Here is a 115,343-nt window from a genome sequence, read left to right as displayed (position 1 = left end):
CTTTAATGCAAACTTTGAGAGAATCTGTTTATCTAACTATCTTCATCGTTATTACCCAGGAAAAATTACCACAAAGTATCTAAATCCAAAGAGCTGGCGCTGCTCCATGATCTGGTCGGCTTATCTTGGTCTTCCATTATCTTTAAAGGGAGCTGGCGCAGCCTTAGGATTAGAAGAACAAAAACTGACAGAAGGAAAAAACTTAATTCGCTATTTCTGCATGCCCTGCACGCCGACAAAGACAAACAGAGGTAGGACAAGGAACCTCCCTTCTGACGCACTTGACAAGTGGGATCTCTTTAAAGCATATAACAAACGGGATGTAGAAGTGGAAATGTCCATCCAAAAGAAACTCTCTAACTACCCTGTCCCAGATTTCGTCTGGGAAGAATACTGCTTAGATCAGAAAATCAACGACCGCGGGATCAGAATTGACCAGACGCTCGTTCAGTACGCCATTGCAATCGATGAAAAGTCAAAAGAGCAGCTGACAAGAAAGCTCAAGGACCTGACTGGGCTGGAAAACCCAAACAGCGTGATGCAGATGAAAAGCTGGCTAAGAAAACGTGGGATTACGACAGATACCCTTGGAAAGAAAGCGGTAGCAGAGCTGATCAAAACTGCGCCACCAGACATTCAGGAAGTCCTGAAGCTCCGGCAAAGGCTCGCGAAATCCTCTGTGCGAAAATACCAGGCCATGGAAAACGCAGCCTGCACAGATCAGAGAGCTCGCGGGATGTTTCAGTTCTACGGAGCCAACCGGAGCGGAAGATTTTCCGGGCGCCTCATTCAGCTTCAGAACCTTCCAAGAAACACAATGCCAGATTTAAAAGAAGCAAGAGATATGGTGAAAACCTGTGATTACGAAAGTCTTAAGTTACTCTATGACGACATCCCAGATACCTTAAGCCAGCTGATCCGCACTGCTTTTATCCCTCGCGACGGCTACAAGTTCATCGTTTCGGACTTTTCCTCCATTGAAGCTAGAGTCCTCGCCTGGCTGGCAAAAGAAACCCACACAATGGATGCCTTTGCTAAGGGTGAAGATATCTACTGCTCCACCGCTTCTGCCATGTTTGGAGTTCCCGTGGTGAAGCACGGCATCAACGGAGAGCTTCGGCAGAAAGGAAAAATCGCGGTTCTCGCCTGCATTGCAGAAGGAGAAAAAGTCCTTACAAACCATGGCTTAAGACCAATAGAAAAAGTAACCAAGGATGACCTTCTATGGGATGGAATATCCTGGGTAAAGCATGACGGCGTTATCTACAGAGGAAGAAGAGAGGTGATTACCTATGAAGGACTTACCGCAACACCAGACCATCTCGTATTCATCGAAGGGAAACCTCGGCCAGTATACCTTGCAGAAGCCGCCAGAAGCGGCGCACATCTCATCAAAACCGGAAATAGTGGGCAGGCAATATGGCTGGGTGAAAATCATCAGTCCTCAAAAGAGATGGAACCAAACATGGAATCACTGCTACGTATTAACCCAGTGCACTGGCTGCGGAAGAATTCAGTGGACGGATCTTGGAAATCTGAGAAACGGAAAATCCAAGGGCTGTCAGCATTGCTCTCAACCAAGGAAAATACCGAAATGGCTGGACAGACGGCTTACCGCTGCAAGGCAGAGATGCACAAATCCAAAGGACAGAAATTTTCAAAACTACGGAGGCCGCGGAATAAAATTCGAATTCGAGTCAGTAACAGAAGCAGGACTTTATCTTATTCGTACTTTCGGACTTCCAAGCCGGGAAATGGAAATCGACCGGATCAACAACAATGGAAATTATGCACCCGGAAATATCCGGTTCGTAACTCACAGGCAGAACCAGGCAAACAGAAGAAATACTGTATTAAGCGAATTCCAACAGAAATACTGGCCCTACGCCAGAAGTGTTGTGGTCAAAAAGCTGAGTCAGGGATTGGACCGAGCCGGAATTATAGAAAGTGCAGAGCAGGCAGTCAAGGAAAAGAGGAAAAACTGGCGGCTCATCGAGGCAAGGTTAGAGTTTATGACATACGAAATGCCGGACCGAATCATCGTTTTACCGTATCGGGGAAATTAGTTCATAACTGCGGTTACGGAGGATCTGTAGGAGCGCTAAAGGCTATGGGCGCTTTAGAGATGGGCCTTACCGAAGACGAACTTCCTGGCATTGTTTCATCATGGCGAAAAGCCAATCCTAATATCGTAAAACTCTGGTGGGATGTGGACCGAGCGGTCAAGACGGCAGTGAAAAACAAGGCAGTGACGAAAACCCATAGCCTGACGATCAAATGCCAAAGCCAGATGCTCTTTATCACCCTGCCATCAGGCCGGAGACTTTCCTATGTGAAGCCTCAGATTGGTGAGAACCGGTTTGGAGAAGAATCTGTCACCTACATGGGAGTTGGGCAAGCGAAAAAGTGGGAGCGGATTGAGTCTTACGGGCCAAAGTTCGTGGAGAACATCATCCAGGCTATTGCAAGAGACATCCTCTGCTATGCCATGCGCACCCTCTCAGACTGCTCTATTGTCGCCCACGTTCACGATGAGCTGATTATTGAGTGCCCGATGGAAACTGAGGTGAAAGAGATCTGTGACCTGATGGGAAGGACGCCTCCCTGGGCGCCCGGGCTTCTCCTTCGGGCAGACGGATACGAATGCGTGTTCTACAAAAAAGACTAGATTTTCAGAAGTCCCGAGTACGGACTTCTGATTTTCTTTTGACGGAAGACCTGTAAGGAGGCTTCCGAAAATGAGTGAAACATACTATACGAAAGAAAAACTGCAGGACGAACTAAACTACCAGAGAGCGCAGAAAATCGCAGAGCTTCTCTTGGATTCTGGTCTGATCAGCATTGAAGAGTTCAATCGGTTATCCGACATCAATTTTAAGACCTTTCCTCCCCTGCTTGCGGAAATCTATCCAGATAAAGCTTGATAAATTCCCGATTCAGAGTGATGAATAGACAAAAGCAAGGAGGTAACCATATTGAAGAAAGTAACAAAAATAGAAGAAACAAGAGCAAAGAAAAGACTTAGGACGGCTGCCTACTGCCGCGTGTCCACCGATATGGACGCGCAGCTGGAAAGCCTAGAAACGCAGAAACAGCACTACGAAAGCTACATCGCAGCAAGACCAGATCTATTGTTTGCAGGGCTTTACTTTGACGAAGGCATCACCGGGACAAAGAAAGACAAGCGCCCGGAGCTAATGCGTTTAATGAAAGACTGCAAGGAAGGAAAAATCGACTTCGTGATCACTAAGTCGATCAGCCGCTTCTCAAGGAACACGGCAGACTGTCTTCAGCTGGTACGTGAACTTTTGTCGCTTCACATTCCGATCTGGTTTGAAAAAGAAAACATCGACACCGGAACCATGGAAAGCGAGCTGCTGCTTTCCCTCCTCTCGAGTATGGCTCAGGATGAATCATCGTCTATTTCTCAGAACAGCAAATGGTCCATTCAAAAACGGTTTGAAAGCGGCACCTTTAAAGCAGGAAGCGTGCCCTACGGCTACGACTGGAAAGATGGAAAGATGTCTGTGAATCCATCTCAGGCAGAAATTGTAAAAGGGATCTTCACTTCCCTTCTTTCAGGAAAAGGAATGACCGCCATCGCAAAGGATCTGAATGAAAAGAAAATCCCAAGTAAACGCGGCGGCAGATGGTCAGAAAGCACGCTTCGGGGAATGGTCACAAACGAAAAGTACACGGGAGACTGCCTGTTTCAAAAGACCTGGACCGATTCTGAGTTTAACCGGCACCACAATCATGGAGAACAGACGATGTACCTCTGCCATAACCACCACGAGGCGATCATCAGCCACGAAGAGTTCGATGCTGCGCAGAAACTGATTCATCAGCATGCAGAAGAAAAAGGAATCCAAAGCCAATGCCGTAAATACCAGAAGCGCTACCCTTTTTCCGGAAAAATTATCTGCAGCGAGTGCGGCGGCGTGTTTCGAAGAAGAATCTGCTCCAGCAGTCTCAACCGCTACGCGGTCTGGAGCTGCCAGACCCATATCACCGACAAAGAAAAATGCAGCATGAAGTTTATCCGGGACGATGCGATTCAATACGCCTTTGTCACCATGATCAACAAGCTCGTTTTCTCTAGAAGAACGGTCCTCCGCCCTTATGCGGAGGCGCTCCGAAATTCCTCAAGAGACGACGCTCTCCGAAGAATCCAGCAGATCGAAACCGATCTTGCGCAGAACACCGAGAAGCGGCAAACCCTGACAAAACTATTGGCAGACGGCATCATCAGCCAGGCAATCTGCTTTAAGGAAACAAACGCCCTTAGAAAGGAAGCTGGAGCGCTCCGGAAGGAAAAAGAAACACTTTCCCATTCGGCCTCAAGTGAAGCTGCTATAGCTTCCGCTGCCTTTTCACTCCTGCGGTTCACCGAAAAAGGCGTCATGCTGGATGATTTCGACAAAGAGCTCTTTGAACAGTTCGTAAGCAGAATCACAGTACAAACCAGAAATGAACTTATCTTCAACCTGAAATGCGGACTCGATTTAACGGAAAGGATTTGAACATGTACGGATATGAAATAAAAAACGGTGCCGCTGTGATCGATCAAAAAGCGGCAGAGAAAATCAGGATGCTTTACCAAAACTACCTCTCCGGCATGACCCTGTCGAAAGCCGCCAAAGAGGCTGGGATCGATGCCTGGCATGGGTCTGTCAGTCGGATCCTTGAGAACCGGCATTACCTGGGAGACGATTTCTACCCTGCTCTTATCGATCCCTCTACCTTTAAGCAGGCCGCGGAAGAACGGATGCGGAGAGCCAGAAAGATGGGGCGGACAAAAGGAAAAAGCAAGGAAAAGCCAGAGCGCATCCCTCCGACACGCTTTCACCGTCTCCCAGCGGATCGGTCCTTTGAAAACCCAGAGCAGCAGGCCGAGTATTTATACAGCCTGATTGAAAGCGAGGTGAATTAAATGGCAAACGTAACCATTATCCCCGCCAGAAAACAGGTCGGAAACAGCGTTAAGAAATCGGAAAAGCCAAAGCTGCGTGTAGCCGCATACTGCCGTGTAAGCACCGACTCTGACGAACAGGAAACCAGCTACGAAACGCAGGTCTCCCACTACACGGAGTACATCAAAAGCCACTCGGAATGGGAACTCGCCGGAATCTTCGCCGACGACGGAATCAGCGGCACCAACACAAAGAAGCGTGATGAATTCAACCGCATGATCGACGAATGCATGTCCGGAAACATCGACATGATCATCACCAAGAGCATCAGCCGATTCGCCCGCAACACGCTCGACTGCCTCAAGGACAAGAACATCGCGGTCTGGTTCGAGAAGGAATCCATCAACACGATGGACTCCAAGGGCGAGGTTCTGATCACCATCATGGCAAGCCTCGCGCAGCAGGAATCCCAGTCCCTTTCCCAGAACGTGAAGCTCGGACTACAGTACCGCTACCAGCAGGGAAAGGTACAGGTCAACCACAATCACTTCCTCGGATATACCAAGGACGGCGACGGGCACCTCGTCATCGACCCGGAACAGGCGGAGGTCGTCAAGCGGATCTACCGCGAGTACCTCGAAGGTCTCTCCATGAAGAAGATCGCCGAGGGACTGGAGCAGGACGGCATCCTCACCGGCGCGGGCAAGACAAAATGGTATGACTCGACCATCAACAAGATCCTGCGAAACGAGAAATACATGGGCGACGCCCTGCTTCAGAAAACCGTAACCACGGACTTCCTCACCAAGAAACGCGTACGCAACACCGGAGCCCTGCCGCAATACTATGTGGAAGATGACCATGAAGCCATCATTCCGAAGGAAATCTTCATGCAGGTGCAGGCGGAGCTTGTGCGACGCAGGAAGGTTCACACTGGGCCGAACGGTCAGAAGCGCATCTACTCCGGCAACAACTGCTTCTCCCAGATGGTCGTCTGCGGAGAATGCGGCGAGCTCTACCGGCGCGTCCACTGGAATAACCACGGCTGCAAAAGCATCGTCTGGCGATGCATCAGCCGCCTTGAACCCAGCCGCGCCGCCATGAACTGCACCAGCCGGACCGTCAAGGAAGAACTCCTGCAGAAAGTCACAACCAAGGCGTTCAACCAAATACTCAACGGCAAGGACGGCTTCATCCGGCAGATGCAGGAGAACATCGCAAAAGCGATAATGGACGCCGACACAATGAGCCCGGACGGTATCCAGGCCAGGCTCGATAAGCTGCAGAAGGAGCTCATCCGAAAGGCCAACAGCAAGCAGGACTACGATGCCATCGCCGATGAAATCTTTACGCTGCGCGAGCAGAAATCACAGGCCGAGGCAGACACCCGCAGCCGCGAGGAGACTCGGAAGCGCATCGCCGAGCTGCAGAACTTCATCGGAGGTCAGCAATCCGAAATCACCGAATTCGACGAAAGCCTCGTCCGAAAGCTGATCCAGCAGATCACCGTTTACGATGACCACTTCTCTGTGGAATTCAAATCCGGCATCACAATCGATATCGAAGCATAAAACAAGGCTCCCTCGCTACCGCTGATGGCAGTGTAGGAGCCTTTGTCACGTTATCTACAGAAAGAATTATTCATCTTTTAAGTGTAGCAGAAATGCTGCATTTACTACCACAAATACTGATCCACAGTTATGCCATAAAGCCCCGGTAACGGGAGTAAGAATGCCGATTGCAGAGAGTACTACCGCTGCCAGATTGATGACGAGAGAAGCAATGATATTTACATGAACCTTCCGCATGACCTTCTGCATCAGGTTGAACAGGTACGGAAGACGTTTAATATCATCGCTGACAAGAACAGCATCAGCCGATTCCACCGCGATATCCGAACCAATACCGCCCATCGCAATTCCCGCGTCAGCACTTGTTAAGGCGAGTGCATCATTTACGCCATCACCGATCATGCAGATCGGATCTGCTCCTACGGAATAGCTCTTGATAATATTCATTTTTTCTTCTGGTAAGAGATTAGCGCGAACATCGTTGATTCCTACATTGCCGGCAATCGCTGACGCGGCTTGTTCGTTATCACCCGTCAGCAGCATTGGCGTTATACCAATGGATTTTAGTTTCTCAATCGTTGCTTTTGCGTCTTCACGCACTGTGTCACGAAGAGCTATGAAGCCGATAAGAGTTTTGTCGGTTGCTATATAGACTGCGGTCGCACCCTTGTCAAGTTCAGGTTTGCAAGCGTCTGAACAGGCGCTGATATCTACGCCCTGTTCTTTCATGAAGCCCTCTTTTCCGGCACGGACTGTCTTTCCATCAACTACCGCTGAAATTCCCTGACCAGCAATAACACGAAAATCAGAAATAGCCTCATTCTTCCCGCCACTCTTCTCATATGCGTCCCAGATTGCCTTTCCAAGAGGATGCTCAGATTTTTGCTCCGCCAATGCCGCGATTCTGAGGATCCCATTATCAGAATATGCCTTATCAACAGATACAAAAGCTGTTACCTGTGGTTTTCCGTATGTAATAGTACCGGTTTTGTCAAATGCAACTCTTTTAATTGTTGACAGCCGCTCCACTGCATCACCGGATCGAACAACGATTCCGTACTTTGCAGCATTTCCGATACCGGCAAGGACCGCAGTAGGCGTCGCCAGAATAAAGGCACAAGGGCAAAAAATGACCAGAACTGTAACAGCTCTCATGAATTGTCCGGTAACGATCCATGTGATAATGGCACATGACAGTGCGATCACAACAAGCCATGTTGCCCAACGATCTGCTGCCGTAACAATAGGTGCTTTGTTTTCTTCTGCTTCCTCCGCAAGACGAACCATTCTCTGTAAAGAGCTGTTCTCACTGATCGAATCGGCGCGCATTATAAAAGTTCCAAACTGATTGATCGTTCCGCTGGAAACCGTATCGCCTGCTGCCTTATCCACCGGAATGCTTTCTCCGGTCATAACTGACTGGTCAATTGAAGTTTCACCCTCCAGAATCGTACCGTCTACAGGCACCGTCTCTCCAGCGATAACACTTATAACATCCCCGACCTTGACTTGCTCCACCGGGATTTCTGTTGCAATTTCATCACGCAGCACACGAGCCGTCTGAGGCCTGATGTTAATGAGCTTCTCTATACCTTCTCTCGCTTTTCCGGAAGTATAGTCTTCCAGAAGGGAACCGATCTGCATAATCAGCGCAACTTCACCTGCAGCGAAAAATTCTTTTGTCGCTACAGAAGCTATTAGTGCCAGCGAAACAAGGAGATCCGCTTTAATATCATGTTCACAAATAACTCCTTTGAAAGCTCCCACAAGAATCGGTATCCCGCAAAGAATAATGGCCATCCAGGCAATATCAAAGGGCAATAAATTCATTAATGCGCCGGTAATGCTAAGTACAAGAGAAATTACCGAGATCACCGCGCATACTAAAGTCTCTTTCGGTTCATTTTCAAGCCAATGATTTAGCATATGTCCCTCCTTGACACATGGTGTTCTCTTTCGTACAATATATTTGTTACAGAACAGTATGTTCTTTTTCATTATATTTACTTGCACCATTTAAACAATAATCAAAACCATTGGTTTGTTCGTTACAGAACAAAAGAATAAAACTGGCTCTGTAAAGTAAACATGAAAGAATAGCGCTGAGGAACAAGGAATTTCATCAAGCGACAAGCAAAAGCCTGTATTTGCTTTTGGGTGGAAGTTGAAGGCCGGCAACCTGGGCCGGGGTAAGGCCGTCGAGTGCGGAATGGGGACGGACGAAATTGTAGAAGAAAAGGAAAAGCGAGATGAGGTTGTTGGCGGAATCGAAAGAAGCGAACCCTTGTTTAGTTTTGTACCAGGCTTTGAACTGCTTGTTAAAGCATTCGATCAGATTGTTGGTAATGTCGTCGCGGAAACTCTGAACCCGGATATGTCTGACGCCCAGGACGGCTTTCACCGGGACTTTGTAGGCGCTGTAACGGTCGGTGACAACGGCCCCGGGCTTGCCGAGATGCTTGACGGAATTCAGTAAGGAAAAAGCCTGAGGGCTGTCCCTGTGCCGGGACAGGTGAAATCCAAGGACGAAACGGGTCTCGCTGTCCACGATCAGCCAGAGGTAATACTTGACGCCGCGGATTTTCACGACGGTTTCATCCGCGTGCCACTCGTCGGAGTTAAAATTGAGCGTCGGGATCAGCTGGAGCGAAATGTTTTGAAACAAAGGTGCGAACTTCGTACACCAGTTGCTGATGGTAGTGTGAGAAACCCGGATATTCATAACGACCCGCAGAATCAAGGCGATATTCCGGAAAGAGTTCTTTCCCATATAGAACATCGACAGCGCCGTCAGAATGACATGCACAGGATAGCGCATTCGCTTGAAATCGGTTTTTCCCGACAACTTGGACATGGAAGGCGCTGAAATGGCTGCCGGCTTCGGGACGAAAATGGAATGGCCGCATTTCTTGTCGCAGCACTGGTAATTTGAGTAATACTTGTGGTCGTGGTGGAGGAACATGGCCTTTCCGCAGACAGGGCAGGTCGGATAAGAACGAATATGCGGTCTGCCGAGCTTGCCGGTCGCAGGGTTATCCGGCGCAAATTGATACCCGCATACGCGGCAAAGATATTTCTGATTCCCATATTTATCTTTGCCATAACGATAAAAGTTTTGATGGTTGTTGCATTTCGGGCAGCAAATCTGGTATGATTTTGCCATGAGGACTCGTCTCCTTTCGGGAGTACAGTGTTTTGTGACAAAACCATTGTACCAGAAGGGCTGACGGGTCCTCAACTTTCATTTAACTTTACAATACGATAAAACTGTACGGGAGTGATGAGTATGGATCGCAGACAAAAGAAAACAAGAGAAGCTATTTTTCGAGCATTTACTGAATTGCTGAAGCATGAAGCATATACCAAAATTTCTGTGCAGGAGATTACTGACTTAGCTGATATAGGCAGAACTACTTTCTATGCGCACTTTGAAACGAAAGACGATCTTTTGAGGAGTCTCTGTTCAGAAATCTTTGAACACGTTTTTTCAGAAGATCTTGGCAAGGAAAAAAATCATGATTTTTCAGAAAGCCATGATACAAAAGCTAAAATTACACACATCCTATATCATCTACAGGACCATATGGACTATCTTCCCGGCATTCTGTCCGGAGAAAGTGGCGAGATCTTTATGAGTTATTTTAAGATATACCTGAAAGAACTTTTTTCCAGGTCCGGTGAATCCGCAAGCGGAATCGCTCCACGTGATTACATTATGAATCACATGGTTTGTGATTTCGCTGAGACGGTGAGATGGTGGACGAGAAACAAGAACTATTCACCTGAAGAAATCAGCTCTTTTTTCATAGAAACAACACCGCTAATGGAGTAGATCGTTTTGTTTGAGAACAAATACAACGAAGCTCTCCGCCGCCGATGATGGCAGTACGGGAGCCTTTTTCCGACATCTATCTCACAGCCACAGCTCCCCAACATCTAACTCGGCAACTCAACATAGTGACATCTATCGTGGCAACTCAACTCTCACACTTTTTGAGCTGATTTGCCCTTTGATGAGTTACCGAGAAGCGTTCGTACTGCCCGACGCCGAATTTGCCCGATTACCCGAAAACCGCAGTATTACTGGGCTTTCGCGGCTATTTTCCTTCGACCCTTGACATCAATACTACCGTCTCAACGTGGCCCGAGAGGACAGAATGAATGTCATTTGAGTTTGCCCGTTCTCGGAAACATATCCACAGTGTTTTTGGTGCTATCGGTAGACGGGAACATATCCATTATTTTAGTCTAGTTAAATTAAATGTTCTCTCAGCTTTAAAATAGAATATGTTAGTTACTTGTATTCACTCGGAACAGGAATATCAAATCTCTCGCACAATAGTTTTACATCATGCATATCATTTTCATCATGCTCATAGCCTAGATGAAATAATACTTGATTTTCAGCGTCAATACATCTGACCTTTTTATCGCCTATTTTCCCAATACCACTAAACACTTTTGGAGGATATGCTTCACCTTCAAAAACAATGTATCCTTGTTCGTTGAATTTAAATATATGAAGATCAATTATCCTACCTTTAGTATCCTTCCAAACTGTGTGAGATGTGGTGGTATATGCTTCTGTAACTTCCGCAAAGCCTTTTTCTTTTATTATTTCAATAAACTTTTTACTATTACTTTCTTCCACAAATAAATCAATATCGTTGTGTTCTCTTGTTTCTTCTTCTAATAATGCATCTACTCCCCAACCACCATCAATCCATACGTTAATTCCACTTTCTTCAGCGTATGTTATTATCTCAATAGCATCAGTTTTACTTACCATGTAATCCCTCCGTTCAAATTAATATTTTTCGTATAAATATTATTACAAAAGGCATCATCATGCTCTACAAACAATAGTGTAGGGCAATATTCCAAAATCATTTTTTCAATTTGAATACGTGAAAAAATATCAATATAGTTCAAAGGCTCATCCCATATATACAAATGTGCGCTATCACAAAGGCTTTTAGCAATTAGTACTTTCTTTTTCTGTCCAGCACTAAAATCCTCCATGTTCTTATCAAACTGTTCTCTATTAAAATCCAATTTACGAAGAATCGTTTTAAATAGCGTTTCATCGATTTTATTATTATAGGCAAACTCAGATAGATTACCTATTAAATATGAAGTATCTTGCGAAATATAAGAAATTTTTAGTCCACTTGCTAACATTAAATTTCCGGTAAATTTAATATCATCTCCATTAATCAATTTTAGGATACTAGACTTACCACTCCCATTTTTCCCGATAATGGCAACTCTATCACCCATATTGACTCTGAAATTAAGATCACTGCATACTTCTTTATCCCCATAAAACAATGATAAATCATTTGCTTCTATAAGACACTCCTTGTGAAAATCAAGTGGCGAAATTTTCAAGTCGTCATATTGTTCAATGTTGTGGAGCAGTTCGGATTTTTGCGAAATAGCTTCCTGCTGTCTTGACTCAATATTTTTGGCACGTTTCATCGCTTTTGCAGCCTTATGTCCGACATAACCCTTATCCAGTTTTGAACCAGAGTTTGTTGTTCCATGTTTACTTTTTTCTACTTTATCTGACCAGTTTGAACTGCGTTTTGCTGCATTAGACAACCTTCCTATTTCTTTAAGGAGTTTCTTGTTTTCTGTCAGTTCAAAATTATCTTGTAACGTTTTGTTTTCCCACCAAGAAGTAAAATTTCCTTTTTGGATTTCAATACTCGTTTTATTGATGGATAGTATATGGTCAACGCATTGATCAAGTAAGCTTCTATCATGAGATACCAAAATGAATCCCTTCTTACGTTTCAAGTAGTTTTGCACCACATTACGCGCATCAATGTCAAGATGGTTTGTAGGTTCATCAATAAGCAGGAAACAACTCGATGTAAGGAATAAAGCTGCAAGAAGGACTTTTGTTTGCTCACCATTTGACAGTGTATTAAACGGACGATATAAAGCATCTTCTTGAACATCAAGCAATGATATTTCACGAAAAATCTCCCAATCCATACATTCCGTACAAATACTCTTCATTACTTCAATTGTATATAGACTCTTATCTTTCACACCATAAGGAAAATATTCAAATTTAACTGTAGACCTTATATTGCCGGAATACGCATATTTACCAAGCAGTAGATTTAAGAAAGTAGTTTTACCACGTCCGTTTCTTCCAATAAAACCGAGTTTCCAATCTGTATCTATCTGAAAACTTACATTTTCAAAAATATTATCATAACTTCCTTCATATGAAAAAGTTAGATTTGAAACATTTATTAAAGACATATATTTCTTCCTCCTTTACATTATAAAAATCTTATAAGCAAAGTCGGTTTTCGGCATTAAATACTCTATAATATTATCCAACTTTGCATGGATTTTGTCATGAATGACATAGTATCGCTATCTATCACTTTTATCATCCTTTCTTTTACAAATATTAAAAGCCGCAAGAAAGTAAATTCTTACGGCTCAAAAACAAATACTATTATTACCTTTTGTTATATATCAGGCTACTGTAATGTATTATTGAGTGTAGAATACTTAACTTTCTTTCAATTTGCATAACAAAACAAACGATTCTATCGCCGTTTCTTTTAATATCTTATTATGCATCAAATAATTAGCAAGAAAAGTTATACATTCTTCCACCTCCAATTTGTTTTATTATATCATATTGTCTTCAAAAATCCAATACAATCAATACAATTCTTCTGTTCTCTTTCTAATTCTAAATATTTATTACCCTTCTATATCTATCTCGATCCCAGACTTGAATTCAACAATTAGCTTATCATCGTAGACCGTAACCTTTTCAATAAGCCGCCTTACTAACTGCTCATCATATTCCTCCAACTCGCAGGGTTGTTCATTCAAGAAATCAGTCATTTCATCGATTCGTTGCCTTTTTCCTTCTCGCTCTGCATTTTCAACCAGTGCATTTTGCTTCAGCTCCCGAAGGCGGTAAATTTCGTCAGCCACATCTTCATAGTCATTCTTGGACTTTGCTTGTATAAGAAGCTGTTGCTGTAATTCTTTCAATTTGCTATCAATATCATTGGTGGCATTATCATTTTCTTCATTAAGTACAGTAGCTATGTTTTTCTGCAAGGTTGAGAGGAAGGGTTCTTTGTTAGCCAAAAGCTCGTTAATAGCCTTGACCACTGCTGTCTGCAATGTTTCCTCGTTTATGGTAGGGGCCGTGCATTCAGACCCTTTTTCATCCAATCGACTGACGCATCTCCAAACAATAGACTTGTAACCTCGGTTATTCCAATGTACCCGTCGGTAAATATCGCCGCAATGACCGCAGTACACAATACTCGATAAAGCATACTTGCTGCTATAGACTCTTTTTTTACCGCCTTTGCCGCCACGCAGGTTGGCTCTTCGAACCATCTCTTCTTGAACCTGCATAAACAGCTCGCGTGGAATGATAGGCTCGTGGCTGTTTTCTACATAATACTGCGGAACGATGCCGTTATTCTTCACTCTCTTTTTGGTAAGAACGTCCACGGTATATGTCTTCTGTAAAAGGGCATCACCAATATATTTTTCGTTTTTCAGGATTTTCTTGACCGATTCAGGACGCCACTTTGCCTTTCCGGCGGCTGTTAAAATTCCATCATCCATCAAGCCATCTCCGATTTGCTTTAGGCTTGCGCCCTGTAGGTATTCACGGTAAATTCGTTTGACGATTTCTGCCTCGGCAGGCTCTATGATGAGGTGTCCATCTTCGTCTTTGGTGTATCCCATAAAGCGATTATTCGTAAATGTATCGGCATGATAAGCACCAAGGTCTGCATTAAGGCCACGAATCGTAAGATTCATGATGGCCATCTTCCAAGTGTCCGGATTGGCCTCTTGACCATAAATTGAAATCGAGCCACGATTGCCGGAATGTGCTTGAATAAACTTCGCACTTTGTACAAACATACCGCCACTGCCACAGCAGCAATCTATTAAGACCTTATCTTTGATACAATGCCCGTATGTGCTTTTAGCCCGGAAACCGCACTGTTTCTGGGCTTTTCTTCGTTTCAGGGCATAGAGCGGGAGCTCACTTCCGGTCCTGTATTCATATGCTGCTGTGGTTGTTGTGGTCAAAAGCGACACCCCCAATCTGCAATCGTTAAAAAGTATGGCTATCGTTGAAAGGTTTAATCAGCTAAACTGCGTCAGGAAGCATCACCATGAAATGATCTTCTACAATCTTATTCAGCTGCCCAGCAATCTCCGGAAACTCCTGATTCAGATCCAGAGTCTTCACCGAGATCTGATTCCCGCTCATCTGGTACACATTGTCTGGGACAAGGTCTTCATCAGTCTTGGCGTACAGAAGCATCCCCGACACTTGATGCCCGGTGCCTTCAAGTTCCGCTTCCTTGTTTTTCACATAGGTGAAGATCTGATACATGTTGCCCGAATGCAGTGTCTGCACATCGAAGTTCGTCTGCAGCGTCCGCTCATAATATTTTGCATCGATGATGAGCGTCTGATTCCCGTATGTCAGCGTGATGTCCGTCTGCATCACCGGAAGCAGAGCATCGTAACCGTCGTCAAGCTGCCACGGGATCTGCAACGCCCTCGAAGAGAATCCCTTCAGTCGCTGCCCGAACTCCTGCGCATAGTATTCCAGAATGAACTTCTCATACAACCTGCTCATCCGCTGCTCATCCACAAAGCTCGCCAGTCGGTATTCGCCGCTTTCAGTTGTAAGTAGCGAGCCTTCTATCAGCAGCTGGCAGATTACAAGAAGCAGCTGGTACGTCCGATTATTTCTCTGAAAGCGGATATCCGACCAGCGAATGTGCTGTAGCTCGATCTGATCCACTTCCGAGAAAAAGAGCATCTCCTTTTTCAGTTCCGCCTTGTATTTCTCGTCTACATCCCTCTGTCGAAGCAGCAGGAAGACCGTGGATTTAAGAATCTGGTTCAGCAGGTTATTCTCGGAAAGCTCGTCGTAATCACAGGTTACAACCTGTCTGCGTCCCAGCCGGTTTCGGATTGTACCCGGCATATCAATTTTGCCGCGGACAACAGGAAGTGTCTCCACCCGATTGATGTATTCCCGATAAAGTCCCTGCTTCAGCTGAAGGCCTATACCTTTTGCCAGAATCGCCGCAAACAGGTTATGGATGTTCTCGAATGACTCTTTCTGAATATCGTCGTAGACGGACTCTTTGAGCGTAGTAAACGCATAGGACAGCATATAGTAGATGTTTTTTATGAATATGCTTTTATCCTTTGTCATTGAAATACTCCGTGCAGGATGTTATCCCACCGCTGCACCTTGCTGTCGTCGTCAAACCAGTACTCCTGAAGCATCGGGAGAATGTCATAATCCACAACTGACTGCATCCATTCGTCGGTGCAGGTTTTCTTCGTTCTGCCGCAGAAATAGCTGTGCCCGATACAGAAACCTTTGCCAAGAGATTTATCCCGGCTGATTTCCTCATTCAATTCGATGACTTTCTTGATCAGCTCATCAAATGTATCGTTCTCCAGTGTCCGCTGATAGTCACTAAAGCCTTTTGATTCAAAACCCGGTTCAATCTCAAAGAAGCTGAACCTCCGACGAAGAGCATAGTCGATCATCGCAAGGCTGCGGTCTGCCGTGTTCATCATGCCGATGATGTACAGATTTTCCGGCACAGTAAAAGGCATGCCATTATAGGCAAGCGTAGCCTTTGTGCCGCGATAATCCTTCTCGATCAGCATCAGAAGTTCGCCAAAAATCTTACTGAGATTTCCGCGGTTGATTTCGTCAATAATGAAGAAGTACTTCTTATCCGGCTGATTCTCGGCCTTCTTGCAGAAACGATAGAACACGCCATACTTCAGCTCGAAGCTGTCGCCGGACGGTTTATAGCCCATCATGAAATCCTCATAGGAATAATTCTGATGAAACTGCACGAATTCAATCCGGCTGTCATCCTTTTCACCCATCAGTGAGTAGGCGAGGCGCTTTGCAGCGAATGTCTTACCGACACCTGGAGCACCCTGCAGGATGATGTTCATCTTGTTCAGGAGCACACCAGCCAGCCGATCATATTTCTCCTCGGTCATGTAAACCTCAGATAGGAAGTCCTCCTTCGTATAAGGTGGAATCTTTACCTCAGTATTCAGCGGATTCTCATCACGGATCATGTCCATGATGAATTCATATTCGCCTTTTGTCAGCTTGAAGAAGCTGCCATTCGGATTCTGGAAGAACTCCATCTTCTCCAGTTCAGGGCATTCCTTCAGCGTCTGGTAGTCAATCGGGTTTGCAAGCGACTCTGTCTTTTCAAAATAAATCTTCTGGCCGTCGTTCGCCGCACTGACCTTCACAAGAGCTACAACCTGCTTGACCGGATTCGATTCATAGCCAATGACGAGATCGCCTGCCTTGGCGTCAATAAAGTTCTGGAACACACGGCGCTTGTTGCCATTCTCGTTGAAGAGCGTGTAGTCCTGCACTTCGCCGACCTGCAGATCTGAAAAGCTCCAGATCTTCGGATTCGCATTCAGCCACCAGTAGCCATGTTCTTCTTCGCCGTCATCAGATTTTGCATAGAGGTCCACGTCCTTCAAATCGACCTGATCCAAGGCATCGGAGAGTTCGCTCCGAAGTCTCCAAATGTACCCGCCGTCTTCGTCTTTTGTAGCATGCCTGCCAACATAGAGGACAGGCCACCATCTGGAATTATCAGAATCTCTCGGCATAACCGGGCATCCGGTCTTCTCGACGACTCGTTTTGCCAATCCTACAGAACCGGCGTTATAAAAGTTCTTGCTCTCGCCGTATTTGACAGCAAGCTGTGTGCAGGTGGCTGCGCCGCCGTAGTCCTTGAAGCGCTTCATAATTTCAAGGCTGCTCTGTGTAAAGACACTTTTATCATTCAGCAGTGCCACCCATTCCTGAACAGTGATGCCGGGCGCATATTCTTCCTGTGACGGGAACCACACATTATTATCGGGATCGCCGCTATCTTTCTTAGAATATTCCCGCGAGATGTAGAACCCTACATCGAAGGTCAGCGTTTTCAGTTCCGGATCTGGATAGCAGTCGCTTGTAAGTTGACTTCGGAACAGGTTTACCAGCTCTGTATCCTGTTTCAGTTCCTCACAGATTTCATCATAGAATTTATAGAAATTCCGGATATTATCCGCGTATGCGCCTTTCTTGAAGCGGTAGTCGCTTTCGAGGACATCGGACGCTGCCTTTACCTCACCGAACTTATAGATGTAGTACTTGTCCGGATATCGCAGCCACAGGTATGTCGTGATGGCATTCTCATACTGATAATGTTGTCCGGCTCCGTTTCCGTACTTTTCGAGCAGAATAGATGACTGCATTTTGAATGCGTTGATCCGCTCGTAGACTTCCTTGGTCTCGTCAAAAAGGTCAATATACATCGCCCGGACTTCCTCCGGCGCAGTCTTGGCGAAACCGGTAATCATTCGTGCCGGGAAATTATTCATCGAGGCAAGAAGGTTATAGGTTTTGGAGAGAGACCGGCTGAGCATATCAGCAAAGTCCTCCGCTTTCACATCCCAGTTGTCCTGAAAGCATTTAACCGCTTCCCACTTATATTTTTCGTCTTTCCAGTGCTTCGGAAGGAAATCCTTCTTGTACTGGACGAGCACCTCTTTCAAACGAAATTTGTCAAACATTCATGCATCCTCCGCAATACTTTATTGTCTGAGCAGAAATTCCTACCATTCCTTAACCGTTAAGAATCCCTTCTCAATGGCATCCGGGAACAAGAACGTCTTATTCGCCACATCAAAGGAAACCATGACCTTGCCCGATTTGATTCCCGTCACTTTGCCCTCACCGTACTTCTTGTGTGTGACGATAGTACCAACACGGAATTTCGACAGGTCGACCTCTTTGAATTTTGGCTTAGCGTCGTATGGAGCAGGTTTTTCTGCGACATAGGAACCGCGCTCCAAGCCAGGTACAGAGTAACCCTGATTAATCGGCACGACCTTCGGTTTGGCTGGTGCGGGTTTCGGCTGCTGAATTGGCTGCTCGATGATGACAGTCTTCTTGAATGGGTTCTCCTGCATGGAAGCCGTCTGCGCGGAGGCCATATCCTTGTACTCATCCTTGGAAATGACCGTACTGAACAGACCGACATCTTCATCCTCGGCATGTTTGCTGATGCCTGTATATTCAAGAGACGCGTCTTCATAGCGTTTGAAGTTGTAGACAGCGCTGTTCATGAGCGAGTCATTGAAGATTCCAAGGGAGACGAGCAGCTCGAAATCCTCCACAGTTAGACCAGTAACTTTCTTGAAAAGTCCCGGCTCGAATTGGGTGATGACATCCTTCAAGCTGTATTCGCGAAAATCCGTCAGATACATGAAAATCGGGATTCTTGTTGCAAACTTGATGAGCTTCTCCTGTATTTCTTTACGTTTGCTCTTGTATTCCTTTTCCTCCTGCGACAGCTCCTTCTTTTCCTTCGGAGTCATGTCGTCGCCTTTTTCAGCCTTAGCTTTCTTAACGGCGTTCGATTTATTGATAATCGTCTCAATGTCCTTATTGAGGCTACGGAAGCCTTCAATGTTCATAATGGCTTTCATGGCTTCGTCGCTGTCAAGCAGCCGCTGCAACGTCTCATTGTCCACGTTGACAAGCAGAGCGGATTCCCAGCGGCGTGCGAGAAGTGTTGCAGACGTACCGGCCATCGTAATATCCAGAATGTCGGACGCAGAAACGGCTGTCATCGTGCTTCCATCAAAAGCCAGTACCGGCAGGAAATGAATGAAGTCTCCCACCTTCTTTTCTGGATTTGATTCTGAGATGTTCAAGCGGCAGCTGTAATCGGAAATTTGTCTCAATGCACGGTCAAGGGCAAAGTCAAAGATGTAGCAATTCTCTTTGAGGATTTCCTCTGTACCATCTTCCTTCTTAACTGTCCAAGGAGACTGCACGCGGAATGCAGCCTGGAAATATGTCTCCGGAGAGGACAGGTTCCGCAGCATGAAAATACCCGTCCACGGCTTGATCGTCACGCCGGTCGTCAGCTTGCCGCAAGAGAGCGTGATGGTTTTTGTCTCGAGCGGCGGGTCCATAGACTCACGCACCGGTTCAAGCGCAGCGAGTCCTACGCCTGCTGCTGTTCCGGCGCAGACATTGACGGTGTAGTCATGGTAGAAAACGTTCTGCTTCTCGGCGAGCAGGTTCGCCATAGCGTAGCAGGAGGCCACGTTCGGCAGGAACCACAGCGTATGGTTCAACACCGACAGCATTCGAGCATCAGAGTATGGCATAACTGGCTTGGCATTCTGGCCAAGCTTCAGATCGTCGACAGTTGAGGGCATATAAGCGCCACGGATAAGAGAAAGCCACTTCTGGACATAGTCCTTGTAGACGAACTGCGCCGTCTCTGGGTGTCCTTCGACTTCCGGTTTCGCGGCAAAGAACACGTTCAGGTCAAACTCGTTAAAATCCTCGTTGTAGGCGATACGACGGATTTCGTCCGGAATCCGATAAGTCATCATGACCATTTCCGGCATAGACGCATACGGATTCGGGCCGTCATTGTCGTCCCAGTTTTCTTTCGCTTTCTGCTCATCGGAATATGTCCATGAGAAGATCTGATCCTCCATGAACTCGCCGGTGTTCAGAGCCCGGAAAGGCGTACCGGACAGGAAGAGATAGTACTTTGTCGTGATCGGCAGGAAGTCCTCGTTGACAGCATTATCGGCCTCATCTTTTTGTACTTATCGATATCCAGATCGTCGTAGCTGTCCTCGTCCTCTTTCTCAAACAGGTGCTTAGCGTTCTCACGCCATGCGCCAAAGTGGTACTCATCGAAGATGACCAGATCCCAGTTCGTCGTATGCACCCATTCGTTCTTGGCCTTGATGCCACCAGCGGCATTCGTGCCGAGGAAGTCTTGGAATGAGCCAAAGCAGACAATCGGCTTCGACTGATCCAGATCCTGTGGTCGAATTCCTGTTTCCTGAGAGACCTCACGGGAATAGAACTGCCAGCCCTCGAAATCCATGTGTGAGAGCAGATCGGTTTCCCACGATTCCTCAACAGCGGGTTTAAAGGTCAGAATCAGCACCCGCTTCATGTCCATCGCCTTGGCAAGTTCATAGGACGTGAACGTCTTACCAAAACGCATCTTCGCGTTCCAAAGGAACTTCGCCGTATGATTCGGATTCCGCTTTGTCTCGGATTCAAAGTAAGCCTTTGTCATCCGGACAGCGCGGGCCTGTTCCGGGCGCATACGAAAATTCTGCGTGCGGTTCTCAAGGTTGAGAGATGATGTCTTGACGGCAAGGATAGCGGCTTTCACATCATCAACCGAGCACTTGTACCATTCGCTCTTTTTGCCGTCCGGCGATTTCTGAGCGTGAAAGCCGTGCGCCTCAAGCATCCGATGCACATCGTGATCCATGAAGATCGCGCCGTCAGCATTAAGTGCGGATTCGACGTACTCGACCTTGTAAGACTGGCCCGGCGTCAACGTCGGATAGTGCTCATGCATGCGTACTTCGATAGGTCGATCTGTATAACCGACTTTCAGGCATCCCGGAAATCGGGTGTCGGAATAGGCGTAGATGATCGGCTTAACTTCTGTTTTCGGGTGAACATATTGATCGAAAATATCAGCCATCAGTCTTCACCTCTTTCCAAAAAAGATCTTAGCCTCCGTGACGCCCTCGCTGGGATCTGCACTTGGCCTAAATCATTTTCTTTCAGTAATTCATATGTATATCGGCCTTCGTCAAAAGTTTGGTCGAGCTCCAACTCAACATAGTGTAACTTCCCATCAGCATTTTTAGGAATAGCATATGAGTTTTCCTGAACCACATCTTCAGGGACTTCATCTGCAATAACATGGCATTTAAATCTTATTTCCTTATAAGGAGCACCAATGTAAATGTAAACCTCATCGCCAGTATGTACAGAACCCCTTTTCTTCCATACTACCGTGTTACTTTTCGCAAAATGTTCAAATATATCAAAGAAACGAACATTACAAGGGAATACCCAAGTCTCTTGGTATGCAGCCATAATCATTCACCTCCAACAGCGCTAATGCGGGCATCTATCATTTCCCATTCATCCTCAGCGATATTCCATTTCTTACAGAGCATTTGATCGTTGTAGACGCCCTGATAATGTCCGAGATCTGGAATGAAGCAAAAATTCTTCTTAGTAACGTCCTTAGAGACAACAGTCTGGAGAAGGAGAAACCTGACGGTTTTAGTGTAAATATATGTCCTATAAGCCAAAACCTCATCTTCTGAATCAAAAGCGCCCAATATTATGAATGATTCAGTACAGCATTCTCCTGGTGCCGCGATTCTGGTGTTTCCGTCATAATAAAACCCTACAGGCTTTGAGAAATCTGTTTGCCCAGCAATTGGAGCCTTAGGTGCTAAAAGCTTCCATTTGCTTAAGTATCCTTTTGAATCATCAATATCTTTCGGATCAGCATATTTTTTTCCAATTCGCTGAATGAAATAGCAAGGAACACCGTTATCCTTTGGCTCATAATTTGTTGGCAATCCGAATGGCTTTCTGGCTGATACGACATCCGACAAAACGCGATTATGTTTATTCCATGATAAAACCTTTCTAACAACTGAAAGTGCCTTATTCTGGCGAATAAACACATCGTATTCGTCAAGATCTCTGATCATTCGTCCTTGCACAGTATCGGTCATATTAGTAACTTCGCATGATCCTGTATTATCTCGATCCCATAAGAAATAACAAGCTCCTCCTGCTAAGTCCACGCCCGGAAATACGTCCTTAAAGTTCTCGTAGTCAACGAGCTTCCGAATTCTTTTGTCATGCAGCATGGTTTTCCTGAAATCATCAAGCCCTTTGCCTCCGGTGAACCACCGAGAAGGGATAATCATCGTTAGATAACGAGGGTTAAGTTTCTTAGCCTGTTCAACAAATAGCTGGTATATAGGTTTTGCGCTTTTTCCATTGCCACCATCATTTAATTGGTACGGCGGATTTGAAATTATCACATCAAACTTCATCTTAAAAATATCCTCCGGATGTAATGTATGTATAAACTCATAGGCATGAGACTCCATTCCTTCACGGGCGATGTCATTCAGATCACCGTTCTCAGCCGTGCCACAATAAATACACTTCTTGTTCTGCCACGTGTGCTTGATCTTGTGAAAGATAATATTCCCCTGCACGTTATCGAATTGCGTAATCGAAAACGGACTGTTCGGATACTTCGAGCAGTAAACCGAACGGCGGGACAGAAGGGAAGTCAACTCCGTGATGGCAATGCCGTAGAGCTGGTTCTTGAAAATCCAGTCGCAGCGTTCCTGCAGGTTTGGAATTTTGTCCGCAAGACCAGCAATAAGCCGCTTCGCAATTTCGCGGAGGAACACTCCGGATTTGCATGCCGGATCGAGGAACTTCGTCTCCGGATCGCGGAAAAGCTCCTGCGGCAGCATGTCGAGCATTCTGTTCGCGACGTCCGGCGGTGTGAAGACCTCGTCGTTCGACAGGTCTGCAAGGCAAGACAGGACGTCCGGTTTGTATACGCTTGTAAATAAATCAGGATTCAGTGACATATTGAACCTCCCAGTAATCTACGGACGGAAACTCTCTGATCGGTGCCGGAGTCCATCCGTGTGTCTCGGCGTCGTAATCCCATCCCTGTTTCTTTTTCTCGGCCAGAACATCCATAAAATTCATCTGGCCAGTATCTTCAACCTTTTCCGGTTCCTCATCACGCATCAGTGCATCGAGCGTGAAGTCCCTCCGCCGCATCCGGTAACCAACTGTGAAGTCCCATTGAGAAAAGATGATCGGCGTACCGTCATTTTGCATGAGCGTGAGCGCATCACCGCACAGGATGTTCTTCTGCAGAATGTACCTTGCTGCACCGCGTATTTCGTCGCTGGCTTCCTTCTTGACCTGCTTTGTATAGGCTTCGTCCCAGATCTTGAATAGCCGTTCGCGGCATTCCTTGACATTGTCTTCCTGTATATCAATTCCGTAGATACTCGTAAGCGCCAGAAAAGCGTTCTTCGTGTATTCGGAATTATTCTTCTTATATTGTCGCTTCACCCGTGCAAGCTTCCGGCGGAGAATCTCCGCAAGGAAGTTTCCATCGCCACATGCTGGCTCCAAAAACCGGCTCTCAATCCGGTCGGTCTCGCTTTTCACGAGATCGAGCATGGCATTGACTTCACGCTCATTCGTGAAAACCTCGCCGTGTTCCGCGACTCGTTCCTTTGATTTTATTTGTTTTGGCATTGATTCAGTTTCCCACCTTATTCATTATGTTTCTTGACCGCAGCTGTCATCATGTCATAGTGTTGGTTCTGATGCATGACGTAAAAGATCTCCTTGAATACTCGTTTGTACATGTCCACATCGTCATAATCCTCGACCACAAGATTCAAGCCGTCTGTGATGCCGTTCGGATTGTTGATATAAGCAAGCATAGTCGAAGCAAGCTCGTAGTCGGTCATATCTGGCTGGCCACCTGGAACTTCCTTAATAAAGTTCTTTCTGTTCTCTGGATCTTCGAGCAGCTGCTCCCGAAGACTGGTACCTTCGTATCCGCAAAGCTGCAGGAAATACGACTCGAGAATCCTGCGCATCACGTTGAGCGCCGGAATTACAGAATCTGCATCACGTAGTTCCTCCCACAGAGCCGCATAAGAGCTCTGCACCGGATTGTAGTTTTCATACTCGGTCTTGGCTTTGTCCTTTGGCCTTTCGCAAATATGTACACGCGAGATATTGGCGGTCTTCCGAATCATATAAAACGTGGTGCAATCATAATAGCCGACCTGCTGATAGGTTATCTCTCTATGGAAGTACACGTTGTGCGTCAGGATGAAAATCTGCTTGATATAGTTCCCCGGAACCTTTGGATTTTCCCAATGGGTATTATTCCGGCAGACGTTGATCATCTCGCGCACGATTGCACTAACAAGAAAGAGTGCCGTGCTGTCCATACTGGAAACCGGATCGTCGATGACGACAATCTTGTCCTTTTTCTCTTCACTGCTTTGGCTTCCGCGAACAAGCTGATAGAAATACAGGAAAGCGATAAAGTTTCGTTCACCTTCACTCAGATTTTCTGCAACTTCTCCGGTGTCACGGATGACCTCGTAATGATTCTTGTTGTTCTCACATTCGCGGATGTGGAATCCCTGAAATCCGGAATCCTTCAAGATCTTGTTGATTCCATCAACCGCAGCTTGGGTATTTACAACCTGCAAATTCAGTGCGGATATTTCACTTGTCAAGGTATTGATGGCTTTCTTGAGGTTCCGGCCCTCGTCTTCGAGCTTCTTAAGGGCGTCTTCCTGTGCCTTCTTTTCATCAAGGTAGCTCTTGATTTCGTCCTTCAGCAGGAAAGCAAAATACTCGATAACCTCTTTTTTGCACTTTGCCTTGCTGGTTCTCTTAGCGTTTACCACATCGTTGTTTGCCTTGATCTTCTTGTTGATGGCATCGATGAGGTCGCCGATTTCGAGCAGCAAAGAATCTGTATCCTCCAGCGATACGATTTTTGATGGCTCCTTGACTTTTTCGGCAAGGCGGCCCGAATTCAAATCTATCTTGCTCTTCAGTAGCGCAAGTTTCGATTTGTATTCGTCGAGCTCGTCATCCAGTCCAGGCATCGTATCACTCAGATTTGCTTCCAGCTTTCTAACAATGGCCTGTGTTTCACGATCATACGTACTCTGGAATTCTCCGAGCTGAGAAACATTCTCCTGATACTGTGCATCGAAGCATTTCTGAATGTCCTCTTCAAATGTACTTGGCAGCTTCTGCTGGCAGAAAGGACATTTTCCCTCAGAGCCGGGAACGAAATGTGTATGGCCTTGACGCACCCAGTCGGTGGCTTTTATTTTTCTTACGAATTTGGCAAAGTCGGTGTTTGCGCTACTGACAACAACCGTAGCCAGCAAATCTTTACCTGGCAATTTTCCATATGTAACAGAGCTGTCTGCTCGCTGAAATTCCGAATAACTTCTGGAATTCGCATCAAACGCCACATCACAAAGCCTCTTTAATTCATCCGGATTGTGATCGGTCGGATTTGTTTCAGCAAGAATAGCCTCTATGAATCCCTTTTTCTGTTTCTTACCTTCGAGGGCTTTATCAAAAGCGGCCCGCTCTCTTGTCGTCCTTTTAAAGCAGTCATCCTGAAAGGTAGTCAGTAACGTGCCAAAGCCACTTTTCTTAGTGCTCCAGTCATCCTGTGCCTTCGTGAAGTCGCCGTTTAATCTATCCTTCTCCGCATATTTCTCGTCGATCTGACTTTGCACGCCCTTGTTGATTTTATTGAAGATGAACACACCTGGAAGGTCTCCATAGCTTGAAAAATTATCCTCAACGAAATCCCGGTTGTATATCAGAAGATCATAGTCGCTCGGGACCCGTCCATCAGCCCATTCAACACTGTCGTTATCACCATTGTTCTCACTGATGGCATACGCTATGGACGACTTCCCAGCACCATTATTTCCGTAAAAAAAATTAATAAAGGAAAGCTTCTCTATCGGCTCATTATGGAAGGTCGCTCTGTTGACCGTGATTTTCGTTATCAGTGAAGGATATTTTTTACTCATATGAAGTCCTCCTGTCGTTACTCCTTTATCTTGCCTTCCCGAACCCATTCATCAACTTCGGAAATTTTAAATTTATAGCGTTTGCCAGCCCTGTAATAAGGCAGTTTGCCTTCTTTAATCCAGGTCCTTACTGTGTCTTGGCTGACACTCAGATGGTCCGCGATGTCTTCCAAGTTCACCCATTTTTCGACGTTCATTTCTTCATATTCTCGGCTCATGTTTTACCTCCGTAGTATTGCGTTCCATGAGTTGAATCTAAAGCAGCCGTATCGTACAGCCGTTATTATTTAGTGCTTCTACTACATCAACTTTCTTTATAGCCCAGTGTGTTTCATCGAGTTCGTTTTTGAAATCAGTACCGCCGATGCCAAACACTTCCTTCTGTTCATTCAGAATTTGCTGGGCGAATTTCCTATATTTGAAAAAGTAGATCCAGATGCCATCTTCCTTCACCTGCACGTCTCGCACTATTCCGAAAAAAGCTCTATGGCGATCATCTGTCCGTGCGAACTGATGGTTTGTGCTCGCGAATATCGCCGGAAAAGTCTTCACGATGTTGATGCATTCTTCTGTGAGATAGGCAAGCTCCCATAGATCATTGGGTGTACATTTGTCGACTGCGATAGCGTGGTCCTTAGGAACTACGAAGTATTTTCCCTTGAACATCTCATCGGCGATCACGAATAGGTTGTAGCAACTCAAATCAAGGTCAACCTGATCTGGCGTATTATCGTCAGCCTCATCCATATCAGAAGGAAGGTAGATTGCAACCTTCTTATGGTCCTCATAATGCTCAACAAAACCGTATTGTTTACCTTTTCCGCCAGACTGCTCCATATGAACTTCAATCGGACGTGGCGTTTCGTTTGAAGGAAGCTGAGGCTGCACCTTTTGAATCTCATTTTTCTCCACAGGCACTAATCCTCCTCGTCCTTTTCGTAATAATTCTCTATATATCCGATCTGCTTACCAGCACCGCCTGATTGCTCAAATTTAAAATTAAAGACTTTCGGCTGGTTGATGGTCTGCTCCATTTTCTGGTTCGCAGATTGTTCATCAGGCTCCGGTATTGCGTCTATAACTTCCGACTCCGGATTGCCTGATCCGTCTGATGCTTTGCCAACTTCATCATTTTCAAAATCAGTCGAATAGCAATATGTAAGCTCGACTTCCCGCGAACTTTTTTCGCCAATAGCAGCTTCATACGGTCGCCCATTATTGCTCTCAGTAGGCGGGCACCATTCAGCATAGGTTTCTTGGCCTATGCTGTTTTTCTTTATGTGGACAATGCAGTAGTGCCAAAGGCCGAGAAGGAATGATTCAAGACATAACGAAGGGGAAGATAAGACTTCCGCTTTTGTAATAGTCGTACCATCCTTATTGGCATATAGCTCAGTACCACTTGGAATTGTTTTATCGGCATCCAACAGTTCAAGGAGTGCTTTTACAAGGTATTCGTCCTTCCTAGTCGCCGAACGCAGTTCCAGATATTTATTTGTAAATGCCGTCATTGCAGCAAGGCATTCTGCGTAATTGTTCTTAATCCTATCGTCAAAAGATTTTTTTGCAGACGCGTCTTTAAAGCGGAAATGTCCCCATCCCCAGTTTTCGCATGATTTGAAAGCGAGAGTCCCATCGCGAAATGATCTTTCATCCAATCTTGATGGATCTGAAATGCTCGGTGTTGCGACTCGCGCTAAAGCGAGAAGTGTTTCCGGCTCAGTGATGCCGCTTTGCTTACCCATGTACATCTCTGCGTGCGAAGGCATCGGATTGCGGGCATCGGATATCAATATGAAGAAGGTCCCGCCGCACAACCTCCAAGTATCTCTGTTTGCCATAGATTGTCCCTCATTTTCAAAAACTCCGACAAAAGCGACAAACCCGACTACGTGAACATCGACAAACCCTACTCCTCAATGGCTCTTGTGGAAATCACAGGAGCCATTTTCAGTCGGTAAAGGCACTTCCGTCGCTGGGGAAATTCTGGTTAACAACCCATAACAAACCCCACTAAAACATTATACCACGGAATAATACGAATCTCAATGAGATCGTATGAACCAGCAATGAACTGACTGTGAATTGTTCCCCTGTGATTGCCCACAAAAAGCCAATCACAGGAGGAAAAATTCATGACAAAAGAATTCAAACGCATCTATGACAAGACCACCCGCACCTGGTACGAGGTCCCGGAGGATCAGTACCGGGATTACGACCGCTGGCGCACCGCACTCAGGAAGCGGATGCAGTACAGAGGCGAATGCTTCTGCCCGCGCAGCAAATGGTGGCTGTGCGACGGCAACTGCCTCGACTGCGAGTTCCACAACAACACAACCATCTCCCTTGACGATCCGCTGCCTGACGGCGAAGGCACTCTCGGCGACTACGTGCCGGACGACGCTCCGCTCATCGAGGAGGTCCTCGCCGATGAGATGATGCTCGCCCAGCTTCTTCATCGTCTGGACGAGCTCATGCCTGAAGCACGCCGCATCGGTGAGCTCCGCGAGGAAGGTCTCTCCGACGAGGCCATCGCCAAGAAGATCGGCATCAAGCGGACGACATTCCTGTCCCGCCTGAAGAAGGCCAAGCAGAAGCTCTGCGAGGAGTTCCCGGACGAAATGCATGAGCAGTTCCCTGACTGGTTCTAAACACACGGCTCCGGCTGCCAGAAATGGCGGTCGGAGCTTTTTTCAGAATTTCTTCCCTCCGTCTTCGTCAAAACGCGTGCCCTGCCTCCAGTGGGAAGTGTAAGGAGCACGGAAAGCTGCTCCAGAAAGGAGGCAGACGCCATGAACAAGACACGCAACAGAAGCCCTGCGGATATGGAGACCATCGCTGTTCTTATCGCGATAAGCCATGTATCCGCAAGACTGGCAAGAAACCTCAGTCTTCTTGCCGCAGATTGTCAACCATTGGAAGGAGGTAAAGAGAATGTCAAAAATGGCAGAAATGGATCAGACCATCAGGGAGCTCCGCGATGCAGCCGCTGCTATTAACTCGGCAGCCGACTGGCTCTACCAGCAGTTCTCCGGCATCACAGAGGAAGCGGAACCCGCTCCCGAGCCAGAAGCACCGCAGGCCGAGCCTGAGAAGAAGGAGCTGAAGCTGGAGGATGTGCGGGCGGTTCTCGCCGAACGGTCGCGTGCCGGGTATACGGCGCAGATCCGTGAGCTGCTCCACAAGTATGGTGCGAGCAAGCTGTCGGCGGTCGATCCGAAGGACTACGAGGCCCTGCTCTACGATGTGGAGGGACTCAATGAATTCTGAAAGACAGCACGCAGTCCTCTCCGCATCAAGCTCCGACAGGTGGATTCACTGCCCGCCGTCCGTCAGGCTCAGCGAGGGCTTCAAGGATGAAGGCAGCAGCTACGCTCTTGAAGGAACCTGCGCCCACGCGCTCGCCGAATACAAGCTCCGCAAGGCGCTCGGCTACCCGGCAGAGGACCCGACCGGGGACCTCGACTACTACAACGAGGAGATGGAGGAAGCCACGGAAGGCTATGTCGCCTACGTGCTGGAGCAGGTCGAGGACGCGAAGCAGACATGCGCCGATCCGGTTGTTCTGGTCGAGCAGCGCGTGGACTTCTCCCGCTGGGTGAAACAGGGCTTCGGCACTGCCGACGCTTTGATCATTGCGGACGGCACGCTCCGGATCATCGATCTGAAGTACGGCTTGGGCGTTGAAGTCTCGGCAGAGCGGAATCCTCAGATGGCCTGCTACAGTCTCGGAGCCTTGGAGCTGTTCGACGACATCTACGACATCGACACGGTCAGTATGACCATCTACCAGCCGAGGCGGCAGAACATCAGCCAGTGGCAGACGCTGAAAGCCGACCTGCTCCACTGGGCCGACGAAACCTTGAAGCCCGCTGCAGAGCAGGCGTGGGACGGCAAGGGAGAATTCTCCTGCGGCCAGTGGTGCCGGTTCTGCAAGGCCAAGACCATCTGCAGGAAACGGGCGGAGGAGAACCTGAAGCTCGCGCAGCACGACTTCAAGCTGCCGCCGGAGCTCACGGACGCGGAGATCGAGGTCATCCTCGGCAAGGTGGACGAGCTGGTCGCGTGGGCGTCGGACATCAAGGAGTACGCGCTCCAGCAGGCGCTCTCCGGCAAGGAGTGGCACGGCTTCAAGCTCGTCGAAGGCCGCTCCATCCGCAAGTACACCGACGAAACCGCCGTCGCCAAGACGGTCGAAGACGCCGGATTCGATCCATTCGAGAGGAAGCTGCTCGGCATCACCGCCATGCAGAAGCTCCTCGGAAAGAACCGATTCAATGAACTCCTGTCAGGCCTCGTCGAGAAGCCGCAGGGCAAACCAACACTCGTCCCGGACTCGGATAAGCGTCCGGCGATGAATACAGCAAAAAACGATTTTATGGAGGTCAAAAATTATGAGTAAGACAACTATGCACAATCCGATGAAGGTTATCACTGGTCCGAACACCCGCTGGTCCTATGCCAACGTGTGGGAGCCGAAGTCCATCAACGGCGGAACTCCCAAGTACAGCGTGAGCCTCATCATCCCGAAGTCCGACACCGTGACGGTCGCCAAGATCAAGGCCGCCATCGATGCCGCCTACAAGGAGGGCGAAGCCAAGCTCAAGGGCAATAGCCGCAGCGTTCCTGCACTCTCCGCGATCAAGACGCCGCTTCGTGACGGCGATGCGGAGCGCCCGGACGACGAGGCCTACCGTAACGCATACTTCGTGAATGCGAACGCTACGACCGCTCCGGGCATTGTGGATGCGGATCTGAATCCGATCATGAGCCGCAGCGAGGTGTACTCCGGCGTGTACGGCAGGGCCAGCATCACCTTCTACGCGTTCAATTCTTCTGGCAACCGCGGCATCGCCTGCGGGCTCAACAACCTGCAGAAGATCCGTGACGGCGAGCCGCTCGGCAGCAAGGCCAGCGCTGAATCCGACTTCGCTGACTTCGCAACCGACGACGACAGCGATTTTCTGAACTAAGGAGGCGGCACCATGAAGGACATTATGGAGATCATCCTCTACATCATCATGGCAGTCGGCGGCATCGCCGGAATCATTCTCCTGCTCTCCATGACGATTCTCGCGATCCGCTCCGGCAAGGAGGAGCAGGCGCGTGAGGCTCGGCAGGAGGAGCGCGACAAGGAGTACCACGAGCGCCGCATGAAGGAGCTCGAAGCGCACCGCGACTGACCGGCAAAACCATCCAGCTATTGGCGGGCGGCAGGGACTTATCTCTCTGCCGCTTTATTCGTGAATTGAGGTGAATACATTTTGGAAGAAGTATGGAAAGACATACCGGGATATGAAGGCCGATATCAGGCCAGCACGGAAGGTCGAATCCGCAGTCTTGATAGAAATGCTCGCGGCGTATGCCATTTTACCGGAGAGCCATTCTGTCGGACTGTTAGAGGAAGGATTCTCAGACCCGGTAAATACTGCAAGGCAGGACATCTGTCTGTGGTTCTCGGTCATGGCACTGCGGGAAAGCCAGTGCATCAACTTATCATGCTTACCTTCGTTGGCCCTCCTCCCGAAGGCATGGAAGTACTGCATCGAAACGGTGATCCTACAGATAACCGATTGGAGAATCTACATTATGGAACGCGAACTGAAAACATCCTTGACGTTTATCGACAAGGCAGCAAATGGAGAAAGCTCTCGGTTGATGACGTTCAAGCTATACGATTCGGTTTCTACTGTGGAATCAAAGGAGTTGAACTCGCGGCAATGTACAACGTAACGCCGTCAATCATCAGCGCAATAAAGACAGGGAGGATTTTTGCATGGCTAAAATGAACAGCTTGTCCTTGGATCTGGAGACGTTCAGCGACGTCGATCTTGGCAAATGCGGCGTCTACAAGTACTCCGAATCGCCCGCCTTCGAGATTCTCCTGTTCGGCTACAGCGTGGACGGAGGTCCGGTGAAAGTCGTCGACCTTGCCTGCGGTGAAAAGATCCCGGAGGACATCCTCGACGCGCTGACCGATGACACGGTTCTCAAATGGGCATTTAACGCAAACTTCGAACGCGTCTGCCTGTCACGCTACCTGCGGGACATGGGGCGGAGCCTTGACCCGTTCCATGACAATCATCCTCTGTCGACGGAGCCCGCGCGGTTCCTGAATCCGGAGGGCTGGCGCTGCTCGATGGTCTGGGCGGCGACAATGGGACTCCCGCTCAGCCTGAAGGGCGTCGGCGCTGTCCTGAACCTCGCTGATCAGAAGATGGACGAGGGCAAGGCGCTCATCCGATACTTCTCCGTTCCCTGCGCACCCACGAAGGCGAACGGCGGCAGGACCCGGAACCTGCCATCTGACGATCCTGTCAAATGGGCGACGTTCAAGAAGTACAACCAGCGCGACGTCGAGGTCGAAATGTCCATCCAGCGGAAGCTCCGGAACTTCCCGGTGCCGGACTTCGTGTGGGACGAGTACCACATCGACCAGGAAATCAACGACCGCGGCGTCCGCATTGACATGGATCTCGTGGAGAAGGCCATCGACATGGACACCCGCTCTCGCGGCGAACTTACCGAGAAGATGCAGGCGCTCACGAATCTGGAGAATCCGAACAGCGTCCAGCAGATGAAGCAATGGCTCTCCGACAACGGCATGGAGGTCGACAGCCTCGGCAAAAAGGCAGTCGCCGCACTCCTCAAAACCGCACCACCTGAGCTGGCGGAGGTGCTGGAGCTCCGGCAGCAGCTCGCGAAATCCAGTGTGAAGAAATACCAGACGATGCAGCGGGCAGTATGCGACGACAGCCGTGCAAGAGGCATGTTCATGTTCTACGGCGCGAACCGCACCGGGCGCTGGGCCGGTCGTCTCATCCAGCTGCAGAATCTGCCGCAGAACCATCTGCCTGACCTGGATGCCGCGCGGGCGCTCGTGAAGTCCGGCGACTACGAGGCCGTGAAGATGATCTACGAGGATGTCCCCGACACGCTCTCCCAGCTTATCCGCACCGCCTTCATCCCGAAGGACGGCTGCCGGTTCTACGTGGCGGACTTCTCCGCCATCGAAGCCCGCGTCATCGCATGGTACGCAGGCGAACAATGGAAATCCGACGCATTCTCAAACGGCGAGGACATCTACTGCAGCACAGCAAGCCGCATGTTCCACAAGCCGGTCGTTAAACACGGCATAAACGGCGAGCTTCGCGCCAAAGGCAAGATCGCGGAGCTGGCGTGCGGCTACGGCGGCTCTACCGGCGCTTTGAAGGCGATGGGCGCACTCGAAATGGGTCTCAAGGAGGATGAGCTTCCGGATATCGTCTCCTCGTGGCGGGACGCGAACCAGCAGATCGTGAAGTTCTGGTGGGACGTCGACAAGGCCGTCATGCAGGCGGTGAAGAACCATAAGACGACTCATCTTGGCAAGCTTACCTTCTTCTGGCAGGCGGGCATGCTGTTCATCACCCTGCCCTCCGGACGGAATCTCGCGTATGTGAAGCCGAAGGTCGGCATGAACCGTTTCGGCGGCGAGTGCATCACCTACGAGGGCGTGGGCGGCACGAAGAAATGGGAGCGGCTCGAATCGTACGGCCCGAAGTTCGTTGAGAACATCGTGCAGGCAACCTCCCGCGACATTCTCTGCAATTCGATGAAGACGCTCCGCTGTTGCGCTATCTGCATGCATATCCATGACGAGCTTGTCATCGAAGCCGATCCGCGTGTTTCGCTTGCCGCCTTGTGCGAGCAGATGGGCCGCGTCCCTGCGTGGGCGGATGGTCTGGTGCTCCGCGCGGACGGGTACGTCTGCGATTTCTATAAGAAAGACTGAACGGGTTTCGTCAAAAGCGGTCTGTCTCCTCCAGTGGGAAGTAGAGGCAGGCCGCTTTTCCTATTGCCTGCTGGAAAGGAGGATACCGGTTTGGATTACAGGAATTTTGAGGGCTATCCGGACCCGACATGCTACGAGGCGCTGAGCCTCATCGAACTCGAGGAGAAGAAGGCGCTCCGCGCTTTCCGTCCCATCATCTACGTCTGCTCGCCGTATGCGGGAGACATTCAGAGGAACGTTGCGAACGCGCGGCGCTACTGCCGGTTTGCAGTCGAACAGGGATACATCCCGATCGCGCCGCATCTGCTGTTCCCGCAGTTCCTTGACGACAGCGACGAACGGGAGCGCGAGCTCGGACTCTTCTTCGGAAACGCGCTCATGAGCAAGTGCGCCGAGGTCTGGGTGTTCGGAGACAGGATCTCGAACGGCATGGCAGCGGAAATACGAAGAGCCCGCTGGAAGGGCTACCGGCTGCGCTATTTCACAGAGGATTTGAAGGAGGTCTAACACTTATGCATGCAATCGAAGAAAACCAGCGGACACTCTACGACGGAACCAGAATCACCACATACAGCCGAACGATCGACAGTGCGAACGTGCTTGAGGCCGAGGCCGGGACAACCGGATACATGGGCGGCGACACCGGTCACGGCGGACGCACCTATTTCCGCGTCACGGATCTCGGAGGCACGGACATCCGCGTGAACCCGATCCAGGACCGCTACGGGAACGGCGGCTTCGAGGTTACCCTCGGCGGCGACTGCGAGCTCTCCACCATGATCACGGCGCTCAAGTTCATCACGCAGGTGCTGGAGGAGGAATCGAAGGAGGTGTACGACTGATGTTCACCATCTACACGTCCGACGCCTACCAGCAGGAATCCAACTGCGTCTACCCGCACCCGGTCCAGGTCACCGACGAGGCGAGCTTCAAGAGAGCCGTCTCGTACGACCACGTGTGCGCCAAATACAGGAACAACTACCGCGGCAACCAGAACTTCATCTCCTCGGACTGCCTTCCCGTCGACTGTGACAACGACCACTCGGACGACCCGGCTGACTGGAAGACGCCCGCGGACATCCGGAAGGCGCTGCCCGGCGTCTTCTTCGCCGTCCACTACAGCCGCCACAACAATCGTCCCAAGGACGGGAAGTCGGCAAGACCGCGGTTCCACCTGTTCTTCCAGATCGACTCGATGACAGACTACGAGGCTTACGCCGCATTGAAGCAGCTCCTGCACGAGATCTTCCCGTACCTGGATGCGAACGCGCTCGACGCGGCGCGCTTCCTCTATGGGACCCGCGACCCCAAGGTCGAGTTCCATCCGGGCGGCAAGACGCTCACGGACTTCCTCTACGGGGACGAGTTCGACAAGGATATGCCGGGAGGCTACGAAAGCCAAACGACCATTCCGGAGGGCAGCCGCAACACGACCATGTTCCGGTGGGCAGTACGCTCCATGAAACGCTATGGGGATACAGAAGAATCCAAGAACGCGTATTTCATGCAGGCGGAGAAATGCCAACCGCCGCTCTCCACGGACGAGCTGAACCACATCTGGAAAAGCGCACAGAAATACTATGCGAAGATCGCAAGCCAGCCCGGCTACGTGAGCCCGCAGGAGTACAACAATCCGAATCCCGGCTGGGACGAGCCGCTGCCGTTCTCACGGTACACGATGGCACCCTTCCCGGTCGACGCGCTTCCGGAGCCCATCGCCGACTATGTGAAGGCCGTCGCGGAAAGCACGCAGACCAGCGTCGACATGGCAGGCTCGATTGCAATCAGTGTCCTGTCGACCTGTCTTCAAAAGAAGTACCGGATTCAGGGCAAGTCCGACTGGGTGGAGCCGCTCAACACCTACGTGATCGTCATCGCACCGCCATCTGAAAGGAAGTCGTCTGTATTGCATCTGATGCTGCAGCCGGTCAACGACTACGAGGTCGAATACAACAAGACCAACGCCGCTGCAGTCGAAGCGGGACGCATGCAGAAGCGCGTCCTGGAACGCAGGCAGAAGGCCCTCGAGGAGAAGGTCGCCAAAGGCAACGCCGACCCGGAGGAGCTGGAGCGCATCGCACAGGAGGTCGCCGACTTCGAGGAGGTGAATCCGCTGCAACTCTATGTGGATGACATTACGACCGAGAAGCTCGTTTCCGTCATCGCCAGCAACCACGGACACGCCTCGCTGATCTCCAGCGAGGGCGGCATCTTCGACACGCTCTCCGGCATCTACACGCGGAACGTGAACATCGACGTCATGCTCAAGGGCTACTCCGGCGACACGATCCGCGTCGACCGTATCGGCAGGGACAGTGAAAGCATCATGGACCCGGCGCTCACCATCCTCCTGATGGCGCAGCCGAACGTCGTCTCCGCGGTCCTCAGCAACACAACCTTCCGCGGACGAGGTCTCACCGCGAGGTTCCTCTACAGCATGCCTGTTTCCAGTGTGGGAAGCAGGCGCTACCGGAGCGAGGCCGTGACCGACGGCATCTACCGCGCCTATGAGCGTCTGGTGGTGAACCTGCTGGACGACGAATACCCGGAGAGACCGCAGACCATCACGCTCAGCCCGGAAGCCGACCGCGAGCTTGAAGCCTTCGCCAACTGGCTGGAGCCCAAGCTCACGACCGACTATGCGGAGATGGCCGACTGGGCTGGAAAGCTCGTCGGCAACGTGCTGCGCATCGCCGGGCTCCTCTGCCGGGCAGCCACCTACCAGAGCCACGACTTCCTCGATGTCCACAGCGCACTTACCGTATCGGGCGAGACCATGCAGAACGCGATCCGGCTTGGCAGGTACTTCCTGAACCACGCGCAGGCCGCCTACTCCGTTCTCCCCGAGGACGCGATGTACAAGAACGCCGACATGATCCTCCAGAAGCTCAGGGAGCGGAGCATCGACCACTTCGACCGGCGTGATGCCATGCGCATGTGCCGGACGTTCAAGACCGTGGAGAGCATCCAGCCGGTGCTGGACTTCCTTGAGGACTACGGGTACATCGCGCAGAAGCCTCAGAAGTATTCAGGCACGGGCAGACCGCCGCTTCCGAAGTACGCCGTCAATCCGAAGTTCTATGAGAAGTAGGACTTTTGTCATTCCGTCCTATGCCTGTCCTGCCCTTCAGGACAGTTCTTGGGACAGGAAAACATCAGGAAATACAAGGGTTTCAGGGTTCTGTCCCTTTTGTCCGAACCCCTATAAAAAGCCAAAAAGAATTATTTATTTATTCTCAATTCTTCTACTAAACCATTTTTGTTTACGGATTAAGGGACAAAAGCGACAGAAGGGACAAAACCTTAGAAACGTTGAAAACACGGAGGTTTCAGCACCATGAAAGACAGAGAACAAAACTTAGGCCATGACGGACAGCCGGACAAAAGCTATCTCGCCCGCTGCCAGAAAACACTGCGCAGCTGGAACGCACCGCTCTCCGGATGGCAATGCCACGAAATCTACGATGTCCGCGAGGACGACTGGGACGCGCCTCTCCACGTCTGCGAGCTGTGCGGCTGCACCAAGGTCCGCTACGTGCATGTCATGACGCACCCGGACTACTTTGAGGACGTATCCGTCGGCTGCATATGCACCGGAGTCATGGAAGGCGACATCCTCGCCGCCAAGGAACGCGAACGCCAGATGCGCAACCGCTCCAAGCGGAAACGCAGCTTCCCGAAACGCAAATGGACACAGACTCCAAACGGCTGGAGCATCACCTACCACGGCGAGCAGATCCTCATCGGACACAGCCGCCACAACCCGGAGCGCCTCGGCGTGAAATGCCGCGGACAATGCGTCTGGACCTACAAGGGCAAGCCGATCACGAACTTCCTCTCCGCAGCCTACGCCGCATTCAACCTGGTCGACCCGGTACCGGAGGTCGCCCGAGTCCGAGACAGGATGCTGTCTGAGGACGAGGGTGTGCCGACACAGGATTTGAGGAGGTGAAGCCATGAAAAGCGAAAAGCAGATCGAAGCAGCCCTCGCCAGTGAGGTGAAGCGGCATGGCGGCATCGCACCGAAGTTCGTCTCACCCGGCTTCGACGGGATGCCGGACCGGATCATCCTGCTGCCCGGCGCACGCATCGCCTTCGCAGAGCTCAAGGCACCCGGAAAGAAGCCAAGAAGACTGCAATATGCACGGCACCGACTCCTGCGGAAACTCGGATTCCGCGTCTATGTCATCGACAATCCAGAACAGATCGGAGGTGTGATAGATGAAATTGAAAATAGTCTGTGATTGGTGCGGACGTGAATTCTTCCGAGATTCAGCCCAGCTTAAAGGCAAGAAGCACCACTTCTGCAGCAGACAATGCCTCGCGGATTTCAGCAGCAAAGCGAAGAACCCAGACGGCTATGCCAGCCTCAAGGACTTCACTAACATAAGCCAGCACATAACAAAGCTAAACGAGGAACTCAACCCGGATCGTATGACGCCTGAGACCAAGGAGAAACTCAGAGAATCCCGCCTCGGAAAAGGCAGATGCGACGGTTATTCCAAAATCCATGGACTCGCCGCACATCGCGTCGTAGCTGAACAGATGCTTGGAAGGTCATTGATGCCCGGAGAAGTCGTACACCATCGTGACGGAAACCGATACAACAATTCTCCCGAGAATCTGGTCGTTTTTCCGTCGCAAAGTGCACACGCTCACCACCACAGCGAATTGAGATGGTTCATCAAGCAGATAAAAGAAATGGAGGCCGAAGAAAATGCAAAAACTAAGTGACCTTCATTCCTACCAGAAATACTGCGTCTCCTATATCGAGACTCACAACACAGCTGCCATCTTCCTTGATTGCGGTCTTGGGAAAACCATCATCACGCTGACTGCTGCCGTCGACCTTCTGTTTGACAGCTTCGAGGTCAGCCGGATTCTCGTAGTCGCGCCTCTTCGAGTGGCCCGCGACACCTGGCCCGCTGAAATCAGGAAATGGGAGCACCTCTCCGGTCTCACCTACGCCGTTGCAGTCGGAACCGCACGGGAACGCAAGGCGGCACTCATGCAACAGGCGGATATTACGATCATCAACCGGGAGAACCTTGGATGGCTGATCGACGACTCCGGCATTCCCTTCACCTACGACATGGTGGTATTGGACGAGCTCTCCTCCTTCAAGAACCACAAGTCAAAGCGGTTCCGAGCCCTGATGAAGGTCAGGCCCAAGGTGAAGCGGATCATCGGCCTCACCGGCACGCCATCAAGCAACGGATTGATGGATCTGTGGGCGGAGTTCAAGGTGCTGGACAAGGGAGAACGTCTCGGACGCTTCATCACCCAGTACCGGACGGCCTACTTCATGCCCGACAAGCGCAACGGCGAGATCATCTACTCCTACAAGCCGCTGCCGTATGCAGAGGACGCGATCTACCGGAAAATCTCGGATATCACGATTTCCATGAAGTCGACCGATCATCTGAAGATGCCGGAGCTCATCTCCACGCAGTACGAGGTGCAGCTGTCCGCCGAGGAGCGCAAACGGTACGAGGAGCTGAAGAACGATCTGGTGCTGGAACTTCACGGCGACGAGATCACCGCCGCTAACGCCGCGTCCTTGACCGGGAAGCTCTCCCAGCTTGCCAACGGCGCGATCTACTCCGACGACGGGAAGGTCATCGAATTCCATGACCGGAAGCTCGACGCCTTGGAGGACATCATCGAAGCTGCAAACGGGAAGCCGCTGCTGGTCGCTTACTGGTTCCGGCACGATCTGGAGAGAATCCGCAGGCGGTTCGACGTGCGGGAGATCAAGACGTCGCAGGACATCGATGACTGGAATGCAGGCAATATTCCTGTAGCAGTCATCCACCCTGCCTCCGCCGGTCACGGGCTGAACCTGCAGTCCGGCGGATCGACGCTTGTCTGGTTCGGCCTCACATGGTCATTGGAGCTCTACCAGCAGACGAACGCGCGGCTCTGGCGGCAAGGCCAGAAAAGCCGAACCGTCGTCATCCAGCACATCGTCACGGCGGACACCATCGACGGGCAGATCCTCAACGCCTTGAAGCGCAAGGACAAGACGCAGTCCGCACTCATCAATGCTGTGAAGGCGGTGATGCGATGAACGACCCCTACGAGAATCTCGCCAATGCCGTCATCCTGCAGGCTGTCCGCGACTACCGGACAGCCCTGAAGGCCCTGCGCATGAACCCGCGGAACAAGTCCGCGCAGACTGAGAAGGAATCCATCGAACGATTCTTCAGGTCCCAGTGGTATCAGGCGCTGACGACGGTTGACGGCGAGATGCTGATAAGAAAGCTCAACGAGGAGGTGATGAGATGACTCCGAAGCAATATCTGAATCAGGCAAAGCACCTGGATGCGCTGATCCACTCGCGGCTCCGGGAGATCGACTACTGGAGGGACATGTCTACCAGCGTCAGCGGCATGCGCTACGACGGCATGCCGAGGAACCCGAACACGCCAAGCGACGCGCACTTCGTCACCTGCCTCCACAAGATCGACGAGATACAGGCCGACGTTGAGAAGAAGGTGGCGCAGCTCATTACGCTGCGGGACGAGATCAACGCGCGGATCGACCTTCTTGCTGATCCCGAGGAGCAGCTGGTTCTCCGCTACCGGTACATCGACAACTGCACATGGGAGGAGATCGCCAGCATGCTGAACGTCAGCCTCCGCACGGTTCACCGCATCCACGGATCGGCTCTCCAGAACTTCACGATGCCGGATTAGAAAAGTTGGCACGGTTTGGCACACTTTGGCACAGAATGGCAGACGACTCCTGTGTTATCCTTACAATAGCGAAAACCATAAGAAGAACCAGAAGCCTCGACGGGAGCGATCCTGCCGGGGCTTTTCTGTTGCCCGGAAAGGAGGCAGCGCCTATGCCAATGAAACCGAAGCGGCCCTGCCGCTATCCCGGATGCCCGAACCTCTGCGAGGACGGCGAGCAGTACTGCCCGGAGCACAAGGCCCTGATGAAGAAGCACTACGAGACGTTCACGCGCGGCTACTCGACCGGCAAGCGCTACGGCAGGCATTGGAAACGAATCCGCGATCGCTACGTCCACAAGCATCCCTTGTGCGAGATGTGCTTGAAGCAGGGACGCTACGTTGCGGTCGAAGAGGTCCACCACATCGTTCCCTTGTCGGAAGGCGGCACGAACGACGAGAGCAATCTCATGAGCCTCTGCAGGAGCTGCCACGAGAAGATCCACAGAGAGCGCGGGGACAGAGGAATGAAGCACGACCGGTAGGGGCGGTCGGAATCTCTACGAGGCGGTCTCCCGGAAAACGGCGCGGGGTCTTCTGTGCAAAAAAAGCGAAATCAAACGGGTAATAACCCAGTCCTTATATCTATTACGCGCGTGTGCGTATGAAAGGCGGTGACGAAATGCCGACAAAATCGAATAACACAGGCGGTCGCGGCGGCAGACGTCCCGGCGCTGGCCGGAAGAAAACCGCCGTCAAGGAGAAGTTTGAAGCCGGGAATCCGGGCGGCAGAAAGCTCGAAGTCCTGGACATTCCGGACACCGAGGGCGAGGACATGCCGGAACCGCACGAGTTCCTATCGGCGCGTCAGCATGACGGCTCCACTCTGGAGGCCGCTGACATCTACCGCGAGACCTGGGAATGGCTCGACAAGCTCGGCGTCGCGAAAGCCGTATCGCCGCAGCTGCTGGAACGCTATGCGATGTGCTCGGCGCGCTGGATTCAGTGCGAGGAAATGACGACCAAGCTCGGATATTTGAGCAAGCATCCGACGACCGGAAAGCCGATCCCGTCGCCGTTCATCAATATCGGCATCAACTACATGAATCAGGCGAACCGCCTGTGGGACGAGATCTTCCAGATCGTGAAGGAGAACTGCTCCACCGAGTATGGCGGCGCGAATCCGCAGGACGACGTGATGGAGAGACTGCTTCGTGCCAGAAAGGGAATGTAAATGAACACACAAAGACTTGAACAGGTACCGATTGACAATCTGGTGCCATATGCCCGGAACGCCCGGACACATAGTAAAGAACAGATCGCGCAGCTCCGCTCCTCCCTCCGGGAGTTCGGATTCGTAAGCCCTGCGGTCATCGATCAGGATTACAACATCCTCGTCGGCCACGGACGGATTGCTGCTGCCCGTGAGGAAGGATACAAGACCGTCCCGTGCGTCTTCGCCGAAGATCTGACCGACACGCAGAAACGCGCCTACATACTCGCCGACAACCAGCTCGCGCTGAACGCCGGATGGGACGAGGAAATGCTGTCCGTCGAATTAGCTGACCTGCAAGAGAACGCGTTCGACCTCTCCCTGCTCGGTTTCGACGACAAGGAGCTGGAGAAGCTGCTCGGCAGCGATACAGAGGCTGAGGAGGACGATTTCGATGTTGATGCGGAACTGGAAAAGCCGTGCTTCTCAAAACCAGGCGACCTCTGGCATATCGGGAAGCATACGGTCGTCTGCGGAGACTCCACCGACCCGGAAACATTCGCGAAGCTGCTCGGCGACAAGAAGGTCAACCTCGTCTGCACCGACGCGCCGTACTTCGTCAACCTGGAGAATGCGTCCGGGAAGATTGCCAACGACGACCTCAAGGGAACGCAGGCTTATGACTTCCTGATGAAATGTTTCTCTAATTTCAAGAACGCTATGGCGGACGACGCTTCGATTTACGAGTTCTATGCGACCATGCAGGCGCGCGTGTTCTACGACGCCTTCGAGGACGCCGGATTCAAGGTCGGAGCCGGACTCATCTGGAAGAAGCCGCGCGCTCCGCTCATGCGCACCGACTGGAAGTTCAACATGGAGCCGATCATCTTCGGCTGGCGCAAGGACGGCAAGCACAAATGGTACGGCGACCAGAAGCAGAAAGCCGTATTCGAATTCGACGGCGTGAAGAACTCCAAAGAGGACGGCTTCGGACACCCTTCCAGCAAGCCCGTGCCGCTCATCGCCTACCTCATCGAACAGAGCACCGCGACAAACGGACTCGTGCTTGACGGGTTCCTCGGCTCCGCCTCAACGCTCATCGCCTGCGACCAGATCGGACGCATATGCTATGGCGTGGAGCTTGAACCCAAATATGTAGATGTAGCCGTCGTCCGTTACCTGCATTCACATAATGAAGATTCAAGCGATGTGAAGCTCGTCCGTGACGGGAAGGAATACACATACGAACAGGCGCTTGAAATGATGGAGGCTGTTGATGAGTAATGTGAAATACAACTTCTCGGATGATGGAACTACAGCTTATGGCGAATTGCCCAGCGGCGAAGTCTTTGTCCTCGACGCAGACATGCTTGCAGCAATCAATGGCATCAATTTCTATATAGGAAGCAAAGGACCACACTCTTCCGGTTTCTACGTAATTGACTGCAACGGACGCGCTCTCCACGATTACTTGTTCGAACATAGAGATGGATTTGAAATTGATCACATCAATCTTGATACGCTCGATAATCGCAGATGCAACATCCGATATTGCACCCACCAACAGAATCAGATGAATCAACCGCTCCAGAAAAACAACACATCTGGAGTAAGCGGAGTCAGCTATTATCCTTCGCGGCACTAGTTCCGTGCAAGGATCAAAGTCAATCAGCATGAGATTCATCTGGGCTATTACGACACCTTCGAAGATGCCGTCATGGCAAGGAATGTCGGAATGCTCTGTATGTTCGGGCAATATGGCCGTTATAACGATGTCGGGAGAACCCCAGAATGGATTAAAAACAATGTTGCAGATAGATGTGCGCGCTTTGAGGAGTTATCTCAGAGTAGCGCATTTTTTGATTTCTGGAGAGTCGACGAAGTCTGATTCCTTTGTGTACTAAGCACAGTTTCATGCCCTGATAATCGGCTTATTTTCTACCGGAGAAATATCGCAGATTCGCTTGCTATTACAGGCCTTCAGAGTGATGTATAGACATGCCGAAAGGCACAGGGCCTTCCGGACAAACGCATACCAAGGAGGTAAACACAATGCGAATCAACTACAACGCGACCGGAGCACAGAGGAAGGAGCTGGTCAAGGTCATCTCCGACACCACCGGAGCCAAGGCCACCTACATGAAGATGCCAACCTGCAACTACGAGATCGACTACTTCACCGTCACCAAGGACGGCGCACTTGAATTCGACGACATGGCGGATTCCGAGGAGGTCGAGAAGGTCCTCGAGGCCATCGCCGCCGCGGGATTCGAGCCGGAGCCGCAGGAAGCAGCTGAACCGGAAGCTGAAGAATCTGCCGACGAACCGGAGGAAGACGCCAAGGAAGCACCGGAAACCGAAGAGACGGGCCTGACGGTCGAGCTTCCGCTCGACAAGGTCGCGGTTGGAACGCTGACCAATATCCTCGAAGCCAAGGGAACGCTCATCAAGAAGGCGCTCGGGATCGACGACCTGCGGTTTGAAATCAAAGACGACAAGATCGGCTTCCCATGGTTCCCGGAACTGCCGGAGCCAGACGAAACCAGAACCTACACGATGTTCATCGCCCAGCTCTGCAAGCTCTCCAAGGAACTGAAACGCGCGAGCTCGACCGAGACGCCGGTCACCAACGAGAAGTACGCATTCCGCTGCTTCCTGCTCCGCCTCGGATTCATCGGCAGCGAATACAAGCAGGAACGCAAGATCCTGCTCCAGAACCTCGAGGGCAACTCAAGCTGGAAGAACGGCGCTCCCAAAAAGGAAGCTACGGATACCGATGAGGTGCAGGCATGAGGATAATCAAACCAGAACAGCTCGAGAAGCTCAAGGAAAGCTACCCGAACGGCACGCGCGTGGAGCTTGTCCGCATGGACGACATTCAGTCACCGCCGATAGGAACGAAAGGCACGGTTTACGGCATCGACGACACCGGAAGCCTGCTGGTCCACTGGGACAACGGCAGCGGCCTCAACGTGATCTACGGCGAGGACATCGTGCGGAAGGTGGTGGACTGACATGGATGAAAAGGTACGCGAACAGATCATGTCCATACGAGATTCCGGCAAGGTCAATATGCTCTCGGTGCTTGAGGTTCAGCGGCTGGCGTTCGATTCCGAATACTACGAATTAGTCGTCTACATTGAGGATCACCGCCGCGAATACGTGCATTTCATCATGACCGGCGAAACGCAGGATTCCTGATTTTCAGACACAGATATTTATCAGTTTATCTGGCCGAATTGACTTGCTATATACCCTCGAAAGAGTGATGTATATACATGCCGAAAGGCACAGAAAACAAGCGAAAATCAGGAGGAACGCACGATGGAAAAGAACACCTACTTCGAACACATGAGAAACACGGCGATCGCCTACAACGAGGCGCAGGCCATCCGCGAAAAGGAACGCGACGCCATGATCGCCGCTGATAACTGGGACGGCGTCAAGGCCTTTGACAGGCGCGAAAAGGAGGAATTCCCGTATCCATTCACTGCCGGGCAGAACAAGGCACTGGTCCTCTACGACCGGAACCTGCGGAACGGCGCGGACGCCTTCGAGGCCGACGACCTGCCTTGGGATTACGAGCTGGCCGACTTCGTTGAAACGCTCCGCAAGGCGGGCATCACCGCGATTGTGGTAACCGACCAGAGCACCGGCCTGATGGACGGCATCTACGGACTGACGGCACTCGGCTGCCGGATGAACGGACTCAAGACCGTCACCAGAGCCGACGACCACCGCTTCGGAAGCAAGGAGCCGGAACGCAAGAACGGCATCGAATTCCTGATCAGCGAGGAGGCTTAACCATGTGGACAAACGGCAGCTTATTGATTGACGGCACAGTCGTTAAATACTGGGTGAAGCACTACCCGAAGCCTTCCGAGGATTACGGAATCGACGGCGGACGCATTTCCAAGATGGAGCTGCGTGTGAGTGGCAAGGTCACACTCAACTACGACCGCGGCTGGGACATTGAGCCCGAGGACGAGGCAAGCCAGCTCGCCTACGCAGTTTTGATAAAGGAGTACAACTAAGCATCAACCTGAATTTGAATATTCCGAAAGCAGAGCCTGAGAACGGCTCTTGCTCTCGTACTGATAGAAGCCGCAGCAATGCGGTTATTTTTATGCCATCGGGAAGGAGGAATGCTCCGTGGCGGTACGGAAACTGAAACATTACAAGGTCACACGGTTCATGGAGAAAACCTCCCATTACGACGAGAATCTCGCCGACTACGCCTGCCTCTTCATCGAGCAGCTCTGCCATACCAAAGGCACGTGGGCCGGAAAGCCGTTTGAGCTGATCGACTGGCAGGAGCAGATTGTCCGCGACCTGTTTGGCGTGATAAAGGAAAACGGATACCGGCAGTTCAATACCGCCTACGTGGAGATCCCAAAGAAGCAAGGCAAATCGGAGCTTGCCGCGGCCATTGCGCTGCTGCTCACCTGCGGCGACGGCGAGGAACGCGCCGAGGTCTATGGCTGCGCGGCTGACCGGAATCAGGCCAAGATCGTCTTTGACGTGGCGGTCGACATGGTTCGGTTCTGCCCGGCGCTTTCAAAACGCGTGAAGATTCTCGAATCGCAGAAGCGGCTCGAATACCTGCCGACGCACAGCTTCTACCAGGTCTTGTCTGCCGATGTAGCGAACAAGCATGGATTCAACACGCACGGCGTGATCTTCGACGAACTGCACACACAACCGAACCGGAAGCTCTTCGACGTCATGACGAAAGGCTCCGGCGATGCGCGGATGCAGCCACTGTTCTTTCTGATCACCACCGCCGGGAACGACACGCAGTCGATCTGCTACGAGCAGCATCAGAAGGCGCTCGACATCATGAACGGCAGAAAGCATGACCCGACCTTCTACCCGGTCATCTTCGGCGCGGACGAATCAGAGGACTGGACCGACCCGAAGGTCTGGAAGAAAGCGAATCCATCGCTCGACATCACGGTCGGCATCGACAAGGTGAAAGCCGCCTGCGAGTCGGCGAAGCAGAATCCAGGCGAAGAGAACGCCTTCCGACAGCTGAGACTCAACCAGTGGGTGAAGCAGTCGGTCAGGTGGATGCCGATGGACAAGTGGGACGCCTGCGCCTTCCCGGTCAATGAGGACGACCTCGAGGGCCGCGTCTGCTACGGCGGTTTGGACTTGTCCAGTACTACCGACATCACAGCTTTCGTGCTCGTCTTCCCGCCGCTTGACGAGAATGACAAATATGTGGTTCTCCCGTACTTCTGGGTGCCGGAGGACACATTAGATTTGCGCGTACGGCGCGACCACGTCCCCTACGACCTCTGGCAGAAACAGGGCGTGCTCGAAACCACCGAAGGCAATGTGATCCATTACGGCTACATCGAGAAGTTCATCGAAAACCTCGGCGAACGGTTCAATATTCGGGAGATAGCCTTTGACCGCTGGGGAGCCGTCCAGATGGTGCAGAACCTTGAAGGCATGGGCTTCACCGTCGTTCCCTTCGGACAAGGCTTCAAAGACATGAGCCCGCCGACCAAAGAACTGATGAAGCTCGTGCTGGAAAAGCGCATCGCGCACGGCGGACATCCGGTGCTCCGCTGGATGATGGACAACATCTTCATCCGCACCGACCCGGCAGGCAACATCAAAGCCGACAAGGAGAAATCCACCGAGAAGATCGACGGCGCAATCGCCACGATCATGGCGCTTGACCGTGCGATCCGTATGGGCAATGACAATGCTGCTTCTGTCTATGACAGCCGCGGCATTCTTTTTATCTAAACGAGGACAAATGAATGATCCTGATAGCAATCACGGGCTTCCTGCTGCTGCGGGAGGCCCTTAATCAAATGGAGGTGTGGCAATGAGCATATTCAACAGATGGTTTCGAGGGCGCGACGCTCCCAAAGACAGCACCGCCGGAAGCAGCTACCACTTCTTCTTCGGAGGAACGACAAGCGGCAAAGCCGTGACGGAGCGATCCGCCATGCAGATGACGGCGGTCTACTCCTGCGTACGAATTCTCTCGGAGGCTATCGCAGGCCTGCCGCTTCACCTTTACAGATACGCGGAAAACGGATCGAAAAAGAAAGCCGTCGACCATCCGCTATACGAGCTGCTGCACGATGAGCCGAATCCCGAAATGACGAGCTTCGTGTTCCGGGAAACACTCATGACACACCTGCTCCTGTGGGGCAACGCCTACGCGCAGATCATCCGCAACGGCAAAGGCGACGTCGTGGCGCTTTACCCGCTGATGCCGAACCGCATGACGGTCGACCGTGACGAAAACGGGCAGCTCTACTACGAATACCAGACCTCGACCGACGAGGCGCACACGATGAAAGGTTCCGTTGTGAGGCTTTCGCCTCTCGACGTGCTTCACATTCCCGGTCTGGGTTTCGACGGGCTCGTGGGTTATTCGCCTATCGCGATGGCCAAGAACAGCATCGGCATGGCGATCGCCTGCGAGGAGTACGGCGCGAAGTTCTTCGCAAACGGCGCAACGCCCGGAGGCATACTCGAGCATCCCGGCGTGGTGAAAGATCCGGAACGCGTCCGCGAAAGCTGGAACTCGGCCTTCGGAGGATCCGCCAACTCCAACAAGGTGGCGGTTCTCGAGGAAGGCATGAAATACACGCCGATCTCCATTTCACCGGAGCAGGCGCAGTTCCTTGAGACACGCAAGTTCCAGATCGACGAAATAGCCCGCATCTTCCGGATACCGCCGCACATGATCGGCGATCTGGAGAAAAGCTCGTTCAGCAATATTGAACAGCAGTCATTGGAATTCGTAAAGTACACGCTCGACCCGTGGGTGAGCCGCTGGGAACAGTCCATGCGCAGAGCACTGCTCCGTCCAGAGGAGAAGAAGGAATACTTCTTCAAGTTCAACGTCGACGGGCTGCTTCGCGGCGACTACGAAAGCCGCATGAACGGCTACGCCACAGCCCGCCAGAACGGATGGATGTCGGCGAACGATATCCGCGAGCTTGAGAACCTCGACAGAATCCCGGAAGAAAAAGGCGGCGACCTTTACCTCATCAACGGCAACATGACAAAGCTCGAGGACGCGGGAATCTTCGCAGCCTCAGCATCAACACAGGGAACGGAGGAACAACCTGATGAAGAACAAGAATCGACCGAGAAATCGGAAGAATCACAGGAACAAACGGAGTCCGGTGACCGGCTCCGGGAAAGGAGGAAGTCCCTATGACAAGAAAATTCTGGCGATGGACCAGAAACGAAACGCCGGACAGCTTCGGTTCGGATCGAACGCTCTACCTCGACGGGGAAATATCCGATGAGACTTGGTACGGCGACGAAGTCACGCCGCAGGTCTTCAAGGACGAGCTGAATTCCGGCAAGGGAAACATCACGCTCTGGATCAACTCGCCCGGCGGAGACGTTTTCGCGGCGGCGCAGATTTACAACATGCTGATGGACTACCCGTATGAAGTGACCGTCAAGATCGACGCGCTTGCGGCTTCAGCGGCAAGCGTCATCGCGATGGCGGGAACAAAGGTCTGCATGAGTCCCGTGGCCATGCTGATGGTGCATAATCCGGCAACCATCGCAATCGGCGATTCCGAGGAAATGCAGAAAGCCATCGACATGCTGTCGGAGGTCAAGGAGTCCATTATGAACGCCTACGAGATCAAGTCCGGGCTGTCCCGGAACAAGATCAGCAGGCTCATGGACGCCGAGACCTGGATGAATGCGAAGGAGGCAAAGAAGCTCGGATTTGCGGACGAGATTTTGTTCGCGGACGGTCAGGATGAAACCGAGGAAGAAAATCCGGATGAGCCGGATGATTCCCTCATGCTTTTCTCCCGGAAAGCCGTCACCGACTCCCTGCTCTCGAAGCTGATACCGAAACGCAAACCTGAAATAAAGACACAGACCGTAAAGGTCGCAGATCTTGAGAAGCGGCTCTCGCTTCTCAGCCACTAATGAATGGAGGAATTGAAAATGACCAAGATTATGGAACTTATGGACCGCAGAGCCAAGGCGTGGGACGCCGCTAAGAACTTCCTCGACACCCACTCCGATAACGGCGGCAACGTGTCCGCGGAGGACGCCGCCACCTACGACAAGATGGAAAAGGAAGTCACCGACCTGACGCACGACATCGAGCGCCTGCAGCGGCAGGAGCAGATCGACAAGATGCTCTCTCAGCCGACTTCTTCTCCGCTCACCGGAAAGCCGGGCGCGAAGGATGAGCCCGACGACAAGCCGGGCATCGCGTCCAAAGCGTACAAGACCGCCTTCTGGGACAGCATCCGCAAGCGCAACTGGTACGACGTGCAGAACGTACTCGAAGTCGGCACCGACGCCAACGGCGGATACCTCGTGCCGGATGAGTATGAAAAGACTCTCGTGCAGGCGCTGACCGATGAGAACTTTTTCCGCTCTCTGGCACACGTGATTCAGACCGACAGCGGCACGCACACCATTCCGATTGTCGCGTCCCACGGCACCGCAAGCTGGATGGAGGAGAACGGACTGTACCCGGAATCCGACGACACGTTCGACCAGATCACGCTCTCCGCGTACAAGCTGGGAACCGCGATCAAGGTTTCCGAGGAGCTGATGAACGACAGTGTATTCGATCTGGAATCCTACATCTCCACCGAGTTTGCGAGACGCATCGGCGCTGCCGAGGAGGAGGCGTTCCTCGTGGGCGACGGCCAGAAGAAGCCGGAGGGCGTCTTCACCAAGGTCAAGGCGACCGAGGGTGCGACCACGGAGATTGCCAACACGAATATCACCTTCGACGAGATCATGGACGTGTTCCACTCCCTGAGAAGCGTCTACCGCAACCGCGCGGTCTGGATTCTCAACGACTCCACCGTCAAGGCGCTGCGCAAGATCAAGGACGGAAACGGCAACTATATCTGGCAGCCGTCTGTTGTAGCCGGTCAGCCGGACACCATCCTCAACCGTCCGTACCGCACCTCGATCTACGCGCCGGAACTGGCGGCAGGCAACGTGCCTATCCTGTTCGGAGACTTCAGCTACTACTGGATCGCCGACAGACAGGGACGTTCCTTCAAGCGTCTGTCCGAACTGTATGCGGCGAACGGTCAGATCGGATTCCTCGCGAGTGAGCGCGTGGACGGCAAGCTGATCCTGCCGGAAGCCGTCAGAGGTCTTTCCGTCAAGGCGGCGGGCTGATTGATTCTGCTTTGTTGTGGGCGGGCATCCTTTACGGGTGACCGCTTCACTTTTATTGGAGGTGTCTCATGGAAGTAACGCTTGAGGAAGCAAAAACCTATCTGCGAGTCAGTTCTTCCGATGAGGACGAGCTGATTTCCAACCTGATAACCACAGCAACGGCAACCGTGCAGGACATCGCCCGCTTCTCCGACGAGGAATGGGAATCAGGCGAGGAGAAAATCCTCATAAGAATGCGCATCGCCATCCTCTACACGGTCGCTTATCTCTACGAGCACCGCGAGGACGCGGATCACAATCAGCTGAACCTGACGCTCCGGGCGCTGCTGTTCGGCGTGCGCAAGGAGGGATTCTGATGAAAATTGCGAACATGCGCGTACCGGTCACGTTCCAGAAAAACGAAGTGACCTCAGACAAGTACGGAAACCACACCGCTTCATGGACGGATTACTTCAAGTGCTGGGCGACCGTCGGGACGGATTCCTACGGTTCTGAAACCTCCGGCGAGGTAATCAACCCGGAGGAATCACTGAACTTCACCTGCCGATACTGTTCGGAGCTTGCCACTGTGGAATCCACGAAGTATCGGATTCTCGCCGAGGGCAAGGTTTACAACATCACCTATGTGAACCCGATGGGCTACAAGAAGAACACGCTGAAATTCAACTGCGCTTTGGAGAAATCGAAATGAACGAGAAGGTTTCCATAGACAGCCTGCGCGACGCGGTCATGAAGGGCCTGCAGGAATACGCCGACCTCGCCGCAGACGACATGAAGGACGCAGTGAAGGACACGGCGAAATCCGTCCAAAAGGACATCCAGTCCGGCGCTCCCGTTCGCACCGGCAAGTACAAGAAATCGTGGTCGGTCAAGACGGTCAGCGAGGACGCAGATTCCATCGACCTTGTCGTGCATTCCCGCAACCGCTATCAGATTGCCCACCTTCTGGAGCATGGCCATGCCAAGCGCGGCGGAGGACGTGTCGCGGCTCGTCCGCACATCGCTCCGGCGGAGCAGGCTGGCAACGAAAAGCTGGTGAAGGAAATCCAGCAAAAGCTAAAAGGATGACGCCTATGAGTTACGACGACATAGTAACCATGCTCGAGGAGGCCGATCTCCCCATCGCCTACGACCACTTCGCGGAGGGCGAGTCTCCGGACCCGCCGTTCATCTGCTTCCTCTTTCCGGGGACAGACAACATGTTCGCAGACAACGTGGTCTGGGAACGGATAGACGAGCTGAACATCGAGCTTTACACGGACAAGAAGAACCCGGACATTGAATCGAAAATCGAAAATATCCTGACCGCACACGAGCTTCCCTACGAGAAGTCTGAGGTCTGGATCGAGGACGAGAAGATGTACGAGGTTCTCTACCAAACACAGATTATTGGAGGTTAACGATTATGGCTACTAACAAGAAGAACAAGGTCAAGTTCGGCCTGAAGAACTGCCACTACGCCATCGCGACGCTCGCCGAGGACGGGACCGTCACATTCGGCACGCCAGTGGCAATGCCCGGCGCTGTTTCGCTTTCGCTTGACGCGGAGGGCGACAACGAGCCGTTCTACGCTGACGACACCGTCTATTACATGGTCTCGAACAACAACGGCTATTCCGGAGACTTCGAGCTGGCGCTCATCCCGGAGAGCTTCCTCACGGACGTGATGCACGAAACCGAGGACGCGAACGGCGTCATTGCCGAGAACAAGGATGTCGAGCCGGAGCACTTCGCCCTGCTGTTCGAGTTTTCCGGCGACCAGAGGAAGATCCGCCACTGCATGTACTACTGCTCTGCGACAAGACCGTCCGTCTCTGGACAGACCAAGGAGGACTCGACCGAGGTGCAGACGGACACGCTGTCGATTACGGTTTCTCCGCTGCCTTCCGGTCTCGTGAAGGTCAAGACCGGCACGAACACGACGGACGCTGTTTACAACGCCTGGTACGACAAAGTCTACGAGCCGAGCGATACGGCAAGTACCTCGTCCGGCGCAAAGGCGAATACCTCATATTCAACGGAGGAGGAGTAAACGATGGCGGTGACAAAGACAATAGAAATTGACGGTCAGGAGGTCATGTTCCGCGCCTCCGCCGCCATTCCAAGACTCTACCGGAACAAGTTCCACAGGGACATCTACCGGGATCTGAACGAGCTGCAGAAAGGCATCAGCGAAAACGACGAGGAGAACTCCAGTCTCGACACGTTCAGTCTGGAGCTGTTCGAGAATATCGCGTGGCTGATGGCAAAGCATGCCGACAAGGATGTGCCGGACTCTCCGGAGGAATGGCTCGACGGGTTCAACACGTTCTCGATTTATGAAGTGCTGCCGCAGATCATCGAGCTGTGGGGCGTCAACACGGAACAGCAGGTTCAGTCTAAAAAAAACATCATGCGACAGAGCGGGAAATGACAACCCCGCTCTTTTTACTGCGCTGCGTGCAAATCGGACTGCATATCAGCGAATTGGATTTACTGACCATCGGCACGGTCAACGACATGTACGCGGAGATGAGCAACGACGACTGGGACTATCCGGAAATCGCGACGCAGGAAATGATGGATCGGTTCTGATCCGTTATTTCCTTTTCAGACGGGATATGAGCAGCCAGAAGACTGTGGCAGCCGCCATGCAGATGGCGCACACAATGCCCATATTGGCCTGAATGGAGACAGACGAATAGGAATTGTTGTCTGTACGAGTCAGTTCATAGATGGGAAGACCCGCTAATTCCACTTGATAGAAAGCGGCGTCATGCGCGTACGCGTACGAATATCCGAAGTAAATAGCAACTGCCATGATGAGGATTCCGATGCCGAATCCGACAGCAAGGGCAATGAGAAGTCCTCTCCATTTTTTACGCATCTCTGCCGCCTTCGTCATCCGCGAGAATAATGGCTTTACCGCTGTTTGTGATGGAGAATGAGAAAACCTTGTAACCGTTCTGAGCGAGCTCGTTTGCCTTTTTCTCGATCTCCTCGGCCATCTTATGCGCTTTCGGATTATATCCGATAACAAATGTCTTATACATATGCACTACCTCCTGTTTGGAGGATAACAATTCACGCATTTCTCTGCTACCAGCAGAAGGTAAAAGTTCGACTAATTCTATGTAAAGCCTTGAAGGGAGGTGTATCCGCATGGCGAACAGAATAAAAGGCATCACCGTCGAAATCGGCGGCGACACCACCAAGCTGACCGAATCGCTCAAATCGGTCGACAAACAGATATCGAATACGCAGAAAAGCCTGCGGGACGTGAACAAGCTCCTGAAACTCGATCCCGGCAACACGGAACTCCTCTCCCAGAAGCAGAAAGGTCTCCAGACAGAAATCGCCGCCACCAAGGAGCGCCTCGAAGCGCTCAAGGAAGCGGCAAAGCAGGCGGACGCGGCACTGGCAAATGGCGACATGAGCCAGTCGCAGTATGACGCGCTTCAGCGTGAAATCGTCGAGACCGAGCAGGACCTCAAGAGCCTGACGAAGGAATACGAGAACTTCGGCTCTGTCTCCGCGCAGAAGATCGCGGCTGCCGGTGAGAAGGTCAAGTCCGTCGGCGAATCGTTATCAAGCGCCGGGACGAAAATGACGATGGGATTCACCGCTCCCGTCGTAGCCGGAGCAACCGCAGCCGTCACTGCATACGGTGATGTGGACAAGCAGTTCAACCTCGTCAAGCAGACAATGGGCGATACGGCGAACTCCGCCGAGGACTTCGAAGGACTCTGGGACCAGATCGGCACCTCTGCGAAGAACTCGGTTTACGGTATGCAGGACGCAGCCGACGCGACGCTGAACTTTGCGCGTCAGGGCTTTACGGCAAAGGAAGCAACCGACATGCTGACGCCCGCCATGAACCTCGCCGCCGGTACCGGCACGGATCTGTCTGAAACCACCTCCGGGCTGGGAAATGCCATGAAGATGTTCGGAGCGGATTCCTCGGAAGCTGCAAACTACGCGGATGTTCTCGCCAAAGCGCAGGCGCAGGCGAATACCACAACCTCGGAGCTTTTCGAGGCGATGTCTGTCGCAGGCCCTATCTGCAAGACAGTCGGATGGGACGTGAAGGACCTCGCGACCATTACAGACGTCTTCGGCAACGCGGGCATTTCCGGCAGTGAAGGCGCGAACGCTCTGAAAACAGGACTCGCGCGTCTCGCTTCTCCCGCCAAGGAAGGCGCGACCGCGATGGATCAGCTCGGCCTTTCCACCGGGCAGACCTACGCCATTTTTAATGAGAACGGAACCTTGAAGGACATGCCGACTGTACTGGCGAATCTGAATTCTGCATTCTCCGGGCTGACAGATCAGGAAAAGCTCGAGGCCGCGGCTAACATCTTCGGCAAAAACCAGATGTCCAAGTGGCTGACACTGATTCAGACCTCGCCGTCAGAAGTATCCTCTCTGCGCGATGCTCTCGACGACTGCGGCGGCTCGGCTGAGAACATGTCAAACGCCCTGATGTCCGGCACAGGCGGCACGATCGAACAGCTCAAATCCACCTTCGATGTTCTGACTGTCACCATCGGTCAGGCGGTCGCTCCAGCCTTCCAGAGTCTGATGGAGAAGATCATCGACGTGATGAACGCCATCATGGACATGGACCCGGCGACGCAGAAAATGATCCTGACCATCACGGCCATCGTCGCGGCCATCGGTCCTGTGCTGATTGTCGTCGGCAAAATGGCGACAGGCGTCGGTGCGCTGATGACACTCGCTCCAAAGATAGTATCCGCAATAGGAGTCGTGAAAACAGGAATTACAGGATTGAATGCTGCAATGGCGGCAAATCCGATCGGTCTCATCATCACAGCAATCGGACTGCTTGTCGCGGCGTTCATTTACCTGTGGAACAACTGCGAGAGCTTCCGAAACTTCTGGATCAATCTCTGGGACAACATCAAGGAAGTCGCGGTGACTGTCTGGACGGCGATCAAGGACTTCTTCGTGACAATCTGGAGCGCGATTTCCAGCGTATTCACCTCCGCTGTGAACGGCATCAGCAGCTTTCTGTCCGGCGCGTGGAACGGAATCCAAAGCGTGGTCACAACGGTGATGAACGCAATCGGTTCTGTGATCCAGACGGTTTGGAATGGCATCAAGACATTCTTCACCACGATTTTCACGGCGATACAGGCCGTGGTCACGACATATTTCAATATCTACAAGACGGTCATTACAACGGTCCTCACGGCAATCCAAACCGTGGTCACCACTGTATGGAACGCGATAAAGATGGCGATCTCGACAGTCTGCACTGCCATCCAAACTGTCGTTACAACCGTATGGAACGCCATCAAAACCGCGATTACGACTGTGATAAACAGCATCAAGACCGCCGTCACGACCGCGTGGAACGGAATAAAGACCGTCACCTCGACCGTATTCAATGGGATAAAGTCTGTCGCGACCTCGGTCTGGAACGGCATAAAGTCCGCCGTAATGAGCGTCGTGAACGCGATGAAGTCCGGGATCACATCCGCATTCAACGCGATCAAGAGCACGATCAGCGGAATCCTGAACGGCATTAAATCAACGTTCAGCTCTGTTTTCAACGGCATCTGGAGCTTTGTTTCCGGCATTGTCAGCAAGCTCAAGAATGTTTTCAACTTCCACTGGGAACTGCCGAAAATCAAGCTCCCGCATTTCTCGGTTTCCGGCTCGTTCAGTCTGAACCCGCCGAGCATTCCGCATTTCAGCGTCTCCTGGTACAAGAAAGCGATGGACGGCGGCATGATTTTGAAGGACGCGACCATCTTTGGGCAGTCCGGAGGCACGCTCCTCGGCGGCGGCGAAGCTGGCGATGAAGCCGTAGTCGGCGTGAATTCATTACGGAACATGATTAAAGAAGCCGTCAGCGAGAACGCCGGATACTCCGGCCCGCTCATCAATATCGAAACCATGAGTGTGAGAAGCGACGACGACATCCGGAAGATTTCTCAGCAGCTCAACACCCTGCTTGTCGGCAGCCGACGCGCGAAAGGATCGGTGATTTAAATGGGATTCAAATTCAACGGGAAAACGAGCCAGAGCTTCGGACTTGCCACCAGAATGACAAAAGAAAACCGCATGCCGGATTTCACCAACAACACGATCACCGTTCCCGGACGCGAGGGCCTGTTCGACTTCGGAGAAACCATCGGCGAACGCAAGATCGAAATATCCTGCTTCATCCCTCCCGGCAAGAGCGACGCGGACTTCCTCGCCCGCAAGGACGAGATCATCGCGTGGCTGAACCCGGACATCGGACTGTGTGAGCTAATCCTCGACAAGGAGCCGAACCGCGTCTACCGGGCAAGGCTCGAGAGCGGATTCTCGTTTGACAAGGTCGTGCGGAACTCCTGCACCTTCGACCTGACGTTCCTCTGTCCCGACCCGTACGCCTACGCGGAGAATGACGAGACGTTTGAAATTACCGAGGCCGGGACATTCTCGCTGAACCGGACGCTCGGCAACGCGGACTCCCTGCCTGTTTATTCGCTTGTTGCGGATCTCGGCAAGGACAAGAACGCGGTTATTACCACCAATGGCAAGAGCCTCAAAATCGACGGCGTTCTTACCGAGGATGAAGTGCTCGTCATCGACTCCTCGCTCATGACGGCAAAGGTAACCGACGCGGACGGCAATACGCTGCGAAACGGACTGCCGCTTCTCGAGAGCCTCGACTTCCCGGCGCTCAAGGTCGGCGCGAACACAGTCACAATCGAAGCCGACAGCACTACCGAGGTCACCGTGCAGTCGCTGAACACGCAGGACAAGTTCACCGGTCAGGTCCCCGCGTCATGGGGAGCGGACGGCCTGTGGAGGTTCAACGAATCCGAACCGGACGCAGACACTTGCCTTGCGGATTCGAGCGGCAAGAATAGGAAAGCATCCATCAACAAGTGGAGTGGAACAACAGCAAGCCTGCAGACAGGACACCTCGGGCGTTCCTTCCGCATAAACATCAACAACCCGTCGACCGAGCAAACATACCTGAAGGTCAGCAACGACGGCACGATGTTCTCAAATATCGGCAAGACTATTGTTGTCGGCGGATGGTTCATGCCAACGACCTACTCGGTCGGGAACACCTTCTGCCCGCTGCTCAACACCCGGCAGGGAACCGGCAACCCGATATTCTACCTGTCGCTTCACTCCGGGAAACCGCGGCTCATGCTGTACAACTCGTCCGGGACGCTGATCCTCGATCAGGATTTCACGCCGAGCTTCACGCTGACCAACGGCCTGTGGTATTTCATCTCGGCGATCATCAAGCCGGACGATCACACAGCGCAGTATGTCCTCGGCAGCAGAAGCTCCGGCGAAGTATGGGTATCGGACGCGGTCAGCTTCACAGGCGAACTCAACCGCTCCTGCACAGCAGACCTCATCTGGGGCATGCACGCGGAATCGTACTGGTACGCGGGCAACTTCGACGACTGGTTCCTGAACTGCGACTCAGGTCTTACAGCAGACGACATTGCGCTCTGGTTTCAGGAATCCCTGACCTGCAACGCCGCGGATTCCACCGCGGATGTGGACGGGCTGGCGACAGCTGATGCTGTCACGCTCAAAGCGACGGATTCCGTCTACGCCACAAGCGGCTACCTCACAACCGCCGCCGTGGAATATGGAATAACCGGAAAATGCTATGTCTCTCTGACCGCTGATACGCCGACGGGAACAAGCGTCTCCATCGAAACCTCCACTTCGGATGATTTATCGACATGGAGCGACTGGGCGACACTTGGCACGGACAACACCGTGCAGTCGGATTCCGCGAAGTACATCAAATTCAGAGTGACGCTGACAACAACAGATTCATCGGTAACGCCAACGGTAAAAAGCATCGCGCTCTCGACGCCCGGCGAATCCGCGTTCAAGAAACTGACCATTCAGGCCCGCAGCAGATGGAGGTGATTCTGTGGCTGCTGAAAAGAAACTACTGGCCGTTCTCGATCTGAACGGCGAACAGGAGGCCGTGCTCGAAAACGCCTACGACGTCATCATCACCGGTGAGATCAACGGCATCGACACTCTCGAATTCAACCTGCCCTTCCGGGACGAGAAGCGCAAATACCTCGAGAACGAGAAGCAGGTCAAAGTCGGCGACGACGCATACAGAATCAGAACAATCACCGATGAAAAGAATGAGCAAGGCACCGCCATCACCTCGGTCTATGCTGAGGCAGCATTTTACGATCTTGGATTCTCAACGAAGAAGGCTGAGATCACCTTCAACGCTGACACCGCTGACGTTCCGATGGCGTACGCCCTAAAGGATACCGGCTGGACGGTCGGAACCGTCAACAAGCGGACAAAGCGCACCTGGACATGTCAGGAGAAAAACGCGCTGGCGATTCTGCGCAAGGTGCAGGACCTGCACGGCGGCGACCTGATCTTCGACAACGCAAACAAGACCGTGAGTCTGCTCACTTTCAGCGGAACGGATTCCGGAGCGCTTTTCTGCTACAAGAAGAACATGAAGTCCATCAAGCGCGTGATTGATACGCAGAGCCTGATCACCCGGCTCTACGCCTACGGCAAGGACGGCATGACGTTCGCATCCATCAACGACGGCAAGGAATATGTGGAGGACACGACCTACACGAACGAAATCCGCGTATCGACGCTCGACTGCTCAAATTTCACCAACCCGTACCAGATGCTCGAATACGCCGAAATGCGGCTTGCGGATTACGCCGCGCCGAGGATTTCCTATGTGCTGAACGCGATGGATCTGTCGGTGCTGACAGGCTACGAGCATGAAAGCTGGAAGCTCGGCGACATCGTGACGGTCAGGGACGACGAGCTGAATATCAGCGTAAAAACCAGAATCGTGCGCCGGGAATATAACCTTCTGGAGCCGTGGAATACGGTTCTGGAGCTTTCCACCACACTCCGCGAACTTGGCGATTCCTCCTCGCAGTGGGACGTCGCCGCCGACATGCTCTCCGGCGCGGATCTGGTGGACAGTCAGGAGATGAAGGATCTCGTGCCGTTCAATCATCTGCGCAATTCCCGCGCCGACAGCGGATTGAACTATTGGGAGAACTCCGGCTTTGAGGTGGATGCCGAGAACGGCGTGTCAGGCACGGCGTCCTTCAAGTGCGAAGGAGCGCTGAATACAACGAAGAGCCTGACGCAGACAGTCACTCCGGCAAACCGCGACAGCTATACCTTCTCCTGTCAGATCGCGTCCGAGGACTTGAAGATGGGTGACAACGGGCAGGTCGGCGTGGAGGTCACATTCGAGTACGAGGACGGAACGACTGAGACGCGGTTCATCGACCTGATTTAAGGAGGCGTCTATGGCGAGCTTTACACATGTCGGACAGGCGGTCAGCCCTCAGAACGGGCGTGTGAAGAAAATCCGCATCCGCGTCTGCGTGACCGACTGCATCGGAACGATATACATAACGGACATGTTCCTGCAGGGCGGCTCCATCGCGACCGGCTGGGTGGGACACGTTTCAGAAATTCAGTGGACGCAGGACGGTGATTAAATGCCAATCTTTACGAGATTCACTGAGACGATCGACAAGAAAGAAAAGAAACGGATCGTGAGCGTATCGATCAAGCCTGTAGTCACCGACTGCACAGGAACCGTCTGGTTCACCGACCTCATGCTGCAGGAAGGCGCGATGCTCTCCGGATACGTCATAAATACTGAGACGGCACAGAAGAAGTACGCGACTGGCGACGAATATGCTGTCACAGGGAAACGATTCTTCAACGGAATCGTCCGCGGAAGCGCAACCTGCATCATTTTCAACCTCGGAAAGACCTCGACCGGGCTCGACTGGAAGATTTACCCGAACCAGAACATGAAGGCCGGGAGCGTTTCCCTCGCTCTCGGTGCCGGAGCGCACAAGGCGATGTTCACGGAATCGGCGAACGCCGGTGATGAGCTGCAGCTTCTCGCATCAACCCGGCAGTGCCTGAAAAACAGCTCGGCAACCTCGAAGGACGGCTTCTTCCAGTACTCCGCAGCCGGAGACAGCAAACACCCTGTTGCGGTCGAGGAGAAAAAATCAGCGAGACTTTATGTGGAGTTTCAGGAGAAGGAGGATGGGGAAAATACTTGACTGATTTTCGTACTTTTGTTCATGATGGGTTCAAGATTGTCTGTTATAATGATTTAAATAAAATCAGAAGTTGATGGAGAATAATCGGACATGAAAATTGAGCATATTGCCATGTATGTAAATGATCTTGAGGCGGCAAGAGATTTCTTTATCAAATATTTTAACGCTTCTTCAAACGCGGGATACCACAACAAAAATACAGATTTTCGGTCTTATTTTCTCACATTCGATGGTGGTTCCAGACTGGAAATTATGAATAAACCTGTAATGGAGAATCCAGAGAAGACTCTTACGAGGACAGGATTCATTCATATTGCTTTCAGCGTGGGGAGCAAAGAAAAGGTCGATGAACTTACTGCTCGGATGAAAGCTGACGGATACGAAGTTGTCAGCGGACCACGCACTACCGGGGATGGTTACTATGAGAGCTGTGTTGTTGCTCTTGAGGGAAATCAGATAGAAATTACAGTGTGACAAATTCCGGTTTAACCGCAAAAAAATAATTTGAAAGCGTCTCCCAACCGAGGCGCTTTTTTCATGCCCTCACGGAGGTGAGCGCCTATGGCATTGGACATATTAAAAGGCCGCGAGTGCATGGTCTGGACGTTCATGGGAAACACCCGCATGTACACCGCACTGAAGAATTACGGAGACCGTCTCTCGCAAATAGGTCTCTTTTCTTTTAAGGTCGACGCGACAGGGACTATTACCGAAACCGGCGTAGCGATCAGCGACATGCTGACGTATATCAACAAGTACCCGCATATTACGTGGCTGCTCACTGTCCGCAATGACGGCGTTTCGAGTGTGTTCACGGCACTCCGGGAAAATACGGACGGAGCGCAGGACAAGTTTCTCACTGAGCTGGTTCGGATCATGGAGAAATACCCGTGGTGCGCGGGCGTCGATATTGATCTTGAGCGCGGCGGCGACTATTCCACGCACGCCAAGTCAACGGCGATGTTCAGGAACATCTGGAACGCAGTCAAGAACTACGACAGCACGAAGAAGGTCAACATCTGCCTGCCCGGCATGAACGCTGTGAACGGTTCTGTCGGAGGCGAAAACTGGTGCATATACGCTGACCTGAACGCGTACTGCGATACGGCGGCCATCATGAGTTATGGAATGGCGTGGGCTGGGAGCGCTCCGGGTCCGGTATCTCCAAAGGACTGGCTCGACGGCATCTACGACTACGCAGTCAAAGCAATGACGCCGGGAAAGGTGTTCATGGGACTTCCGGCATACGGCTGGAACTGGCAGATTTACGATACGCCGGAAAACCTCGGCAACACATATCGAGGAGTATCCAACACCTACTACGCCGCCAAGAACTGGATGACGGGAAAGTACAACTTCACGGACGACGCAGCTCCGCAGCCGTTTATCCCGATTCTCGCGTACTGGGACGACTACAACAAGGTGCCGTACGCCTTCCCGCAGGTCTACGACTTCGCTGAAGGCCAGGACGCAAGCAGCTACAACTACCCGCTGATGGCCGGAACCTACAACCGCAGGCGCTATCTCACCGCCTACAGCAAGATGCAAAAGACCTCGTTCGGAACGGTCTATGTAGATCATGACGGCACGCCGGACAGCTATACCGGCATCGTATCATCGAAGAACGGCGTCGCGGTCATGGGTGACGAAGGAGAAGCGACCTACACCTTCTCCGTTTCAAGCTCCGGAACATACGACATTGCCGTCCGGCTCTGCTATCCATTCTGGGACAAGAACGGAATATATGTCAGCATTGACGGGACGCAGAAGCATTTCACCGAGTCGCGGCTCTGGTGGCCGTACTGGCGCAGCACCTTCTGGGCTTCGCTCGCGGACGGCATCAGCCTGTCAGCCGGAACGCACACCATCACGGTATCGGTTGACGTGAAGGGCGTGCAGTTCTACGGATTCCGCGTCTGCTCGGATTTCAGCGAGGAGCCGTCAGCAGGAAGTGCGTCGTTCACGCTTTCTCCCCGCCACTTCATTGATGTGGATGGCAATGAGTGCCAACCTGATAAAGGCTTCAAGCTCACCTGTGAAATGCTGAGAAGGAAACCAGACTCCGCGCTTATCTGGTACGAGGATTTCGAGGATTACGGCATGCTCGAAACGAACTACTGGCAGACGCTGTCCGGCTCATGGAAAGTCTGGCGATCGGACGAGTATTCCGAATCCCGCGTTTATTCTCAACTCGACGGCAGCGGCAAATTTGCATGGAACTACGACGGATTCAAGGACGTTCACCTCCGGGCGCGGCTTGTGTTTCCAGCGGGAAGCACTGGCAAGGCGGGCGTCTTCTGCGGCAGCCTGTTCTGCTGTCTCAACTACAGCAGTCAGGCCGTGGAGCTGTGGAACGGAAGTACAAAGCTCGGAAGCTACTCGCAGTCGATTCAACAGACGCCGACCGCAAGTCTCCGTACCGATCCAACCACCTACACCGTCGAGATGCGGATTCGCGGCAGCACCGTGCGCGTCTATTCCGGCGCGTCAAATACGCTGCGGTTCACCGCAACGGTCAGCGGATTCTCAGGAGGAACCGCCGGATACCAGTCTGACCAGAGGACGATCTGCGAACTGCTCCGCATGGGCGACGCGTGGACGTACGAGCCATACGAACGCTTCGACGTGACCTTCCCAGACGGCAGCGTCACCCAGTACGGACGCATCAGCCGGAGCAACTGCACATGGGACGACGAATTCCAGGTGTTCACGCTCACCTCGGATGTTGAGGAATCCACTACAAGAAGCGAATCCATCTCAATGGACTACGAATTCTACCACTCGGCACAGCTCGACCTCGAATGCGGGAAGGACTACACGGTGACGATCACGCCGAAGGACATCGACATCTGGATCTCGCGGCTTTTCCTCGGAGACGCGGACGGATTTTCCATTCTCTACTATCAGGACGTGGATTCGCTCGTCTACTGGGCGAATCAGGCGGCGTACCACTGGGGACTTCGCGGCATCGCGATCTGGTCGCTCGGGCAGGAGGATTTAAGGCTCTGGGAGGCATTGCCGAAACAGACCGACACCTCATAACTTCATAAATCACAGAGTTTTTTCAAGGCTGTCAGCGTACCACTGGCGGCCTTTCATTTTGCTCAAAATCAAAGGAGGGACATTTTGATGAAGGAATTCTGGAACACCATACAGCTCATTTTCGCGGCCATCGGAGGATGGCTCGGCTACTTTCTCGGAGGATGCGACGGGCTTCTTATCGCGCTGATCATCTTCGTGGTCTGCGACTACATTACCGGCGTGCTCTGCGCCATCGCGGACAAGAAGCTCTCGTCTGCAGTTGGATTCAAAGGAATCTGCAGGAAAGTCTTGATCTTCATTCTGGTCGGCATCGCCAACATCCTCGACATCCACGTGCTCGGACATGAGGGCGTGCTGAGAACCGCAATCATATTCTTCTACATTTCGAATGAAGGTCTTTCTCTCACTGAGAACGCCGCACATCTCGGACTTCCGATTCCCGGCAAGCTCAAGGATGTGCTTGAACAGCTTCACGACAGAAACGACAAGGAGGAACAGTAATTATGGCTATCAAGGGAATAGACGTATCGGTCTGGCAGGGAAACATCGACTTTGGCAAGGTCAAAGTGTCAGGCATCAATTTTGTGATTATCCGCGCCGGATACGGCAACGGGAACAAGGACAAATGGTTCGATGAGAACTACCGGAAAGCAAAAGCAGCCGGGCTCCACATCGGCGCATACTGGTATTCATACGCCACATCCGCTGACGGTGCGAAGCAGGAAGCGCAGTCCTGCGCCAAGGTGCTCTCAGGCAAGCAGCTTGATTACCCGGTCTACTTCGACATCGAGGAGAAGTCCCAGCTTTCGCGCGGGAAGGATTTCTGCTCATCGCTCATCACGGCGTTCTGCACGGAACTCGAACGGCTCGGCTATTACGCAGGATTCTACACCTCGCTCTCAAGCCTGAACTCCGTGATATCTGACGCCGTGAAAAAGCGGTTCACCGTCTGGGTGGCGCAATGGTCGAGCAAGTGCAGCTACTCCGGCAGCTACGGCGTCTGGCAGTATTCGTCCAAAGGCAAGGTCAATGGAATAAGCGGAAATGTCGACATGGACTATTCCTACATCGACTTCCCGTCGGCAATCAAAAACGGCGGATTCAACGGCTATGGCAAGAGCGCAGCGTCCACCATCACGACGACAGCAAAGAAATCTGTGGATGAGATTGCAGCCGAGGTCATCGCCGGGAAATGGGGCAATGGCTCTGACCGCAAGAACCGCCTGACCGCAGCCGGATATGACTATGCCGCCGTGCAGGCCAAGGTCAACGAGAAGCTCGGCTCTTCCGGTAAGAAATCGACCGCGACTTACTACACGATTCAGAAGGGAGACACGCTCTCCGGCATCGCGAAAAAGTACGGCACGACCGTTTCCGCAATCCAGAAGCTGAACAGCTCGCTTATAAAGAACGTGAACCTCATCCAGGTCGGATGGCGGATTCGCGTGAAATAACCACATCATCTCCTCTGGCCCACTGGTATTCCTTTATACGGGATTGCCGGTGGGCCTTTTTTCGTTTTCGCTTCGTCAAAATAGGTCTCCAGCCTCCAGTGGAAAGCAGGAGGCGAAACATCATGACGGAGGAAAAGAACTACTACACGGACGAGCGCATCCGCAGTGATCTCGACTATCAGCGGGCGCAGAGGACTGCCAGATGCATGCTTGATTCAGGCCTTATTTCCGATGACGAATTCAACAAATTATGCGACATCAACCGCGAAACTTTCTCTCCCTTGTTTGCGGAAATATATCCGAAAACTGCTTGCTATGTGTCCGAAACAGAGTGATTGATAGACACTGACAAGGAGGCAGGCCAATTGAAGAAAATCACAAGAATCGAACAGGCAAACAGGGGAAAAACAGAGTCAAAGAAGCTGCGTGTTGCCGCCTACTGCCGCGTCTCCACGGACTCGGACGAACAGCTTGAAAGCCTTGAAACACAGAAGACGCACTATGAAAGCTACATCACCTCTCGTGACGACTGGCGGTTCGCCGGGATCTACTACGACGAGGGCATCAGCGGCACCGGCAAATCCAGACGTCCGGAGCTTGAACGGCTCATGCAGGACTGCAAGGCCGGGAAGATCGACATGGTCATCACCAAGAGCATCAGCCGATTCTCACGCAACACCACCGACTGTCTTGAACTCGTCCGAAAGCTCCTCGAGCTGAATATTCCCATCTGGTTCGAAAAGGAAAACATCAACACCGGTTCGATGGAAAGCGAACTGTTCCTCTCCATCCTCTCCAGCATGGCAGCAGACGAATCCCTTTCCATCAGCCTGAACAGCAAATGGAGCATCAAAAAACGGTTCGAGAACGGCACGTTCAAGATAAGCTATCCGCCATACGGCTACGACTGGGACGGCGAGACGATGACCATTAACCCGGAGCAGGCGCAGATTGTCCGCCGTATCTTCTCAGAGACACTTGCCGGAAAGGGTACCGCTGCCATTGCCGCGGAGCTCAACCGGGAGCAGATCCCGACGAAGCGAGGCGGGCGCTGGAGCCCGTCAGGAATCCGCGGGATGATCGCAAACGAGAAATACTGCGGCGACTGCCTTTACCAGAAGACATGGTCGGATTCAGCCTACAAGCGGCACCTGAACCACGGTGAACAAACACAGTACCTGCAGCAGAATCATCACGAGCCGATCGTCAGCCGCGAGGACTGGGAAGCCGCGCAAAAGCTCATCTCGCAGCGGGCTGATGAGAAGAATATCAGCAAGGGCGATGAAAAGTACCAGAACCGCTACGCATTCTCCGGCAGAATCATCTGCGGCGAGTGCGGCGCAACATTCAAGCGGCGCATCAACTACACAACAGACGGAAGCTACGCGGCATGGAGCTGCAAGACGCATCTCGCCGACAAGAGCAAATGCTCCATGCTCTTCATCCGGGACAGCGACCTCAAGCTCGCATTCATGACCATGATGAACAAGCTCATCTTTGTGCACCGGCTGATCCTCAAGCCATATGCGGAAAGTTTGAAGCGGAATTCTACGAGCCAGACACTCAGCCGAATACAGCAGCTTGAAACAAGCCTTGCCGAGAATGCCGACAAACGCAAGACGCTCACGAAGCTCATGGCGCAGGGATTCATCGACCAAGTGATCTACAGCCAGCAAACAGCCGAGCTTCTCTCGCAGGCCGATGGCATTCGAAAACAGATAGACGCCCTGCAGAACACGACAAGCAGTGAAGCCACAGCTCTGATGCATGCAGAGGATCTGCTGCACTTCACCGAGAAAAGCTCGATGCTGGAATACTTCGACGACCGGCTTTTTACACGGTTCGTTGAACGTATTGTCATTCGCTCACGGCACGAGGCAGTATTCCAGCTCAAATGCGGGCTCACGCTCACGGAAAGGATGTGAAAAACATGGGACACACACCATACGGATACAGAATCGAAAACGGCAAAGCGGTCATCGATAAAGAGAAAGCCCAGCAGATAAGAAACCTCTACAAAAACTACCTTGATGGCATGGCGCTTGCCAAGGCTGCACACGAAGCGGGAATCCAGACCTGGCACGGCTCGGCAAAGCGCCTGCTCGAAAACAGACACTACCTCGGAGACGATTACTACCCCGCCATCATCGACCAGCAAACCTACGACAAAGCACAAGCCGAACGCCTGCACCGGGCAGAGAAGCTCGGACGGACGAACAGAAAAAAGCAGTCGCCGGACACACGAAAACCGCCGACCCATTTCAAGCTGGCCGCTCCCGAGCAGGCCTATGACGACACAAAGCAGCAGGCGGAATACCTGTACAGCCTGATTGAAAGTGAGGCGCAGTGATGGCAAACGTGACAATCATCCCTGCCAGACGGCAGGTCGGAAACAACGTCAAGCAAGCCGAGCAGCCGAAGCTACGCGTGGCGGCATACTGCCGCGTCAGCACTGATTCGGACGAACAGGAAACCAGCTACGAAACGCAGGTCTCCCACTACACGGAGTACATCAAAAGCCACCCGGAATGGGAGCTTGCCGGAATCTTCGCCGACGATGGAATCAGCGGCACAAACACGAAGAAGCGTGACGAGTTCAACCGCATGATCGACGAATGCATGGCCGGGAACATCGACATGGTCATCACCAAGAGCATCAGCCGCTTCGCCCGCAACACGCTCGACTGCCTCAAGTACATCCGGCTCCTCAAGGACAAGAACATCGCGGTATGGTTCGAAAAGGAGTCCATCAACACGATGGATGCCAAGGGCGAAGTGCTGATCACAATCATGGCGAGCCTTGCCCAGCAGGAAAGCCAGTCGCTCAGCCAGAACGTGAAGCTCGGTCTGCAGTACCGCTACCAGCAAGGAAAGGTGCAGGTCAATCACAATCGCTTCCTCGGATACACCAAGGACAGCGACGGCCACCTCGTCATCGACCCGGAGCAGGCGGAGGTCGTCAAGCGCATCTACCGGGAGTACCTTGAGGGCTCCAGCATGGACAAGATTGCCGCCGGGCTCGAAGCGGACGGCATCCTCACCGGAGCCGGGAACACAAAATGGTGGACGAGCACAATCAATAAGATTCTACGGAATGAGAAATACATCGGCGACGCCCTGTTGCAAAAGACTTACACCACAGACTTCCTTACCAAGAAGCGGATCAAGAACAACGGCACGGTTCCTCAGTACTACGTCGAGGACGACCATCCTGCCATCATTCCGAAAGACCTCTTCATGCAGGTGCAGGCTGAGCTTGTTCGCCGCCGGGTAGTCCACGTCAGCCCTTCCGGCAGAAAACGGAGCTTCTCTTGCAATCACTGTTTTGCGCAGATGGTTTTCTGCGGTGAGTGCGGAGAGCTTTACCGCCGCGTTCACTGGAACAACCACGGCTGCAAATCCATCGTCTGGCGGTGCATCAGTCGATTGGAAACGACTCCCGCAGAAGTGCCATGCAACAACCGCACGGTCAATGAGACAGTCTTGCAGGAGATCACAATCAAGGCGTTCAACCAGATTCTGAGCGAAAGAAAGACCTTCCTGAAGACTCTGCAGGAGAACATCGCCAAGGCCGTGGTCAATGCAGACACCCTTTCGCCGGACGGCATTCAGGCACGGCTGGAAGAACTGCAAAAGGAGCTCATCAAGAAGGCTAACAACAAGCAGGACTACAATGCCATCGCGGACGAAATCTTCCGGCTCAGGGAACAGAAAGAAAAAGCTGCCGTCGACAGCCACAGCCGCGAGGAAGCCATGAACAGGATCAAGGAGCTGCAGGGCTTCATCAGTCAGCAAGCAACCGAGGTCACAGACTTTGACGAGGAACTGGTCAGACGGCTCATCGAGAAGATCACCGTCTTCACCGACCACTTCACGGTCGAATTCAAATCCGGCGTAAGCGTTGATATTACAGAATAAGAGCAAGCTGCCCTTGGGATTAACCTACAGGGTGGCTTGCTCTCTTCTTTTACAAAACGGTGATTCTTTATTCTTTTCGACGAGTCATAATCAATCCAATGATGCCGCCTATCAATAACAAAGGTGCTATTCTTACAAATACCCATTCAAATCCATGAAGTATCGTCCCTGCAAACGCAATTTCAGGATCACTAAAATCCCAACCAAGATATGGGCTTCCTGCGAAACCGATGACTGCAAAGATTATGACTGTGACAGCACATAGGATGAAAAAGAACCATCGCAACAATTTTCTGCTCCGCTCTTTTCTCTGTGCAAGCTGAAGATTGATGACTTCCAGTTTCTCAGAGATTGCTTTTAGTTCATTTGTCTCAGGCTCTTCGATATTTTCACCCAACAATGTGCTTACCGGAGTTTCGAGTGCTTCAGATATGGAGATCAGCATCTCTGAATCCGGAACCGATAACCCCCGCTCCCATTTTGATACAGTCTGGCGTACCACATTCAGCTTTATTGCAAGTTCATCCTGCGAAAGACCTTTTGATTTTCTGATCGTTTTGATATTTTCACTAAGCATGATAAACGACCTCCTTTCGCAAGCACCTTACCCCCGTATACCCCGTTGCCGCAAGCAACGTATAATAACATCGAGCAACCAGACCAGAATCCCTCATTTTTAAGCCTTCCCGGCTCTGACATCTAACCCGAACACTCAAAAAGCCACTGACATCTATCTCGAACACCCGACCCCGACATCTATCTTGGCAACCCAACCCTATCACATTTTTGCCATAAATCGGCTTTGGATAAGTTACCACGGAGCGGTTATTCACTCGACCATCCGAAAGCAATCGAAACCCGGAAAGCGCCTTGTTTCAAGGGCTTTTGCACACATTAATCCTTGACCCTTGACATCAATACCACCGTCTCAACGTGTTTCGTCCCCGGAAAATTATCAAACGGCTTCACATAGTCCGTCCGGTAGCCCAGATACTTGAAGCCGGACAGATCTCTGGCCAGGGTCTTCGGGTTGCAGCTGATGTAGACGATCTGCGGGACGCCGTAGGCGGCGATTTTGTTGACGGCGTCTGGGGTCATGCCGGCGCGGGGCGGATCGACGACGATGACGTCTGGCTTATCGGAGCGGTTTTCCAGGACTTTGAAGACGTCGCCGCAGACGAATTCGCAATTGGTCAGGCCGTTGAGCTGGGCGTTGCGGCGGGCGGCTTCTACGCTTTCCGGAACGATTTCAACGCCCAGGACGGAATCGGCTTCTTTTGCCATGACCTGGCTGATGGTGCCGGTTCCGCAGTAGAGGTCGAAGACGCGCTTGCCGCGGAAGTCGTCGATCAAGTCGATGGCTTCGCGATAAAGGCGCTCAACCGCTTCCACATTGGTCTGGAAGAAGGAAAACAGATTGACCTGGAATTTCAGGCCGAAGATCTCCTCCATATAATAGTCTCTTCCGTAAAGGTTATTCAACTTGTCACAGCTGACTTTGTCGGCGAGGACATCGTTCAGAGTCTGGGAAATGCCGACAATCTTATTGTTCAATGGAAGGGCAAGAAGTCCGTTTTTCCAGCCTTCTGCATCGAACTCGGACTCGGTGGAAGTTACGATGCTGACCAGAAGTTCGTGAGTTCTGACGCCCCGGCGGATCAGGAGATTTCGGAGAAGGCCGCTGTGAAGCTTCTTATGATACTTTGCGTATCCCTTCTCTTTGCAGAAATCCAGTGTGTAGCGAAGAATCGCGTTAAAATCCGGGTCCACCAGCTGGCACTGGTCCACGGTCACAACCGACATGAACTGCTTCTTCTTATGCATGCCCAGCTGGAGCGGCCCGTCTTTTACCAGATCGCCAAAGGTATACTCCATCTTGTTTCTGTAGGCATAGCAGTATTCCATCGGGCAGCCTTCGATCGGATCGAATTTCCCCGGCGTCACTCCGGCGTCGCGGAAGTATCCTCTGACTTCCCCTTCCTTATTCCTCAGCTGCTCTTCATAGGGCACGCCCTGGTAGCAGCAGCCTCCGCAGATTTCATGGTGCGGGCAGACCGGCATATCGGCTCTGCCGGAGGCGGAAGAACCCACCGCTCCGGACAGCCCGGACGCTGAGGATCCGCTTCCTGTATGGAGGGCCCCCTCAGGCGCCGCCTTGGCCAGAATGTTTTTTGTCCCTGAACTGATCATCGCTTTCACGTCATCTCCTTATCTGAAATAGAAACGGCGGTTTAATACTCCGCGTCTCCGTAATATTTCTCGTAAAACTCCCGCTTGAACTCGGTGAAGCGGTCCTCTTCAATGGCCTTGCGCATTCCCGCCATCAGATGGATCAGGAAGTGCAGGTTGTGCTCGGTCAGAAGCATGGCGGCCATCATCTCGCCGGCCTTGAACTGGTGCCGGATGTAGGCCTTGGAATAGTGCCGGCAGGCGTAGCATGTGCACTCGTCGTCCAGCGGGCTGAAATCCTCCTCGAACTTGGCGTTCTTGATGTTGATGCGTCCGTGGGAGGTCATGGCCAGGCCGTGACGGGCGATTCTGGTCGGCTCTACGCAGTCGAACATGTCGATGTGGCGCTCGACGCCCTCGAACAGATAGTCCGGCGTGCCGACGCCCATGAGATAGCGCGGCTTGTCTTTCGGAAGGTACTCCACGCAGTCGTCCAGAACGTCCAGCATCAGCTCTTTCGGCTCGCCCACGCTCAGGCCGCCGATGGAATAGCCCGGAAGGTCCATGTCGACGATCCGCTCGGCGCTTTCCTTCCGCAGGTCCTTATACATGCCGCCCTGCATGATGCCGAAGAGGGCCTGCTTCTCCGTGTTGTGGTGGGCGTCCTTGCAGCGCTGAAGCCACCTGCAGGTCCTTCTCATGGAATCTTCAATGTATTCTCTTTCTGCAGGGTAAGGCGCGCACTCGTCGAAAGCCATCATGATGTCGGATCCCAGAGCCGTCTGGATTTCAACCGCCTTCTCCGGTGAAAGGAACTGGCGGGAACCGTCGATGTGGCTTCTGAAGGCAACGCCCTCTTCTGTGATTTTTCTGAGTTTTCCCAGAGAAAACACCTGAAATCCGCCGCTGTCGGTGAGAATGGCGCGGTCCCAGTTCATGTATTTATGGAGTCCGCCGGCCTTCCTGATGATCTCGTGGCCCGGACGCAGGAAGAGATGATAGGTATTAGACAGAATAATCTCCGCCCCCATCTCCTTCACCTGCTCCGGACGCATGGCCTTTACCGCGGCCTGGGTTCCGACCGGCATAAACACCGGCGTCTGGATGTCCCCGTGCGGAGTGTGGACGATTCCGCGCCTTGCCCCGGTTTTCTTATCTTCATGCAGCAATTCATATGTTACAGCTGGTTTGCTCATTCTTCTCTCTCCTGTTTTCTTACTTCTTTGCTTTGCAGCTAATCCATTATAGCAGACTTGCGGATGAGATTTCACGGATTTCTGCAAGTTTCTGCGGGCTGTGGTAGAATAATTTCATTAGCGGGGATTTATAATAATCCTCGTTAATTTTGTCCGGTATAAGCTTGATTATTCCGCATTTTACAGCCTTAACCCGGTTATTTTGTATCAACACATACAATACATCCAACATTAGCAGGCGAAAAACAACCATTCCTGCAGCCGGAAACTGGAAATGCTGCCACCAGACTGCAAAAACTCCTCTTCCCCGTTGAAAAAATATTATTTTTGCCATTTCAACAACAAAAATTTCGAAAGTGCTTTATATCACAGCTGCGGAGGCGGCCAAAGCAACATCTCTTGCCCAGCATTGAGAAATGTGGTTTAAATGCGGTAAGCGAAATTAAAAAGAGACTGCCGCACTAAGCTGATTTTCATAACTTAGTGAGCAGCTTCTTTCATATTCAGCTTATAACCATAATATATTCTGGCGGAAGTTCCCTGCAGAGCCAGACCTCATCGTTTCCGATAAAAAACTCAATTCCATCCTTTTCCGCCTCAGCCGCATTAATCTGAAGCAGCGCAGGATGAGCGTCATGACGTCTTCCTACCTGAAGCGCCGTCTCCTGATCGGAAGACAGGTGAACATACTGCCTCTTCATCGGAAGGAGCCCCTTTTCCATGATGCTTTTCAATGCCTGATGAGATGTCCCGTGATAAAGAATCTCAGGCGGTGCTTTCCTTTCTTTCTTCAGGATCACCGGAACAGAATGCCCGTAGCGGGCGCGGATTTTCCGATCCGTCAGCTCGAACCTGCGTTTATTCGTATGCTGAGACACATAGCGGATGTCCTTTTCCGACAGCCGCGGCGAAAAATGATGCACACGGTTCAGAGCCCGGATAAAGTCATGAAGATCTGTCCATCCCTCTTCATCCAGAGTGATTCCGTATCGATCCGGTTTATGGCGCAGAGCAACAGACATTTTCTTACTGACAAATTTCACCTTTTCCGCTGTCCATTCCAAGTTCGATTCCTCTTCCAATTTACTTGCAGCCTCTGCTCGGCTGTCCCCTGTGTTGTTTATTCCTGCTTTCTTCTTACTCATTTCCTTTGCCGTTGAGAATATCCAGCGCCTTCTGATACTTTTTCATCCGTTTATAGTCTTTTTCCGTCGGGTGCTCAAAGCGGGACAGATCCATATTATGCCGAAGATCCGACCGCTTCACCAGGACTGCATCTGGATTCTCCGCCGCCCTTCTGACATAATCGTAATAGTCTTCCCCATCCCGGCGGGACATCCGCTCTACGATCTCCTCAACCCGGTCTCCGAACAGATTCCGGATCTCTTCAAGCGTCGCATCCGTATCTTCAACGGTATCGTGAAGCATGGCCGCCGTGATAATCTCCGGATCATCCGTAAGCTCAGCAGTGAAAAGAGCCACATGAACCGGGTGCAACATGTAAGGCTTTTCTGCACGATCTTTCTGGTCTCCGTGTTTTCTCAATGCATATAGATATGCTGTCCAGATAGAAAGATAGTCTGATGGATCTTCCCCTTCTGAGACATAATACGGGCACAGCATCCCGTCAAACAAGATTGCAGCCGGTTTTGTTCCATTCGGGAACACCTTGCAGAGCTTGAGTGCTGCGCCTTTAATATCACCGCCTAATCGATCAGATTCACGAAACATACAATCCCTGCAGGGAATCTTATTAATATCCGGGTATTCCCACTTAAGCGGTGCATTGATATTCATCTCATCGGGGCTTCTCTCCATGCTTTCTTCCTCCCTTTGATCTATTGCATTTCCTGACAATAGTATAACATCAGCCTTAGTGACAATCTATGGCCTTTGAATCGGCTGATGGTGTCAAAAGTTGGGGGGAGTTTTTACTGACAGATTTCCAGGTTGTTCTGTGAGCTGTACGCAGCCTGCGCCTGGAGCGCCTCCCGGCTTCCCGATCTCTTTCTGTTTTTCCCACCAGACACCTTTCTTTACATAAAAAATAAGGCAGGGATTCCCCTCTGCCTTATTTCCCGTATCATATTCGCAAGCTTGTATTTGTCAAAAAACTATTCGATGAACATAGCATCTCCGTACGAGAAAAATCTGTACTTCTCCTTTACTGCAACATTGTAAGCCTCCAGGATCTTCTCTCGGTTATATAGGGAAGATACCAGCATGATCAGTGTGGACTTAGGCAGATGGAAGTTGGTGATCAAGGCGTTTACGATCTTCCACTCGTATCCCGGATAAATGAAAATGCCGGTATTTCCGTGTCCTGCCTTCAGAAGGTATTTTCCGCTCTTCTCATCTTTATAGGCGGCGCTTTCCATCGTTCTGGTGGATGTGGTGCCGACGGAAACAATCCGCCCACCCTCCAGAATCGTCTGGTTGATGACGTCTGCTGTTTCCGGCTTGACGTAATATTCTTCAAAGTGCATATGGTGATCTTCAATGTTCTCACACTTTACCGGACGGAAGGTTCCGATTCCGACATGAAGCGTTACATAAGCCAGCTTTACGCCCTTATCCTGAGCCTTTTTCAGGAGTTCTTTGGTGAAATGAAGGCCGGCAGTCGGCGCCGCAACAGAACCGTCATAATGTGCATAGACGGTCTGATACATATTCTTATCTTCTTCATCGCTCGGACGCTCGATATACGGTGGAAGCGGCATGCTGCCCAGTTCTTCCAGGCGCTCCATGAAGATGCCGTCATAGTGGAATTCCACGATTCTGGTTCCGTCTTTACCATATTCCAGAATCTCCGCCTCCAGCTTTCCGTCTCCAAAATCGACCTTATCTCCAGGCTTCAGGCGTCTTCCCGGGCGGACCAGCGTCTCCCAGCGGTCCCCTTCGATCCGCTTGCTCAGCAGAAACTCGACGTGCGCACCGGTTTTTTCCTTAATGCCGAAAATTCTGGCCGGAATAACCTTGGAGTCATTCATGACCAGACAGTCTCCCGGATGAAGATAGTCCAGGATATCATAAAAATGCCGGTGTTCAATGCTTCCCTTCGCGCGGTTAAGCACCATCAGGCGGCATTCATCTCTCTGCTCCATCGGTGTCTGCGCAATCAGTTCCTTCGGCAGATCATAATCAAATTCTTCAATGTTCATTTCAATACTTCCTTTATATTTTATTTTCTCTTCATTCTTATTCTATCCGGTCATGAATAAATGTAAATACAGCGGCGTATTTTCAGACATCATAAAATACCGTGCACCGCCGCTCCGGTCCGGTCAGTTTTCTACTCTTCTTCTGAAACTTCCGGATGATCTCCCGGGAACAAATCCGAAAGCCCAAGGTGGTCATAGGCAAGCTGTGTCGCCATACGTCCTTTCTGCGTCCGGAACAGAAGGCCTGACTGGATCAGATAGGGCTCATGCGCATCCTCCAGAGTGACTCGTTCCTCACCCAGGGACGCGGCGATTGTATCAATTCCAACCGGTCCGCCATGAAAACGCGTAATTATCGTCCGCAGCATTTCCCGGTCCAGCCGCTCCAGTCCCAGCTCGTCAATACCCAGTGCCTTCATGGCAAGCTGGGTGATCGAAGCGTCGATGTGTCCATCACCTTTTACCTGAGAAAAGTCCCGGATACGTTTAAGAAGACGGTTGGCGACACGCGGCGTTCCTCTGGAGCATCTGGCGATTTCCATCAGCGCGTCATCGTCAATGCCGATTCCCATGATTCCGGCGGATCTTCTGACGATTTCTGCAAGCTCTTCGGGTTCATACATATCAAATTTGCAGATGACGCCAAAACGGTCTCTGAGCGGAGCAGACAGACTGCCCGCGCGGGTCGTCGCGCCAATCAGGGTGAACCTGGCAATATCCAGGCGGATCGACCTTGCTGATGGGCCTTTGCCGATGATAATGTCCAGCGCGTAGTCCTCCATGGCGGAGTACAGAACCTCCTCGACCGCGCGGTTTAAACGGTGAATCTCATCGATAAACAGCACATCGTTATCATTCAGATTCGTCAGAATCGCAGCCAGGTCCCCGGCGCGCCCGATTGCAGGACCGCTGGTCACCTTGATTTCAACGCCCAGCTCGTTTGCGATAATCCCTGCAAGCGTTGTCTTTCCAAGTCCCGGAGGACCGTAGAACAGTACGTGGTCCAGCGGCTCCCCGCGCATTTTCGCAGCCTCGATAAATACCTTTAAATTGTCTTTGACCTTTGACTGGCCGATAAAATCTCCCAGATACTGCGGACGCAGCGTCTTTTCATTATGTTCTTCCTCAATGGATAGCGGAGATCCCTGCGTTATCCGTTCGTCCATGAATGTCAGCCCTTCCTGTCATCCGTCCGGATGTGTTTTCTTCCTCATCTATACTTCTTATATTTCCTGCCTGAAAGACAGAATCCCTGATTTCTGCTAAAACAGATTCTTCAAGGCAGCCTTGATGTAGCCCTCGCTGTCGAGATCCTCCTCTTCAACGAGCCGAACTGCCTCTTCCGCCTCTGCATGGCTGTAACCCAGCGCTTCCAGGGCTTCCACGGCAATCTTCCGTTCGCTTCCTTCTGCCGCAGATGCGATGGCTTCCTTACCGCCTGCTTCAGCCGGATTGAAGTCCACCTTATCTTTCAGCTCCAGAATAATGCGGTCCGCCGTACGCTTGCCGACTCCCTGAGCCTGCTGCACTACAGACGGATCTTCCATGGCAATTGCCCGTTTCAGCTCCTGAAGCGGCGCCGTTCCCATAATCGACAGCGCAGCCTTGGAGCCTACGCCTTTTACCGTCGTCAGCAGCTGGAACAATTCCAGTTCCTGCTCATTCTGAAAACCATACAGGCTGATTTCCGTCTCTCTGACTGCCATCGATGTATACACCTGAACATCGTCGCCCTCCACACATTTATACAGCGGAGAATTTCCCGGAATAAACACCCGGAAACCGATGCCGGACGCCGTCACGATGATCACTGTGCCATCCATCTGCGGATGAATTTTTCCCTGTAAAAACCGAATCATATTTCTTCCAATCTATTATATCCAACAATCTTCCATCTTATCGCATTCTGTAAATATTTCAACCGTTTCCGGACAAAAGGCAGCCGGCAAGAGGTTAAATTCCTTTACGGATACGGAGTTTATGCCCCGGCTGGGCTTTCAGCAGTTCGTCCAGCTTTTTCTTTTGTTTCCGCGACGCATAGGCGTGTCCGTGACAGACCGCCGCGGCGACCGCATCTGCCGTATCATCCGGCTTCGGAACCTCCTCCAGATTCAGAATGGCCTTGACCATTTCCTGCACCTGCTTCTTATCTGCTCTTCCGTAACCTACCAGACCCTGCTTGATCTGAAGCGGTGTGTATTCATTTACTTCAAGGCCCGCATTGACGCAGGCAAGGATGGCAATTCCCCTTGCCTCGCCTACATGGATAACCGTTTTCGCATTCGTGTTGAAGAACAGTTCTTCGATCGATGCTTCCTGCGGCTGGTAAATCTGAATAATCGATTTCAGCTCCGTATAAAGATGCTGAAGGCGGAATTCCATCGGTGTTCCCGCGTCTGTCGTAATCGCGCCGTAATCCACCGCCTGAAAGTGATTCCCCTTCATATCAATAATGGCCCATCCCATAATCGCATACCCCGGGTCGATACCGAGAATTCTCATTGACAACCATCCGCCTTTCTTTTTTAATAAATTCTTCCATAACCCCTTGCAAAACTGATGAACTCAGTATATCATAAGAACATACGTTTGTCCATACGAACAGAAAAGAAACATATTTTCCCGGAAGCGCATTTTTATTCCTCGGATAAATAAATGATTATTCATTTTCTCTAATAACTATGGTATAATCGATGTATAGTTATACACGAGCAGGAGGATGAATATGCGTTATTCCAGACAAAATAAAATACTAGAACTGATCAGCAAGTATGAGATCGAAACCCAGGATAAACTGGCAGCCATGCTGCGCAAGGAAGGATTTGAAGTCACACAGGCTACAATTTCCAGAGATATCAAGGAACTGCAGCTGATTAAGACTCTCTCTTCCAGCGGAAAGTATAAGTATGCTGTCAGCAAACGCTCTGATGCTCCGATTTCCGACCGCTTCATTAAGATTTTCAAGGAAACGGTATTAAGCTTCAATGCAGTAAACAACCTGATCCTGATAAAAACCCTTTCAGGATGCGGAAGCGCAGCTGCGGAAGCAGTAGATAATATCGGCGTAGAGCACATCGCAGGAACAGTTGCCGGCGACAACACCATGCTGATTGTCGTCGATGATGAAAAGAATGTCGATGAAATTCTGGGATTATTCAACAAGATGCTGACCGCAAAGAAGCAGGAAAACTAGTCTGCTTCAGCTGCGGCTCCAGAAGAAGGCAGAAATCTCTTAAGGCGGGTCATTATGCGGATTGACCTGCCCTTTTTATCTGCTGCACGACTCATCACTTCTGATCTTCTGAGTATCGGATAATGGAGAAGCAGAAATGATTGAACACATCAGAATATCGGATTTTGCGATTATCAAATCAACCGATGTGGATTTTCATCCGGGTCTGAATGTCATTACCGGTGAAACAGGCAGCGGAAAATCAATTATCATTGAGGCGATGAGCCTTGCTCTTGGCGCACGTGCGGATTCATCCTTTGTCCGGCGGGGCGCGGAGAAGGCAAAAATCCAGATGCAGGCTGATCTGGACGGTGAATCCTGCATCATTACGCGTGAACTCAGCAGAAATGGACGTAATCTCTGCCGGCTGAACGGTGACCTGGTCTCCTTAAGTCAGATTCAGGAAGCCGCAGGAAGAATTGCGGACATTCACGGCCAGTACGATAATCAGGCCCTGCTGGATCCGGAACGTCATATGGAACTGGTGGACGCCTTCCGGCATGAGGATATCCGTTCCCGCTTTCAGGCGTTTACCTCTGCCTATGTCAATTACAAGGCTGTACGCGGAAAACTGAACAAGCTCCTTCACGATGAACGCGAGAACAGAAGAAGAGTCAATCTCTGCCGCTATGAACTTCAGGAAATCGATGCGGCTCAGCTCCGCGTCGGTGAAGATACTGAATTGAATGAACGGATCTCTGTACTGAAAAACAGTGAAAAGATCTTCCAGGCCATGAACATGGCCCAGGAACTCCTCAACGGGGGCGAAGAAAACGCAGAGAATATGATCGGCCAGGCAGAAGCACAGATTTCCTCTGTCGCCTCTTTTTCAAGCGATCTGAAGGAAATTTCGGGGCTGTTGGGTGGAATCAGCGCTGACCTTCAGGAACTGAATGATCGCATCCGCACAGTCACGGAAAAGACGGATTTTCAGCCGGGTGAAGTAGATCAGGTGATCAGCCGCCTCGATCTGATTGACAGCCTGAAAAGTAAGTACGGCCGCTCCATCGAAGAAATTCTCTCTTACAGAGACCGGATTGCCGGAGAACTGGAACTGGTGGAAAACTTTGAGGACCAGAAAGCCGGTCTGGAAAAGCAGACAAAAGCCGCCCTGGACGTCCTGAAGGAGAAAACAGCTTCTCTTACGGAGGCAAGAAAAAGAAGTGCGGCCGAGCTGGAAGCTGCCATTGAGCGGGAACTTCACGATCTGAATTTTCCTTACGCCCAGCTGCAGATTACCATCGAGAAGGCGCCGGCCATCACCTCTTCCGGAGGAGATCTCTGCGAATTTCTGATCAGCACCAATAAGGGAGAACCTCTGAAATCCCTTGCCAAGACTGCTTCCGGAGGAGAAATTTCCAGAATCATGCTGGCTATTAAGAACGTCATCGGAGACGATGACCAGATTCCGACCATGATATTCGATGAAATCGATACCGGAATCAGCGGAATCACCGCCAGCGTTGTTGCAAGGAAACTCCAGCAGATCGCAAAGAATCACCAGATCATCTGCATCACCCACCTGCCGCAGATTGCCGCAGCCGCAGACACCAATTACCGGATTTACAAGGATTCTGATGATGATGCGACCTACTCCCACATCCAGCTGCTGAATCCGGAGCAGAAAACTGCGGAGATCGCTCGTCTCCTCGGCGGTGACGCAGTGACAGACCTGACGATGAAAAGCGCGGAGCAGCTGATTTGGGCTATGGAAAAACACCGGCAGTAAATCTTGGAGTGTTTCTGCTCTCTGCTCTTTGGAGCAGGCAGATACCTGGCTGTACCGTTCATATCTGGATGAAAGCCGAAATCCCCGCTTCACCGGGAACCTTGAAATGGCAGGCTTGGTGGTGAAACGGGGATTTACTGTTTTTGCGTCTGTTCAGTTCTTCCTTCAGGCTTTCCCTCAGATCCTTGCAATATACATTTCCAGCGCCGTTCTTCCGTCCAGGAGTCCGCTGACGATATTTTCATTTGTTTCGTAAATTTCCATGGTCATATCCTGAAGTTTCTCAAGGCTGTAGCGCCGTGCATAATTCATAGCTTTTTTGATTCTGTATTCATTGATTCCTGTATATTTACTAATCCAGGCGGCTGTTACCCGGCCGCCTCTTTTGTCCATGAATTCTCTGATTTCCAGCATCAGCTCGACCTGGCTGGCAATGGCTCCGACAATACTTCCGGCTTCATTGCTGTTTTCTCTCAGCTTGTTATGGAGGATCTGAAAAGCGCTTTTTTTATCGTTTCCGCTGATCCCGTCCAGCAGATTGAAAATGAAGGTATCTCCATCGCCGGAAATCATGGATTCAATTTCTTCTCTTCTGATGGCATTCCCCTCTGAATGGGCGATGATTTTCTGAAGATCGTTTTCAAACTGAAAGAGATGATAACTGCTTTCTTTATTAAAATATCCTGTGCTCTGCACCAGATACCGCATATCTGCACGGCTGATGACTTTCCCTGCCGCCTGAAAGCGTTTATGGGCAAAGGACATCAGCTCCTGCTCACTGAGATCGTCAAAGGAATACCAGGACCCCTCTTTTTTCAGGGCTTTCAAAACTTTTGCCCGGCCATCAATTTCTGCAGAGGAGAAAATGAGAATGGCGGAGGGATTCGGATTTTTCAGGTATGCAAGAATAAGTTCTGCATCATGTTCTGAGATTCCCCTGGTCTGCTTCAGAGCTGTGAAATTTTTTACCCAGACGACACGCTTTTTAGAAAGCATCGGGAAAGTTTCGCATTGCTTCAGAATATCCGGAATTTCTGCTTCCTGTCCATCGATCACGGAGCAGTCAACAGCTTTTGCTGCAGGATGAATAAATCTTTTGATCATCCAGTTTCCGGCCCAGTTGATCAGATATTCTTCTTCTCCGGAAAACAAAACAACCGGCTTGACTGCTCCGCTTTTCAGCTCGCTGATAAAGATCTGATAACCGCGTTTTGGGCGCATTTTCTGATACATACTGCTCTTCCTCCTTGCTGCAATTATTTTTGTCCTTCGATGATCTTCTCCTCAGCGGCCTCATCCTCTGCGTTCGCCGGCACAGACCTGCGGTGGCCGAACAGCGCCAGCAAAATGACGCCCAGCAGGATCAGAACGGTTCCGGCGTAATCGAAGAGTGTGAGCGTCATGCCGAGTGCCGCAACGGTCAGAATGGTGGATACGACCGGCTCGACGGTCTCAAACAGGCTTCCCTGCACGGCTCCGAGGATGCGGACGCCCTCCATGTAGGCTGCCTGCGCCACGACGGTGCCAAAGATGATCACGCCAAGGAAACACAGCCAGCCTTTTACGTCCATATGGACAGGCGCGTCCCAGAAATGAGAGAAGGGGATCATGCAGATTCCGCTGATCAGCATGGCCCAGCCGGTCACCGGGCCGGCTCCGTAACGCGCAAGAATATGCCCTGGCTGAACGTTGTAGATCGCGGCAGAGAGCGCGGCTCCGAAGCCGAAAATCAGGGCCAGTCTGGTGATTGCAAGGGAATTCAGGTTTCCATGCGTGGTAATCAGGAAGGCTCCGGTCATGACAAGCAGCAGAACCAGAACTTCAATGCGGGACGGCATCCTTTTATCGATGAACACATAGAACAAAAGGACCAGAATCGGCGCAGATCCCTGCAGAACGGTTGCTGTGCTCGGATTCGATACCTGGACCGCAAGGAAATATACCAGCTGACACGGAAGCATGCCGATAAAGGAAAAGATGATTTCATCTCTGAACGATCGGCGATCCCGGAAGATAGAGAATACCTTTTTTCCGCTTTTCAGCGCAATATAGAGAACCGTGACCAGACCCGCGAGAAGAAGTCTGTAGGTGACCAGAAGCTTCGCATCAAATCCGTTATGTTCGAACAGATAGCTTCCCATGACGCCGGAGCAGCCCCACAGGATGCCTCCCGTCAGCGCCATGAAAATGCCGATCTTCTTACTGCTGTGCTTCATTTCTGCCGATTTCCCCATCTTTCTGTTTCCCTTTCCCCTTGCTGCGTTTAATGCGGGTCTTCACTCTGCATCTAAAAAACCGTATAGTCCATGATAACATATCTGCCGTATTTTGTCCTGAATAAGGCTGCGTTACAGTCTCACATACTATCAGCTTGGCAGGTCTCTTGCCGCTCCACAGCTCTTGATCAACATCTGGATCCCTGAAGCTTCTGCCAGGTCACAGGATCAAAAAAGACAGAGCAGGAATATTCCCGCTCTGTCCTGAACTTTTTGCCTTTGTTAAAGGCTATTCCGGCTGGCAGAACATGTAAACCCGTTTAAACATGTTCATCCATCAAACCATTCCAGCTGAATACGCATTAAATCTGTCCTTACAGATTCTCTTTCATGAACTTGGAAACTGCTTCGCATGCAGCATCCTCATCGTCGCCCTCAAAGGTAAACTCGACTGTGGATCCCTGCTTTGCGCCGAGAGACATTACGCCCAGTGTCTTGGAAGCCTTTACGCTCTTTCCGTCCTTGGAAATCATGATTGTGCTGTTGAAGCTCTTTACCAGCTTAACGAGCTGTCCTGCCGGTCTTGCATGGATTCCTTCTGGATCTGTAATGACATAGCTGAAATTTTTCATTTTATAGTTCCTTTCTCCTCATACAAATACAACGAAAACGATATTCATGCGGTATGCGCATAATCATCCTGATTCTTTTCCTGATTTCATTATACACGAAATATACTATAATGACATGCTTATTTCAATCCTGCATTTTCCTTTTCCTCATCCGTCCACTTTTCTATCGTGAAATAGGAAGTGCGGATGTGGCAGTATCCGCCCGGATGTTTCTCCAGGTATTTCTGATGATATTCCTCGGCGGAATAGAAATTCTGCAGCGGCTCAAGCTGAACGGCCAGTTTCTTCCCAAGCTTCTCCTCTTCTCGATGATAAATCTCCCGTATTTCAGGAAGCTGGTCCTCATCCGTATAGAAAATGCCGGTCCGGTACTGGATGCCGCTGTCCGCCCCCTGGCGGTTGACGGAAAGCGGATCAATAACCAGAAAATAGTATTTCAGAAGCTGCTTCAGACTGATTTTCTCTTCATCATAGACCACCTTCACGGTTTCCGCGTGGCCGCTGTTTTCACAGACCTCTTCATAAGTCGGTATATGTTCTGGCTGACCTGCCTTTTCCGGCCCGTTGGCATAGCCTGCTTCCGTTGATATAACCCCGTCAAACTGGTCGAAATACTTCTGGACGCCCCAGAAACAGCCGCCGGCCAGGTAAATGATCTTCTTCATTAACGATTTCCTCCAAAACGAATGAACGCCGCACCGGCATGATCATCTGACTGCGGCGCGGCGTCCCATCATATTCGATAATTTTCTATTATCCGAGCTGTTCGCTGACGACCTCCTCTTCCGGCAGCTTCTTCTTCAGAAGGGAGAGGATCAGCATCGCGACGATGGATCCAGCCGCAAGAGCGAGGACGTACATTCCCGGATGACCGATGACGGCAACCACCCAGAGGCCTCCGTGCGGAGCCGGACTCTGGCAGCGGAAGGCTGCGGACAGGCCGCCTGCTAAAGCGGAGCCGATAATGCAGGAAGGAAGCACTCTTCCCGGGTCAGCAGCCGCATACGGAATCGCACCTTCTGTGATAAAGGAAAGTCCCATGATGTAGTTGACGACGCCTGCCTGACGGTCAGCCCTGGTCCAGCGGTTCTTAAAGAAGGTGGTGGAAAGCGCGATGGCAAGCGGCGGAACCATGCCTCCGATCATGACAGAAGCCATGATAATCTTTACGGTGACGGTTCCCTCCGCAAGGGCGGCAGTACCGAAAACGTAGGCCGCCTTGTTAATCGGGCCTCCCATATCGACCGCCATCATGGCCGCGACGATAGCGCCGAGAATCACCAGATTAGAGGTTCCCATGCCATTCAGAACGCGGGAGATCCAGGTGTTCAGTCCGGCCATTGCCGGGTTGATCAGGAGCATGACGATACCGATCAGGAAGATGCCGATAAGCGGATATAATAAAACCGGTTTTATTCCCTCTAATGAATCCGGCAGTTTGTCACAGATCTTTTCCAGGCCGAGGACGAGATAGCCGCCGATGAAGCCAGCCAGAAGAGCACCGATGAATCCGGCACTGACTGCCGTCGGTGCCTGGCTCAGGGTTCCCTTTGAATAGGAGGACAGCTGGGCAAGATAATGGAAGGTATATCCCTGCTGGGCAAGGAATCCTCCGACAAAGCCGACCGCAAGACCCGGACGGTCTGCAATACTCATCGCAATGAAACCGGCGAGGACCGGAAGCATGAAGTTCATGGAAACTCCGCCGACGGTCTTGAAGAAGGCTGCGGCGGTGCTGCCCATGCCGTAATAGGAGGTTCCGATAGATCCCTGGTCGATCAGGAATGCGATCGCGGTCAGGATACCTCCGCCGACGACAAACGGAAGCATGTGGGAAACTCCGTTCATCAGATGCTTGTAAATGACATGCCAGGCGGAATCTTTCTGCTGGCCGGAAGACGCTGCTGCAGACTGCGCTGCATCTCCTTCCAGTACCGGTGCCTTTTCATCGAGAATCGTCTGAATCAGCTCTTCCGGCTTGTTGATGCCGTCGGAAACCGGTGTCTGCAGGACCTGCTTTCCGCCAAAACGGTCAAGCGCAACTTTCTTGTCTGCCGCGATGATAATACCTTTTGCATGGGCGATTTCCTCTGCGGTCAGAACATTCTTCGCTCCGACAGATCCCTGGGTCTCTGCCTTCAGCTTCAGTCCCATCGCTGCGGCTTTTTTCTCCAGTGCCTCGGCAGCCATGTAGGTATGCGCGATTCCTGTCGGGCATGCAGTTACTGCGAGAATATCCGGATATTCTGATTTCACCGGATTCTGATTTTCCGCTTCCTTCTCTTCTTCATCAGCAAGCTTCTCCTTTTCAGCCTTGTCGATGATATCCAGAAATTCATCTTTTGTTTTCGCTGCTCTGAGTGCATCGGTAAAATCATCATCCATCAGAAGCGTGGATAGTCTTGAAAGAACTTCCAGATGAACATTGTCTTTCGTATTCGGTGCTGCAATAAGAAAGATCAGGTCGGACGGTTCTTCATCCGGAGCATCGTAGTCGACACCATCCGGAAGAGTCATTGCTGCAAGTCCCGGCGCAGAAACAGCATCGGTTTTTGCATGCGGAATGGCGATTCCCTCTCCGATTGCTGTTGTACTTTCCTCTTCACGTGCCTCTACAGCCTTCTTATACTTTTCCGGGTCATTGATGTTTCCCTCATTGACCATCAAGTCAACCATCTGGTTGATTGCGTCCTGCTTATTTTCTGCAGACCCGCCGATCCTGATGCCCTCTTTTTTCAGGAGCTCTGTGATTTTCATTCTGCTGTTCCTCCATGCTGCTACAATGTTTCTGCTAATGACCGTATATCGTCTCCGGATGCAAGTCCGTCAGAAAACGCTGTAGCGCTGCCGGCGGCCAATCCAAGATGAAACGCTTCTTTATAATTTCTGTTTTTCAGGTATCCTGCCAGAAATCCGGCAACCATAGAGTCTCCGGCTCCGACGGAATTACGCACGGTTCCCTTCGGTGCATCGCTCTGATAGATTTCTCCATCTGCCGCGGCAAGCACCGCACCCTCACCGGCCATGGAAACAAGAACATTCTGCGCTCCTATGATCTGCATCTTCTTTGCGTATGGAATGACGTCCCCCCTGTTTTTCAGCTCAACACCGAAAATCTCACCGAGTTCGTGATGATTCGGCTTGACCAGGAATGGATGGTAGGAAAGCACATTTGTGAGAAGTTCTCCGGTTGCATCGACTGCTGCCGGGATGGACTTTCCGTCCAGACGCTTCAGGATCTGCTCGTAAATGTCATCCGGCAGACTTCCCGGAATACTTCCGGAGATGACCAGAAAATCATTTTCTGTCAGCGAATCCAGTCTGTCGAACAGTTCTTCAATTCTGTCCTGCGGAATCTCCGGTCCCTGACCATTCATATCCGTTTCGCTGCCTGGCGTTTTCAGCTTGACATTAATTCTGGAATTTCCCGATGGAAGCCGGATAAAATCGCTTCTGACACCAGTTTCCTGAAGCTGTCTGTGGATTTCATCCCCTGTAAATCCTGCGGCAAACCCCAGCGCCGTACTCTCACATCCCAACTCCTGAAGAACGATGGACACATTGATTCCTTTTCCGCCCGGATAAATCTGTTCAAAGGACATCCGGTTTACTTCCCCCGGTTTAAAGTCATCAATGTGAATCAGATAATCCAGGGACGGATTGAATGTTACCGTATAAATCATTACTTTTTCCCTTTCTGGTACTGCCGCACCTGCCTGATATTACTGAACTTACGGTACTTTTCCTCAGGAATATTTTCCGTCAGTACAACCGCATCCTGAAACGAAGCAAAAGTGACAGGGGAAACCCTGCTGAATTTACTGGAATCGCAGAGGACGTACCTGCTGCTGCAGCGGTGAAGCGCCTCCCTCTTCAAAGCGGCTTCCGTAACATCCGGCGTAGAAAAGCCATGTTTCTCATCAACCGCATTGGATCCAAAAAATCCAATCGTAAAATTGTATTTTGAAATACTGCTGAGGGCTTCGCTGCCGACGATCGCCTGGGTGAGATTTTTGATTTCCCCCCCGATGAGGATGGTCCGGAATCCTTTCTCCGAAAGCAGCTGCGCATGACGGATGGAATTCGTCACATACACAGCCTTTTCCTGCTCTGCCGCCTCCGCCAGCAGAAGGGTTGAGGTACCCGCATCGACATAGACAAAATCATCCGGCCGGATCAGCGCAGCCGCATAAGAGGCAATTTCCTTCTTTTCCTCATAATGCAGCGTCGTTTTCTCTCCCATAGATAAATCCCTTGGAGATATCGCGCCTTCCAGCACCGTAGCGCCCCCGTAAATTTTCCGCAGAAGTCCTGCTTCATCCAGCTGAGTCAGATCTCTTCTGACGGTCGATTCAGAAATTCCGAATTCATCCGTCAGTTCCTGCACTGTTACTGTCGTATTCTTCTGCACCATATCAAGTATGGCCTGCTGTCTCATTTCTGTTAGCATACTCTAATTAAAAATTCTGAACTTGAATGTTTATGATTTATAACTTAACTATACTGGCATGCTATCATCATAATCGTTCAATGTCAATCATAATCAGTCATTTATGTTCACAAAATCATGCATTTTTTATGTATTTTCTCTGGGAACGACGGTACAGACGCGGAGCCGGCCTTTCCGGTCTCTGTATATCCCCACAGCTCCGTCCAGATCCGTCCGGTATACAGGAATCCTGCGGCGTTCAAACCGCTTCAGCACTTCCCTGCAGGGATGCCCGTAAGTATTCTTTTTCCCCACTCCGATCACAGCAATGGACGGAGACACGGCATCGATAAATTCCTCCGTGCTGGAATAGCGGCTTCCATGGTGACCGACTTTGAGCACATCGCAATGAAGGACATCTGTCCCTCTGTACATCTCGAGCATTCCCTGCTCTCCGGTCTCTCCCACATCTCCGGTAACCAGAATCGTTATTCCTCCTGCATGAACCTTGAAAACAAGCGAGTTCAGATTCTCATCCTCTTCCTCCGGATCCTGCCGCAGGGGCCAGAGAATCTCAATATAGTCATTTCCGCCGATCGGACAGCTCTGTCCTGCCCTTCCCTTAGTAATCATCGAGCGGACCGGATAGACCTCCTGCAGCTGCTGAAGTCCCAGAAAATGGTCCATATGCAGATGCGTGGCCATCGCCGCATCCAGCTCTCTGCATCCGTTTTTCAGAAGATAAGGTTTCAGCACCTGTTTCCCAATGTTTTTTTTCGGCGACCCTCCTCCGTCGAGCAGAATATCTTTCTTTCCTTTTATATGTACGCAGTCTCCCTGACCGACATCGACCAGAACGATGCTGGCCTTCCGGAAATCATCCCGGCAGAACCCCGCCGCAGCAAGACAGGGGATCAGGAGCAAAATGCCCAGTTTCAGAAGATATGTTCTTTCCCCTCTCAGCCACTGGATCTGAAAGAATTCTGAGCAGACAAAAAACACCAGCAGCCCGCCTGCAGCAAGGAGAACAGGAGAAGCGGATACCACATCGACAGAAAACCTTCCATTCTGAGAAAGCAGACGGTTCAATTCCAGCATTCCGCCGGACAGAAACTGCAGAATCCCGCTGATTCCCTGAAGCATAGCATAGCAGACAGGGTTTTCCGGCAGTCCGGATAAAATCACCACCAAAGGAATGGAAATAATCCCGGCAGGCGCAAGGATCCCAAGGAGAAACAGGACCGGGATGTTGCACAGAAGCGCTCCGAGAGCGATCTGATTGAACATGCAGGCGCAGTACGGCACGGTCCCGATCTGCACGGCAAGAGATGCCGGAACTTCAGACGGAAGCCATGCAGGGAGCTTTCTTGTCAGAAGCGGTGAAATAAAACTGATGGACGTCACCGCAAGAAAAGACATCTGAAAGGATGCCCCCAGCACCGCATAGGGGTTATGCGCGGCAATCAATGCCGCTGTAAATCCCAGCGATGTCAGCAGATCGTACCTCCTGGACAGCACATCTCCAAAGGTCATGAAAATAATCAGCAGAACCGCGCGGACGACAGAAACCGACCAGAGCGTAATGCAGCCATAAAACAGCAGGAATGCGATCAGAAGCATCTGATCATACTTTTTCTTTCTGCCCGCGGTCAATCTCCTGTACAGTCCGTAAATTACTCCGACATGAAGGCCGCTGACAGCCAGAATATGTGCCGTACCGTTACTTCTGAAATCTTCCTTCATTTCTTCCGGCATTTCTTCTGTGCAGCCGAAAAGCACTCCGGCAAGGAGCTGTTTTTCTTCATCCGGCATACTCAGACCGTTTAAGAATGTTTCCCGGATGCGGAGAATCTCTGCCTGGATTTTTTCTGTCAGGGACAGCGAAATATCTGTAACCTGCAGCTTATCGGCGAAGGCTGTATGAGAAATCCCCCGGCTTAAGAGATAAAGCCGGTAATCAAAGGTATGGGGATTTCTTCTTCCCTCCGGCTCCTCCAGAGCGGCAGAAAAGCGGATCGTCTTTCCCGTCAGCTCTGATCCGGAAGGAAGATCTTCTTTTACATATAGATAGGTACGCTGGGCAGAATACGGATTCATTCTGATTCTTATCGCTTTCTCTGATGCGGATTCCTGTAACGGGTTCTGCAGACGGCAGAGCAGGCGGCTGCTTCCTGAAGCAGTCCGGGAAACACGGATCACCTTTCCCGTCCAGACTCTCTCCACTCCGTTCAGCATCCTCCCGTCCCGGACCGCCGCGGACTGAAGCAGAAACAGAGCCGCGCCGAGAATAAAGCTGATCCATGCCGCTTTTTTCAGGGCACTGGAAAACAGCCTCTGTCTGTCATCGGAAAAACAGAGTACTGCCGTCAGAACGGCAGCGCAAAACAGGCAGAAGACCAGATGAAGATACGCCGTAATCATCCCGGCCATAAATATAAAACAAATCACTGATAGCTTTCTTCTCATTGCTCAACCTCTGAGAAAGCCGTCAGCATCATGAACACATGTTCATTATATCTTTTTTATGTACGAAATACAAGTGCAATCCACCTTGAAAATAATCTTTTGTCATCCGGAAATCTGTTGAAAATTCAATATATTACCTGACACCACCGCATTTCCTCCGCGTCCTGGATGAAAAACACACGTTCTTAATTTTCCAGTAATCGTTTCACATGACTTCTCCCTTGTGTTATAATATATCGAAGTTAACTTTTGTCGAGAAGATTGAAATCTTAAGTAAAGGCGGTACTTTATGAGAAGCGATAAATATAATCGTGCACAAGGTCAGCCTGCAGGCACCGCCTCCGCCCGGAAGGGAAAATTTCTCCTTCCGTGGCAGAGGAAACATAAGATCCTCGATACGATCCTATGGGCCATCCTGCTGCTGATTCTGGCGGTATTTGTTTATGCGGCAGCATGTATCATCACAGCGCCGAAAATCGATGTCACGCCAGGTAACTTAAAAAGCACACTCTCCCGAACGACAGTCGTCTATGACGCAAATGGCAAGAAAGCCGGCAGTGTCTACTCCGGTGAAAACCGTATCTGGCTCTCCTATAAGGATATGCCGAAGAATCTGGTCAATGCCTACGTTGCGCTGGAAGACAAGACCTTCTGGACGCATCATGGATTCAACGTTACGCGAATCTTCGGTGCGATCAAAGAATCCATTACATCCGGCGGCGACATCAGCGGAACTAGTACGATCACCCAGCAGCTTGCCCGTAATGTTTATCTGAAAAAGAGCATGAGCAAGCGCTCCATGAAGCGTAAAATCGTCGAGGCATGGTACACCGTTCAGCTGGAACACAATCTGACGAAAAAGCAGATCATGGAAGCTTACCTGAATACCATCTATCTCGGCTTCAACTCCAATGGCGTCGAAGCCGCATCGGAAGCATATTTCGGGAAAAGCGTGTCCAAACTGAATGTCGCACAGTGCGCGCTGCTGGCTTCTCTGCCGCAGTGGCCGACTCATTACGCGCCGGTGCAGCTGGTTTCCAACAGTTCTGTAACGACAGGCTCCACCAACATTCTGCACAGAAGCAGTGATGGTACCTACATTATGAATGACGCGGGAAAGAACCGCCGTCTCACCTGTCTGAAACTGATGTATAAGCAGGGCTACATTACCAAAGCCACATACAAGAAATATACGGCCATTCCACTGAAGAAACTGCTTAATCCACGATACAGCAGCAGCACAAGCACCAACAATTCCTATTTCACGGACTATGTTGTATCCCGGGTCATCAGCGATCTGCAGAAAAAGGACGGACTCACCTATTCAGAAGCCTACAACAAGGTTTATCAGGGCGGACTAAAGATTTACTCCACGATGGACCGCAAGGCGCAGAATGTTATCGAAAAAGAGTTTAAGAACGACTCCAACTTCCCTACGCCTAAGAATATCAGCTATGATTCATCCAATAATATCGTTAATAAATACGGATCCATCATCATGTACAGCTACAGCAACTTCTTCGACGTCTCCGGAAATTTCACATTCCCGAAGAATGAGGCGAAGAAGAACAGCGACGGCTCGATAACCATTTACAAGGGAAAGAGAATCCGAATTTATAAAACCGTTTCCAACGGCAAGACCGATTACAGCGTTGAATTCCCGACGATGTACACCACGGTAAATGGATCGCTTTACTCCATCCCGGGTGGATACATCAACATTCCACAGGGCAAAAAGAAACTGGACGGCGACGGAAACCTGGTTGTCTCCGCATCCTTTGTAAAGAGCGCAACGGGCAGGGCAATGTTCAAGACATCTTCCGACGGCTCCATCGTCCTGACCAGCAGCGGCTACACGCTGAACCAGAAGGTAATTCAGCCTCAGGCTGCGATGACCATCGTAGATAATAAGACCGGTCAGATCAAGGCCATGGTCGGAGGAAGAAAGCAGACAGGAACCCAGCTCTATAACCGTGCAGTAAAGACACGGCAGCCGGGATCCTCCATCAAGCCTCTGGCTGTTTACGGCGCTGCCCTTCAGCAGAGCTATGAAGAACATAAGGAAGGTAAAACCCATAACTTTGTCAACTACGGTATTGACAGCCAGGGCACAGCCGGATGGGGAAATTACATTACCGCAGGTTCTGAAGTTATCGATGAAAAAACAACGGTAAACGGACAGGCCTGGCCGACAAACGCTGAAGGTACATACAGCGGCGTGCAGACCTTCCGCACAGCGCTGCAGAAATCCATCAATACCTGCGCGGTAAAGATCTTCCTGCAGGTCGGAGCCAAATACTCCTATAACATGGTCAAGAAATTCGGTATCACATCGCTTGTCGGATCTGGGTCTACAAACGACAGAAATGCTGCGGCTCTTGCCCTCGGCGGAATGACAAACGGTGTTTCCACACTGGAAATGGCCAATGCCTATACGACCTTTGCAAACAACGGTGTCAGATCCACGAAATCCATCTGTTACACAAAGGTCGTTGACAATGGAAAGAAGATCCTCTCCTCTTCCAACGTAAAGAAGAAGAGAGTTCTGGATTCCGGTGTAGCATGGATCATGAAGAGCTGCCTCCAGGGCGTTGTTACTGGGGGAACTGGTCAGAAGGCCGCAATTTCAGGTGTGAGTGTCGGTGGTAAAACCGGTACAACCAGTGATGAGTACGATATCTGGTTTGACGGATTCACCCCTTCCTACTCTGCTTCCCTGTGGATCGGAAACGACTCCAACATCCAGCTGAGCAGCAAGAGTGATTACGCCGCTGCGCTCTGGTCCAGAATCATGAGCCAGATTCCAAATGCACTGAAGGGATCTTATCCGGGCATGCCGTCTGACGTTACTCAGGTTGGCAGTGAATATTACACTACGGGAACTTATGGCGGAGCCGGCGGAGTTTCTGCACCGGCAGGCACAACGAATTCCGGTACGACAGGCACACAGAACGGAAGCACGGTTACGGATAACAGCCAGAACACAACGGATCAGACGACCGGCGGAGAAACCGGTACAGACCAGAATCAGCAGAACAGCCAGGACGGAACCACAACCGATAACAGCGGAACAACAACGGATAATAACAACAGCAGCAGTTCGCAACAGAATAATTCCGGTACAGCCGGCGGAAATTCCAGTTCATCTGCGACAAATGGCACAAGCAGCAGCAGTAATTCTTCCAGCAGTGGAGGAACTACCAAATCCAGCCGCCAGGCGGCAGCCGGAAGCGGCAGCGGATCTGGAAATCATTAACCTGCAGCCGTACAGGCATAAAAAAGTGGGAGACCTTCAAGTCCCCCACTTTTTTCATGCCTCCATTCCGGACAGCATGCATATTTTACAATCTGTTTTTTCTCGTCTCTGTATTCCGCTCTTCAGCCCTCGCAGAACCCGCAAAATGTGCCCTGTTATGCGCCGAACTGCAGGCTCTGTATCAATTTTACCTTTCTGCTTCTGCTGCAGCCTTCAGCTCTTTTACACGGCCGCCAAGGCTGTCTGCCTTAAAAACAGCCGATCCGGCTACGAAGATATCCACGCCGGAGGCAGAAACATCGGAAATCGTGTTCAGATTAACCCCTCCATCGATTTCCAGTGTCCATTTATATCCTTCTTTCTCACGGAGATCCGCAAGCTTTCTGATCTTTCTCAGCGTAGAAGGAATCAGGCTCTGGCCGCCGAATCCCGGGTTGACGGACATAATCAGAATCATATCAGCTTCATCCAGCACCTCGTCCAGAAGGCAGACCGGAGAACCCGGATTCAGCGCCACACCCGCCTTGACACCGCAGCTGTGCAGATGCTGAATGGTGCGGTTGAGGTGCGGACATGCTTCCTGATGAACGGTAATATATTCTGTCCGGTCCGTTACGAAATCTTCCAGGTATTTATCCGGATCTTCAATCATCAGATGTACATCATAAGGCGCACTCTCAATTCCGTTCAGGCTTTTCATTACACTGGCTCCAAAACTGATATTCGGAACGAAATGTCCGTCCATAACATCGACATGGATATAGTCAGCTCCAGCACGGCTGATTTCTTCAATCTGCTCTCCCAGTCTGGCAAAATCTGCAGACAGCATCGATGGTGCAATTTTAATCATTTCTGTATCCTCCTATTTTCTCTTCCAGTCCTGCGCTTTTTCCTGCAGCTCCTGGAATCCGTGTACATATGACTGATACCGTTCCTCCGAGATTTCTCCTCGTTCCACCGCATCCCGGACTGCGCAGCCCGGCTCTTTCAGATGCCGGCAGTTGTCAAACCGGCAGTGACCAATAAATGGTAACATCTCCGGGTAATAGCGGTCAAGTTCTTCCGGCTCTACTCCGGAAAGATCGAATGATGTAAATCCCGGCGTATCATAAATCAGCCCTCCCGGCGGGTACTGGAAAATCTCAACGTGACGCGTCGTGTGGCGTCCCCTTCTGGTTTTTTGACTGACGCTCTTGGTCTCCATATCCGCCTCCGGCACCAGAATATTAATCAGGGAAGATTTTCCGACACCAGACGGACCGGCAAAAGCGGTATGTCTTCCGATCAGCTCTTTTTTCAGGGCATCGATTCCCTCTCCTGTTTTGGCGCTGACGCAGAAAAACGGATACAGATCCTTATAGCGGCCGGCGATTTCTTCCCTCTTGTCCGGGGAAAGCAGATCGCATTTATTCATGCACAGAATCGGATGTGCATCGTTAGAATCCGCTGTGATTAAGAACTTATCGATGATTTCAAAAATCGGTTTTGGCTTTTTTGCGGCAAAAACAATAACCACCGTGTCGACATTGGCAACCGGTGGTCTTGCAAACGCATTGCGGCGCGGCAGGATCTCCTGGATCATGCCGTCGCCGTCACTATCTTCTTTACTGATGATGATTTCCACTTCATCACCAACCATCGGCGTGATTCCGGTCTTCCGGAACAGACCGCGTCCTCTGGTCTGGACGAGGCCCTGTTCCGTCTGAACATAGTAGAATCCGCCGATTCCTTTAATAATGCGTCCTTTCATACAGGCTTCTGAAAACTCCTCTCTTTCATCTCTTCACAGTGAATTGCATAACCGCCTACTTGGATGCAGATGCAGAAGAAGACGTTGATGCGCTTCTTGCTGCAGCGGATCCGGAAGCCGCTGTGCCGGAAGAATGTCCTGCTGAACGGCTCGCATTGCTGTCTGTGCTGTCCGTTGTTCCACCGCTGGAATTACTGCCGCTGTTACTGCTGTTATTACTCTCACTGTTATTATTGCTGCTGTTGTTATTGCTGTTATTACTGCTGTTATTGTTCGTGTTATTATTATCGTTTGTGTTGTTATTCTCACTGGAGGAAGCCTTGCTTACCGTAATGGTGACGGTTGACCCCTTCTTGGCCTTGGATCCGGCGCCGACAGACTGTGAAATAACCTGTCCACTGGTCGTAAGGTTGCTTTCCTCATAGGTAACAGAAACATTGAATCCTGCAGCAGCCAGTTTTGACCTTGCTTCGGATACAGACATCCCGGTTACGGAAGGAACTTCCACCGTATCGGAATTCTCATGAGAATCCTTGCTCTTGTCTTTCTCTGCGCCCTTGCTGACAACCAGATCGATGTCGGTTCCGCTGGATGCCTTGCTTCCGCCGGACGGCGTCTGGCTCATGATCTCACCCTTGTCGTAAGAATCACTGTAAGCATAGGTTACATCACCCAGATTGAATCCGGCAGCCTCAATGATATCCTTAGTGCTGCTGTCGTAGGTCTGTCCGACCAGATCCGGTACTTCTCCGTTGGAATCCCCCTTGCTGAGGCGGACGGTGACCGTCGATCCCTTCTGAACCTTCTCTCCTGACGTCGGATCCTGCGCGGCAACCTTTCCCTTATCGATCGAGTCACTAGCGATGGCTGAGCCTTTCTTTATCTTCAGGCCGTGTCCGGAAAGTGTCGACTTCGCTTCCGAATAACTCATATCCGTGACATCCGGAACCGTTACCTTTCCGCCGCTTCCCAGAAGTTTCGGAACGGCAAATACTCCAATGACCGCAAGGAGAGCAATCAGTACTGCGGCCGCAATGGCGCGTCTGGCCTTCGGTGAAAGACCTTGCTTTGTATTTTTTGCCGCATAAGGTGTACGTTCCTGCGCCTCCTGCTGGCGCTCTGGCTGAGGTCTCCGCTCCTCCTGCTGGTTCGCAAACGCATTCCGGCCCATGACATTGCTGACGTATTCAATGCTGTCAAGATCTTTCAGCATCTCGTCTGCACTCGCATAGCGGTTGGTCTGGAACTTGTTGGTCGCTTTCATTACGACTTTCTCAAGCTGCGGAGGAATCCCGGGAACCAGTTCTGAAGGCGGTGTGATGTCATCATTGATGTGCATCAGCGCAACCTGTACCGGGCTGTCTCCGTCAAACGGAACGCGGCCGGTCAGCATCTCGTACATGACGATTCCCAGAGAGTAGATGTCTGAGCGCTCGTCAACATACGCTCCTCTGGCCTGTTCCGGAGAAATATAGTGGACCGATCCGATGATCTTACTCGTTTCCTCCATCGTTGAATCGCTCAGCGCTTTAGCAATTCCGAAATCGCCGAGTTTGGCCATTCCGTCTGTGGTCATCATAATGTTATGCGGCTTGATGTCGCGGTGGATGATGTTATGCTTATGCGCTACGCTCAGCGCGGAGGCTACCTGTTTGGTTATTCGCACGACCTCCCGGTAATCCATCGGCGCCTCTTCTTTTATGATTTCGCTTAAGGATTTTCCTTCGATCAGCTCCATGACGATGAAGTGAATATTTCCTTCACGGCCTACATCATAGACACTGATGATGTTCGGATGCTGCAGACCGGCCGCTGCCTGCGACTCTGCCCGGAAACTGTCTACGAACTGTGCATCCTTGGTACACTCCGGACGCAGAATTTTCACGGCTACAAAACGGTTCAGCAGGCGGTCCTTTGCCTTATATACAACAGCCATTCCGCCTTCTCCGATTTTTTCTACCAGTTCATACCGGCCGACTAGTAATTTACTCATCCAGGTCTCCCTCCGTTATTTTTATGCAAATAACTGTGATATTATCGTGCCCGCCCTTGTCATTGGCCTGCTGCACCAGATGATCACAGGTTTCCTTCATTGAATGGTTACGATCCAGCTCTTTTCTGATTCCGTCACTGCCGATCTCTCCGTGGAGTCCGTCTGTTGTCAGGACGATAATGTCTCCCGGCTGAATATCAGCCTGATAATAATCGGCGCGGACTTTTTCTTCTGCGCCGATGGCACGCATGATGACGTGTCTTTTCTCATGTACGGCTGCCTCGCTTGCAGTAATGACGCCGGCCTTCAGGAGCTGGTTGACATAGGTATGGTCAACCGAAATCTGTTTCAAATCTCCCTTCCGATACAGGTAGACTCTGCTGTCGCCGATATTCATGGCGTACAGGGTTTTCCCCGATATATAGGCCAGGGCAATAGTTGTTGCCATTCCTCTGGTCTCCGGCCGTTCATTCATCAGATTCAGTATCTCTTCATTTGCCCGGTCAAAGCATGCGCTGAAATAGCGCTTTATCTCTGACATGGTATCGACGCCCTTCATTTCATGCGTCTGGATGAATCTGGCAATTTCCTGTATCGCCGCCTTGCTGGCGATTTCTCCGGCATTGCTGCCCCCAACTCCGTCGGCGACCATGTAGACCCTGTAAACCGGCATCAGCCCGCAGGCGTCTTCATTATGGTCTCTCTTCATCCCCTGATCCGTCTTGGATGCAACTTCCATACTTATTTACTCATCCTCCTCATTATGCAGAAATAAAAGCCATCTGTTCCATCAAGACCGGGTAAGAGCTGACGTTCTGCTTCTTTCTGAAATTTACCTTCCTGCTGTCTGAGAAACGCTTCCACATTCTCCTCATTTTCGATGCGGTTGATGGTACAGGTACTGTACATGATTCTTCCGCCCGGCTTGACAAGTTCTGATGAACGCTGCAGGATGGCAAGCTGTTTTTCTGCCAGTGCCTTCGCGTCATCATCCAGCTTTCTGTAACGGATTTCCGGCTTTCTTCTGAGCACACCCAGTCCGCTGCAGGGAACATCGCAGATCACGGCGTCCGCCGTTTCTGCCAGGGCTCCCGCAGAAGTAAGCGCATCACGCTTTTCCGCCTTGATGCACTGAGTTCCCAGCTTTTCCGCCTGCTTACAAATCAGAGAAAGCTTATGCTCGTAGTAATCAAATGTCCGCACACATCCCTGATTCTTCATCAGGATGGCCGCTGCCATTGATTTTCCTCCCGGCGCGCCGCAGACATCCATCACGGTTTCTCCAGCTTCAGGTGCAAGGGATGAAACAGCTGCCGCAGACGCGGGATCCTGCACATAGAATAATCCGCTTCTGAATTCTTCTGTGTCCATCAGGCCGCTGCCTTTTACGGCAAACACAGGAAGAGCGTCCGACAGTCCCTCAATCTCCAGCTGATCAACAGAAAATCCCTGCTTCAGCAGTGCATGTTTCAGACTTTCGCGATCGGTCTTCAAGGTGTTGACCACAATACAGAGAGGCGGCGTTTCCGACATTTCCCGTAAAATGCTTTCTGCTTCTTTCTCCCCTCGCTGGCGGATCAGAAGCCGCACAATCCACGGATCAGCAGAATAACGCGCAGACATCCGGACAGCCGGGTCTTTTTCTGATTCCGGCTGTTTCAGACTGTCCTTCCGTCTGATCAGATTCCTCAGAACCGCATTGATAAATCCCTTCTGCGGGCGGCATACAGCAGATGCCATTTCCGCGCAGCTGTTTACTGCTGCATAATCCGGAACCGAATCCATAAACAGAATCTGATAGGCACCCATGTGCAGCAGCACACTCACCTGCGGCTTCATCTTATTATATCCGCGGGCAACCAGCTGTTTCAGAAGATAATCCAGATACAGCCAGTGCTGTTCTGAACCGTAAACTATCTCCCGCACAAAGGCCGGCGCATCTGCCCTGCACCGCTCAATCTGCCGCGAAACCTCGATATTCGAATATGCCTGGTCTTTCACGACCCGCATGAGCGTCTGATATGCTGCTTTCCGGTTTTTATCCATGCTCTCTCCTGTTTCATTTATCCCTATTTACCTATTATAACAGAAAACTGGCCGGTCTTTTGTATTTTGACCGGCCAGATCTTAAATTTTATCAATTTTTATTTTTCCTTCACAGAAATTAAGATTCCTGAACCTGTGAAAGACGGAAAAAACAGCTTGTTCAGTTCTGAAGACCCATCGCCTTATTCTCCGTAATCAGATAATTGATCTCCGATGTCGCGCAGAGCGTATCCTTATCCATGTCGTAAATTCTTCCGTTCATATTGCTCATCCGGCGTCCGATATGGGTGAGCTCGATTTCCACGCGGAAGCGCTTTCCATCCATCGGTCTGAGATAAGAAGTCGCAAGACTCGTCGTTGTGACGAAGTGCTGGCCGACAACCAGGCTCATCAGGCCGCCCGCATAATCGAAAATCGACGCAATCGTCCCGCCGTGCACACCGTCATAGGGATTCAGACACCATTCCTCCGGCTCGAACAGAAAGGACGCGCTCTTCTTCTCGACACTGCAGTCCAGAAGCTTCAGATCCAGCATGGAATTCAGCCTGTTCGGCTTGATCACCTTGTTGATATTGATCGCTTTCGTAATCGCCTTTGCAAACTCATCATTTGTCATACTGCTCATACCAAACCTCCATGCAGGCTATTTTTCAAGTTCCCTGTTAAACGTCTCTCCCAGCTGAACCGAATGGCCTCTCAGGAAATCAGCCGCCTTCACGCGCTTTTTCCCCGGCATCTGAAGCTCCGTAACACGCAGAATCTTTCCGCCGCAGGCAATGTCAATTCCCTTTTCCGATGCCTGAAGCAGCGTGCCGTTTTTCTCAGCAGAAGCCTTATCCAGAGCTTCCGCGGCCCAGAGTTTGATTCTGTCCTTTCCCTTCTGACAAAAAACACCCGGCCAGGGGTCAAAGGCGCGGATTTTCCGCTCAACTTCAACCGGATCCTGCTGAAAGCCAGTAAAGCCGTCCTGTTTCCTGATCATCCCGCATTTTGTCGCTTCTTCTTCCTTCTGCGGGGTATAAACCGCCGTGCCGTCTTCAATGGAAGGCAGGGTCTTTACCAGAAGTTCTGCACCCATCTGCGAAAGCTCGTCAAACAGCTGCTCAAAATTCTTATGATCCACCGGAGTTTCTGCCCTGGAGATCATATCGCCGTCATCAAGTCCCGGCCCCATCTTCATTATCGTCACGCCGGTCTTCTCCATACCCTGAAGAATCGCGTGCTGCACCGGGGAAGCACCCCTGAGCTTCGGAAGAAGTGAGCCGTGGACGTTGAAGCATCCCAGACGCGGGATATCGAGAACATCCTGCTTCAGAATCTGTCCGTAGGCAACAACGATCAGTGCGTCCGGCCCATACTCCCGGATCTTTTCCTTAACCTCTTCATCGTTTTTCAGCTTTTCCGGCTGCAGAACCGGGATATCCAGTTCCAGCGCTGCCTCTTTTACCGGCGAAAAGGTTACTTTTCCGCGGTTTCTCTTCCGGTCCGGCTGCGTCACCGCATATCCGATTTCATGGCCGGCCTTTTTCAGCGCATGAAGTACAGGAACCGCAAAATCCGGTGTTCCCATAAATACGATCTTCATTACTGATCCTGCTCCTCTTCTGCTCTTCTTTCTGCTTCTTCCTCAACGGTATGGATCTCTTCCGCCTTATCGGTGAACATGATGCCGTCCAGGTGGTCATACTCATGGCACATCACATCGGCATCGAATCCTTCAAAGTCATATTCAACCGGATTCCCTGCAAAGTCCAGCGCCTTAATATGAATCTTCTCCGGGCGCTTTACCGTTCCGAAATAACCCGGAACACTCAGGCATCCTTCTGTACACTCCTGCTCACCGGACCGTTCCGTAATTTCCGGATTGATCATGTAATATACACGGCCCGGCTCCGGCTCTGCGACAAACATCCGTCTCAGAATACCGACCTGCGGACCGGCAATGCCGACACCCTCGCTCTGACGCATGGTTTCCAGCATATCGGTTAAAATCGTCTGATAGTGTTCATTGACCTGAGGGACTTCTCTGCATTTCTTACTGAGGATCGGATCTCCCTGTTTTACTACGTTTCTTAATGCCATATACAGCCATCTTCCTTTCTCTTACGATCATATATTCCTTTTTCTGTATACCCATTCTGCCTGCAAATGACCAGATGCCGCGCAAAATCAGTAAGAACTGTATGCGTTGACGTCAATCAGCATCGCGCAGTCCGTCTTCTGTTTCAGAAGACCCCGGTTGAAATAACGCAGATAATAGATATATTTATTCCTGCTTCCGCGCGGTGCCTTCACCATAATATGATAGCGGAAGCTGTCTTTTCCTTTAAAATTCATGCTGAGTTTCGGCATGAGAATTTTGTCCGAATTCGGAAGCCCGGCCCGCTCCAGGTAATTTTTACAGCGTTCGGCCGTTTCCATCGCCGTCTGTTCATTTTCTGACGTAAACGCCGCAATGATCAGATCGGTAAAGGGCGGATATTCCATAAACTTCCTGATGACGATCTCCTGTTTAAAAAAGCTCTGATAGTCATGGGATGCTGCCGCCTGCAGGGCAAAATTATCCGGCGTATAGGACTGCACGATGACCAGTCCCTGCTCACTTCCTCTTCCCGCCCGGCCGGCCACCTGTGTGACCAGCTGGAAGGTCCGCTCCGTCGACCGGTAGTCCGGGATATTCAGACTGACATCTGCCGAAATCACGCCCACCAGTCCGACATTCCGGAAGTCCAGACCCTTGGCAATCAGCTGCGTGCCGATCAGGATCTTCGTTTCTCCCTTCGAAAAACTTCTGATGATGCGGTTGATCTCGGTGCGGTTTTTCGCGGTATCCAGATCCAGCCGTTCAATCCGGGCATCGGGGAACTCCCTTGCCGCAAATTCTTCTACCTGCTCCGTTCCAACGCCAAAATACTTGATCCGGCGGCTTCCGCAGGAAGGGCATTTTTCCGGCAGCGGAAATTTTCTGCCGCAGTAGTGGCAGACCGCTGCATGTTCATGCTTATGATAGACCAGAGAGATTCCGCAGTCCGGACAGCGCAGCGCCTCTCCGCAGTCTCTGCAGGAGATAAAGGTGGAATATCCTCTACGGTTCTGAAAGAGAATCACCTGCTTTTCAGACGCCAGCGCACCCTTCATGGAGGAAAGAAGCCGCCTGCTGAAAATCCCGGTATTTCCGGACCGCAGTTCCTTTCTCATATCCACCATTTCAACCAGCGGAAGCGGTGTCCGGTTATAGCGCTTCTTCAGTTCAATCAGCGTGTATATGCCTTCTCTCGCCCGCTCATAGGAGACAACCGATGGCGTTGCGCTTCCCAGCAGAAGAACTCCCCGGCTGTACATCAGTCTTTTGACTGCGACATCAACGGTTTCATATTTTGGTGTCTGGTCCGATTTATAGGTCGATTCGTGCTCCTCATCCAGGATAATCACGCCGATATTCTCAAGCGGCGCAAAAACTCCGATTCTCGCGCCTACTGCTATGTGGGCCTCTCCATTCCGAAGGCGCATCCACTCGTCAAAACGCTCTCTTCTGGTCAGCTTGCTGTGAAGAACGGCGATCTCCTCTCTGTCGAATCTTCCCAGGAGCCGCCGGACGATCTGTTCCGTCAGCGCAATCTCCGGAACCAGAAGAATCGCAGTTTTTCCCATATCCAGCGCATGCTGGATCACCCGCATGTAAACTTCCGTCTTTCCGCTGCTGGTGACTCCGTGAAGGAGAAAAATTTCACCCTTCTCCTGGTTCATAGAGTCTTCAATTCTGCCGACGGCAGAAGCCTGTTCATCCGTCAGCGCCTTTACTTCCTGCACTTCACCTTTTGTCCTCGCGTAGGGACGCTTGGACTTACCCGGCTTCGCGGGCTTTCCCGGCGGAATGAAACAGTGCAGCGCATCATAATACTTGATTCCGTACCGCTGGCGCATCCACTGCATCGTCCGGACCATTTCCTCATTCAGACGGACCTGCGGATCCACCGAAGCGATCTCCTTGATCTTAGACGGATCGATCTCCTCAGACGGCAGGACGCCGGTCTCTGTGACCAGCGCCCTCTTCAGTCTGTTCCCTTTTCCAAACGGCACCTCCGCAAGGTCGCCGACGCGCACAGTCTCCTCTGCCGCGTAGGTAAACTCCGCATCGGTATGCCAGCTGTTCTGATCCAGGATCAGATTCACATACTGCCTGCCCATCTCTACAGCAGGTCGATTCCGTTCTCATGGCATTCTTTAACCATGTCTTCCGGCCATACGCTGACCTGAACCTCGCCGATGTGCGCCTTTCTGAGGAAGTACATGCAGAGACGGCTCTGGCCGATTCCTCCGCCGATGGAATACGGCAGCTGATTGTGCAGAACGGCCTGCTGGAACGGAAGGTCTCTCTTCTGCTCGTCGCCGGACATCTTCAGCTGACGGTCAAGCGCTGCCGCATCAACTCGGATTCCCATGGAAGAAATCTCAAAGGCTCTGTCCAGCAGATCATTCCAGAGGATGATGTCGCCGTTCAGCTCCCAGTCATCATAGTCCGGAGCTCTTCCGTCATGCGGCTCGCCGGACTTCAGCGGTCCGCCGATCTTCTCGATGAATACGGCTCTCTTTTCTTTGCAGATGGCGTCTTCTCTTTCCTTCGGGGTCTTGTCCGGGTACATGTCCTCCAGCTCCTGAGAGGTGATGAAGGTGATCTCATTCGGGATCTCATTCTGGATTCCTCTGTACAGACGGTTGACATAATCGCTCAGGTTGCGGATTGCGTTGTAAATGGTCGTAACCGTCTCATGCAGATATTCTGTTGTTCTCTCGTCACTGGTGATGACCTTTTCCCAGTCCCACTGGTCGACATAAATGGAATGCAGATTGTCTAATTCTTCATCTCTTCTGATCGCGTTCATATCCGTGTAAATGCCGTGTTCCGGCTCCACACCGTACTTTCCGAGCGCGTAGCGCTTCCACTTTGCCAGCGACTGAACGACTTCCACTTCTTTCTCGTTCATATCTTTCAGGGTGAATGATACGCGGCGCTCCACACCATTCAGTGTATCATTCAGGCCGGAATCCGGGTCAACGAAGAGCGGAGCGGAAACACGTCTCAGCTGCAGTCCGTATGCCAGTTCCTGCTGGAAATAATCCTTTACCTTCTTAATCGCACGCTGGGTCTCAACAGGATCCAGAATCGACTGATACCCTTCAGGGATAATTAACTTAGACATCTCTATTCCTCCATTTTACCGACAAAAAGCAACGCGCAAGTGGGAAACCTGATGGCTCTTCTCCCGCGTTATTCTAGTCCTTATTCAATTCACGCACAGCCTTCTCTTTTCTCTGCGCTTCCGCCTGCTTTTTCGAGTAGATGCACCCACAGTAATTCTGCCGGTACAGCCCGTACTTCTTAGACAGCCGGGTGCTGTTCAGGAAACCGTCTTTCTTTTTGAAATCCATATCCAGGAACTCCACCCCGTCTGCCTGATCGGCAAGCGCTTCCGCAATCCCGGAAATCAGCGGGTAGTTCTTATGCGGACTCACCGTAAGCGTCGTCGTAAAGAGCGGGAAACCATGCTCCTGCGCGTACTTCACCGTTCCGGAAAGTCTCTGGGTAAAACAAACCGCGCAGCGTCTTCCGCCTTCCGGCTCGTTTTCCAGTCCCCTGACCATGTGAAAATAGGAATCCCGGTCATGAAGGTAGTTTCCTTCCGCGAATGCGATCTGATTCTCAGCATCGTGCTCCGCGTTCCACTCTTTCAGGAATCTGATCTGGTTTTCCTTCCGCTTCTCATATTCTTCCGTCTCCGTGATTCCCGGATTATAAAAGAAGACCGTAATGTCGTAATCTCCCTCTTCACACAGGCGTTTCACGCAGGCTGTGCTGCAAGGGCCGCAGCAGCTGTGCAGAAGCAGTTTTTCTCTCATGCCTTTTTCACTTTCCTTTCTGTGATGATGCACCAAATTATTATAGCATACTTAAAAGGTGAAAGAAAGATTAGGCATGTTTATTACGAGCTGCACGCGGCCGGAGGAACCATATGAACAACAACATCTCCATCAAAAATACCTATTCCTCATCTTTCCTGAGGAAAATCAGCATCAGAAGAGACAATCCTGCAAGAACGCCCGGCGTCGCGCCATTCACAAATTGTTCGAACTTTCCGTGAATTACAAGGCCAAGTAAGCCAAGGCCAGAAAGAATCAGGCAGAGTACTGACAGAATGACCAGTGATTTTCTGTATTTCATAGTTCTATCCTCCATATCGCTGTCTATAAATATCCCTATAAAATTTTTATCTTCTGTAATCAGGATCTATCTAGCAGCGTAAGATAAAATCCGGACAAAATACACGTAAGCAAGAAGATTTCCTGCATTTTCTGAACCAGGCAGAAATCTGTTCTCCCCGGGATTATTCTTTCCTCCTGCCCTGATGAATGCTAAAATATTAGAATTACGATACGGAAAGGAACTATGATGACGAAATCATTAGCAGAGAATAATGTGATAATAACTGATCCGCAGGACATCTGGGATGCAGATGTCCCTGCCTATTCCGGGCTCAGAAAGACAAAAGACGCGGACGAGGCGGCGGAACGGATGAATACGATTAACTACTGGCTGAAGCAGCGCTTCCATAAGAAGATGATCAAGCTTTCTCTGGACGGCGGCTTCAGCTGCCCGAACCGTGACGGAAGCAAGGGAACAGGCGGCTGCATTTTCTGCAGCTCCACAGGAAGCGGTGAATTCGCCAGCGACATCAGCTCCCAGCTCGACCTTCTGCATAAGAAATGGCCGAAGGCCGGATATCTGGCCTATTTCCAGAACCACACGAATACCTATGCGGAACTGTCTGTTCTTCGGGAAAAATTCACGAAGGCGCTGGAAGATCCGAGAATCGAAGGTCTGGTCATCGCCACGCGTCCGGACTGCCTTCCAGAAGAAGTTCTGGACCTGCTCAGAGAAATTGCAGAGCAGCACTTTCTCTGGCTGGAGCTGGGCCTGCAGACCACAAAGCCGGAAACCGTCCGCCTGATCAACCGCTGCTATGAAAACGAAGAATACATCCAGACGATGGACCGCCTCAGAAGCCGCGGGATCCATGCCGTCACCCACCTGATTCTGGGCCTGCCGGGAGAATCCCGTGAAGACATGTTCCGCTCTCTGAACTTCGTCATCGACAATCATAGCTGGGGCATCAAGCTTCATCTCCTCAATCTGGTAAAAGGCTCCCGGCTGGCAGAGAAAATGCCGGATTATCAGCCATTTCCAGATATGGATTCCTACATTCAGCTCGTCTGCGACATGCTGGAAGAGCTTCCTCCGGAAATGGTCATTCACCGCCTGACGGCGGATGTCCCCCGTCCCCTTCTCATCGCTCCGGAATGGAGTTTCCAGAAGCGCAGCATCTTAAACGGCATCAATGCGGAGCTCAGAAAAAGAGATTCCTGGCAGGGAAAGAAGTTCAACCGGCGTTGAACGCAGCATGCGAAACCGGTATTCCAGAGCAGTTTCCTCCATAAAGGATTCCATTTTCTCACACCAAACTGAAAAAAACGGCCGGCACCGTCATGATGCCTGCCGTTTTATTTATGTCCGGATAAGCCGGAAACGAGCTTCCTTCTTGCTTGTCGTTTTTGTCCTGCCTACTGTGCGTTGATGGTGATGGTGTAGGTTCTGCTCTCGCCGGATGAAGAGGTGCACACAATCTGCGCCTTCTGCTGACTTTCTCCGTTCATGCTGACTGCAAGACTGCCTGTGACAGACGCGCCGGTCTTACTTGCCGCTGATGCCTGAATGCTGACGGAATCTGCGCCGCCTGCAGAAGCGACAAACTCAGTCGCGTAATTCGAGCCGGAGTCGGAAATCAGCTGTGTGGTCTTTCCGTTCGCGGTGACGGACAGCGACTGCAGATAGTAGTTATTATCTACATTAAAGTCCATGACCGGGCTTCCGCATGCATCGGACGGCATGTTCTGGTAAACCGGAATATCGAACTCCAGTGCCTTTCCGAGGGCTCCGTTCGCGCTGTAGGACTTATAGGTCGAGGCGGACTGGGAATTCGGTCCGTACACCGCGGTCATGTAGACGTGGGTGCCGACTCTGGACAGTCCATTCATGACATTGAAATGCTCCAGATATGCGCTGTCCTGATTGTTGCTCAGGTAGTTGGACGCAATATAGGAAGCGCCTCCTTCGATGGCTTTCTGCAGCGTCGTCCATCCGTGCGCCTTTGCGTAGGCAATGCCTTTGGCCGCTCCTCCGGTGGAAGAGTCAGATGCGCCGATGTTAAACACATTATATGCGCCCTGGCTGCCGTCAACCATAGATGTGACCGTTCCCTGCTCAGAATATGCCTTTGCCGCGAGATAGGCTGGGCTGACGTTATATTCTTTTCCGGCCGCGACGAACATGTCCGCAACGCCGCTCTTACTCAGCGCGGAATTCTTCGCAAGGATCGTCTTCACCATATCCGCGTCCTGATACGCGTGATAGCGGTTGTTCTGGAACATGAAGATTCCCGTGTCGGTCAGCCAGTTTCTCGGATCCATATAATACTTCACGGCTTTCTGTGATGCCGCGACGAAGGTATTTCCGTCTTTTCCGGTATATCTGTCTGCCAGATAATCGTAGCATCCCGGTTCAACGGAAAAGAAGGATGCCGGGAATGCGCTGCGGGAAATCGTGTTGGTTCCGGTGTTTTTCGTCATCTGGGCAACGGCCGTGCTCCAGTCCAGATTGGTCTGCACCGGAGTGAACTTCCATGTCGGATGCGCAGCGTGGAGCGCCTGAAGATATGGAAGATAGGAGGACGGGAAACCGTCTTTGGTGATGTAACTGGACGTATCCGTCGTGCTGTCTTTCCCTGTATTATCATCCTTTCCGGTATTATCGGTCTTTCCGGAATCTGTGCCGGAAGTAAATGTCAGATAGCTTCCTTTCACGTAGGAGGATTTTCCGTTCAGAACGATGCGGTACCAGAGATCGCCGTCGCTGCCGGTTTTTCCCCAGGTCCTGAGTCTGGCGGAAACGCTGCTGCCGTCTGCGGCCTGACCGTTTTTTTCAAAGCTCGTGCCTGGTCCCTTTCTTGTATTCAGTCCGCCGTCGGCCTTGACGACTGCGTCCTTCGCGCCTTTATAGGAAAGGGAAACCAGGTCTCTTCTGATGTATCCCTTAACGTTGGAGGCGTAAAGCCAGCGCTTTGAAGAGGACGCACTCGTGTCGGAGGTGAATGTCTCCGAGGTAATTGTCAGTTTTTTTCCTTTCTTTACGGTCGTGACTTTTGCAGCAGAATCGGACGGATTCTGGCGGACGACAGCCGATGCGGCTTTCACTTTTCCGGAAGCTTTCAGAACTGGTGCATCAGAGCTGACCGAGGCATCCGGATTTACTGCGGTTTTCCCGGTTGAATTTCCGGCTGAAGTGGAACTGTTTCCTTTATGATCATCCTTTGAGGGCTTCGAAGATGCAGAGGACGGTTTGCTGAAGCTGATGTAATCGGCCATGACATAAACGTTTTTCCCGTTGCAGAGGACGCGGTACCACTTGCTTCCGTCCGAGGCCTTGACCCGTTCCCGCACGGTGACCGCCGTTCCCTTATGAAGGGTTCCGGCAGATGCGAAACTGGTGCCCGCTCCCTTTCTCATCTTCAGCACATCCGTTGTCCATGCAGTCTTTCTGGCAAAATTTACCTTTGCAAGGTCACTCCGGATATAGCCTTTCAGGGCAGACACATACATCCAGCGGCTGCCGGCCCTGGCGCTGCTTGCGGATGTGAATTTCTCAAAGGAAACCGTGTATGTCCTTCCCTTATTAACCATGGTCACTTTCTTTGCCGACGAGGACGCGGATTTACGGACAGCCGTGCCGTCCTTCAGGATCAGTGCGCTGACCGGAACGTTTTTCCAGCTGCCTGCGGCAAAAACCGGACCGTTCAGGGCCGGAGCCGTCATGGCAAGCGTCATGGACGCAGAAACTGCGAGAATGGCGGAACGCTTCCAGACGTTTTTTCTGGAAGACGCATGTATATGTACTCTGTTTTTCATGAAATGCCTCATTTCTCTCTTGATGAATAAAATGCTGTTTTTTCCAATCCTTTTTCTCCGGAGGAAAGGCCCGAATGCGCGGCAGGCCGTTTTCTTTCTTGATGTCGGCGTTACCGGGTTAGTTTTGTCCCTGAATCAGGTCTACCTGGCAGGCCTGCATGGTCTGAAGCGCGGCCCTGTGGCTCTCCGGGGTCACTCCGGCGCAGCAGGCCGGGTCGACGGACACCGGAGTTTCCGGAAGCGCAGCCTTCAGCAGGATTGCGTTGGAAACCACGCAGATGTCTGTGCAGACGCCGACGAGTTCGATGGAAAGCTCGTCACTCTGCGCCAGACGCTTCATGGTCTCTGCCAGTTCTTCCGAACCGAAAGAAGGCTTGCAGATGCGGTGATCCTGCGGAATCAGCTCATCGATCTCCGGGATCAGCTTCCATCCTTCTGTTCCGCGGATGCAGTGCTTTACCGGAAGATGGCGGCCTTCCTGCGTCGTCAGGTAATTCTCCTGATGGGTGTCCATGGTCGCAAAACGATCATTTTCCGGATAACTCAGGATTTTCTCACGCAGCGCAGGGACGATTGCCTCTGCCTCAGCGTTCCCAAGCGCCCCGGTCACAAAATCATTCTGCATATCCACAACAATCAATATTTTCCTCATAGAATTCCTCCTATGCCGATGTTCGTATATAACATATTATTGAAGTCTCAAAACTTCTCTGCGTCATCGCCGCCTTCTTCCCTGCCCCAGGCAGAAAAAAGGGATCGTGCCGCAGACTCTTTCTCTATTATAAATCTTTATGCATGAAATTTCACTCTTGAATCGGTAAATTATAACCGACATTTCAACTGGCCCGGCCACTCATAAATGGAACAAAACCCAAAAAATGTAACAAAACAGCGTAAAATCCTGTTGCAAATGTTAATTTTTTCTCATTAAATTTCTAATTAATTGGTTCTGCACAAGAAAGTTGGATTGAAAGTTGTGTTAACCTATATTATAATTACAATCGTAAACTAAGCAAAGGAAAGGTTGAGACCATGAAAAATCCGTATAAGACTCGTACGGGCGGGGCGACGGTCACGGTTTTTGCGCCGTATGACTGCGGCAACCACTGCCCATTCTGTATTAATAAAGGGGAATACTCCGATACAACCGGATTCAGCAAGGATAAAATCATTCCGTCCATCAAACTGATGGATGAGATTACTCCGAACTGCGATTTCGTATTTACCGGCGGTGAACCATTCGCAAACAGGGAAGCGCTTCAGGAAATGCTGGACCAGATTCCGTCAACGCACCGTGTCTTCATCAACACGACACTGCCGACGTTCGAGGGCCAGACTGAACAGGATCTGATCGATTTCACTGAGAGAAATAAAGACAAGATCACCTGCATCAATGTCTCCCGCCATCTGGTCAAGTACGTAGAGGAAGGTGCGGACGATCTTCTGTCCCGTCTTGCTGTACGTACACGTGTAAACTGCGTACTGTATAAGGACTACCCGGCTGAGCGTCTTCCGGAATATCTGGAGCGCTGGATTCCGTATAACATTCCGGTCCAGTTCCGTTTCGACTATACTGCAACCACACCGGAGAATCTCTACGATCGCGAAGGCGACCCTATCCTCGCCGACCTGAACAAGATCGCTGAATACAAGGGTCTCGACGGCTGCCGCATGCGCTGCGGATTCCATTACAATTACAAGGGACTGACCCTCACCTATCATAAGACTCTCCCGTATTCCACCATCGTCGAGAAGGATAAGGAAGACGGAAAGACCTATGATATCCTCTATGATATCATCATCAAGCAGAACGGCGAGATCCGTTCCGACTGGGATGAGTCCGTCCTGGATGTGGATGCCTACAGACACGTTAAATTCGAGCCGTACGACCTCCATGTCATCGAGGGAACTGTAGCAGATTCACAGTTCTAAAATCCAGAAATCAAGAAATTCTGCGGGCAGCTTCAGAGATCGCTTTCTCTGAAACGCCCGCTTTTTCTCGGACAAAATCCACCCGTGCCTGCTGCGGCAAGAATACACGGGAAACGCCCTCGCGGGAATGAATTCCGTTCCGCCAGAACAGCCGCGAAACATGCACATGCAGACTTCACGAAATTAAGCGGCTTTTTTCATAAAGCCGCCTGCTCTGAGATCCTTTCAGAAAGGAGAAACTATCAATGTCATCAAAAAAACCTTACGACGCAAGGCTCAGAAACCTGAAGCGGAACAAACTGCTGACGGCACTCATGTCCGTCATCGTCGGCCTGGTGCTTCTTCTGAAGCCTTCTGCCACCCTTTCACTTCTGAGCAAATTCATCGGAATCATGATCCTCGTCACCGGAGCCGTCATGCTTCTGATCTACTTCCGTCAGAGAGAGTCCTCGCTGAAAATTCATCTGGCGGCGGCCATCATTCTAGCCATCCTGGGCCTGTGGATTTTCCTGCGGCCTTCTGGCCTGGTGGCGTTAATTCCAACCATTATCGGAATCATCGTCATGTTCGACGGAATCTTTAACCTGGGAGAGGCACTCACCATTCGGAAACAGAGCCGCCACTCTCCGGTCATGCCGGTTGTGCTGGGCATCATTACCATCGCCCTCGGCCTGGTTCTGATTTTCAAGCCCCTGGGCGTCGCCGCTGTCATTACACAGGTTATCGGAATCGTTACGCTTTACAACGGCATATCCGATTTCCTGATTGCCATGAAGATTCACCCGGTTCCAAAGGACTGATTTTCAGGCATAGAAAAAGATGCTGCCGCATCATGCTCATCTGAGCTCTGTGCGGCAGCATCTTTTTTTCCTCTTTTCCTTCAGATGGCAGCTGACTGACCAGAACCCGGCCGGCAATTCTGCGCCGCGAAAAATGTGAATTCCAATCATACCTGCCATCGCTATTTCGTTACCGCATAAACCGGAGTACTCCAGCTGCTGCTGGCGCCGTCTTTATATGCGCGTACTCTTATCTGATAGGTCTTTCCTCTTCCAAGCGAAAGTGTGCTGACTCTCGATGTCGTCCTGGAGTATGTCTTCCAGGATCTGCTTCCGCTCTTTCTTACACTGATCTGGTACTGCGGTGAACCGGAAACCTTTCCGACCGTAATCTTCAGGCCGCCGTACAGGCTGGTGAATTTCACTGTCGGCGTCACCGGTTTCACGTAGTAGGTCAGCGAAATATTATCCTTGTAATTTCCGGTTCCTGTCAGGATCAGTTTCTTTTTGCCAATGGTCTTGAAACCGGAAGCACAGCTTTCTGTGTAGTCCGTTCCCTGCACCAGAGATACCGGCGTCAGTCCGTTTTCTCTTTCCAGGGTCAGGGTCAGCAGACTCTGCTTCTGTTTTTTTCCGTTATAGGTGAAATCCTGAAGTCCGGATGTCTTGACATCTTTCAGGCTTCTTGGCTGAATAACATAAGATGCATTCAGATCACCCGTGTAATTATTAATTCCGCGAAGGATAATCGTATACGTTCCGGCATTGATGTACTGGTCGCTGTCTGAACGATAAAGCTGATAATCTTTTCCTTTGGTCAGTCCAGCCGCCGTTACTTCCGGTTCCTGCTCAGAACCGTTGTAGACAGTCTCAGCAACCTGAATGTCATCCGATTCCAGTGTCTTCGGAACGATGCTGAAGGTCTTGGTTACGGATCCCTTCACCATCCGGCATCCTCTGACTTTCATCGTCGCTTTTCCGGCATTGATGTTATTCTTGCAGGTAACCGTGTAATCTGTTCCCTTCTGGAAGCTGGAGACTTTTACCTCAGGCTCCTGGGCGGATCCGTTATACTGCACTTTCGAACTTTCCAGTTTGACGTTAGAAGAAGTCAGAGTTGCTTTTTTAATTGTAAAGCTTCTGGATACCTTCCCCGTGTAGTTGTTGCAGAATGTCGCTGTCAGTGTTCCCTTCGTGTTGTTATTCACAGCACTGAGAGTATAGTCCTTATTCTTCTTCAGCTTGACCCCGTTCAGCCGGACCGAGGCATTCGGAACAATCGTCCTGCCCGTGTACGTTTTAGCTGAAATCGCAGCAATCACAGCAGAAGAAGCATTCTTCGGATAAATCTTATAGGTCGTTTTCACCGTTCCGGTATAGGCACCGACGCCCTTTACCGTTACCTTTACGGTTCCGGCGTTCTTCAGGCTTCCGGAAGTCTTTACGGAATAACCGGAGGTCACACGTTTTCCGTTCGCGTCGTAAATGACAAGTGAAGGAGACTGACTCTGTCCTGTGTATGTCTTATTAGACGCCGTTACGGATTTCAGGGAGATCCTGGAAGACGTATTTCCCGATGTCCCGGAAGAATTCGATCCGCTGCCTGAGCTGCTGAATTTTCCGGATGTACTTGAACTGCCCGAGCTGTTTGAAGACGAATATCCAGAATTGGAACTGGATGAAGTTCCGGTATACCGTAATACACCGTCCCAGCTGATTCCGGAAACCCCGTTATAATACGGAGCCACACTTACCTCTGTTCCCGTCTGATCACCTGTTTCCGGATGTCCGCGGTTGGAATGTGCCGCAGCCGTCATGCCGTTACCCAGATACAATTCTGTATGACGGTCCATGTCCAGGAGAATATCGCCCCGCTGCAGCGCCGCCGGTGCAACATTATTCAGCGTAATTCCCAGCTGACTGGCCGGAATCCATGTAAAATCCGCATTGGTAAAACTCTGCAGCATACTCTTGGTTCCGACAAAGCCGCTGAAGCTGAATCCTCCGCCGTTCGTAAAGGCGCTGACAATGAATGTGCCGCAGTCGTAATCCGGACCCCATCGGAGTGACGGATCCAGAGTGTAGCCATGCGAATCATCATTAGCCGTCGCAATCGCCCATTGTACCGCTGACTCAACACGGGACGGAATCGAATCCGCATGTGAAGTCTGCGCGATTCCAAATCCGAATATGAGAGCCAGCGACAGCACCACAGCTGCCAGCAGATGCCGGACCATTCTTTCTTTGATCTTCATAATTCTCACATTATTTCATCTCTCACCATGCAATAACCAATAAAACTCTTTCCCGGCACATGCCGTGCCCGGTGCGCCCGTCAGCCCGATGACCTTTGTTCCGGGGACAAATGGAAGCTTCCGAAGCAGAGCTGTCAGAAAATTCTTCTGCTATTATACGTTTTTCAAAACACGGAAACAGCCCTACTGTATCCATTCCTGTACGTCTGCATCAGGATTTCATCAACAGCCTCTCTTAAGAATTTTTAAGTATATTTTAACATATCAAATACAGAAATCAATATTCCAACGCTTGATTTTACGGCCAAACCGCAAAAAGCATTGGAATTTCAGGCTTTTTAATTGACCATAACTATAATATGGTAAACCGTAGACCACCCTGTAGTTTTATTAAGAGCGAAGTCAGATTCTTAAAGAAAAGAACGCCGTGATCATCCACACTTATCTGCCGCGGAATCCAGCACATGATTTTCAAGTCCTATGCAGGCGTCAGGTTTTATCTTCCGTCTGTCTGACGCAGAGATATGATCCATGACAATTTTCAAAACCCGGGCACTGCTGGACAGAAAGAGGCACGCAACATAATTTTACCATAATTAACTATGGTTAATTTTTTCTGTATTTGCCGTCTTTGCCGCTCAGAATATCATCACCCAGCAGTTCTTATGCCCTTATCCGGTCCAAAATACCGTTTTTCACGCGAGTATTTCATGCTC

General features: G+C 51.3%; 108 protein-coding genes and 2 pseudogenes (1 of these 110 running past the window's edge). 60 read left to right on the top strand and 50 right to left on the bottom strand.

Annotated elements, in window-relative coordinates; genetic code table 11:
- The 5 genes from ACI77B_RS07790 to ACI77B_RS07770 all read left to right on the top strand — a co-directional run.
- Positions 1-2,668 carry the 3' portion of a DNA polymerase gene (locus ACI77B_RS07790; protein ID WP_409336287.1) on the top strand. It extends 215 nt beyond the left edge of the window, so the window shows 2,668 of its 2,883 coding nt (coding positions 216-2,883); its start codon lies off the left edge, out of view; it ends in the stop codon at positions 2,666-2,668.
- A 70-nt stretch (positions 2,669-2,738) separates the two neighbouring features.
- Positions 2,739-2,924, top strand: coding sequence for an SHOCT domain-containing protein (locus ACI77B_RS07785; protein WP_409336286.1), 186 nt, complete (start codon positions 2,739-2,741; stop codon positions 2,922-2,924).
- Positions 2,925-2,975: 51 nt separating this feature from the next.
- Complete coding sequence (locus ACI77B_RS07780; protein WP_409336285.1) at positions 2,976-4,523, top strand: recombinase family protein; 1,548 nt, start codon at positions 2,976-2,978, stop codon at positions 4,521-4,523.
- Between the two features lie 2 nt (positions 4,524-4,525).
- Positions 4,526-4,933 (top strand): integrase, encoded by a 408-nt coding sequence (locus ACI77B_RS07775; RefSeq protein ID WP_409336284.1) that lies wholly within the window; start codon positions 4,526-4,528, stop codon positions 4,931-4,933.
- Positions 4,934-6,484 (top strand): recombinase family protein, encoded by a 1,551-nt coding sequence (locus ACI77B_RS07770; RefSeq protein ID WP_409336283.1) that lies wholly within the window; start codon positions 4,934-4,936, stop codon positions 6,482-6,484.
- Positions 6,485-6,550: 66 nt separating this feature from the next.
- Here ACI77B_RS07770 and ACI77B_RS07765 read toward each other — a convergent pair whose 3' ends face one another.
- Both ACI77B_RS07765 and ACI77B_RS07760 read right to left on the bottom strand, forming a co-directional pair.
- Positions 6,551-8,410, bottom strand: a complete 1,860-nt coding sequence (locus ACI77B_RS07765; protein ID WP_409336282.1) for a heavy metal translocating P-type ATPase — start codon at positions 8,408-8,410, stop codon at positions 6,551-6,553.
- A gap of 196 nt (positions 8,411-8,606) precedes the next feature.
- Entirely contained in the window at positions 8,607-9,647 is a 1,041-nt protein-coding gene (locus tag ACI77B_RS07760; RefSeq protein WP_409336281.1) for an IS6 family transposase, read from the bottom strand.
- Positions 9,648-9,770: 123 nt separating this feature from the next.
- Between ACI77B_RS07760 and ACI77B_RS07755 the strand changes: the two genes are divergently transcribed.
- Positions 9,771-10,316: a TetR/AcrR family transcriptional regulator gene (locus ACI77B_RS07755; RefSeq protein ID WP_409336280.1), complete on the top strand. Its 546-nt coding sequence runs from the start codon at positions 9,771-9,773 to the stop codon at positions 10,314-10,316.
- Between the two features lie 462 nt (positions 10,317-10,778).
- Here the strand turns inward: ACI77B_RS07755 and ACI77B_RS07750 are convergent, their stop codons facing one another.
- The 14 genes from ACI77B_RS07750 to ACI77B_RS07685 form a co-directional block, all read right to left on the bottom strand.
- Complete coding sequence (locus tag ACI77B_RS07750; RefSeq protein WP_409336279.1) at positions 10,779-11,273, bottom strand: nucleotidyltransferase domain-containing protein; 495 nt, start codon at positions 11,271-11,273, stop codon at positions 10,779-10,781.
- On the bottom strand, positions 11,267-12,763 hold the full coding sequence (gene lsa(E) / locus ACI77B_RS07745) for an ABC-F type ribosomal protection protein Lsa(E) (RefSeq protein WP_337487789.1): 1,497 nt from the start codon (positions 12,761-12,763) through the stop codon (positions 11,267-11,269). The genes ACI77B_RS07750 and lsa(E) overlap by 7 nt, the downstream gene beginning before the upstream one ends.
- A 456-nt stretch (positions 12,764-13,219) precedes the next feature.
- Positions 13,220-14,584 carry a recombinase family protein gene (locus ACI77B_RS07740; protein WP_409336278.1) on the bottom strand — a complete coding sequence of 455 codons (1,365 nt, stop codon included), beginning with the start codon at positions 14,582-14,584 and terminating at the stop codon, positions 13,220-13,222.
- A 61-nt stretch (positions 14,585-14,645) separates the two neighbouring features.
- Positions 14,646-15,731 (bottom strand): 5-methylcytosine-specific restriction endonuclease system specificity protein McrC, encoded by a 1,086-nt coding sequence (gene mcrC / locus ACI77B_RS07735; protein WP_144269306.1) that lies wholly within the window; start codon positions 15,729-15,731, stop codon positions 14,646-14,648.
- Complete coding sequence (locus tag ACI77B_RS07730) at positions 15,728-18,136, bottom strand: AAA family ATPase (RefSeq protein ID WP_144269305.1); 2,409 nt, start codon at positions 18,134-18,136, stop codon at positions 15,728-15,730. The genes mcrC and ACI77B_RS07730 overlap by 4 nt, the downstream gene beginning before the upstream one ends.
- Positions 18,137-18,178: 42 nt before the next feature.
- Positions 18,179-20,083, bottom strand: a complete 1,905-nt coding sequence (locus ACI77B_RS07725; RefSeq protein WP_409336277.1) for a hypothetical protein — start codon at positions 20,081-20,083, stop codon at positions 18,179-18,181.
- 14 nt (positions 20,084-20,097) lie between these two features.
- Positions 20,098-21,102, bottom strand: a complete 1,005-nt coding sequence (locus tag ACI77B_RS07720) for a GIY-YIG nuclease family protein (protein WP_409336276.1) — start codon at positions 21,100-21,102, stop codon at positions 20,098-20,100.
- A complete protein-coding gene (locus ACI77B_RS07715) occupies positions 21,102-21,503 on the bottom strand; it encodes a hypothetical protein (protein WP_302161843.1) in 402 nt (133 codons plus the stop codon). Before ACI77B_RS07715 ends, ACI77B_RS07720 begins: the two co-directional genes overlap by 1 nt.
- 2 nt (positions 21,504-21,505) lie before the next feature.
- Complete coding sequence (locus ACI77B_RS07710) at positions 21,506-23,041, bottom strand: Eco57I restriction-modification methylase domain-containing protein (protein ID WP_409336275.1); 1,536 nt, start codon at positions 23,039-23,041, stop codon at positions 21,506-21,508.
- Positions 23,025-23,729: an SAM-dependent DNA methyltransferase gene (locus tag ACI77B_RS07705; protein ID WP_144269302.1), complete on the bottom strand. Its 705-nt coding sequence runs from the start codon at positions 23,727-23,729 to the stop codon at positions 23,025-23,027. The genes ACI77B_RS07710 and ACI77B_RS07705 overlap by 17 nt, the downstream gene beginning before the upstream one ends.
- 17 nt (positions 23,730-23,746) lie before the next feature.
- Complete coding sequence (locus tag ACI77B_RS07700) at positions 23,747-26,065, bottom strand: AAA family ATPase (protein WP_409336274.1); 2,319 nt, start codon at positions 26,063-26,065, stop codon at positions 23,747-23,749.
- A 17-nt stretch (positions 26,066-26,082) separates the two neighbouring features.
- Positions 26,083-26,283: a helix-turn-helix domain-containing protein gene (locus ACI77B_RS07695; RefSeq protein ID WP_325274262.1), complete on the bottom strand. Its 201-nt coding sequence runs from the start codon at positions 26,281-26,283 to the stop codon at positions 26,083-26,085.
- A gap of 37 nt (positions 26,284-26,320) precedes the next feature.
- Positions 26,321-26,977, bottom strand: a complete 657-nt coding sequence (locus ACI77B_RS07690) for a hypothetical protein (RefSeq protein WP_409336273.1) — start codon at positions 26,975-26,977, stop codon at positions 26,321-26,323.
- Positions 26,978-26,982: 5 nt separating this feature from the next.
- Positions 26,983-27,906: a hypothetical protein gene (locus ACI77B_RS07685; protein ID WP_302595218.1), complete on the bottom strand. Its 924-nt coding sequence runs from the start codon at positions 27,904-27,906 to the stop codon at positions 26,983-26,985.
- Positions 27,907-28,164: 258 nt separating this feature from the next.
- On the opposite strand from ACI77B_RS07685, the gene ACI77B_RS07680 reads away from it, so the two are divergent.
- The 35 genes from ACI77B_RS07680 to ACI77B_RS07510 all read left to right on the top strand — a co-directional run bounded on the left by ACI77B_RS07680 (position 28,165) and on the right by ACI77B_RS07510 (position 53,298).
- Positions 28,165-28,716, top strand: coding sequence for an RNA polymerase sigma factor (locus ACI77B_RS07680; protein ID WP_370806644.1), 552 nt, complete (start codon positions 28,165-28,167; stop codon positions 28,714-28,716).
- A gap of 283 nt (positions 28,717-28,999) precedes the next feature.
- Positions 29,000-29,335 carry a DNA ligase gene (locus ACI77B_RS07675; RefSeq protein ID WP_409337714.1) on the top strand — a complete coding sequence of 112 codons (336 nt, stop codon included), beginning with the start codon at positions 29,000-29,002 and terminating at the stop codon, positions 29,333-29,335.
- The gene (locus ACI77B_RS07670; RefSeq protein ID WP_409336272.1) at positions 29,325-30,467 is read left to right on the top strand and encodes a DUF2800 domain-containing protein; all 1,143 of its coding nucleotides are present in this window, start codon (positions 29,325-29,327) and stop codon (positions 30,465-30,467) included. The genes ACI77B_RS07675 and ACI77B_RS07670 overlap by 11 nt, the downstream gene beginning before the upstream one ends.
- Complete coding sequence (locus tag ACI77B_RS07665) at positions 30,460-31,038, top strand: DUF2815 family protein (protein WP_409336271.1); 579 nt, start codon at positions 30,460-30,462, stop codon at positions 31,036-31,038. The genes ACI77B_RS07670 and ACI77B_RS07665 overlap by 8 nt, the downstream gene beginning before the upstream one ends.
- Positions 31,039-31,050: 12 nt before the next feature.
- Positions 31,051-31,248, top strand: coding sequence for a hypothetical protein (locus ACI77B_RS07660; protein ID WP_409336270.1), 198 nt, complete (start codon positions 31,051-31,053; stop codon positions 31,246-31,248).
- Between the two features lie 81 nt (positions 31,249-31,329).
- A complete protein-coding gene (locus ACI77B_RS07655) occupies positions 31,330-31,854 on the top strand; it encodes an NUMOD4 motif-containing HNH endonuclease (protein WP_409336269.1) in 525 nt (174 codons plus the stop codon).
- Positions 31,851-33,839, top strand: coding sequence for a DNA polymerase (locus tag ACI77B_RS07650; RefSeq protein ID WP_409337713.1), 1,989 nt, complete (start codon positions 31,851-31,853; stop codon positions 33,837-33,839). The genes ACI77B_RS07655 and ACI77B_RS07650 overlap by 4 nt, the downstream gene beginning before the upstream one ends.
- A 90-nt stretch (positions 33,840-33,929) precedes the next feature.
- Positions 33,930-34,346 (top strand): DUF4406 domain-containing protein, encoded by a 417-nt coding sequence (locus ACI77B_RS07645; protein WP_086035445.1) that lies wholly within the window; start codon positions 33,930-33,932, stop codon positions 34,344-34,346.
- A gap of 5 nt (positions 34,347-34,351) precedes the next feature.
- Entirely contained in the window at positions 34,352-34,681 is a 330-nt protein-coding gene (locus ACI77B_RS07640) for a hypothetical protein (protein ID WP_086035446.1), read from the top strand.
- Positions 34,681-36,930, top strand: a complete 2,250-nt coding sequence (locus ACI77B_RS07635; RefSeq protein WP_409336268.1) for a DUF3987 domain-containing protein — start codon at positions 34,681-34,683, stop codon at positions 36,928-36,930. Before ACI77B_RS07640 ends, ACI77B_RS07635 begins: the two co-directional genes overlap by 1 nt.
- Positions 36,931-37,176: 246 nt before the next feature.
- A complete protein-coding gene (locus tag ACI77B_RS07630; protein WP_409336267.1) occupies positions 37,177-37,791 on the top strand; it encodes a hypothetical protein in 615 nt (204 codons plus the stop codon).
- A gap of 4 nt (positions 37,792-37,795) precedes the next feature.
- On the top strand, positions 37,796-38,083 hold the full coding sequence (locus ACI77B_RS07625; protein WP_409336266.1) for a VRR-NUC domain-containing protein: 288 nt from the start codon (positions 37,796-37,798) through the stop codon (positions 38,081-38,083).
- The gene (locus ACI77B_RS07620; protein ID WP_013485698.1) at positions 38,061-38,573 is read left to right on the top strand and encodes an HNH endonuclease; all 513 of its coding nucleotides are present in this window, start codon (positions 38,061-38,063) and stop codon (positions 38,571-38,573) included. Before ACI77B_RS07625 ends, ACI77B_RS07620 begins: the two co-directional genes overlap by 23 nt.
- On the top strand, positions 38,557-39,909 hold the full coding sequence (locus ACI77B_RS07615) for an SNF2-related protein (RefSeq protein ID WP_409336265.1): 1,353 nt from the start codon (positions 38,557-38,559) through the stop codon (positions 39,907-39,909). The genes ACI77B_RS07620 and ACI77B_RS07615 overlap by 17 nt, the downstream gene beginning before the upstream one ends.
- A complete protein-coding gene (locus tag ACI77B_RS07610; protein WP_409336264.1) occupies positions 39,906-40,127 on the top strand; it encodes a hypothetical protein in 222 nt (73 codons plus the stop codon). The genes ACI77B_RS07615 and ACI77B_RS07610 overlap by 4 nt, the downstream gene beginning before the upstream one ends.
- A complete protein-coding gene (locus tag ACI77B_RS07605) occupies positions 40,124-40,537 on the top strand; it encodes a sigma factor-like helix-turn-helix DNA-binding protein (RefSeq protein WP_409336263.1) in 414 nt (137 codons plus the stop codon). The genes ACI77B_RS07610 and ACI77B_RS07605 overlap by 4 nt, the downstream gene beginning before the upstream one ends.
- A gap of 152 nt (positions 40,538-40,689) precedes the next feature.
- A complete protein-coding gene (locus ACI77B_RS07600) occupies positions 40,690-41,061 on the top strand; it encodes an HNH endonuclease (protein WP_409336262.1) in 372 nt (123 codons plus the stop codon).
- Positions 41,062-41,198: 137 nt separating this feature from the next.
- Complete coding sequence (locus tag ACI77B_RS07595; protein ID WP_168099021.1) at positions 41,199-41,750, top strand: P27 family phage terminase small subunit; 552 nt, start codon at positions 41,199-41,201, stop codon at positions 41,748-41,750.
- Positions 41,751-43,013 (top strand): site-specific DNA-methyltransferase, encoded by a 1,263-nt coding sequence (locus ACI77B_RS07590; RefSeq protein WP_168099022.1) that lies wholly within the window; start codon positions 41,751-41,753, stop codon positions 43,011-43,013.
- Positions 43,006-43,374 (top strand): HNH endonuclease, encoded by a 369-nt coding sequence (locus ACI77B_RS07585; protein WP_198009331.1) that lies wholly within the window; start codon positions 43,006-43,008, stop codon positions 43,372-43,374. The genes ACI77B_RS07590 and ACI77B_RS07585 overlap by 8 nt, the downstream gene beginning before the upstream one ends.
- A gap of 407 nt (positions 43,375-43,781) precedes the next feature.
- The gene (locus ACI77B_RS07580) at positions 43,782-44,522 is read left to right on the top strand and encodes a virulence protein (RefSeq protein ID WP_409336261.1); all 741 of its coding nucleotides are present in this window, start codon (positions 43,782-43,784) and stop codon (positions 44,520-44,522) included.
- The gene (locus ACI77B_RS07575; protein ID WP_409336260.1) at positions 44,519-44,743 is read left to right on the top strand and encodes a DUF4314 domain-containing protein; all 225 of its coding nucleotides are present in this window, start codon (positions 44,519-44,521) and stop codon (positions 44,741-44,743) included. The genes ACI77B_RS07580 and ACI77B_RS07575 overlap by 4 nt, the downstream gene beginning before the upstream one ends.
- Before the next feature lies 1 nt (position 44,744).
- Positions 44,745-44,930, top strand: coding sequence for a DUF5049 domain-containing protein (locus ACI77B_RS07570; protein WP_409336259.1), 186 nt, complete (start codon positions 44,745-44,747; stop codon positions 44,928-44,930).
- 123 nt (positions 44,931-45,053) lie between these two features.
- On the top strand, positions 45,054-45,533 hold the full coding sequence (locus ACI77B_RS07565; protein WP_409336258.1) for a DUF7698 family protein: 480 nt from the start codon (positions 45,054-45,056) through the stop codon (positions 45,531-45,533).
- Between the two features lie 2 nt (positions 45,534-45,535).
- Complete coding sequence (locus tag ACI77B_RS07560; RefSeq protein WP_409336257.1) at positions 45,536-45,763, top strand: DUF7678 domain-containing protein; 228 nt, start codon at positions 45,536-45,538, stop codon at positions 45,761-45,763.
- Positions 45,764-45,923: 160 nt separating this feature from the next.
- Positions 45,924-47,489, top strand: a complete 1,566-nt coding sequence (locus ACI77B_RS07555; RefSeq protein WP_409337712.1) for a terminase large subunit — start codon at positions 45,924-45,926, stop codon at positions 47,487-47,489.
- 82 nt (positions 47,490-47,571) lie between these two features.
- On the top strand, positions 47,572-48,924 hold the full coding sequence (locus ACI77B_RS07550; protein WP_409336256.1) for a phage portal protein: 1,353 nt from the start codon (positions 47,572-47,574) through the stop codon (positions 48,922-48,924).
- Positions 48,921-49,661, top strand: coding sequence for a head maturation protease, ClpP-related (locus tag ACI77B_RS07545; RefSeq protein WP_168099027.1), 741 nt, complete (start codon positions 48,921-48,923; stop codon positions 49,659-49,661). Before ACI77B_RS07550 ends, ACI77B_RS07545 begins: the two co-directional genes overlap by 4 nt.
- Before the next feature lie 18 nt (positions 49,662-49,679).
- Complete coding sequence (locus ACI77B_RS07540; RefSeq protein WP_168099059.1) at positions 49,680-50,885, top strand: phage major capsid protein; 1,206 nt, start codon at positions 49,680-49,682, stop codon at positions 50,883-50,885.
- A gap of 68 nt (positions 50,886-50,953) precedes the next feature.
- The gene (locus ACI77B_RS07535; protein WP_168099028.1) at positions 50,954-51,241 is read left to right on the top strand and encodes a head-tail connector protein; all 288 of its coding nucleotides are present in this window, start codon (positions 50,954-50,956) and stop codon (positions 51,239-51,241) included.
- A complete protein-coding gene (locus ACI77B_RS07530) occupies positions 51,241-51,576 on the top strand; it encodes a phage head closure protein (protein ID WP_168099029.1) in 336 nt (111 codons plus the stop codon). The genes ACI77B_RS07535 and ACI77B_RS07530 overlap by 1 nt, the downstream gene beginning before the upstream one ends.
- On the top strand, positions 51,573-51,953 hold the full coding sequence (locus tag ACI77B_RS07525) for an HK97 gp10 family phage protein (protein ID WP_168099030.1): 381 nt from the start codon (positions 51,573-51,575) through the stop codon (positions 51,951-51,953). Before ACI77B_RS07530 ends, ACI77B_RS07525 begins: the two co-directional genes overlap by 4 nt.
- Before the next feature lie 5 nt (positions 51,954-51,958).
- A complete protein-coding gene (locus tag ACI77B_RS07520) occupies positions 51,959-52,285 on the top strand; it encodes a hypothetical protein (protein ID WP_168099031.1) in 327 nt (108 codons plus the stop codon).
- Between the two features lie 5 nt (positions 52,286-52,290).
- On the top strand, positions 52,291-52,917 hold the full coding sequence (locus ACI77B_RS07515) for a major tail protein (protein WP_168099032.1): 627 nt from the start codon (positions 52,291-52,293) through the stop codon (positions 52,915-52,917).
- Positions 52,918-52,920: 3 nt separating this feature from the next.
- On the top strand, positions 52,921-53,298 hold the full coding sequence (locus tag ACI77B_RS07510) for a hypothetical protein (protein ID WP_168099033.1): 378 nt from the start codon (positions 52,921-52,923) through the stop codon (positions 53,296-53,298).
- Positions 53,299-53,463: 165 nt separating this feature from the next.
- On the opposite strand, the gene ACI77B_RS07505 is transcribed toward ACI77B_RS07510, so the two are convergent.
- Entirely contained in the window at positions 53,464-53,751 is a 288-nt protein-coding gene (locus tag ACI77B_RS07505) for an LlsX family protein (RefSeq protein WP_168099035.1), read from the bottom strand.
- On the bottom strand, positions 53,744-53,917 hold the full coding sequence (locus ACI77B_RS07500; protein ID WP_409336255.1) for a hypothetical protein: 174 nt from the start codon (positions 53,915-53,917) through the stop codon (positions 53,744-53,746). The genes ACI77B_RS07505 and ACI77B_RS07500 overlap by 8 nt, the downstream gene beginning before the upstream one ends.
- A gap of 109 nt (positions 53,918-54,026) precedes the next feature.
- Between ACI77B_RS07500 and ACI77B_RS07495 the strand changes: the two genes are divergently transcribed.
- From ACI77B_RS07495 to ACI77B_RS07435, 13 genes and pseudogenes are all read left to right on the top strand, one after another.
- Positions 54,027-56,882, top strand: a complete 2,856-nt coding sequence (locus ACI77B_RS07495) for a phage tail tape measure protein (protein WP_409336254.1) — start codon at positions 54,027-54,029, stop codon at positions 56,880-56,882.
- A pseudogene (locus ACI77B_RS07490) lies at positions 56,883-57,260 on the top strand (distal tail protein Dit); the annotation flags it as partial.
- Positions 57,261-57,617: 357 nt separating this feature from the next.
- Positions 57,618-60,168, top strand: a pseudogene (locus ACI77B_RS07485) (phage tail spike protein).
- 10 nt (positions 60,169-60,178) lie between these two features.
- Positions 60,179-60,373 (top strand): hypothetical protein, encoded by a 195-nt coding sequence (locus ACI77B_RS07480; protein ID WP_168099038.1) that lies wholly within the window; start codon positions 60,179-60,181, stop codon positions 60,371-60,373.
- The gene (locus ACI77B_RS07475; protein WP_168099039.1) at positions 60,374-60,955 is read left to right on the top strand and encodes a hypothetical protein; all 582 of its coding nucleotides are present in this window, start codon (positions 60,374-60,376) and stop codon (positions 60,953-60,955) included. It begins immediately after the preceding gene.
- Positions 60,956-61,045: 90 nt separating this feature from the next.
- Entirely contained in the window at positions 61,046-61,429 is a 384-nt protein-coding gene (locus ACI77B_RS07470) for a VOC family protein (protein WP_168099040.1), read from the top strand.
- A gap of 87 nt (positions 61,430-61,516) precedes the next feature.
- A complete protein-coding gene (locus ACI77B_RS07465) occupies positions 61,517-63,997 on the top strand; it encodes a glycosyl hydrolase family 18 protein (RefSeq protein ID WP_409336253.1) in 2,481 nt (826 codons plus the stop codon).
- Positions 63,998-64,084: 87 nt separating this feature from the next.
- Entirely contained in the window at positions 64,085-64,498 is a 414-nt protein-coding gene (locus ACI77B_RS07460) for a phage holin family protein (protein ID WP_013485727.1), read from the top strand.
- 2 nt (positions 64,499-64,500) lie between these two features.
- A complete protein-coding gene (locus ACI77B_RS07455) occupies positions 64,501-65,451 on the top strand; it encodes a GH25 family lysozyme (protein WP_409336252.1) in 951 nt (316 codons plus the stop codon).
- Between the two features lie 122 nt (positions 65,452-65,573).
- The gene (locus ACI77B_RS07450; RefSeq protein ID WP_168099043.1) at positions 65,574-65,786 is read left to right on the top strand and encodes an SHOCT domain-containing protein; all 213 of its coding nucleotides are present in this window, start codon (positions 65,574-65,576) and stop codon (positions 65,784-65,786) included.
- A gap of 30 nt (positions 65,787-65,816) precedes the next feature.
- Positions 65,817-67,376 carry a recombinase family protein gene (locus ACI77B_RS07445; RefSeq protein ID WP_331347917.1) on the top strand — a complete coding sequence of 520 codons (1,560 nt, stop codon included), beginning with the start codon at positions 65,817-65,819 and terminating at the stop codon, positions 67,374-67,376.
- Positions 67,377-67,381: 5 nt separating this feature from the next.
- Complete coding sequence (locus tag ACI77B_RS07440) at positions 67,382-67,801, top strand: integrase (RefSeq protein WP_129882019.1); 420 nt, start codon at positions 67,382-67,384, stop codon at positions 67,799-67,801.
- Positions 67,801-69,369, top strand: coding sequence for a recombinase family protein (locus ACI77B_RS07435; protein WP_409336251.1), 1,569 nt, complete (start codon positions 67,801-67,803; stop codon positions 69,367-69,369). Before ACI77B_RS07440 ends, ACI77B_RS07435 begins: the two co-directional genes overlap by 1 nt.
- Positions 69,370-69,436: 67 nt before the next feature.
- Here the strand turns inward: ACI77B_RS07435 and ACI77B_RS07430 are convergent, their stop codons facing one another.
- From ACI77B_RS07430 to ruvC, 9 genes are all read right to left on the bottom strand, one after another.
- Positions 69,437-69,946, bottom strand: coding sequence for a helix-turn-helix domain-containing protein (locus ACI77B_RS07430; protein ID WP_409336250.1), 510 nt, complete (start codon positions 69,944-69,946; stop codon positions 69,437-69,439).
- Between the two features lie 317 nt (positions 69,947-70,263).
- Positions 70,264-71,559: a 23S rRNA (uracil(1939)-C(5))-methyltransferase RlmD gene (gene rlmD, locus ACI77B_RS07425; protein ID WP_409337711.1), complete on the bottom strand. Its 1,296-nt coding sequence runs from the start codon at positions 71,557-71,559 to the stop codon at positions 70,264-70,266.
- Positions 71,560-71,600: 41 nt separating this feature from the next.
- A complete protein-coding gene (gene tgt / locus ACI77B_RS07420) occupies positions 71,601-72,734 on the bottom strand; it encodes a tRNA guanosine(34) transglycosylase Tgt (protein ID WP_409336249.1) in 1,134 nt (377 codons plus the stop codon).
- Positions 72,735-73,237: 503 nt separating this feature from the next.
- Positions 73,238-73,798, bottom strand: coding sequence for an RNA 2'-phosphotransferase (locus tag ACI77B_RS07415; RefSeq protein WP_409336248.1), 561 nt, complete (start codon positions 73,796-73,798; stop codon positions 73,238-73,240).
- Between the two features lie 73 nt (positions 73,799-73,871).
- A complete protein-coding gene (locus ACI77B_RS07410) occupies positions 73,872-74,552 on the bottom strand; it encodes an HD domain-containing protein (RefSeq protein WP_409336247.1) in 681 nt (226 codons plus the stop codon).
- 296 nt (positions 74,553-74,848) lie between these two features.
- Positions 74,849-75,895 (bottom strand): tRNA preQ1(34) S-adenosylmethionine ribosyltransferase-isomerase QueA, encoded by a 1,047-nt coding sequence (gene queA / locus ACI77B_RS07405; protein WP_409336246.1) that lies wholly within the window; start codon positions 75,893-75,895, stop codon positions 74,849-74,851.
- A 131-nt stretch (positions 75,896-76,026) separates the two neighbouring features.
- On the bottom strand, positions 76,027-77,061 hold the full coding sequence (gene ruvB / locus ACI77B_RS07400) for a Holliday junction branch migration DNA helicase RuvB (RefSeq protein ID WP_409336245.1): 1,035 nt from the start codon (positions 77,059-77,061) through the stop codon (positions 76,027-76,029).
- Between the two features lie 96 nt (positions 77,062-77,157).
- Positions 77,158-77,754, bottom strand: coding sequence for a Holliday junction branch migration protein RuvA (gene ruvA, locus ACI77B_RS07395; protein WP_409336244.1), 597 nt, complete (start codon positions 77,752-77,754; stop codon positions 77,158-77,160).
- Positions 77,755-77,848: 94 nt separating this feature from the next.
- Positions 77,849-78,397, bottom strand: coding sequence for a crossover junction endodeoxyribonuclease RuvC (gene ruvC, locus ACI77B_RS07390; RefSeq protein ID WP_409336243.1), 549 nt, complete (start codon positions 78,395-78,397; stop codon positions 77,849-77,851).
- Between the two features lie 223 nt (positions 78,398-78,620).
- Here ruvC and ACI77B_RS07385 point away from each other — a divergent pair, with 223 nt between their 5' ends.
- Positions 78,621-79,088: an arginine repressor gene (locus ACI77B_RS07385; protein WP_409336242.1), complete on the top strand. Its 468-nt coding sequence runs from the start codon at positions 78,621-78,623 to the stop codon at positions 79,086-79,088.
- Positions 79,089-79,224: 136 nt separating this feature from the next.
- The gene (recN, locus tag ACI77B_RS07380; protein ID WP_409336241.1) at positions 79,225-80,856 is read left to right on the top strand and encodes a DNA repair protein RecN; all 1,632 of its coding nucleotides are present in this window, start codon (positions 79,225-79,227) and stop codon (positions 80,854-80,856) included.
- Between the two features lie 177 nt (positions 80,857-81,033).
- On the opposite strand, the gene holA is transcribed toward recN, so the two are convergent.
- From holA to ACI77B_RS07340, 8 genes are all read right to left on the bottom strand, one after another.
- Complete coding sequence (gene holA / locus ACI77B_RS07375) at positions 81,034-82,089, bottom strand: DNA polymerase III subunit delta (protein ID WP_409336240.1); 1,056 nt, start codon at positions 82,087-82,089, stop codon at positions 81,034-81,036.
- Between the two features lie 23 nt (positions 82,090-82,112).
- Positions 82,113-83,072 carry a DMT family transporter gene (locus tag ACI77B_RS07370; RefSeq protein WP_409336239.1) on the bottom strand — a complete coding sequence of 320 codons (960 nt, stop codon included), beginning with the start codon at positions 83,070-83,072 and terminating at the stop codon, positions 82,113-82,115.
- A gap of 374 nt (positions 83,073-83,446) precedes the next feature.
- Positions 83,447-83,704 carry an HPr family phosphocarrier protein gene (locus tag ACI77B_RS07365; RefSeq protein WP_178263733.1) on the bottom strand — a complete coding sequence of 86 codons (258 nt, stop codon included), beginning with the start codon at positions 83,702-83,704 and terminating at the stop codon, positions 83,447-83,449.
- A 119-nt stretch (positions 83,705-83,823) separates the two neighbouring features.
- Positions 83,824-84,369, bottom strand: a complete 546-nt coding sequence (gene msrA / locus ACI77B_RS07360; RefSeq protein ID WP_409336238.1) for a peptide-methionine (S)-S-oxide reductase MsrA — start codon at positions 84,367-84,369, stop codon at positions 83,824-83,826.
- Positions 84,370-84,457: 88 nt separating this feature from the next.
- Positions 84,458-86,461: a PTS fructose transporter subunit IIABC gene (locus ACI77B_RS07355; RefSeq protein ID WP_409336237.1), complete on the bottom strand. Its 2,004-nt coding sequence runs from the start codon at positions 86,459-86,461 to the stop codon at positions 84,458-84,460.
- Positions 86,462-86,481: 20 nt separating this feature from the next.
- Entirely contained in the window at positions 86,482-87,387 is a 906-nt protein-coding gene (pfkB, locus tag ACI77B_RS07350) for a 1-phosphofructokinase (protein WP_409336236.1), read from the bottom strand.
- The gene (locus ACI77B_RS07345; RefSeq protein ID WP_409336235.1) at positions 87,387-88,142 is read right to left on the bottom strand and encodes a DeoR/GlpR family DNA-binding transcription regulator; all 756 of its coding nucleotides are present in this window, start codon (positions 88,140-88,142) and stop codon (positions 87,387-87,389) included. Before ACI77B_RS07345 ends, pfkB begins: the two co-directional genes overlap by 1 nt.
- Before the next feature lie 138 nt (positions 88,143-88,280).
- Entirely contained in the window at positions 88,281-90,581 is a 2,301-nt protein-coding gene (locus tag ACI77B_RS07340; protein ID WP_409336234.1) for a DNA internalization-related competence protein ComEC/Rec2, read from the bottom strand.
- Between the two features lie 307 nt (positions 90,582-90,888).
- On the opposite strand from ACI77B_RS07340, the gene ACI77B_RS07335 reads away from it, so the two are divergent.
- Positions 90,889-93,855, top strand: coding sequence for a transglycosylase domain-containing protein (locus ACI77B_RS07335; protein WP_409336233.1), 2,967 nt, complete (start codon positions 90,889-90,891; stop codon positions 93,853-93,855).
- A gap of 187 nt (positions 93,856-94,042) precedes the next feature.
- Here the strand turns inward: ACI77B_RS07335 and rpe are convergent, their stop codons facing one another.
- The 12 genes from rpe to ACI77B_RS07275 form a co-directional block, all read right to left on the bottom strand.
- A complete protein-coding gene (gene rpe / locus ACI77B_RS07330; RefSeq protein ID WP_409336232.1) occupies positions 94,043-94,705 on the bottom strand; it encodes a ribulose-phosphate 3-epimerase in 663 nt (220 codons plus the stop codon).
- Between the two features lie 12 nt (positions 94,706-94,717).
- Positions 94,718-95,605, bottom strand: a complete 888-nt coding sequence (rsgA, locus tag ACI77B_RS07325; RefSeq protein WP_409336231.1) for a ribosome small subunit-dependent GTPase A — start codon at positions 95,603-95,605, stop codon at positions 94,718-94,720.
- 55 nt (positions 95,606-95,660) lie between these two features.
- A complete protein-coding gene (gene pknB / locus ACI77B_RS07320) occupies positions 95,661-97,598 on the bottom strand; it encodes a Stk1 family PASTA domain-containing Ser/Thr kinase (RefSeq protein ID WP_409336230.1) in 1,938 nt (645 codons plus the stop codon).
- Entirely contained in the window at positions 97,591-98,337 is a 747-nt protein-coding gene (locus ACI77B_RS07315) for a Stp1/IreP family PP2C-type Ser/Thr phosphatase (protein ID WP_409336229.1), read from the bottom strand. The genes pknB and ACI77B_RS07315 overlap by 8 nt, the downstream gene beginning before the upstream one ends.
- Positions 98,338-98,339: 2 nt before the next feature.
- Entirely contained in the window at positions 98,340-99,644 is a 1,305-nt protein-coding gene (gene rsmB, locus ACI77B_RS07310; protein ID WP_409336228.1) for a 16S rRNA (cytosine(967)-C(5))-methyltransferase RsmB, read from the bottom strand.
- Between the two features lie 160 nt (positions 99,645-99,804).
- Positions 99,805-100,269, bottom strand: coding sequence for a PaaI family thioesterase (locus ACI77B_RS07305; RefSeq protein WP_409336227.1), 465 nt, complete (start codon positions 100,267-100,269; stop codon positions 99,805-99,807).
- Between the two features lie 18 nt (positions 100,270-100,287).
- Positions 100,288-101,229 (bottom strand): methionyl-tRNA formyltransferase, encoded by a 942-nt coding sequence (fmt, locus tag ACI77B_RS07300; RefSeq protein WP_409336226.1) that lies wholly within the window; start codon positions 101,227-101,229, stop codon positions 100,288-100,290.
- A complete protein-coding gene (gene def / locus ACI77B_RS07295) occupies positions 101,229-101,726 on the bottom strand; it encodes a peptide deformylase (protein WP_409336225.1) in 498 nt (165 codons plus the stop codon). The genes fmt and def overlap by 1 nt, the downstream gene beginning before the upstream one ends.
- Before the next feature lie 87 nt (positions 101,727-101,813).
- Positions 101,814-103,817 carry a replication restart helicase PriA gene (priA, locus tag ACI77B_RS07290; RefSeq protein ID WP_409336224.1) on the bottom strand — a complete coding sequence of 668 codons (2,004 nt, stop codon included), beginning with the start codon at positions 103,815-103,817 and terminating at the stop codon, positions 101,814-101,816.
- 17 nt (positions 103,818-103,834) lie between these two features.
- Positions 103,835-104,845, bottom strand: coding sequence for an aspartate--ammonia ligase (gene asnA / locus ACI77B_RS07285; protein WP_409336223.1), 1,011 nt, complete (start codon positions 104,843-104,845; stop codon positions 103,835-103,837).
- Between the two features lie 73 nt (positions 104,846-104,918).
- On the bottom strand, positions 104,919-105,542 hold the full coding sequence (locus ACI77B_RS07280; RefSeq protein ID WP_409336222.1) for an epoxyqueuosine reductase QueH: 624 nt from the start codon (positions 105,540-105,542) through the stop codon (positions 104,919-104,921).
- Between the two features lie 142 nt (positions 105,543-105,684).
- A complete protein-coding gene (locus ACI77B_RS07275) occupies positions 105,685-105,864 on the bottom strand; it encodes a hypothetical protein (RefSeq protein ID WP_409336221.1) in 180 nt (59 codons plus the stop codon).
- 225 nt (positions 105,865-106,089) lie between these two features.
- On the opposite strand from ACI77B_RS07275, the gene ACI77B_RS07270 reads away from it, so the two are divergent.
- The gene (locus tag ACI77B_RS07270) at positions 106,090-107,094 is read left to right on the top strand and encodes a TIGR01212 family radical SAM protein (protein WP_409336220.1); all 1,005 of its coding nucleotides are present in this window, start codon (positions 106,090-106,092) and stop codon (positions 107,092-107,094) included.
- Between the two features lie 167 nt (positions 107,095-107,261).
- Here ACI77B_RS07270 and ACI77B_RS07265 read toward each other — a convergent pair whose 3' ends face one another.
- Both ACI77B_RS07265 and ACI77B_RS07260 read right to left on the bottom strand, forming a co-directional pair.
- Positions 107,262-109,661, bottom strand: a complete 2,400-nt coding sequence (locus ACI77B_RS07265; protein ID WP_409336219.1) for an SH3 domain-containing protein — start codon at positions 109,659-109,661, stop codon at positions 107,262-107,264.
- Positions 109,662-109,779: 118 nt separating this feature from the next.
- Positions 109,780-110,313 (bottom strand): cysteine hydrolase family protein, encoded by a 534-nt coding sequence (locus ACI77B_RS07260; protein ID WP_409336218.1) that lies wholly within the window; start codon positions 110,311-110,313, stop codon positions 109,780-109,782.
- Positions 110,314-110,693: 380 nt separating this feature from the next.
- Here ACI77B_RS07260 and ACI77B_RS07255 point away from each other — a divergent pair, with 380 nt between their 5' ends.
- Together ACI77B_RS07255 and ACI77B_RS07250 are read left to right on the top strand one after the other, a co-directional pair.
- Positions 110,694-111,593, top strand: coding sequence for a 4Fe-4S cluster-binding domain-containing protein (locus ACI77B_RS07255; protein ID WP_409336217.1), 900 nt, complete (start codon positions 110,694-110,696; stop codon positions 111,591-111,593).
- Positions 111,594-111,838: 245 nt separating this feature from the next.
- Positions 111,839-112,393 carry an HdeD family acid-resistance protein gene (locus tag ACI77B_RS07250; RefSeq protein WP_409336216.1) on the top strand — a complete coding sequence of 185 codons (555 nt, stop codon included), beginning with the start codon at positions 111,839-111,841 and terminating at the stop codon, positions 112,391-112,393.
- Between the two features lie 161 nt (positions 112,394-112,554).
- Here the strand turns inward: ACI77B_RS07250 and ACI77B_RS07245 are convergent, their stop codons facing one another.
- Positions 112,555-114,627, bottom strand: coding sequence for a fibronectin type III domain-containing protein (locus tag ACI77B_RS07245; RefSeq protein WP_409336215.1), 2,073 nt, complete (start codon positions 114,625-114,627; stop codon positions 112,555-112,557).
- Positions 114,628-115,343 lie beyond the last annotated feature (716 nt).

Source organism: Eubacterium sp. F2 (genome assembly GCF_046244355.1).
GTDB lineage: Bacteria > Bacillota > Clostridia > Peptostreptococcales > Anaerovoracaceae > Aminicella.
The sequence above is the reverse complement of the archived record's forward strand: the minus strand, read 5'-3'. Positions and strand labels throughout refer to the sequence as shown.

Bases quoted from the DNA above. Each gene is read 5' to 3' on its own strand.
- ACI77B_RS07305 (WP_409336227.1), bottom strand. From the start codon at position 100,269: ATGAGCAGTATGACAAATGATGAGTTTGCAAAGGCGATTACGAAAGCG.
- ACI77B_RS07540 (WP_168099059.1), top strand. From the start codon at position 49,680: ATGACCAAGATTATGGAACTTATGGACCGCAGAGCCAAGGCGTGGGAC.
- ACI77B_RS07470 (WP_168099040.1), top strand. From the start codon at position 61,046: ATGAAAATTGAGCATATTGCCATGTATGTAAATGATCTTGAGGCGGCA.
- ACI77B_RS07525 (WP_168099030.1), top strand. From the start codon at position 51,573: ATGAACGAGAAGGTTTCCATAGACAGCCTGCGCGACGCGGTCATGAAG.
- rlmD (WP_409337711.1), bottom strand. From the start codon at position 71,559: ATGATCAGTTCAGGGACAAAAAACATTCTGGCCAAGGCGGCGCCTGAG.
- ACI77B_RS07635 (WP_409336268.1), top strand. From the start codon at position 34,681: ATGTTCACCATCTACACGTCCGACGCCTACCAGCAGGAATCCAACTGC.
- ACI77B_RS07260 (WP_409336218.1), bottom strand. From the start codon at position 110,313: ATGAGGAAAATATTGATTGTTGTGGATATGCAGAATGATTTTGTGACC.
- ACI77B_RS07675 (WP_409337714.1), top strand. From the start codon at position 29,000: ATGTCAAAAATGGCAGAAATGGATCAGACCATCAGGGAGCTCCGCGAT.
- ACI77B_RS07640 (WP_086035446.1), top strand. From the start codon at position 34,352: ATGCATGCAATCGAAGAAAACCAGCGGACACTCTACGACGGAACCAGA.
- ruvA (WP_409336244.1), bottom strand. From the start codon at position 77,754: ATGATTCGGTTTTTACAGGGAAAAATTCATCCGCAGATGGATGGCACA.
- ACI77B_RS07515 (WP_168099032.1), top strand. From the start codon at position 52,291: ATGGCTACTAACAAGAAGAACAAGGTCAAGTTCGGCCTGAAGAACTGC.
- ACI77B_RS07440 (WP_129882019.1), top strand. From the start codon at position 67,382: ATGGGACACACACCATACGGATACAGAATCGAAAACGGCAAAGCGGTC.
- ACI77B_RS07560 (WP_409336257.1), top strand. From the start codon at position 45,536: ATGTGGACAAACGGCAGCTTATTGATTGACGGCACAGTCGTTAAATAC.
- ACI77B_RS07275 (WP_409336221.1), bottom strand. From the start codon at position 105,864: ATGAAATACAGAAAATCACTGGTCATTCTGTCAGTACTCTGCCTGATT.
- ACI77B_RS07450 (WP_168099043.1), top strand. From the start codon at position 65,574: ATGACGGAGGAAAAGAACTACTACACGGACGAGCGCATCCGCAGTGAT.
- ACI77B_RS07465 (WP_409336253.1), top strand. From the start codon at position 61,517: ATGGCATTGGACATATTAAAAGGCCGCGAGTGCATGGTCTGGACGTTC.
- ACI77B_RS07705 (WP_144269302.1), bottom strand. From the start codon at position 23,729: ATGCCAAAACAAATAAAATCAAAGGAACGAGTCGCGGAACACGGCGAG.
- rsmB (WP_409336228.1), bottom strand. From the start codon at position 99,644: ATGGATAAAAACCGGAAAGCAGCATATCAGACGCTCATGCGGGTCGTG.
- recN (WP_409336241.1), top strand. From the start codon at position 79,225: ATGATTGAACACATCAGAATATCGGATTTTGCGATTATCAAATCAACC.
- ACI77B_RS07270 (WP_409336220.1), top strand. From the start codon at position 106,090: ATGATGACGAAATCATTAGCAGAGAATAATGTGATAATAACTGATCCG.
- queA (WP_409336246.1), bottom strand. From the start codon at position 75,895: ATGAACATTGAAGAATTTGATTATGATCTGCCGAAGGAACTGATTGCG.
- ACI77B_RS07685 (WP_302595218.1), bottom strand. From the start codon at position 27,906: ATGGCAAACAGAGATACTTGGAGGTTGTGCGGCGGGACCTTCTTCATA.
- ACI77B_RS07755 (WP_409336280.1), top strand. From the start codon at position 9,771: ATGGATCGCAGACAAAAGAAAACAAGAGAAGCTATTTTTCGAGCATTT.
- ACI77B_RS07280 (WP_409336222.1), bottom strand. From the start codon at position 105,542: ATGAGAGAAAAACTGCTTCTGCACAGCTGCTGCGGCCCTTGCAGCACA.
- ACI77B_RS07585 (WP_198009331.1), top strand. From the start codon at position 43,006: ATGAGTAATGTGAAATACAACTTCTCGGATGATGGAACTACAGCTTAT.
- ACI77B_RS07545 (WP_168099027.1), top strand. From the start codon at position 48,921: ATGACAAGAAAATTCTGGCGATGGACCAGAAACGAAACGCCGGACAGC.
- ACI77B_RS07630 (WP_409336267.1), top strand. From the start codon at position 37,177: ATGAAAGACAGAGAACAAAACTTAGGCCATGACGGACAGCCGGACAAA.
- ACI77B_RS07715 (WP_302161843.1), bottom strand. From the start codon at position 21,503: ATGGCTGCATACCAAGAGACTTGGGTATTCCCTTGTAATGTTCGTTTC.
- ruvC (WP_409336243.1), bottom strand. From the start codon at position 78,397: ATGAGAATTCTCGGTATCGACCCGGGGTATGCGATTATGGGATGGGCC.
- ACI77B_RS07600 (WP_409336262.1), top strand. From the start codon at position 40,690: ATGCCAATGAAACCGAAGCGGCCCTGCCGCTATCCCGGATGCCCGAAC.
- ACI77B_RS07475 (WP_168099039.1), top strand. From the start codon at position 60,374: ATGCCAATCTTTACGAGATTCACTGAGACGATCGACAAGAAAGAAAAG.
- ACI77B_RS07590 (WP_168099022.1), top strand. From the start codon at position 41,751: ATGAACACACAAAGACTTGAACAGGTACCGATTGACAATCTGGTGCCA.
- ACI77B_RS07505 (WP_168099035.1), bottom strand. From the start codon at position 53,751: ATGCGTAAAAAATGGAGAGGACTTCTCATTGCCCTTGCTGTCGGATTC.
- ACI77B_RS07520 (WP_168099031.1), top strand. From the start codon at position 51,959: ATGAGTTACGACGACATAGTAACCATGCTCGAGGAGGCCGATCTCCCC.
- ACI77B_RS07315 (WP_409336229.1), bottom strand. From the start codon at position 98,337: ATGGAAGTTGCATCCAAGACGGATCAGGGGATGAAGAGAGACCATAAT.
- ACI77B_RS07510 (WP_168099033.1), top strand. From the start codon at position 52,921: ATGGCGGTGACAAAGACAATAGAAATTGACGGTCAGGAGGTCATGTTC.
- def (WP_409336225.1), bottom strand. From the start codon at position 101,726: ATGGCATTAAGAAACGTAGTAAAACAGGGAGATCCGATCCTCAGTAAG.
- ACI77B_RS07770 (WP_409336283.1), top strand. From the start codon at position 4,934: ATGGCAAACGTAACCATTATCCCCGCCAGAAAACAGGTCGGAAACAGC.
- ACI77B_RS07610 (WP_409336264.1), top strand. From the start codon at position 39,906: ATGAACGACCCCTACGAGAATCTCGCCAATGCCGTCATCCTGCAGGCT.
- ACI77B_RS07535 (WP_168099028.1), top strand. From the start codon at position 50,954: ATGGAAGTAACGCTTGAGGAAGCAAAAACCTATCTGCGAGTCAGTTCT.
- ACI77B_RS07625 (WP_409336266.1), top strand. From the start codon at position 37,796: ATGAAAAGCGAAAAGCAGATCGAAGCAGCCCTCGCCAGTGAGGTGAAG.
- ACI77B_RS07615 (WP_409336265.1), top strand. From the start codon at position 38,557: ATGCAAAAACTAAGTGACCTTCATTCCTACCAGAAATACTGCGTCTCC.
- asnA (WP_409336223.1), bottom strand. From the start codon at position 104,845: ATGTCTAAGTTAATTATCCCTGAAGGGTATCAGTCGATTCTGGATCCT.
- ACI77B_RS07750 (WP_409336279.1), bottom strand. From the start codon at position 11,273: ATGGTAAGTAAAACTGATGCTATTGAGATAATAACATACGCTGAAGAA.
- holA (WP_409336240.1), bottom strand. From the start codon at position 82,089: ATGTATCAGAAAATGCGCCCAAAACGCGGTTATCAGATCTTTATCAGC.
- ruvB (WP_409336245.1), bottom strand. From the start codon at position 77,061: ATGGACGAACGGATAACGCAGGGATCTCCGCTATCCATTGAGGAAGAA.
- ACI77B_RS07365 (WP_178263733.1), bottom strand. From the start codon at position 83,704: ATGAAAAATTTCAGCTATGTCATTACAGATCCAGAAGGAATCCATGCA.
- rpe (WP_409336232.1), bottom strand. From the start codon at position 94,705: ATGATTAAAATTGCACCATCGATGCTGTCTGCAGATTTTGCCAGACTG.
- ACI77B_RS07700 (WP_409336274.1), bottom strand. From the start codon at position 26,065: ATGAGTAAAAAATATCCTTCACTGATAACGAAAATCACGGTCAACAGA.
- rsgA (WP_409336231.1), bottom strand. From the start codon at position 95,605: ATGAAAGGACGCATTATTAAAGGAATCGGCGGATTCTACTATGTTCAG.
- ACI77B_RS07695 (WP_325274262.1), bottom strand. From the start codon at position 26,283: ATGAGCCGAGAATATGAAGAAATGAACGTCGAAAAATGGGTGAACTTG.
- ACI77B_RS07670 (WP_409336272.1), top strand. From the start codon at position 29,325: ATGAATTCTGAAAGACAGCACGCAGTCCTCTCCGCATCAAGCTCCGAC.
- ACI77B_RS07530 (WP_168099029.1), top strand. From the start codon at position 51,241: ATGAAAATTGCGAACATGCGCGTACCGGTCACGTTCCAGAAAAACGAA.
- ACI77B_RS07725 (WP_409336277.1), bottom strand. From the start codon at position 20,083: ATGGAGGATCAGATCTTCTCATGGACATATTCCGATGAGCAGAAAGCG.
- pfkB (WP_409336236.1), bottom strand. From the start codon at position 87,387: ATGATTTATACGGTAACATTCAATCCGTCCCTGGATTATCTGATTCAC.
- ACI77B_RS07550 (WP_409336256.1), top strand. From the start codon at position 47,572: ATGAGCATATTCAACAGATGGTTTCGAGGGCGCGACGCTCCCAAAGAC.
- ACI77B_RS07775 (WP_409336284.1), top strand. From the start codon at position 4,526: ATGTACGGATATGAAATAAAAAACGGTGCCGCTGTGATCGATCAAAAA.
- ACI77B_RS07460 (WP_013485727.1), top strand. From the start codon at position 64,085: ATGAAGGAATTCTGGAACACCATACAGCTCATTTTCGCGGCCATCGGA.
- pknB (WP_409336230.1), bottom strand. From the start codon at position 97,598: ATGAGTAAATTACTAGTCGGCCGGTATGAACTGGTAGAAAAAATCGGA.
- ACI77B_RS07410 (WP_409336247.1), bottom strand. From the start codon at position 74,552: ATGGAGAGAAGCCCCGATGAGATGAATATCAATGCACCGCTTAAGTGG.
- mcrC (WP_144269306.1), bottom strand. From the start codon at position 15,731: ATGACAAAGGATAAAAGCATATTCATAAAAAACATCTACTATATGCTG.
- ACI77B_RS07455 (WP_409336252.1), top strand. From the start codon at position 64,501: ATGGCTATCAAGGGAATAGACGTATCGGTCTGGCAGGGAAACATCGAC.
- ACI77B_RS07710 (WP_409336275.1), bottom strand. From the start codon at position 23,041: ATGTCACTGAATCCTGATTTATTTACAAGCGTATACAAACCGGACGTC.
- ACI77B_RS07245 (WP_409336215.1), bottom strand. From the start codon at position 114,627: ATGAAGATCAAAGAAAGAATGGTCCGGCATCTGCTGGCAGCTGTGGTG.
- ACI77B_RS07555 (WP_409337712.1), top strand. From the start codon at position 45,924: ATGGAGAAAACCTCCCATTACGACGAGAATCTCGCCGACTACGCCTGC.
- ACI77B_RS07495 (WP_409336254.1), top strand. From the start codon at position 54,027: ATGGCGAACAGAATAAAAGGCATCACCGTCGAAATCGGCGGCGACACC.
- ACI77B_RS07665 (WP_409336271.1), top strand. From the start codon at position 30,460: ATGAGTAAGACAACTATGCACAATCCGATGAAGGTTATCACTGGTCCG.
- ACI77B_RS07435 (WP_409336251.1), top strand. From the start codon at position 67,801: ATGGCAAACGTGACAATCATCCCTGCCAGACGGCAGGTCGGAAACAAC.
- ACI77B_RS07660 (WP_409336270.1), top strand. From the start codon at position 31,051: ATGAAGGACATTATGGAGATCATCCTCTACATCATCATGGCAGTCGGC.
- ACI77B_RS07385 (WP_409336242.1), top strand. From the start codon at position 78,621: ATGCGTTATTCCAGACAAAATAAAATACTAGAACTGATCAGCAAGTAT.
- fmt (WP_409336226.1), bottom strand. From the start codon at position 101,229: ATGAAGATCGTATTTATGGGAACACCGGATTTTGCGGTTCCTGTACTT.
- ACI77B_RS07580 (WP_409336261.1), top strand. From the start codon at position 43,782: ATGCGAATCAACTACAACGCGACCGGAGCACAGAGGAAGGAGCTGGTC.
- ACI77B_RS07430 (WP_409336250.1), bottom strand. From the start codon at position 69,946: ATGCTTAGTGAAAATATCAAAACGATCAGAAAATCAAAAGGTCTTTCG.
- ACI77B_RS07565 (WP_409336258.1), top strand. From the start codon at position 45,054: ATGGAAAAGAACACCTACTTCGAACACATGAGAAACACGGCGATCGCC.
- ACI77B_RS07355 (WP_409336237.1), bottom strand. From the start codon at position 86,461: ATGAAAATCACAGAGCTCCTGAAAAAAGAGGGCATCAGGATCGGCGGG.
- ACI77B_RS07605 (WP_409336263.1), top strand. From the start codon at position 40,124: ATGACTCCGAAGCAATATCTGAATCAGGCAAAGCACCTGGATGCGCTG.
- ACI77B_RS07570 (WP_409336259.1), top strand. From the start codon at position 44,745: ATGGATGAAAAGGTACGCGAACAGATCATGTCCATACGAGATTCCGGC.
- ACI77B_RS07650 (WP_409337713.1), top strand. From the start codon at position 31,851: ATGAACAGCTTGTCCTTGGATCTGGAGACGTTCAGCGACGTCGATCTT.
- ACI77B_RS07345 (WP_409336235.1), bottom strand. From the start codon at position 88,142: ATGAGACAGCAGGCCATACTTGATATGGTGCAGAAGAATACGACAGTA.
- ACI77B_RS07500 (WP_409336255.1), bottom strand. From the start codon at position 53,917: ATGTATAAGACATTTGTTATCGGATATAATCCGAAAGCGCATAAGATG.
- ACI77B_RS07765 (WP_409336282.1), bottom strand. From the start codon at position 8,410: ATGCTAAATCATTGGCTTGAAAATGAACCGAAAGAGACTTTAGTATGC.
- ACI77B_RS07255 (WP_409336217.1), top strand. From the start codon at position 110,694: ATGAAAAATCCGTATAAGACTCGTACGGGCGGGGCGACGGTCACGGTT.
- ACI77B_RS07575 (WP_409336260.1), top strand. From the start codon at position 44,519: ATGAGGATAATCAAACCAGAACAGCTCGAGAAGCTCAAGGAAAGCTAC.
- ACI77B_RS07250 (WP_409336216.1), top strand. From the start codon at position 111,839: ATGTCATCAAAAAAACCTTACGACGCAAGGCTCAGAAACCTGAAGCGG.
- ACI77B_RS07620 (WP_013485698.1), top strand. From the start codon at position 38,061: ATGAAATTGAAAATAGTCTGTGATTGGTGCGGACGTGAATTCTTCCGA.
- tgt (WP_409336249.1), bottom strand. From the start codon at position 72,734: ATGAGCAAACCAGCTGTAACATATGAATTGCTGCATGAAGATAAGAAA.
- msrA (WP_409336238.1), bottom strand. From the start codon at position 84,369: ATGAAGAAGATCATTTACCTGGCCGGCGGCTGTTTCTGGGGCGTCCAG.
- ACI77B_RS07720 (WP_409336276.1), bottom strand. From the start codon at position 21,102: ATGGCTGATATTTTCGATCAATATGTTCACCCGAAAACAGAAGTTAAG.
- ACI77B_RS07370 (WP_409336239.1), bottom strand. From the start codon at position 83,072: ATGAAGCACAGCAGTAAGAAGATCGGCATTTTCATGGCGCTGACGGGA.
- ACI77B_RS07480 (WP_168099038.1), top strand. From the start codon at position 60,179: ATGGCGAGCTTTACACATGTCGGACAGGCGGTCAGCCCTCAGAACGGG.
- ACI77B_RS07265 (WP_409336219.1), bottom strand. From the start codon at position 109,661: ATGAAAAACAGAGTACATATACATGCGTCTTCCAGAAAAAACGTCTGG.
- ACI77B_RS07760 (WP_409336281.1), bottom strand. From the start codon at position 9,647: ATGGCAAAATCATACCAGATTTGCTGCCCGAAATGCAACAACCATCAA.
- ACI77B_RS07730 (WP_144269305.1), bottom strand. From the start codon at position 18,136: ATGTTTGACAAATTTCGTTTGAAAGAGGTGCTCGTCCAGTACAAGAAG.
- ACI77B_RS07595 (WP_168099021.1), top strand. From the start codon at position 41,199: ATGCCGACAAAATCGAATAACACAGGCGGTCGCGGCGGCAGACGTCCC.
- ACI77B_RS07335 (WP_409336233.1), top strand. From the start codon at position 90,889: ATGAGAAGCGATAAATATAATCGTGCACAAGGTCAGCCTGCAGGCACC.
- ACI77B_RS07785 (WP_409336286.1), top strand. From the start codon at position 2,739: ATGAGTGAAACATACTATACGAAAGAAAAACTGCAGGACGAACTAAAC.